Origin of the sequence: Rhizobium sp. Leaf306 (assembly GCF_001423425.1) — a bacterium.
Taxonomy (GTDB): Bacteria; Pseudomonadota; Alphaproteobacteria; order Rhizobiales; family Rhizobiaceae; genus Neorhizobium; species Neorhizobium soli.
Genome location: NZ_LMNX01000002.1, coordinates 742368 through 857229, shown reverse-complemented (window position 1 = coordinate 857229; position 114862 = coordinate 742368). Strand labels below are relative to the sequence as shown.

107 protein-coding genes, 1 tRNA gene and 1 pseudogene (2 of these 109 only partly in view) are annotated in these 114862 nt (G+C 60.6%); 55 read left to right on the top strand and 54 right to left on the bottom strand.

What is annotated here, in order from left to right:
* The 5 genes from tmk to ASG19_RS11815 all read left to right on the top strand — a co-directional run.
* Window positions 1–203: the end of a dTMP kinase gene (gene tmk / locus ASG19_RS11835; protein WP_092662587.1), read on the top strand. Its footprint begins 478 nt before the window's first position; only the last 203 of its 681 coding nucleotides appear in the window; its start codon lies off the left edge, out of view; its stop codon occupies window positions 201–203.
* On the top strand, window positions 200–1231 hold the full coding sequence (locus ASG19_RS11830; protein WP_062456889.1) for a DNA polymerase III subunit delta': 1032 nt from the start codon (window positions 200–202) through the stop codon (window positions 1229–1231). Before tmk ends, ASG19_RS11830 begins: the two co-directional genes overlap by 4 nt.
* Window positions 1232–1325: 94 nt before the next feature.
* Window positions 1326–2882 carry a methionine--tRNA ligase gene (gene metG, locus ASG19_RS11825; RefSeq protein ID WP_062456886.1) on the top strand — a complete coding sequence of 519 codons (1557 nt, stop codon included), beginning with the start codon at window positions 1326–1328 and terminating at the stop codon, window positions 2880–2882.
* Window positions 2883–2890: 8 nt separating this feature from the next.
* Window positions 2891–3673, top strand: a complete 783-nt coding sequence (locus tag ASG19_RS11820; protein ID WP_062456884.1) for a TatD family hydrolase — start codon at window positions 2891–2893, stop codon at window positions 3671–3673.
* A 4-nt stretch (window positions 3674–3677) separates the two neighbouring features.
* Complete coding sequence (locus tag ASG19_RS11815) at window positions 3678–4535, top strand: MBL fold metallo-hydrolase (protein ID WP_062456881.1); 858 nt, start codon at window positions 3678–3680, stop codon at window positions 4533–4535.
* Between the two features lie 301 nt (window positions 4536–4836).
* Here the strand turns inward: ASG19_RS11815 and ASG19_RS11810 are convergent, their stop codons facing one another.
* Window positions 4837–5217: a glyoxalase/bleomycin resistance/extradiol dioxygenase family protein gene (locus ASG19_RS11810; protein ID WP_062456878.1), complete on the bottom strand. Its 381-nt coding sequence runs from the start codon at window positions 5215–5217 to the stop codon at window positions 4837–4839.
* 69 nt (window positions 5218–5286) lie between these two features.
* A complete protein-coding gene (locus ASG19_RS11805; RefSeq protein ID WP_062456875.1) occupies window positions 5287–6060 on the bottom strand; it encodes a DeoR/GlpR family DNA-binding transcription regulator in 774 nt (257 codons plus the stop codon).
* Between the two features lie 127 nt (window positions 6061–6187).
* Here ASG19_RS11805 and ASG19_RS11800 point away from each other — a divergent pair, with 127 nt between their 5' ends.
* Window positions 6188–7351, top strand: a complete 1164-nt coding sequence (locus ASG19_RS11800; protein ID WP_062456872.1) for an MFS transporter — start codon at window positions 6188–6190, stop codon at window positions 7349–7351.
* 14 nt (window positions 7352–7365) lie between these two features.
* Here the strand turns inward: ASG19_RS11800 and ASG19_RS11795 are convergent, their stop codons facing one another.
* The 3 genes from ASG19_RS11795 to ASG19_RS11785 all read right to left on the bottom strand — a co-directional run bounded on the left by ASG19_RS11795 (window position 7366) and on the right by ASG19_RS11785 (window position 9806).
* Window positions 7366–7845, bottom strand: a complete 480-nt coding sequence (locus ASG19_RS11795; RefSeq protein ID WP_062456869.1) for a GNAT family N-acetyltransferase — start codon at window positions 7843–7845, stop codon at window positions 7366–7368.
* A 65-nt stretch (window positions 7846–7910) separates the two neighbouring features.
* The gene (locus tag ASG19_RS11790; protein ID WP_062456866.1) at window positions 7911–8495 is read right to left on the bottom strand and encodes a DnaJ domain-containing protein; all 585 of its coding nucleotides are present in this window, start codon (window positions 8493–8495) and stop codon (window positions 7911–7913) included.
* A 165-nt stretch (window positions 8496–8660) separates the two neighbouring features.
* Window positions 8661–9806, bottom strand: coding sequence for an MFS transporter (locus ASG19_RS11785; RefSeq protein ID WP_062456863.1), 1146 nt, complete (start codon window positions 9804–9806; stop codon window positions 8661–8663).
* 206 nt (window positions 9807–10012) lie between these two features.
* On the opposite strand from ASG19_RS11785, the gene ASG19_RS11780 reads away from it, so the two are divergent.
* Window positions 10013–10438, top strand: coding sequence for a DUF4864 domain-containing protein (locus ASG19_RS11780; protein ID WP_062456860.1), 426 nt, complete (start codon window positions 10013–10015; stop codon window positions 10436–10438).
* 48 nt (window positions 10439–10486) lie between these two features.
* On the opposite strand, the gene tgt is transcribed toward ASG19_RS11780, so the two are convergent.
* The 5 genes from tgt to coaD form a co-directional block, all read right to left on the bottom strand.
* Window positions 10487–11620 carry a tRNA guanosine(34) transglycosylase Tgt gene (gene tgt, locus ASG19_RS11775; protein ID WP_062456857.1) on the bottom strand — a complete coding sequence of 378 codons (1134 nt, stop codon included), beginning with the start codon at window positions 11618–11620 and terminating at the stop codon, window positions 10487–10489.
* Window positions 11617–12705, bottom strand: a complete 1089-nt coding sequence (gene queA, locus ASG19_RS11770) for a tRNA preQ1(34) S-adenosylmethionine ribosyltransferase-isomerase QueA (RefSeq protein WP_062456854.1) — start codon at window positions 12703–12705, stop codon at window positions 11617–11619. Before queA ends, tgt begins: the two co-directional genes overlap by 4 nt.
* Window positions 12706–12779: 74 nt before the next feature.
* Entirely contained in the window at window positions 12780–13289 is a 510-nt protein-coding gene (locus ASG19_RS11765; RefSeq protein ID WP_062456851.1) for a peptidylprolyl isomerase, read from the bottom strand.
* A gap of 77 nt (window positions 13290–13366) precedes the next feature.
* On the bottom strand, window positions 13367–13939 hold the full coding sequence (locus ASG19_RS11760) for a peptidylprolyl isomerase (RefSeq protein WP_062456848.1): 573 nt from the start codon (window positions 13937–13939) through the stop codon (window positions 13367–13369).
* 31 nt (window positions 13940–13970) lie between these two features.
* Window positions 13971–14465 (bottom strand): pantetheine-phosphate adenylyltransferase, encoded by a 495-nt coding sequence (coaD, locus tag ASG19_RS11755; RefSeq protein WP_062456845.1) that lies wholly within the window; start codon window positions 14463–14465, stop codon window positions 13971–13973.
* Between the two features lie 420 nt (window positions 14466–14885).
* Between coaD and ASG19_RS11750 the strand changes: the two genes are divergently transcribed.
* Window positions 14886–15068 carry a hypothetical protein gene (locus ASG19_RS11750; protein ID WP_062456843.1) on the top strand — a complete coding sequence of 61 codons (183 nt, stop codon included), beginning with the start codon at window positions 14886–14888 and terminating at the stop codon, window positions 15066–15068.
* 451 nt (window positions 15069–15519) lie between these two features.
* Here the strand turns inward: ASG19_RS11750 and gyrA are convergent, their stop codons facing one another.
* Window positions 15520–18381, bottom strand: a complete 2862-nt coding sequence (gene gyrA / locus ASG19_RS11745) for a DNA gyrase subunit A (protein WP_062456840.1) — start codon at window positions 18379–18381, stop codon at window positions 15520–15522.
* A 228-nt stretch (window positions 18382–18609) separates the two neighbouring features.
* Between gyrA and ASG19_RS11740 the strand changes: the two genes are divergently transcribed.
* Window positions 18610–19242, top strand: a complete 633-nt coding sequence (locus ASG19_RS11740; RefSeq protein WP_062456837.1) for a MarC family protein — start codon at window positions 18610–18612, stop codon at window positions 19240–19242.
* 34 nt (window positions 19243–19276) lie between these two features.
* Window positions 19277–20452: an HPP family protein gene (locus ASG19_RS11735; RefSeq protein ID WP_062456834.1), complete on the top strand. Its 1176-nt coding sequence runs from the start codon at window positions 19277–19279 to the stop codon at window positions 20450–20452.
* A gap of 17 nt (window positions 20453–20469) precedes the next feature.
* Here the strand turns inward: ASG19_RS11735 and ASG19_RS11730 are convergent, their stop codons facing one another.
* Window positions 20470–21054, bottom strand: a complete 585-nt coding sequence (locus tag ASG19_RS11730) for a single-stranded DNA-binding protein (RefSeq protein ID WP_062456831.1) — start codon at window positions 21052–21054, stop codon at window positions 20470–20472.
* A 245-nt stretch (window positions 21055–21299) separates the two neighbouring features.
* Between ASG19_RS11730 and uvrA the strand changes: the two genes are divergently transcribed.
* Together uvrA and ASG19_RS11720 are read left to right on the top strand one after the other, a co-directional pair.
* Window positions 21300–24221 carry an excinuclease ABC subunit UvrA gene (gene uvrA, locus ASG19_RS11725; RefSeq protein WP_062456828.1) on the top strand — a complete coding sequence of 974 codons (2922 nt, stop codon included), beginning with the start codon at window positions 21300–21302 and terminating at the stop codon, window positions 24219–24221.
* A gap of 36 nt (window positions 24222–24257) precedes the next feature.
* The gene (locus ASG19_RS11720) at window positions 24258–25070 is read left to right on the top strand and encodes a DUF72 domain-containing protein (protein ID WP_092662382.1); all 813 of its coding nucleotides are present in this window, start codon (window positions 24258–24260) and stop codon (window positions 25068–25070) included.
* On the opposite strand, the gene ASG19_RS11715 is transcribed toward ASG19_RS11720, so the two are convergent.
* The gene (locus ASG19_RS11715; RefSeq protein ID WP_062456822.1) at window positions 25067–26554 is read right to left on the bottom strand and encodes a bifunctional ADP-dependent NAD(P)H-hydrate dehydratase/NAD(P)H-hydrate epimerase; all 1488 of its coding nucleotides are present in this window, start codon (window positions 26552–26554) and stop codon (window positions 25067–25069) included. The genes ASG19_RS11720 and ASG19_RS11715 overlap by 4 nt on opposite strands.
* 331 nt (window positions 26555–26885) lie before the next feature.
* On the opposite strand from ASG19_RS11715, the gene ASG19_RS11710 reads away from it, so the two are divergent.
* The 4 genes from ASG19_RS11710 (at window position 26886) to hspQ (ending at window position 30180) form a co-directional block, all read left to right on the top strand.
* Window positions 26886–27224 carry a P-II family nitrogen regulator gene (locus ASG19_RS11710; protein ID WP_007753933.1) on the top strand — a complete coding sequence of 113 codons (339 nt, stop codon included), beginning with the start codon at window positions 26886–26888 and terminating at the stop codon, window positions 27222–27224.
* A 71-nt stretch (window positions 27225–27295) separates the two neighbouring features.
* Window positions 27296–28705, top strand: a complete 1410-nt coding sequence (gene glnA / locus ASG19_RS11705; RefSeq protein WP_062456819.1) for a type I glutamate--ammonia ligase — start codon at window positions 27296–27298, stop codon at window positions 28703–28705.
* A gap of 132 nt (window positions 28706–28837) precedes the next feature.
* Window positions 28838–29758: a DMT family transporter gene (locus ASG19_RS11700; protein WP_062456816.1), complete on the top strand. Its 921-nt coding sequence runs from the start codon at window positions 28838–28840 to the stop codon at window positions 29756–29758.
* Between the two features lie 92 nt (window positions 29759–29850).
* Window positions 29851–30180: a heat shock protein HspQ gene (gene hspQ, locus ASG19_RS11695; protein ID WP_062456814.1), complete on the top strand. Its 330-nt coding sequence runs from the start codon at window positions 29851–29853 to the stop codon at window positions 30178–30180.
* Between the two features lie 87 nt (window positions 30181–30267).
* Here the strand turns inward: hspQ and ASG19_RS11690 are convergent, their stop codons facing one another.
* Window positions 30268–30924, bottom strand: coding sequence for an invasion associated locus B family protein (locus ASG19_RS11690; RefSeq protein ID WP_062456811.1), 657 nt, complete (start codon window positions 30922–30924; stop codon window positions 30268–30270).
* A gap of 333 nt (window positions 30925–31257) precedes the next feature.
* Between ASG19_RS11690 and ASG19_RS11685 the strand changes: the two genes are divergently transcribed.
* Genes ASG19_RS11685 through ASG19_RS11675 form a run of 3 tightly spaced genes read left to right on the top strand, consistent with a single transcriptional unit; the run spans window position 31258 to window position 34713 of the window.
* The gene (locus ASG19_RS11685) at window positions 31258–33027 is read left to right on the top strand and encodes an extracellular solute-binding protein (RefSeq protein ID WP_062458041.1); all 1770 of its coding nucleotides are present in this window, start codon (window positions 31258–31260) and stop codon (window positions 33025–33027) included.
* A 53-nt stretch (window positions 33028–33080) separates the two neighbouring features.
* On the top strand, window positions 33081–33752 hold the full coding sequence (locus ASG19_RS11680) for a DsbA family oxidoreductase (RefSeq protein ID WP_062456808.1): 672 nt from the start codon (window positions 33081–33083) through the stop codon (window positions 33750–33752).
* A 19-nt stretch (window positions 33753–33771) separates the two neighbouring features.
* Window positions 33772–34713: a DMT family transporter gene (locus tag ASG19_RS11675; protein WP_062456805.1), complete on the top strand. Its 942-nt coding sequence runs from the start codon at window positions 33772–33774 to the stop codon at window positions 34711–34713.
* Between the two features lie 82 nt (window positions 34714–34795).
* Here the strand turns inward: ASG19_RS11675 and mfd are convergent, their stop codons facing one another.
* Window positions 34796–38326 carry a transcription-repair coupling factor gene (gene mfd / locus ASG19_RS11670; RefSeq protein ID WP_062456802.1) on the bottom strand — a complete coding sequence of 1177 codons (3531 nt, stop codon included), beginning with the start codon at window positions 38324–38326 and terminating at the stop codon, window positions 34796–34798.
* A complete protein-coding gene (locus ASG19_RS11665; RefSeq protein WP_062456798.1) occupies window positions 38323–38646 on the bottom strand; it encodes a succinate dehydrogenase assembly factor 2 in 324 nt (107 codons plus the stop codon). Before ASG19_RS11665 ends, mfd begins: the two co-directional genes overlap by 4 nt.
* 91 nt (window positions 38647–38737) lie before the next feature.
* Between ASG19_RS11665 and recG the strand changes: the two genes are divergently transcribed.
* Window positions 38738–40843, top strand: a complete 2106-nt coding sequence (gene recG / locus ASG19_RS11660) for an ATP-dependent DNA helicase RecG (protein WP_062456795.1) — start codon at window positions 38738–38740, stop codon at window positions 40841–40843.
* Here recG and ASG19_RS11655 read toward each other — a convergent pair.
* The 8 genes from ASG19_RS11655 to pcsA form a co-directional block, all read right to left on the bottom strand.
* Entirely contained in the window at window positions 40840–41559 is a 720-nt protein-coding gene (locus ASG19_RS11655) for a DUF502 domain-containing protein (protein ID WP_062456791.1), read from the bottom strand. The genes recG and ASG19_RS11655 overlap by 4 nt on opposite strands.
* A 96-nt stretch (window positions 41560–41655) precedes the next feature.
* Window positions 41656–43482 (bottom strand): glutamine--fructose-6-phosphate transaminase (isomerizing), encoded by a 1827-nt coding sequence (glmS, locus tag ASG19_RS11650; protein ID WP_062456788.1) that lies wholly within the window; start codon window positions 43480–43482, stop codon window positions 41656–41658.
* Window positions 43483–43685: 203 nt separating this feature from the next.
* The gene (glmU, locus tag ASG19_RS11645) at window positions 43686–45041 is read right to left on the bottom strand and encodes a bifunctional UDP-N-acetylglucosamine diphosphorylase/glucosamine-1-phosphate N-acetyltransferase GlmU (RefSeq protein WP_062456785.1); all 1356 of its coding nucleotides are present in this window, start codon (window positions 45039–45041) and stop codon (window positions 43686–43688) included.
* A 132-nt stretch (window positions 45042–45173) separates the two neighbouring features.
* On the bottom strand, window positions 45174–46247 hold the full coding sequence (locus ASG19_RS11640) for a BMP family ABC transporter substrate-binding protein (RefSeq protein WP_062456782.1): 1074 nt from the start codon (window positions 46245–46247) through the stop codon (window positions 45174–45176).
* A 45-nt stretch (window positions 46248–46292) separates the two neighbouring features.
* Window positions 46293–47207, bottom strand: coding sequence for an ABC transporter permease (locus ASG19_RS11635; RefSeq protein ID WP_062456779.1), 915 nt, complete (start codon window positions 47205–47207; stop codon window positions 46293–46295).
* Complete coding sequence (locus ASG19_RS11630) at window positions 47207–48292, bottom strand: ABC transporter permease (RefSeq protein WP_062456776.1); 1086 nt, start codon at window positions 48290–48292, stop codon at window positions 47207–47209. Before ASG19_RS11630 ends, ASG19_RS11635 begins: the two co-directional genes overlap by 1 nt.
* Window positions 48282–49877: an ABC transporter ATP-binding protein gene (locus tag ASG19_RS11625; protein ID WP_062456772.1), complete on the bottom strand. Its 1596-nt coding sequence runs from the start codon at window positions 49875–49877 to the stop codon at window positions 48282–48284. Before ASG19_RS11625 ends, ASG19_RS11630 begins: the two co-directional genes overlap by 11 nt.
* A 166-nt stretch (window positions 49878–50043) precedes the next feature.
* Entirely contained in the window at window positions 50044–50772 is a 729-nt protein-coding gene (gene pcsA / locus ASG19_RS11620; RefSeq protein WP_062456769.1) for a phosphatidylcholine synthase, read from the bottom strand.
* A gap of 215 nt (window positions 50773–50987) precedes the next feature.
* On the opposite strand from pcsA, the gene ASG19_RS11615 reads away from it, so the two are divergent.
* Window positions 50988–52190, top strand: coding sequence for a UbiH/UbiF family hydroxylase (locus ASG19_RS11615; protein ID WP_062456766.1), 1203 nt, complete (start codon window positions 50988–50990; stop codon window positions 52188–52190).
* Here the strand turns inward: ASG19_RS11615 and ASG19_RS11610 are convergent.
* Window positions 52167–53129 (bottom strand): AEC family transporter, encoded by a 963-nt coding sequence (locus tag ASG19_RS11610; RefSeq protein WP_062456763.1) that lies wholly within the window; start codon window positions 53127–53129, stop codon window positions 52167–52169. The two genes, ASG19_RS11615 and ASG19_RS11610, sit on opposite strands and share 24 nt — an antisense overlap.
* Before the next feature lie 43 nt (window positions 53130–53172).
* A complete protein-coding gene (locus ASG19_RS11605) occupies window positions 53173–53925 on the bottom strand; it encodes a cytochrome c biogenesis CcdA family protein (RefSeq protein WP_062456760.1) in 753 nt (250 codons plus the stop codon).
* Between the two features lie 218 nt (window positions 53926–54143).
* Between ASG19_RS11605 and ASG19_RS11600 the strand changes: the two genes are divergently transcribed.
* Both ASG19_RS11600 and ASG19_RS11595 read left to right on the top strand, forming a co-directional pair.
* Window positions 54144–54219 (top strand) — tRNA-Lys (locus ASG19_RS11600).
* 100 nt (window positions 54220–54319) lie between these two features.
* Window positions 54320–54565 (top strand): DUF982 domain-containing protein, encoded by a 246-nt coding sequence (locus ASG19_RS11595; protein WP_062458038.1) that lies wholly within the window; start codon window positions 54320–54322, stop codon window positions 54563–54565.
* Window positions 54566–54596: 31 nt separating this feature from the next.
* Here ASG19_RS11595 and ASG19_RS11590 read toward each other — a convergent pair whose 3' ends face one another.
* Together ASG19_RS11590 and ASG19_RS11585 are read right to left on the bottom strand one after the other, a co-directional pair.
* Window positions 54597–55892: an HlyD family type I secretion periplasmic adaptor subunit gene (locus ASG19_RS11590; RefSeq protein WP_062456757.1), complete on the bottom strand. Its 1296-nt coding sequence runs from the start codon at window positions 55890–55892 to the stop codon at window positions 54597–54599.
* An 8-nt stretch (window positions 55893–55900) separates the two neighbouring features.
* Window positions 55901–57676 carry a type I secretion system permease/ATPase gene (locus ASG19_RS11585; RefSeq protein WP_062456754.1) on the bottom strand — a complete coding sequence of 592 codons (1776 nt, stop codon included), beginning with the start codon at window positions 57674–57676 and terminating at the stop codon, window positions 55901–55903.
* Between the two features lie 237 nt (window positions 57677–57913).
* On the opposite strand from ASG19_RS11585, the gene ASG19_RS24625 reads away from it, so the two are divergent.
* Together ASG19_RS24625 and ASG19_RS23890 are read left to right on the top strand one after the other, a co-directional pair.
* Window positions 57914–58039 (top strand): hypothetical protein, encoded by a 126-nt coding sequence (locus ASG19_RS24625; protein WP_256413796.1) that lies wholly within the window; start codon window positions 57914–57916, stop codon window positions 58037–58039.
* 77 nt (window positions 58040–58116) lie between these two features.
* Window positions 58117–58296 carry a hypothetical protein gene (locus ASG19_RS23890; RefSeq protein WP_156461849.1) on the top strand — a complete coding sequence of 60 codons (180 nt, stop codon included), beginning with the start codon at window positions 58117–58119 and terminating at the stop codon, window positions 58294–58296.
* Window positions 58297–58364: 68 nt separating this feature from the next.
* Here the strand turns inward: ASG19_RS23890 and ASG19_RS11580 are convergent, their stop codons facing one another.
* On the bottom strand, window positions 58365–58625 hold the full coding sequence (locus ASG19_RS11580; protein ID WP_062456750.1) for a DUF2171 domain-containing protein: 261 nt from the start codon (window positions 58623–58625) through the stop codon (window positions 58365–58367).
* A gap of 203 nt (window positions 58626–58828) precedes the next feature.
* Here ASG19_RS11580 and ASG19_RS11575 point away from each other — a divergent pair, with 203 nt between their 5' ends.
* Genes ASG19_RS11575 through ASG19_RS11565 form a run of 3 tightly spaced genes read left to right on the top strand, consistent with a single transcriptional unit; the run spans window position 58829 to window position 62038 of the window.
* On the top strand, window positions 58829–60115 hold the full coding sequence (locus tag ASG19_RS11575; protein ID WP_062456747.1) for an efflux RND transporter periplasmic adaptor subunit: 1287 nt from the start codon (window positions 58829–58831) through the stop codon (window positions 60113–60115).
* The gene (locus ASG19_RS11570) at window positions 60115–60852 is read left to right on the top strand and encodes an ABC transporter ATP-binding protein (RefSeq protein WP_062456744.1); all 738 of its coding nucleotides are present in this window, start codon (window positions 60115–60117) and stop codon (window positions 60850–60852) included. Before ASG19_RS11575 ends, ASG19_RS11570 begins: the two co-directional genes overlap by 1 nt.
* Window positions 60833–62038: an ABC transporter permease gene (locus tag ASG19_RS11565; RefSeq protein ID WP_062456741.1), complete on the top strand. Its 1206-nt coding sequence runs from the start codon at window positions 60833–60835 to the stop codon at window positions 62036–62038. Before ASG19_RS11570 ends, ASG19_RS11565 begins: the two co-directional genes overlap by 20 nt.
* 58 nt (window positions 62039–62096) lie before the next feature.
* On the opposite strand, the gene sufA is transcribed toward ASG19_RS11565, so the two are convergent.
* The 7 genes from sufA to ASG19_RS11530 all read right to left on the bottom strand — a co-directional run bounded on the left by sufA (window position 62097) and on the right by ASG19_RS11530 (window position 69169).
* Window positions 62097–62489, bottom strand: a complete 393-nt coding sequence (sufA, locus tag ASG19_RS11560) for a Fe-S cluster assembly scaffold SufA (protein WP_062456738.1) — start codon at window positions 62487–62489, stop codon at window positions 62097–62099.
* A gap of 104 nt (window positions 62490–62593) precedes the next feature.
* A complete protein-coding gene (locus ASG19_RS11555) occupies window positions 62594–62968 on the bottom strand; it encodes an SUF system Fe-S cluster assembly protein (RefSeq protein ID WP_062456735.1) in 375 nt (124 codons plus the stop codon).
* Between the two features lie 16 nt (window positions 62969–62984).
* A complete protein-coding gene (locus ASG19_RS11550) occupies window positions 62985–64229 on the bottom strand; it encodes a cysteine desulfurase (protein ID WP_062456732.1) in 1245 nt (414 codons plus the stop codon).
* Window positions 64230–64262: 33 nt separating this feature from the next.
* On the bottom strand, window positions 64263–65546 hold the full coding sequence (gene sufD, locus ASG19_RS11545) for a Fe-S cluster assembly protein SufD (protein WP_062456729.1): 1284 nt from the start codon (window positions 65544–65546) through the stop codon (window positions 64263–64265).
* A gap of 20 nt (window positions 65547–65566) precedes the next feature.
* Window positions 65567–66322: a Fe-S cluster assembly ATPase SufC gene (gene sufC, locus ASG19_RS11540; RefSeq protein ID WP_062456726.1), complete on the bottom strand. Its 756-nt coding sequence runs from the start codon at window positions 66320–66322 to the stop codon at window positions 65567–65569.
* 63 nt (window positions 66323–66385) lie between these two features.
* The gene (sufB, locus tag ASG19_RS11535; protein ID WP_062456722.1) at window positions 66386–67855 is read right to left on the bottom strand and encodes a Fe-S cluster assembly protein SufB; all 1470 of its coding nucleotides are present in this window, start codon (window positions 67853–67855) and stop codon (window positions 66386–66388) included.
* Window positions 67856–68002: 147 nt separating this feature from the next.
* Window positions 68003–69169, bottom strand: coding sequence for a cysteine desulfurase family protein (locus ASG19_RS11530; RefSeq protein WP_062456720.1), 1167 nt, complete (start codon window positions 69167–69169; stop codon window positions 68003–68005).
* A gap of 255 nt (window positions 69170–69424) precedes the next feature.
* Between ASG19_RS11530 and ASG19_RS11525 the strand changes: the two genes are divergently transcribed.
* Window positions 69425–70102, top strand: coding sequence for an alpha/beta hydrolase (locus ASG19_RS11525; RefSeq protein WP_062456717.1), 678 nt, complete (start codon window positions 69425–69427; stop codon window positions 70100–70102).
* Between the two features lie 56 nt (window positions 70103–70158).
* On the opposite strand, the gene ASG19_RS11520 is transcribed toward ASG19_RS11525, so the two are convergent.
* Window positions 70159–71361 carry a GGDEF domain-containing protein gene (locus ASG19_RS11520; RefSeq protein ID WP_062456714.1) on the bottom strand — a complete coding sequence of 401 codons (1203 nt, stop codon included), beginning with the start codon at window positions 71359–71361 and terminating at the stop codon, window positions 70159–70161.
* A gap of 207 nt (window positions 71362–71568) precedes the next feature.
* On the opposite strand from ASG19_RS11520, the gene tyrS reads away from it, so the two are divergent.
* Window positions 71569–72822, top strand: a complete 1254-nt coding sequence (gene tyrS, locus ASG19_RS11515; protein ID WP_062456711.1) for a tyrosine--tRNA ligase — start codon at window positions 71569–71571, stop codon at window positions 72820–72822.
* Between the two features lie 51 nt (window positions 72823–72873).
* On the opposite strand, the gene ASG19_RS11510 is transcribed toward tyrS, so the two are convergent.
* Window positions 72874–76281: a DUF3971 domain-containing protein gene (locus ASG19_RS11510; protein WP_062456708.1), complete on the bottom strand. Its 3408-nt coding sequence runs from the start codon at window positions 76279–76281 to the stop codon at window positions 72874–72876.
* 114 nt (window positions 76282–76395) lie between these two features.
* On the opposite strand from ASG19_RS11510, the gene bcp reads away from it, so the two are divergent.
* From bcp to ASG19_RS11490, 4 genes are all read left to right on the top strand, one after another.
* Window positions 76396–76863 carry a thioredoxin-dependent thiol peroxidase gene (gene bcp, locus ASG19_RS11505; protein WP_062456705.1) on the top strand — a complete coding sequence of 156 codons (468 nt, stop codon included), beginning with the start codon at window positions 76396–76398 and terminating at the stop codon, window positions 76861–76863.
* 158 nt (window positions 76864–77021) lie between these two features.
* The gene (locus tag ASG19_RS11500; protein ID WP_062456703.1) at window positions 77022–78329 is read left to right on the top strand and encodes a M23 family metallopeptidase; all 1308 of its coding nucleotides are present in this window, start codon (window positions 77022–77024) and stop codon (window positions 78327–78329) included.
* Window positions 78330–78557: 228 nt separating this feature from the next.
* Window positions 78558–80111, top strand: a complete 1554-nt coding sequence (locus ASG19_RS11495) for a DEAD/DEAH box helicase (RefSeq protein ID WP_062456700.1) — start codon at window positions 78558–78560, stop codon at window positions 80109–80111.
* Window positions 80112–80119: 8 nt separating this feature from the next.
* Window positions 80120–80533 carry an NUDIX domain-containing protein gene (locus ASG19_RS11490; protein ID WP_244476146.1) on the top strand — a complete coding sequence of 138 codons (414 nt, stop codon included), beginning with the start codon at window positions 80120–80122 and terminating at the stop codon, window positions 80531–80533.
* A gap of 224 nt (window positions 80534–80757) precedes the next feature.
* Here the strand turns inward: ASG19_RS11490 and ASG19_RS11485 are convergent, their stop codons facing one another.
* The 4 genes from ASG19_RS11485 to ASG19_RS11470 are packed head-to-tail and all read right to left on the bottom strand — an operon-like array spanning window position 80758 to window position 83755.
* Entirely contained in the window at window positions 80758–81084 is a 327-nt protein-coding gene (locus ASG19_RS11485) for a TfoX/Sxy family protein (protein WP_062456693.1), read from the bottom strand.
* Between the two features lie 2 nt (window positions 81085–81086).
* On the bottom strand, window positions 81087–82730 hold the full coding sequence (locus ASG19_RS11480) for a molybdopterin-binding/glycosyltransferase family 2 protein (protein WP_062456690.1): 1644 nt from the start codon (window positions 82728–82730) through the stop codon (window positions 81087–81089).
* A 3-nt stretch (window positions 82731–82733) separates the two neighbouring features.
* Window positions 82734–83429, bottom strand: a complete 696-nt coding sequence (locus tag ASG19_RS11475; protein ID WP_062456687.1) for an XdhC family protein — start codon at window positions 83427–83429, stop codon at window positions 82734–82736.
* Complete coding sequence (locus tag ASG19_RS11470) at window positions 83426–83755, bottom strand: XdhC family protein (RefSeq protein ID WP_062456684.1); 330 nt, start codon at window positions 83753–83755, stop codon at window positions 83426–83428. The genes ASG19_RS11475 and ASG19_RS11470 overlap by 4 nt, the downstream gene beginning before the upstream one ends.
* Window positions 83756–83937: 182 nt before the next feature.
* Here ASG19_RS11470 and ASG19_RS11465 point away from each other — a divergent pair, with 182 nt between their 5' ends.
* From ASG19_RS11465 to ASG19_RS11390, 16 genes are all read left to right on the top strand, one after another.
* Window positions 83938–85014 (top strand): branched-chain amino acid ABC transporter substrate-binding protein, encoded by a 1077-nt coding sequence (locus ASG19_RS11465; protein WP_156466483.1) that lies wholly within the window; start codon window positions 83938–83940, stop codon window positions 85012–85014.
* 70 nt (window positions 85015–85084) lie between these two features.
* Window positions 85085–85759, top strand: coding sequence for a ribulose-phosphate 3-epimerase (rpe, locus tag ASG19_RS11460; RefSeq protein ID WP_062456681.1), 675 nt, complete (start codon window positions 85085–85087; stop codon window positions 85757–85759).
* 102 nt (window positions 85760–85861) lie between these two features.
* Window positions 85862–87169, top strand: coding sequence for an adenylosuccinate lyase (gene purB, locus ASG19_RS11455; protein ID WP_062456678.1), 1308 nt, complete (start codon window positions 85862–85864; stop codon window positions 87167–87169).
* 45 nt (window positions 87170–87214) lie between these two features.
* Complete coding sequence (locus tag ASG19_RS11450; RefSeq protein WP_062456675.1) at window positions 87215–87769, top strand: alpha/beta hydrolase; 555 nt, start codon at window positions 87215–87217, stop codon at window positions 87767–87769.
* A 236-nt stretch (window positions 87770–88005) separates the two neighbouring features.
* Window positions 88006–88770 carry a phosphoribosylaminoimidazolesuccinocarboxamide synthase gene (gene purC, locus ASG19_RS11445; protein ID WP_062456672.1) on the top strand — a complete coding sequence of 255 codons (765 nt, stop codon included), beginning with the start codon at window positions 88006–88008 and terminating at the stop codon, window positions 88768–88770.
* Window positions 88771–88785: 15 nt separating this feature from the next.
* A complete protein-coding gene (gene purS / locus ASG19_RS11440) occupies window positions 88786–89028 on the top strand; it encodes a phosphoribosylformylglycinamidine synthase subunit PurS (RefSeq protein WP_062456669.1) in 243 nt (80 codons plus the stop codon).
* Between the two features lie 17 nt (window positions 89029–89045).
* On the top strand, window positions 89046–89303 hold the full coding sequence (locus ASG19_RS11435; protein ID WP_062456667.1) for a hypothetical protein: 258 nt from the start codon (window positions 89046–89048) through the stop codon (window positions 89301–89303).
* Entirely contained in the window at window positions 89300–89974 is a 675-nt protein-coding gene (gene purQ / locus ASG19_RS11430; RefSeq protein ID WP_062456665.1) for a phosphoribosylformylglycinamidine synthase subunit PurQ, read from the top strand. The genes ASG19_RS11435 and purQ overlap by 4 nt, the downstream gene beginning before the upstream one ends.
* Window positions 89975–90024: 50 nt before the next feature.
* A complete protein-coding gene (locus tag ASG19_RS11425; protein WP_174196610.1) occupies window positions 90025–90423 on the top strand; it encodes a hypothetical protein in 399 nt (132 codons plus the stop codon).
* Between the two features lie 104 nt (window positions 90424–90527).
* On the top strand, window positions 90528–91091 hold the full coding sequence (locus ASG19_RS11420) for an acyloxyacyl hydrolase (RefSeq protein ID WP_244476145.1): 564 nt from the start codon (window positions 90528–90530) through the stop codon (window positions 91089–91091).
* Window positions 91092–91193: 102 nt separating this feature from the next.
* The gene (gene purL, locus ASG19_RS11415) at window positions 91194–93401 is read left to right on the top strand and encodes a phosphoribosylformylglycinamidine synthase subunit PurL (protein WP_062456661.1); all 2208 of its coding nucleotides are present in this window, start codon (window positions 91194–91196) and stop codon (window positions 93399–93401) included.
* A gap of 150 nt (window positions 93402–93551) precedes the next feature.
* A complete protein-coding gene (locus ASG19_RS11410; RefSeq protein WP_062458029.1) occupies window positions 93552–93788 on the top strand; it encodes a BolA family transcriptional regulator in 237 nt (78 codons plus the stop codon).
* A 16-nt stretch (window positions 93789–93804) separates the two neighbouring features.
* Entirely contained in the window at window positions 93805–94068 is a 264-nt protein-coding gene (locus ASG19_RS11405) for a hypothetical protein (RefSeq protein ID WP_062456658.1), read from the top strand.
* A 151-nt stretch (window positions 94069–94219) separates the two neighbouring features.
* Window positions 94220–94552 carry a Grx4 family monothiol glutaredoxin gene (gene grxD / locus ASG19_RS11400; RefSeq protein WP_062456655.1) on the top strand — a complete coding sequence of 111 codons (333 nt, stop codon included), beginning with the start codon at window positions 94220–94222 and terminating at the stop codon, window positions 94550–94552.
* A gap of 118 nt (window positions 94553–94670) precedes the next feature.
* Window positions 94671–95876 carry a multidrug effflux MFS transporter gene (locus tag ASG19_RS11395; RefSeq protein WP_062456653.1) on the top strand — a complete coding sequence of 402 codons (1206 nt, stop codon included), beginning with the start codon at window positions 94671–94673 and terminating at the stop codon, window positions 95874–95876.
* Between the two features lie 278 nt (window positions 95877–96154).
* A complete protein-coding gene (locus ASG19_RS11390; RefSeq protein ID WP_062456651.1) occupies window positions 96155–97099 on the top strand; it encodes an aromatic alcohol reductase in 945 nt (314 codons plus the stop codon).
* A gap of 147 nt (window positions 97100–97246) precedes the next feature.
* Here the strand turns inward: ASG19_RS11390 and ASG19_RS11385 are convergent, their stop codons facing one another.
* From ASG19_RS11385 to ASG19_RS11355, 8 genes and pseudogenes are all read right to left on the bottom strand, one after another.
* On the bottom strand, window positions 97247–97672 hold the full coding sequence (locus tag ASG19_RS11385; protein ID WP_062456648.1) for a helix-turn-helix domain-containing protein: 426 nt from the start codon (window positions 97670–97672) through the stop codon (window positions 97247–97249).
* Between the two features lie 298 nt (window positions 97673–97970).
* Window positions 97971–98456: an SRPBCC domain-containing protein gene (locus ASG19_RS11380; RefSeq protein ID WP_062456645.1), complete on the bottom strand. Its 486-nt coding sequence runs from the start codon at window positions 98454–98456 to the stop codon at window positions 97971–97973.
* Window positions 98440–98654, bottom strand: a pseudogene (locus ASG19_RS24675) (ArsR family transcriptional regulator); the annotation flags it as partial. The gene ASG19_RS11380 and the pseudogene ASG19_RS24675, both read right to left, overlap by 17 nt.
* 96 nt (window positions 98655–98750) lie before the next feature.
* Window positions 98751–99575, bottom strand: a complete 825-nt coding sequence (locus ASG19_RS11375) for an inositol monophosphatase (protein ID WP_062456642.1) — start codon at window positions 99573–99575, stop codon at window positions 98751–98753.
* 40 nt (window positions 99576–99615) lie between these two features.
* The gene (ttcA, locus tag ASG19_RS11370; protein WP_062456640.1) at window positions 99616–100482 is read right to left on the bottom strand and encodes a tRNA 2-thiocytidine(32) synthetase TtcA; all 867 of its coding nucleotides are present in this window, start codon (window positions 100480–100482) and stop codon (window positions 99616–99618) included.
* Window positions 100483–100535: 53 nt separating this feature from the next.
* A complete protein-coding gene (gene alaS, locus ASG19_RS11365; protein WP_062456637.1) occupies window positions 100536–103193 on the bottom strand; it encodes an alanine--tRNA ligase in 2658 nt (885 codons plus the stop codon).
* A 230-nt stretch (window positions 103194–103423) separates the two neighbouring features.
* On the bottom strand, window positions 103424–104512 hold the full coding sequence (gene recA / locus ASG19_RS11360; protein WP_062456635.1) for a recombinase RecA: 1089 nt from the start codon (window positions 104510–104512) through the stop codon (window positions 103424–103426).
* 245 nt (window positions 104513–104757) lie between these two features.
* A complete protein-coding gene (locus ASG19_RS11355) occupies window positions 104758–107379 on the bottom strand; it encodes a PAS domain-containing sensor histidine kinase (RefSeq protein WP_062456632.1) in 2622 nt (873 codons plus the stop codon).
* A 275-nt stretch (window positions 107380–107654) separates the two neighbouring features.
* On the opposite strand from ASG19_RS11355, the gene ASG19_RS11350 reads away from it, so the two are divergent.
* Window positions 107655–108743, top strand: coding sequence for a flagellar biosynthetic protein FliO (locus ASG19_RS11350; RefSeq protein WP_062456629.1), 1089 nt, complete (start codon window positions 107655–107657; stop codon window positions 108741–108743).
* A gap of 106 nt (window positions 108744–108849) precedes the next feature.
* On the opposite strand, the gene dksA is transcribed toward ASG19_RS11350, so the two are convergent.
* Complete coding sequence (dksA, locus tag ASG19_RS11345; RefSeq protein ID WP_062456626.1) at window positions 108850–109269, bottom strand: RNA polymerase-binding protein DksA; 420 nt, start codon at window positions 109267–109269, stop codon at window positions 108850–108852.
* A gap of 265 nt (window positions 109270–109534) precedes the next feature.
* On the opposite strand from dksA, the gene ASG19_RS11340 reads away from it, so the two are divergent.
* The 4 genes from ASG19_RS11340 to ASG19_RS11325 all read left to right on the top strand — a co-directional run bounded on the left by ASG19_RS11340 (window position 109535) and on the right by ASG19_RS11325 (window position 113320).
* Window positions 109535–110044 (top strand): histidine phosphatase family protein, encoded by a 510-nt coding sequence (locus ASG19_RS11340; RefSeq protein WP_062458026.1) that lies wholly within the window; start codon window positions 109535–109537, stop codon window positions 110042–110044.
* A gap of 81 nt (window positions 110045–110125) precedes the next feature.
* On the top strand, window positions 110126–111592 hold the full coding sequence (locus ASG19_RS11335; RefSeq protein ID WP_062456623.1) for a YcjX family protein: 1467 nt from the start codon (window positions 110126–110128) through the stop codon (window positions 111590–111592).
* Window positions 111589–112662 (top strand): TIGR01620 family protein, encoded by a 1074-nt coding sequence (locus tag ASG19_RS11330; protein WP_062456620.1) that lies wholly within the window; start codon window positions 111589–111591, stop codon window positions 112660–112662. Before ASG19_RS11335 ends, ASG19_RS11330 begins: the two co-directional genes overlap by 4 nt.
* 103 nt (window positions 112663–112765) lie before the next feature.
* The gene (locus ASG19_RS11325) at window positions 112766–113320 is read left to right on the top strand and encodes a hypothetical protein (RefSeq protein ID WP_062456618.1); all 555 of its coding nucleotides are present in this window, start codon (window positions 112766–112768) and stop codon (window positions 113318–113320) included.
* Here the strand turns inward: ASG19_RS11325 and folK are convergent.
* The 3 genes in view from folK to folP are tightly spaced (at most 7 nt apart) and all read right to left on the bottom strand, a layout consistent with a single transcriptional unit that may run on beyond the window.
* The gene (folK, locus tag ASG19_RS11320) at window positions 113310–113813 is read right to left on the bottom strand and encodes a 2-amino-4-hydroxy-6-hydroxymethyldihydropteridine diphosphokinase (protein WP_082476318.1); all 504 of its coding nucleotides are present in this window, start codon (window positions 113811–113813) and stop codon (window positions 113310–113312) included. The genes ASG19_RS11325 and folK overlap by 11 nt on opposite strands.
* Window positions 113814–113820: 7 nt before the next feature.
* On the bottom strand, window positions 113821–114186 hold the full coding sequence (folB, locus tag ASG19_RS11315; protein WP_062456612.1) for a dihydroneopterin aldolase: 366 nt from the start codon (window positions 114184–114186) through the stop codon (window positions 113821–113823).
* Window positions 114186–114862: the 3' portion of a dihydropteroate synthase gene (gene folP, locus ASG19_RS11310; protein ID WP_082471952.1), read on the bottom strand. It continues 115 nt past the right edge of the window; only the last 677 of its 792 coding nucleotides appear in the window; its start codon lies off the right edge, out of view — the gene reads right to left on this strand; its stop codon occupies window positions 114186–114188. Before folP ends, folB begins: the two co-directional genes overlap by 1 nt.

The following is a 114862-nucleotide window of genomic DNA, read 5'->3' as shown; positions in this document are numbered from 1 at the left end:
GTTTCGAGCGGGAAGAGATCGAGACCCACGAAACGCGCCGCCAAGCTTATCTAGCAATTGCTGCCGCCGATTCCGGCCGCTGTCACGTTATCGATGCCGACCGCGATGAGGAGATCATCGCCAAGGAGATCGCAGCGCTGATCGAGCCCATGGCTTTGAGCCTCGGCGCTGATCAGGCCGGCGTCACGGGTTCATCGGAATGAGCGACCAGGATCCGCATATTCTGGACGGCGCCATTTCGCCCGCCAGAAATCCGCACCTGTTCGGCCATCGTGCGGCGGAGGATTTTCTGAGTGCCAGCTACAAAACGGGCAAGGGCCATCACGCCATCCTGATCGAGGGGCCGGAAGGGATCGGCAAGGCGACGCTGGCCTTCCGTTTCGCCAATCATGTCCTCTCCCATCCGGAACCGGAAAGCGCGCCCGATCACATCGCCGATCCCGATCCAGACAGCGCCGTCAGCCGCCAGATCGCCTCAGGCGCCTCGCATAATCTCCTGCATCTGTCTCGACCGGTGGACGAGAAGACCGGAAAGATGAAGACGGCCATCACCGTCGACGAAGTGCGCAGGGCCGGGCACTTCTTTTCCCAGACATCCGGAACCGGAAACTGGCGCATCGTCATTATCGATGCGGCCGACGACCTCAACCGCAATGCAGCCAACGCGATCCTCAAGATCCTCGAAGAACCGCCGCGGCGTGCGCTTTTCCTGGTTCTCTCGCATGCCCCCGGACGGCTCTTGCCGACCATCCGGTCCAGATGCCAGCCTCTCAGGCTGTCACCGCTCAGTGATGCCGATCTTGCAAGCGCGCTCGCAGCCCTCGGCAGCCCACTCGATGGCGGCAAGACCGAGGAAATGGTGCTGTCGCAATCCAAGGGAAGCGTCGCTCAGGCCCTGAAACTTTTGAATTACGGCGGCGCCGATATCATCTTGGCATTCGACGATGCCGTCTCGGCGGATGGACCGGCCGCACGCAAAGCCATGCACCGGCTCGCCGACGTTCTCTCCGGCAAGGACAGCGACGTCATCTTCGGTTTCTTTCTCGAGCATCTGTCGGACCATCTCGTCAAGCGGGCGAGGGAGGCCGCATTGTCAGGCGATCTCGCCACCGCGGACCGCAGGGCGAAGCTTGTTTCCGACATGACCGAAAAGTTGAAGATCGCCCAGGCCTATAACCTCGATCGCAAACAGACGCTGATGTCCATTCTCGAGACCGCCAGGCTCGCCTGATCGTCGATCGGGAACATGGCAGGAAGTTTGGGTTTCGCTTGTCTGCAACATGCGCTAAGAGCGGCGTGACTTAACATCTGTCCGAGTACAGCCCATGCCGAACAAGACACCTTTCTACATCACCACAGCGATCTCCTATCCGAACGGCAAGCCGCATATCGGCCATGCCTACGAACTGATCGCGACGGATGCGATGGCGCGCTTCCAGCGCCTCGACGGCAAGGACGTCTTCTTCCTGACGGGCACCGACGAGCACGGCCAGAAGATGCAGCAGACGGCCCGCAACGAAGGCATTTCGCCGGGAGAGCTGGCCGAGCGCAATACCGAGCAGTTCCGGGAAATGGGCAAGCTGCTCAACGCCTCGAACGACGATTTCATCCGCACGACGGAACAGCGCCACCATCAGGCAAGCAAGGACATCTGGAACCGGATGTCGGCCGCCGGCGATATCTACAAGGATACCTATGCGGGCTGGTATTCGGTCCGCGACGAGGCCTACTACGCCGAGGACGAAACGCAGCTGCGTGACGGCACCCGTTATGGCCCGCAGGGCACGCCGGTCGAGTGGGTCGAAGAGTCCAGCTACTTCTTCAAGCTGTCCGAATACGGCGACAAGCTGCTGAAGCACTACGAGGATCATCCGGATTTCATCGGTCCGGCCGAGCGCCGCAACGAAGTGATCTCCTTCGTCAAATCCGGTCTGCGCGATCTCTCCGTATCCCGCACCACATTCGACTGGGGCATCAAGGTTCCCGACGATCCGGCGCACGTCATGTATGTCTGGGTCGACGCGCTCACGAACTACCTGACCGCAACCGGCTATCTCGACGACCCGAACGGTCCACGGGCGAAATACTGGCCGGCTGATGCGCATATCATCGGCAAGGACATCATCCGCTTCCACGCCGTCTATTGGCCAGCCTTCCTGATGTCGGCAGGTCTGCCGCTGCCCAAGCGCGTCTATGCCCACGGCTTCGTTCTGGCCAAGGGCGGCGAGAAAATGTCGAAGTCGCTCGGCAACGTGCTCGATCCGTTCGAACTGATCGGCCATTTCGGCCTTGATGCGATCCGCTATTACCTGCTGCGGGAGATCTCCTTCGGCCAGGACGGCACCTGCAGCGAAGACGCGATCGGCACGCGCATCAACGCCGATCTCGCAAACGGTATTGGCAATCTTGCCAGCCGCTCGCTGTCGATGATCGTCAAGAATTGCGACGCGAAGATCCCGGCACCCGGCGAATTGACCGACGCAGACCGGCAGATGCTGGCCTCCGTCGATGCGCTCCTGCCGATCTGCCGCGACGACATGGAAAAGCAACTCGTTCACCGCGCGCTGGCGGCAATCATAGCCGTCGTGTCCGAAACCGACCGCTATTTCGCAGCCCAGGCGCCGTGGGTTCTGAAGAAAACTGATCCCGCCCGGATGGAGACGGTCCTTTACGTGGCCGCCGAAGTGGTTCGCCAGATCGCCATCCTGCTGCAGCCGTTCATGCCGGACTCGTCGTCAAAGCTTCTCGATCTGGTGGCTGCACCTGCCGGATCGCGTGATTTCGCAGCACTCGGCGAAGTTGGCCGCCTGACACCCGGCACGGTGCTGGAAGCTCCAAGCCCGGTCTTCCCGCGCTACGTTGCGCCGCAGCCCGCGGCATAGGGCAAGTCATGCTGATCGATACCCATTGCCATCTGGATTTTGCGGATTTCGACTCCGAACGCGACGAACTGATCGAGCGCGCCCACGAAGCCGGTGTCCGGCAGATGGTGACGATCTCGACACGCGTCAGGAAGCTGGACAGCCTGCTGGCGATCACGGACAAATACCCATCGGTATTCTGCTCCGTCGGCACGCATCCCAACAATGCCAGCGAAGAGCTGGATATCCAGGCGGAAAACCTCATTCGTCTCGCCAATTCGCATGACAAGATCGTCGCGATCGGCGAAGCGGGTCTCGATTATTTCTACGACACGCAAACGCCGGCCGACCAGAAGACCGGTCTTGTCAGACATATCGAAGCTGCGCGCGAGACAGGCTTGCCGCTGGTGATCCACAGCCGCAGTGCCGACGAAGACATGATCGAGATCCTGACAGCTGAAAGCGGGAAGGGGGCTTTCCCCTTCATTCTGCATTGCTTTTCGGCCGGACCCGACCTCGCCCGTGCCGGTATCGAGCTTGGTGGCTACGTATCCTTCTCGGGCATCCTGACATTCCCGAAATCCGAGGAGATCCGGGCCATCGCCAAAACGCTGCCGACGGACCGGCTGCTGGTCGAGACCGATGCACCTTATCTGGCGCCAAAACGCTGGCGAGGAAAACGCAACGAACCATCCTACGTGGTCAACACCGCAGAGGTTCTGGCCGATGTTCACGGCCTGACCTACGCGGACATGGCTGCGATTACGACGGAAAACGCGTTCCGCTGCTTTTCCAAGATGCCGAGGCTTTGAGGTGATGGCGGCCCGGGTCGGAACGAGCACCGGATATCGGCGGCGCTTTACCGTTCTCGGCTGCGCGTCTTCGCCCGGCGTACCGCGGCTCAACGGCGACTGGGGCGATTGTGACCCGGAAAACCCCAAGAACCGGCGCACGCGCGCCTCGTTCATGGTGGAGCAGATCGCGCCGGATGGCGGCAAAACTGTTGTCGTGATCGATACCGGCCCGGACTTTCGCGAGCAGATGATCGCCGCAAGCGTCCAGCGCATCGATGCCGTCCTGTACACCCATCCACACGCCGATCATCTGCACGGCATCGACGATCTACGCGGCTATTTCATCCTCCAGAAGCACCGCATTCCGATCCATGCCGATCCGTCGACGATGGACCGCATCCGCCAGGGCTTCGGCTACTGCCTGGAAACGCCGGCCGGTGGCAACTATCCGCCGATCGTCAAGCCGGTGCTGATCGAGACGATGGACGCACCGATCGTCATAGACGGTCCGGGCGGCGCCATCCGGTTCCAGCCGCACAGGCAGATCCACGGTGATATCCATTCGCTGGGCTTCAGGATCGGCAAAGTTGCGTACTGCAGCGATGTCAGCGACTTTCCGCCGGAAACCGTGCCGAAGCTCACAGGACTGGATACGCTCATCGTCGACGCGCTCCAGTACCGTACGCATCCGAGCCATCTGTCACTTGAGCAGGCACTCGACTGGATCAGCCATCTGGCGCCAAAGCGTGCGCTGCTGACCCACATGCATATCCCACTGGACTACGATCGCGTCATGGCTGAAACGCCGGACAACGTCGAACCGGCCTATGACGGCTTGACGTTCGAAGTCGATGTGACGGCGGATGATCTGCAGCTCTAAGGGAGAAGGCCAAGGTATTGCGCTTCCAGCCACATCCTCTAGTTCCATAATCTATCTTATCTGATCTTTGGATGTTGCTGCAAAGCTGGACTGTCACACTCCCCGCATGTGAATGGCGTGCGCGATCTGCGGCGGATCGAAGTTTCGTCCAAGGCCGTATCGTGCGTGATGACAGTAGTGTCACTGGCGCATGGTCTTGACCTGAGCGAGCGCCGGATCCGCCGGATCACATCCCATACGCTTCAGTACCCAGAACATTGATCACCGAACGCAACAACTTTGCGCGCCGTCGGCATCGCGTTCAAACGGTGATCTCGACGGCGCTACCATCCGGCATCACGATGACGGCCTCGTAGAACCCGTCACCGGTCCATCTGGGTCCTGATCGCAGGCAGCCGGCAAGCCGGCAGCGTTCCGCCAAAGCATCGACTGCACTCTCGCTCCCCAGGGCAATGGCGATATGGTCCCAGCCAACGCTTTCTTCTGTGGCGTCCGTCACCCATGGCCCGGACATGAGCTCGATCTGGTCCTCTGCACCGGGCAGGTTGGCGAACCTCGATGTGAACCCTACCCTGTTCTTGCTGTGGTAAGGTTCTCCCACCGTTGCGCCGAAATAGGTCTCGAAAAACCCGGCAGCGGCGTCGAGGTCGCGGGTCCAAAGTGCTGTGTGGGCGATGCGCATGGGTCGTTGAATTCCTCGTTTGACGAACGTGCGAAGCTACGAAAGATGCGGACGTTGCCGCCACATGCTTCACGTCGACGGAGAACCGCCATCTAGTGCGACATGCACCTGGACATCGCACCGCGCGAAGTCTCCGCGGTCGAATTCGCCATCCTCCACGATGAGATGATCGATCATCGACGTGTCCGCGACCTTGAACGGCGCGACTGTGCCGAGCTTCTCGGCCGTCGCGGCGACGACGAGAATGCTGCTCTGGTTCACCATGGTCCGCTTGAGTTCGGCCTCGCCCGGATCGAGCGCAGTGACGCCGGCGATGCTGTCCACGCCGCATACGCCGATGATGAACATGTCCGCATAGACCTGCATGGCTTCACGTATCGCCTGCGGCCCGAGGCACGCGCCCTTCGCCTGATCGTACAGACCGCCGAGTACAATGACCGTAAAGTTCGGTCGGTCTGACAGCGCCGTCGCAATCACCGGCGCGTTCGTGATGATCGTCAGCGTCTGGCTCGGATCGAGCGCGTTCGCGACCGCAAGATTGGTGGATCCGGCGTCGATGAACACGGTCTGGCCGTCCTCGACAAGCCTCGCAGCCGCCCGTGCAAGGCTCGACTTTCTATCCTTGTCCAATGCCGTTCTGGCGGCCAGCGTGCCGAAATCCGGCGTCGGCAGCAGCGCGCCACCATAGACACGACGGCAGAAACCTAGCTTGGCGAGTTCGCGCAGGTCTCTGCGAACCGTGTCTTCGGAAACGTCGAACTGCGTCGCCAGTTCGCTCGCCACGACCTTGCCGCGGATCGTCAACTGCTCGCGGATGCGGTCGAGCCTCTCTTCTGTCAGCACGTGCCGGGTCCCTCATGAAAGTTTCTGCACGATCTTGCACATTCTTACGCATTCTGTAAACAGGGCACCATCAAGGACGGCGACGATCTCTTCCGAGGTCCAACGCTGTAATCCAGGAGCTACCGAGATGCCGAACGCCCAGATCCTCAAAGGACGCCCCCGCACCGGAGGCCGACACCAATGGGCCACGCGCTCCAGCTTTCTCATTGCCGGCTCGGCCATGGCGGCCTGGGCGCCGCTGGTTCCTGTCGCCAAGGCTCGAATCGGCGTGGATGACGGCACGCTTGGCCTGCTGCTCCTGTGCCTTGGCCTGGGCTCCATCATTGCCATGCCGATGGTCGGCATTCTCGCGAGCCGATTCGGATGCCGGGCCGTCATCGTGGCAAGCACCCTGGCGCTGGCCCTCGTACTCCCGATGTTGGCGGTCGCCGATACGCTTCCCGGCATGGCGATTTCGCTGGCGCTGTTCGGGGCAAGCGTTGGCTCGGTGGACGTCGCGATCAATATTCAGGCGGTCATGGTCGAGAAGGACAGCGACCGCAACATGATGTCCGGCTTCCATGGGCTGTTCAGCGTTGGCGGCATTGTCGGCGCGGGCGGTATGAGCCTTCTGCTCGGTGCCGGCGTTTCACCCCTGACCGCGACCTTGATGTTCAGTGCGCTTCTGCTTGGCCTGCTGGCGCAATCCTTTCGGGGCCTCCTGCCCTACGGAAACCAGGAGACCGGAGATGCGCCGTTGTTCACCATCCCGCGCGGCATCGTGGCCTTCATCGGACTGCTGTGCTTTCTGGTTTTCCTTGGCGAGGGCGCGGTGCTCGACTGGAGCGCTCTGTTCCTCATCGGCGCACACCTTGTCGATCCGGCTCAGGCAGGCTTTGGCTACACGATGTTCGCCATCGCGATGACTGTGGGTCGGCTGACAGGCGACTGGATCGTCAAGACGCTTGGCGGCATGAAAGTCGTGGTCGGTGGCGGCACGCTCGCAGCACTGGGTTTCCTGCTGACAGTCCTGGCTCCCAACCAGCTCCTGGCGTTTGCGGGCTTCCTTCTGGTAGGGCTCGGGGCTTCCAATATCGTGCCGGTGCTGTTCACAGCCGCAGGCAAGCAAACCCAAATGCCGCCCAGCCATGCGATCGCTGCAATCACGACGATCGGCTACGCCGGAATTCTCATGGGTCCGGCCGCCATCGGTTTCGTCGCCCATCACTATAGTCTGGGTGTGGCCTTCGTTCTGGTTGCTGGCGGCATGGCGTTCGTCGCGCTCACCTGGCCTTTGACCGCGCGACGGTAACGGGCTGACCCGGCCTAGCCGTCAGCAAAGTCCCTGAGCTTGCCACCCGCCATCCGGTAGCGGATCCACTCCTTCTGCGGTTCGGCACCGATCGCATCGTAGACACCGATCGCCGGTTCGTTCCAGTCGAGCACGCTCCACTCGAACCGTCCGCAACCGTTCTCGACAGCGATCTTCGCGAGATGCCGCAACAGCGCCTTCCCGGCCCCGAGCCCGCGAGCGTTCGGCGTCACGTAGAGATCTTCGAGGTAGAGCCCGTTCTGTGCCTGCCATGTCGAATAATTGAAGAACCAGATGGCCATGCCGACCGGTTTGCCATCGCGTTCGCAGATCAGACCACGCGTGACTGAGGCCGGGCCGAACATCGATGTCTCGATCGTCTCGACGGTCGCCGCAACCTCATGCTCGGCCTTTTCGAAGATCGCGAGTTCGCGGATGAAAGACAGGAGCGTTCCGGCATCGGCACGGGTGGCGTCTCGGATGGCAAGTGTCATGAAATGGTCCGTGTAGTTTGGTCTTGGCGAAACGATCGTCCGATGGCCGCGTGCGGGTCCGCGGCCTATTCGGCTGCGTCCTTCACCTCGACGATTTCGATCTCGTAACTGTATCCGTCCAGCATGCCATAGGCCTGCTCGATGGTCTGGATCTCGGAATCCGCTTTGCTGATCGCATCGGCAATCGTCTCGCAGCGTGATTTCAGCATGCGACCGAGAACATCGGTTTCGGGCTTGCGGCCGATCCGGTTGATGTGATTGCGGATGCGGGCGCGGTGGCGCTCCATCTCGAGAATGTGGAAGCGCGCATTGACGATCCGGTCGGTGAGCTTGCGCCGCATCGAGGAAACCGGATCAAAACTGCCAGGCTCACGCTCGTCGAGGATCATCTCGTTGACGAGCATTTCCAGGATGACCAGACCCTGCAGATCCTTCTTGTCGGCAAGCTCGGGATCGTAGCCGGTGTCGTCATAGACTTTTCTGCGGATCGGGTCGTTCAGGAGCTCGAAGGATGCCTTCAGCTGCCCGAACGTTTCCGCATCGCCGCCGGTATCGGGATGAGCGGATTTCACCCGTTTGCGGTAGGCAAGCTTGATCGCTGTCACATCCGCCTCGCGCGAAACACCAAGAATTTCATAGGGATCGATCACAGTGCCACCTGTTTTCGGAAAGTCATATCAGAAAATGCCAATCCAGTCGTAGCGACGAAGTCCAGTCGGCTCAAGCCATTATCCATTCATGTGGCCAATTAGGGGCCAACGCCCGGCAAGTCTTGCCCCTGCCCCAAAACCGACCGGTTTTCCACATGCAAGCAGTCAACGCCTGAGACGAAACGGCCGGCGTCCGTCAGCCACCGGCGCCATCAGGAAGCTGATGAGAACGGTCGGCAGAAGAACGACGAACGTGGCAACCAGGCTCACATGCTCTGCAATGAATCCCAGAAGCGGCGGCACGCCGATGGTCGAGAGCATCAACGTCAGAGCGAGGGCGGCGAGATTGTCGGAGGGCTGTCCCTTGCCGCGGGCGATCGTGGTCGAGACCGCCAGGGGAAAAGCCAGCGCTATCCCGCAGCCGACTAGAAACAGCGCCACGCCGGCAACGACGAGGTTTGCGGCTGTGACCAGCAGCACGATACCGAACGCGACGGCGATAGCGGAGGCCCGGATCAACGAGATCGGCCCTGCGACTTCCCGCAGCTTGTCGCCCGACAGCCGCGTCAGTCCCATGCCAACGGTGAAGACGGCATAGAGGACGCCAGCCATCGCGGGATCGGCCCCCATTTCCTCGCGCAGAAAGAAGATCGCCCAGTCGTAGACCGCGCCTTCCACGATGCAGAGCCCGAACACCATGATGCAGATGAGAATAATGGTCTTGTCTGGCATGACGTATGCGGATTTTCTTTTCGTTGTCCGTGCCGCCGGCGCCGGGTCGGCGGCCGTCACCCGGAAGACGGCAAAGCAGGCTACGAGGACAAGGAGAGACGCCACGCTCTGCTGCACAAAGGGCGATACGCCCTGCGCTGCGAGGAACCCGGACGCAAGCGACCCGAACAACAGCCCGACCGACCAGAAACCGTGGCTTCTCGCCAGAACCTTCGTGCCGGTCCGCTGCTCGATACCGGCGGAGATCATGTTGGCGGACACGTCGAAGATCGTGCGAAAGAAGCCGAACAGGAAAAAACCGAAGACGAAGAGAGGCAACGGCGCGGCCGCCACGATCGGGCTCAGAAGTGCTACAATCGGCAAGGTGATGACTGCGGTCATCCGAGGTGTGAGCCTGTCGGTGATCCTCCCCGCCAGAGGCAGCGCAAGAAACGTGCCGACCGGTGCGCTGAGCAGCGCCATCCCGAGCACTGACTTGTCGATTCCCATTGATTCCTGAATGGCTGGAAGCCGCGTGAACAGGGAAACGAACAGAAGAGCATTGCTGAAATAGAGCAGAGCCGGCGCTAGTAGGGTCATTACGGAATTCCGAAGCAATCACATCAGACACACTGGTGCACCGCGACTTTGACGACGACAAGACATGAACGTGGGACCCTGCCCTGCGTTATGGTTTGCCGTCCGACTGGGCAGATCGCGGTGATGCTGAAAATATCCGCAACGCCACCTTTCCCTTTGGAGAGTATGCGCTAAACTTTATGGAAGCCGATGCTGGAGAATGTCAGATGCGCTTTCGAATAGCCTCTCTTGCCGCATTCCTCTTCCTGTCACCTGCAGGCCTCGTCCACGCAGAAGATCCCGTGGCGGATGCCCGCGCTGTCATCTCCGCTCAGATCTCCGCCCTGATCAACGACGACGCGGACAAGGCCTACTCTCTGGCCTCTCCGGGGATCCGCAGCCTCTATCCCGACAAGACAGTCTTCTTCGCCATGGTCCGCGACAACTATGAGGCTGTCTATCAGGCCGGAACCTATGCCTTCGGTCGCTCGAAACTGGTGGGCGGCGGTGAAGTCGTGCTGCAGGAAGTGATGATCACTGCGAAGGAAGGCAAGGATTGGACCGCAATCTACGACATGCGGCTGATGGACGACGGATCCTACAAGGTCAACGGCGTCCGCATGATCCGCAACACGGCCAGCCAGGGCATCTAGCCAAAATATGGTCGGGAGGGGCACCCACCCCTGCCCGCCGGAACATCCTTAGACCGGGTCGATATCGCCCTTGGCCCATTCCGCCTGGGTTTCTGCACAGAAATCCTCGAAACGACCGTTGGCGATCGCCTCGCGAATGCCCTTCATCAGATCCTGATAGTAATTGAGGTTGTTCCACGACAGCAGCATCCCGCCCAGCGATTCGTCTGCGCGGATCAGATGGTGCAGATAGGCGCGGGAATAGTCGCGCGTGGCCGGGCAGCCGGACTCCTCGTCGAGCGGTCGCATATCCTCGGCATGGCGTGCGTTGCGAAGGTTCACCTTGCCACGACGGGTGAAGGCGAGACCGTGACGGCCGGCCCGCGTCGGCATCACGCAGTCGAACATGTCGATACCGCGCGCCACAGATTTCAGGATATCGTCAGGCGTGCCGACGCCCATCAGATAGCGCGGCTTTTCCGATGGCAGAACCGGAAGCGTCTCCTCCAGCATGCGCAGCATCACGTCCTGCGGCTCGCCGACAGCAAGCCCGCCCACCGCATAACCCTTGAGGTCGAGCTGTTTCAGCCCTTCGGCAGACCGCACGCGGAGCACCGGAATGTCACCACCCTGGACGATGCCGAACATGGCCTTGCCCGGCTGCTCCCCGAAGGCCACCCGGCAGCGCTCTGCCCAGCGAAGCGACAATTCCATCGCGCGCTCGATTTCCTTGGCCTTGGCCGGAAGCGCCACGCATTCGTCGAGCTGCATCTGGATATCCGAGCCAAGCAGGCCCTGGATTTCGATCGAACGCTCCGGCGACATATGGTGCTTGGATCCGTCGATATGGCTCTTGAAGGTCACGCCCTTCTCGTCGAGCTTTCGGAGCGCCGAAAGCGACATGACCTGAAAGCCACCCGAATCGGTGAGGATCGGATGATCCCAGCGGATCAGCTTGTGCAGCCCGCCGAGCCGCGCGACCCGCTCAGCGCCCGGCCGCAGCATCAGGTGATAGGTATTGCCAAGAATGATATCGGCGCCCGTTTCGCGCACCTGATCGAGATACATCGCCTTGACGGTCCCGACGGTGCCGACCGGCATGAAGGCCGGCGTGCGGATCGTTCCGCGCGGCATGGAGACTTCGCCGAGACGGGCGCCGCCGTCCGTAGCCTTCAGGGTAAACTGGAAATTTTCGGTGGTCATCGGTCGTTCCTGAAAAGCAGGCTTGAGTCGCCGTAGGAGTAAAAGCGGTAGCCGGAAGAGATCGCATGGTCGTAGGCTGCGCGCATGGTCTCCAGGCCGCAAAAAGCCGAGACCAGCATGAACAGCGTCGATTTCGGCAGGTGGAAATTGGTCATCAGCATGTCGACTGCCTTGAACCGATAGCCGGGCGTGATGAAGATGCCGGTCGCACCGCTCCATGGCAGTATCGTGCCGTCGTCGGCCGCCGCACTTTCGATCAGTCGCAGCGAGGTCGTACCGACGCAGACGATGCGCCCGCCCCTCGCCCTGACGGCGTTGAGATGCTGTGCGGTCTCGGCACTCACGTAACCGATTTCCTGATGCATCTTGTGGTCTTCGGTATCGTCCACCTTCATCGGCAGAAACGTTCCGGCCCCCACATGCAGCGTCACGAAATGCCGCTCGACGCCCGCCGCGTCCAGCCTGGCAAACAGGTCGGGCGTGAAATGCAGCCCTGCAGTTGGCGCTGCGACCGCTCCCTGCTCGCGGGCGTAGATCGTCTGGTAATCCTTGGCGTCCTGCGCATCCTCAGGCCGCTTGGCGGCGATATAGGGCGGCAGCGGAATATGGCCGACCGACAGGATCGCTTCGTCGAGTGCCGGACCGGAAAGATCAAAGCGCAGCGTCACCTCGCCGCCCTCACCCTTCTCCTCGACCGTCGCGACAAGCGACCCGGACAGGCAGGTATTGTCACCGGAATGCCCAAACTCGATCCGATCGCCGATCTTGATCCGCTTGCCGGGCCTGGCAAAGGCCTTCCAGACATCCGGCTCGGTGCGCATGTGCAGCGTCGCGGAAACCTGCTGACCGCCGGCGCCCTCACGATGGCGGACGCCTTCGAGCTGCGCGGGAATGACTTTCGTGTCGTTGAAGACCAGCGCGTCGCCCGGTTTCAGGAATTCCACCAGATCGCTGACCCGCTGGTCGGAAAGGACAGGATCGGCGCTTGCGTCGACGACAAGCAGCCGGGCGCTGTCGCGCGGGTTTGCCGGCCGCAGCGCAATGTTTTCCTCGGGCAGATCGAAATCGAAAAGATCGACACGCATGATGTTAGAGCTTCCAGAATAGGCAAGGCCCGCCCCGTCGAGAAGACGGAGCGGGCCAGAGATTGCGGTTTAGATCAGACGTCTGCGGCGACGCGGACGGAAACGATCGAGTCCGGATCCTTGACCGGCTCGCCCTTCTTGATCAGGTCGATGATGTCCATGCCTTCGATGACCTGGCCCCAGACCGTGTACTGCTTGTTCAGCCAAGGAGCGTCGGTAAAGCAGATGAAGAACTGCGAGTTGGCGGAGTTCGGGCTCTGCGAACGGGCCATCGAGCATGTGCCGCGGATATGCGATACGGCCGAGAATTCAGCCTTCAGGTCCGGCTTATCGGAGCCGCCCATGCCGGCGCGCGAAGGGTTGAAGTCCGCTCCGCCCTGCTTGCCGAACTTGACGTCGCCGGTCTGCGCCATGAAATCGGGAATGACGCGGTGGAAAACAACGCCGTCATAGGCCGTCTCGCGGGCAAGTTCCTTGATGCGCGCAACATGCTCAGGTGCCAGATCCGGCAGGAGCGAGATGACGACCTTGCCCTTGGTGGTTTCCATGATGAGGGTGTTTTCGGGATCCTTGATCTCGGCCATGGTATTTCTCCTTGATTATCTCTGTCTCAGGACATCAGCCCGATGGGCCGTTGCCGTTTCAATCGACTGTGAGTCGATCATTTCTTGCCGACGGTCACCTTGACCATCTTGTCGGGATTGGTGACTTCGCCATTGCTGCCGTCGCCACGCTTGATCTTGTCCACGGCTTCCATGCCGGACACGACCTTGCCGATTACGGTGTACTGACCGTTCAGGAACGGACCTTCGTCGAACATGATGAAGAACTGCGAGTTGGCAGAATTCGGGCTCTGCGAACGGGCCATGCCGACAGTGCCGCGCTCGAACGGCGTCTTGGAAAACTCTGCGGGAAGATCGGCAAGATCCGAACCGCCGGTGCCGGCGCGCGAAGCGTTGAAGCTCGGGCCGCCCTGCTTGCCGAACTTGACGTCGCCGGTCTGGGCCATGAAGCCGTCGATGACGCGGTGGAATATGACGTTGTCATAGGCACCCTTGGCAGCCAGCGCCTTCACCTGCGCAACGTGCTTCGGTGCCGACTCAGGCATCAGCTGGATCACGACCGGGCCATCCTTCAACTGGATGGTCAGAAAATCGTCTGCCGCCGCAACGGCTGTTCCGACCGTGGCAGCGAGCGCGAGGGCGCCGGCTATGGCGAGGCGAAGCAGTTTCATCAGAAGACTCCTGTTATCTTTTGTCGCAGAATCAGCGTTTGTGCTTTTCGTTCAGGGCGCGCAGTACCACAGCCGGCACGAATTCACCGACATTGCCGCCCATGGCAGCGATCTGGCGGACCAATGTGGCCGTTATGGGCCGGGAGGCCGCCGCAGAGGGCAGGAATACCGTCTGAAGGTCTGGCGCCATTGTCCGGTTCATGCTGGCCATCTGAACCTCATAGTCGAAATCGGTCCCGTCGCGCAGGCCCCGCACCAGGATTGTCGCCCCCTGCTCCCGGGCCGCGTCGATCACCAATCCTTGGAAGGAAACCACCGAAAGACTGTCGCGGCGAGCAGGCAGAGCCTCCGAAAGTGCCGCTGCGATCAATGCCGCGCGCTCCTCGAAGCTGAATACCGGCACCTTGCCCGGATGAACGCCGATTGCCACGACGACCCGTTCAGCGATGTTCAGCGCCTGCACGAGAATATCGAGATGGCCGTTTGTCATCGGGTCGAATGAGCCGGGATAAAGAGCGATCGTCATACTGAAGTCGGAGCCTGTTCCAGCTGAATTTCAACGGCCTTTTGTCACGGAAGGCCGCCCGCTGCAAGGCTTTCCCAAAAACTGAACGAAAGATGAATGCGTCGTTCAAGGCCGTTTCAGCCGGCTCATGTTTAACTGACAAACATGACGGGGCGAGATCATCGTCCCGCTGAGTTGAGAGATACGGAAATGCTGGCTTTGATGATTTTCGCTGCAATCGCTGCAGCGCTTTTATTGGACGCCGCGATTTACGTATTCGGATCGCCAGACCTCTGAGAAGTGGAAACGCGATCCGGAACCTGAACGCCAGATGAACGCGCCATTCAAGCATGCTTCAGAGCCGTTCAGATAGGTCACTCTCATAATGTGGTGTCGCTGCGCGCAGTTCACGCGCTCAGGCAATTAAAAGGATAATCGGATATGATGATCGCAAACAAAAAGATGGCTATGCCCGACAAGATCACCATGATTAACCTCGTATGGAGCGCCATGATTGCTGTCATGTTGACGGCGACGGTCACTCTCTACCAGGACCGCTCGGATGTCGACGGCTCCAACTACCCGCAGGTTACCGGTCGTTACAGCGACATCTCCTACTATTGATCGCCTGCCGCGAGGAGCTGGACTGGGACTTCATCCCATTGGCCGTTCCTCTGAAACATCCGCGATCACCGACACAGCAATCGTTCCCCCTGAACTTTGGGCGCGTTGTCGGGAAGATTTAGAGCGACAAGCCACAGCATTATTTTCGTGAACGTTAGCGAACAGGGCGCGATGCCCTTTCCGCGCCAAGCGGCTCAAACAAAGCCGGAGGATGGTTTCCCATCCTCCGGTTTTCTCGTTGTTGATGTCCTCTGCCCTCCGGAAGGACGCGACCTATTCAATCGCATCCCAATCCAATGATCGAACACCGCGCCACTAGTTTGATCGCCGGTGCCAAATACTGGTGAGATGCCCAACCCCTTGAAGCTACTCAAACAGAAGCCGGAGGATGGTTTCCCATTCTCCGGCTTTTTTCGTGGTTCTAGTCTTTTGCCGTCCGGGTGGAGGCGACCTACTCGGTCGCATCTCCATCCGTATCGGCTTCAGGCGCATCTGCTTCAGGTGCGTCGGTATCGGGAGCAATCCCGAGGTCACCGGTTTCGGCCGAGATCTCACCCGGCAACTCGCCGTTCTCGTCTTCGTTCTCCGGCTCACTGATGCGCTCGACGGAGACCACCTTCTCATCCTTGTGGGTCGAGAAGATCGTGACGCCCTTCGTCGCACGGCTGGCAATGCGAATGCCGCCAACCGGAACACGGATCAGAACACCGCCATTCGAAACGAGCATGATCTGGTCACCCTCGTCGATCGGGAAGGCGGCAACAAGTTCGCCGATCTCAGCAGTCTTCGAGGTATCGGTGGCGCGGATACCCTTGCCCCCACGGCCCGAGGTGCGGAAGTCGTAGGAAGACGAGCGCTTGCCGTAGCCTTTCTCCGAAACCGTGAGAACGAACTGCTCGTGCTGCTTGAGGTATTCGTAGCGCTCATCGGAGAGCTGTCCCTCTTCGGTGACTTCCTCACCAACGAGAGCGATATCCTCTTCGTCCACCCCGGCCGCACGGCGCTCAGTCGCCGAGCGCTTGAGGTAAGCGGCACGTTCCCATGGCTCGGCATCCACATGCCCGACGATCGTCATCGAGATGATGCGGTCGCCTTCGGCCAGATTGATGCCGCGGACACCGATGGAATTACGGCCAGCAAACACGCGGACCTCTTCGACCGGGAAGCGGATCGCCTGGCCAAGCGCGGTTGTCAGCAACACGTCGTCGCCGGGCTCGTTGAGGTCGAGGTTCGGACCGCTGCAGGTCTCGACGGAGAGGATTTCGTCACCCTCTTCCTCGAGCTTCATGGCGATCTTGCCGTTGCGGTTGACCTGCACGAAGTCCGACAGCTTGTTGCGGCGAACCGTGCCGCGTGTCGTCGAGAACATCACGTCCAGGTTATCCCAGGACGTTTCGTCCTCGGGCAACGGCATGATCGTGGTGATGCGCTCGCCGGCTTCCAGCGGCAGCATGTTGATCAGGGCCTTGCCGCGCGATTGCGGCGTACCGATCGGCAGGCGCCAGACCTTTTCCTTGTAGACAATGCCACGCGAGGAGAAGAACAGCACCGGCGTATGAGTATTGACGACGAATAGCCGGGTAACGAAGTCCTCGTCGCGCGTCGCCATACCGGAGCGACCCTTGCCGCCACGACGCTGCGCGCGATAGGTCGCCAGCGGAACACGCTTGATATAGCCGAGATGCGAAACGGTAACGACCATGTCCTCGCGGGCAATCAGGTCCTCGTCGTCCATTTCGAGACCGCCTTCGAGGATCTCGGTGCGGCGCGGTGTGCCGAATTCGTCGCGAACGGCGATGAGTTCGTCCTTGACGATCTGCTGGATGCGAACCCGTGACGACAGGATGTCGAGATAGTCGGAGATCTCGGCGCCGATCTTGTTCAGCTCGTCGCCGATTTCATCGCGGCCGAGCGCCGTGAGGCGGGCAAGACGCAGTTCGAGAATCGCGCGGGCCTGTTCCTCGGAGAGGTTGTAGGTCAGGTCCTCGTTGATCTTGTGACGCGGATCGTCGATGAGCCGGATAAGAGCCTCGACGTCATGGGCCGGCCAGCGGCGGGTCATCAACTGCTCGCGGGCCGTCGCAGGATCCGGTGCACGGCGGATGAGCGCAATGACTTCATCGATATTGGCAACGGCGATCGCCAGACCCACCAACACGTGAGCGCGCTCGCGCGCCTTGCGCAGCAGGTATTTCGTGCGGCGGCTGACGACTTCCTCGCGGAAGGACACAAAGGCCTTCAGCATGTCGATCAGCGCCAGCTGCTCCGGCTTGCCGCCATTGAGCGCCACCATGTTGCAGCCGAACGACGTCTGCAGTGGCGTGTAGCGGTAGAGCTGGTTCAAAATGACGTCGGCATTCGCATCGCGCTTCAGCTCGACGACGACTCGGTAACCCTGTCTGTCGGACTCGTCACGCAGATCGGAAATCCCTTCGATCCGCTTTTCGCGGACGAGTTCGCCAATCTTTTCGACCATCGAGGCCTTGTTCACCTGATAGGGAACTTCGGTGATGATGATCTGCTCACGGTCGCCGCGCAGAGGTTCGATCGTCGCACGACCGCGCATCATGACGGAGCCACGACCCGTCTCGTAAGCCAACCGAATGCCGGCGCGGCCGAGGATCATCGCACCTGTCGGAAAGTCCGGGCCGGGAATGATCTGCATCAGCTCGGGCAGTTCGATCGCCGGATTGTCCATCATCGCGATGCAGCCGTCGATCACTTCCGACAGATTGTGCGGCGGGATGTTGGTCGCCATGCCGACGGCGATGCCGCCTGCGCCATTGACGAGCAGGTTCGGGAATTTCGCAGGCAGAACCACCGGTTCCGACAGCGTGCCGTCATAGTTGTCGCGGAAATCGACGGTTTCCTTGTCGAGATCGTCGAGCAGCGCATGGGCGGACTTTTCAAGCCTGCACTCGGTATAGCGCTCCGCCGCCGGCGGATCCCCGTCGATCGATCCGAAATTGCCCTGTCCGTCGATGAGGGGCAAGCGGAGCGACCAGTCCTGCGCCATACGTGCCAGCGCATCATAGATCGCGGAGTTGCCGTGCGGATGGAATTTACCCATCACGTCACCGGTTACGCGGGCGCATTTGACGTATTTCTTGTTCCAGTCGATCCCGAGCTCGGACATGCCGAACATGATGCGCCGGTGAACCGGCTTCAGTCCGTCACGAACATCGGGAAGTGCGCGGCTGACGATCACGCTCATCGCATAATCGAGATAGGACCGCTGCATCTCTTCCATAATGGAAATGGGTTCGATGCCTGGAGGCAGCTTTCCGCCGCCGGGTGTGCTTTGCTCAGTCAAATCGGATCACGATCTCTGTTCGGAATCATTTGAATTTTTATAGCGGAAAGCGGCTCCGGGCGCCAATTTCCACTGAATTTGCTTTGTAGTTGTGAACAGGTTTTGCGGCATTTGGAAGGTGTTCGCCACGATCGTTGGATACATTCGTTGCAAGACTTCCCTAAAGCGCCCGGCTGTCCTAACAATCTTATCATTGAACGGCAAGCCGAGCGTCCTCTAGGAGTATCCATGGCCTCACCCGATGCTCTCATCAACGCGTTGACCACTTTGCTGGTCACGCTCGACCCGCCGGGTCTGGCGCCGGTCTTTCTGGGCCTGACGGTCGGCATGACGACGGCACAACGGCGCTTTGTCGCCTTCCGTGGTGCGCTGATCGCCTTCGGGATCCTCGCGGTGTTCGCGCTGTTCGGATCGAGCGTTCTCGGCCTGCTCGGTATCTCGATCGGCGCCTTCCGCATCGCGGGCGGCCTGCTGCTGTTCTGGATCTCATTCGAAATGGTTTTCGAGAAGCGTCAGGAGCGAAAGGAAAAGACGTCTCAAAAGGCGATCACGATCGACCATATCCACGATATCGCCGTGTTTCCGCTCGCCCTGCCGCTGATCGCCGGCCCCGGAGCGATTTCCGCGACCGTCCTTTTGTCGGGAACATTCACCAGCGCTCTCGACCGCGCCCTTCTTATCGGGGTCCTCGCGCTGATCATGGTGGTGCTCTACGCAACGCTTCTGATCGCGGAAAAGCTCGACCGTTTCCTGGGTGTGACAGGGCGCGCGATCCTCACCCGGCTTCTCGGGGTCATCCTCGCTGCCTTGTCCGTTCAGTTCGTGGTCGATGGCATCCGGTCGGCATTCGCGATACCCTGATCCTTCCTGAGACGGACGGCCGAAAGCTCAATCCATGCACATTCTAAACCGTCTGATCGGACAGGCACCGAACCCGATCAGCATGAGGGAACGGCTCCGCTCTGCGGGCGGCGCCTTGCTCGGCATTTCCCTGACGGGACTGGGCGGCAGTCTCGTCGCCGGCTTCGAACCGTCATTGCCGGCACTGATCGCCCCGATGGGTGCCTCGGCCGTGCTGCTTTTTGCCGTCCCGTCGAGCCCGCTCGCACAACCCTGGTCCATCTTGGGCGGCAATATTCTCTCGGCCACTGTCGGCGTCACAGTCGCTGCGCTCGTGCCAGACCCTGCCCTCGCCTCGGGCCTCGCCATTGGCATAGCGATCGCGGCGATGATGGCGCTGCGCTGCCTGCACCCGCCAAGCGGTGCGATTGCCCTGACCGCAGTGCTTGGCGGCCCGTCCATCCACGCGATGGGATACGGATTCGTCCTCTGGCCGGTTCTGGGCAACTCGCTGACTTTGCTGCTGCTTGCGATCATTCTCAACAATCTGGCAGGCCGGCGCTATCCGCATGCGCCCGCTACGCCTTCCCCTTCGCACGGCACCAAGGATCCGCCGCCGAGCGGCCGTATCGGGTTCCGCCGGGAGGATCTCGACGCCGTCCTCAGAGACTATGATCAGGTCCTCGATATCGATCGCAGCGACCTCGAAACAATTATTCGCCTGACCGAACTGCGCTCCTACCGCCAGCGCGCCAGCCACCTCACCTGCGCCGACGTCATGTCCCGCGACGTGATCGCGGTGTCACCGGATGATCCCCTGGGGAAGGCGCATCAGTCCATGCGCAACCACCGTCTGAAGGCCCTGCCCGTCACCAACGAAAAGGCTGAGGTGGTTGGCATCGTTACGCAGACGGATTTTCTGGACAAGCCAATCTGGACCGGCGGTCGCCCGACGATCGGCCCGCGCCAGCGTTTGCGGCTGATGATGCAAGGCGCAACAGCGCCAAACCATATCGTAAGGGATATCATGACCGCGCCGGTCCGGACGATCGAGCCGTCGGCACCGCTCAACGACGCGGTCGTCATGTTTGCCGAGGAAGGCCTGCACTACCTGCCGATCGTCGGCGAGAACGGCAAACTCGTCGGAATACTCTCGCAGTCCGACGTGCTTGTAGCGATGCTTTCGGACCGCGCCACTCATGCTCCAACCGAACATGAAAAAGGCGCCTGAGCGGCGCCTTTTTTTGATCAGAATGGGATGTCGTCGTCGAGGTCGCGGGAGAAGTTCCCGCCGCCACCACCGGAGGACTGGCCACCCTGGCTGCCCTGAGCACCGCGCCCTGCCGGTGCTCCACCCCCGGAACGCGGACGATCATAGTCATCGCCGCCGCCACCGTAGTTGCCGCCGAAATCACCGCCGCCACCGCCGCCGAAGTCGCTTGCACCACCACGTGCGCCGCCGCGCTCACCGCCGCCTTCGCCACGACCGTCGAGCATTGTCAGGGTCGAGTTGAAGCCCTGCAGCACGATTTCGGTTGAATAACGATCGTTGCCGGTCTGGTCCTGCCATTTGCGGGTCTGCAGTGCGCCTTCGATATAAAGCTTGGCGCCCTTTTTGACATACTGCTCGACGACCTTGCAGAGGCCTTCGTTGAACACGACGACCGTATGCCATTCTGTCTTTTCGCGACGCTCGCCCGACGTACGATCGCGCCAGCTTTCCGACGTGGCGATGCGCAGGTTTGCGATCGGGCGGCCATCCTGCGTCCGGCGGATTTCCGGGTCGGCGCCGACATTGCCCACCAGAATGACTTTGTTCACGCTGCCCGCCATTGTATTCACCTCGTTTGCCGCCAAGCGCGGCTTTGAAAACCAATTACCCCACCTTAAACCATCGACCGCCCGGATTGGGCAATGCCGAGGTTTAATCCACAGTGAATTTTGTTCTTTCTTTGTTCTATTTTCTCCGTATAGTTCTGTCAAGCATTCGGAACCGGGTTGCGTTGCAACAGTTTCGTCTCGACAGGCGGCTTTCGATAACTACATAAGGACCTTCGATCCTCCCCGAAGGCATAACGATGAGCGAACTCAAAACCATTTCCATCCGTGGTGCGCGCGAGCACAATCTGAAGGGTATCGATCTCGATCTGCCCCGTAACTCGCTGATCGTGATGACCGGCCTGTCCGGCTCCGGCAAGTCGTCGCTTGCGTTCGACACGATCTACGCCGAGGGCCAGCGGCGCTATGTCGAGAGCCTGTCGGCCTATGCACGCCAGTTTCTGGAGATGATGCAGAAGCCTGACGTCGACCAGATTGAAGGCTTGTCTCCGGCGATCTCGATCGAGCAGAAGACGACCTCGCGAAATCCCCGCTCGACGGTCGGCACAGTCACGGAAATCTATGACTACATGCGCCTGTTGTTTGCGCGCGTCGGCGTTCCATATTCGCCAGCGACCGGGCTTCCGATCGAAAGCCAGACCGTCAGCCAAATGGTCGACAGGGTCCTTGCTTTCGAAGAAGGCACCCGTCTTTATATTCTCGCACCAATGATCCGCGGGCGCAAAGGCGAGTACAAGAAGGAACTCGCCGAGCTGATGAAAAAGGGTTTTCAGCGCGTCAAGGTAGATGGCCAGTTCTATGAGATCGCCGACGTTCCAGCGCTCGACAAGAAATACAAACACGACATCGACGTCGTTGTGGACCGCCTTGTGGTGCGATCCGACATTGCCGCGCGTCTGGCCGACAGCCTTGAGACATCGCTGAAACTGGCGGATGGCCTGGCCGTTGCGGAGTTCGCCGACAAGCCTCTGCCGGAGAAGGAAACCTCCGCAGGCGGATCTGCCAACAAGTCGCTCAACGAAACCCATGAACGGGTTCTGTTTTCGGAAAAATTCGCCTGCCCTGTGTCCGGATTCACCATTCCGGAGATCGAGCCGCGGCTGTTCTCCTTCAACAATCCCTTCGGTGCCTGCCCCACCTGCGATGGTCTCGGATCACAGCAGAAGGTGGACCGGAACATGATCGTGCCGGAACCCGGCCGGACCCTGAAGGATGGCGCGATCGCGCCCTGGGCGAAGTCCACCTCGCCCTATTACAACCAGACGCTCGAGGGTCTCGGCAAGGTCTTTGGTTTCAAGCTGACGGACCGCTGGGACAAGCTGTCGGATAGCGCCCGCTCGGCGATCCTTGAGGGCACCGAGGAAAAGATCGAGTTCAATTATGCCGACGGCGCACGGTCCTACAAGACGACCAAGACGTTCGAAGGCATCGTCCCCAATCTCGAACGGCGCTGGAAGGAAACCGACAGTGCCTGGGCGCGCGAGGAGATCGAGCGTTACATGTCGGCCGCTCCATGCCCGTCCTGTGCCGGCTATCGCCTGAAGCCGGAAGCGCTGGCGGTCAAGATCAATAAGATGCATATCGGCCAGACGACAGAAATGTCGATCCGGCTGGCACGCGACTGGTTTGCGGCGCTCCCCGAGCACCTGAACGCGAAGCAGAACGAAATCGCGGTGCGGATCCTCAAGGAGATCCGCGAGCGCCTTCAGTTCCTGAACGACGTCGGGCTCGACTATCTCAGCCTGTCGCGAAATTCCGGCACGCTGTCCGGTGGCGAGAGCCAGCGCATCCGTTTGGCATCGCAGATCGGTTCCGGCCTCACGGGCGTGCTCTACGTGCTGGACGAGCCATCTATCGGCCTCCACCAGCGCGACAATGCCCGCCTGCTCGAAACGCTGAAGCATCTGCGTGACATCGGCAATACTGTCATCGTCGTGGAACATGACGAAGACGCCATTATGACCGCCGATTACGTCGTCGATATCGGCCCTGCCGCCGGCATCCACGGCGGCACGGTCGTCGCCGAAGGCACGCCGCAGCAGGTCATGGCAAACCCCAAGTCACTGACCGGTAAATACCTGTCGGGCGAACTCGGGGTCGCAGTTCCCACTGAGCGGCGCAAGGTCAAAAAAGGCAAGGAACTCAAGGTTTTCGGAGCCCGCGGCAACAACCTCAAGAACGTTACCGCGGCGGTACCGCTCGGCGTTTTTACCGCCGTGACCGGCGTGTCGGGTGGCGGCAAGTCGACCTTCCTGATCGAAACGCTCTACAAGTCGGCCGCACGCCGCGTCATGGGCGCGAGAGAAATCCCGGCCGAGCACGATCGGATCGACGGGTTCGAGCATATCGACAAGGTGATCGATATCGACCAGTCGCCGATCGGTCGCACACCGCGCTCCAACCCGGCCACGTATACTGGCGCCTTCACGCCGATCCGCGACTGGTTCGCCGGCCTGCCGGAAGCCAAGGCCCGCGGTTACGCACCCGGCCGCTTCTCCTTCAACGTCAAGGGCGGCCGTTGCGAGGCTTGCCAGGGCGACGGCGTCATCAAGATCGAGATGCACTTCCTTCCGGATGTCTATGTCACCTGTGATGTCTGCCACGGCAAACGCTACAACCGCGAAACGCTCGACGTGCATTTCAAGGGCAAGTCGATCGCCGATGTCCTGGACATGACGGTCGAGGAAGGTGTCGAGTTCTTTGCCGCGGTTCCGGCCGTGCGCGACAAGCTGCAATCGCTGTTCGATGTCGGTCTCGGCTATATCAAGGTCGGTCAACAGGCAAACACGCTCTCAGGCGGCGAAGCGCAGCGCGTCAAGCTCGCCAAGGAGCTGTCGAAGCGTGCCACCGGCCGCACCCTCTATATTCTCGATGAGCCAACCACGGGCCTGCATTTCCACGACGTCGCGAAACTTCTGGAAATGCTGCACGAGCTGGTCAACCAGGGCAATTCGGTCGTGGTCATCGAGCACAATCTCGAAGTCATCAAGACCGCCGATTGGGTTATCGACATTGGCCCCGAAGGCGGCACGGGTGGTGGGGAGATTGTTGCCTGCGGCACGCCGGAACAGGTCGTCAAGGAGAAGCGCTCCTATACCGGCCAGTTCCTTAAGGAGCTTCTGGAACGGCGTCCGGTCAAGAAAGTCCAAGCGGCAGAATAGTTTTTACCGCCGCCAATACCTGTTCCGGGGAGATGAGTGATGACACCAGGCATAATTCGAACAGGTATCGGCGGCTGGACCTTCGCGCCTTGGGAGGGCACGTTCTATCCGGACAAGCTGGCGAAGAAACGCCAGCTTGAATATGCGGCGTCCAAGCTCAAGGTCATCGAGGTCAACGGCACCTATTACGGGTCGCAAAAGCCCGAGACTTTTGCGAAATGGGCGTCCGAAGTGCCTGACGGATTCATCTTCTCGCTCAAAGCCAGCCGCTACACTACCAACCGCAAGGTCCTGGCCGAGGCGGGCGAATCGATCGAACGCTTCCTGCAGCAGGGGCTCGTCGAACTCGGCGACCATCTTGGGCCGTTGCTGTGGCAGTTCGCGCCGACCAAGAAATTCGAGCCTGACGATTTCGAAGCGTTTCTGAAGCTGCTGCCGGACGCGCTGGAAGGGCTGCCTTTGCGCCACGTCGTCGAGGTCCGCCACGACAGCTTCAAGGTTCCGGAATTCGTCGAACTTATCGCGAAATACAATGTCGCGCCCGTCTGCGCCGATCATTTCGACTATCCGATGATCGCCGACGTTACCGCTGATTTCGTCTATGCTCGGCTGCAAAAAGGGTCGGACGAGATCGAAACCTGTTACACGAAGCCGGATATGAAAGATTGGGCGAAAAGGTTGAAAACCTGGTCTGCCGGTAGCGTCCCCGACGATCTACCTTTGATCGACGAATCGCGAAATCCCGCCAAAAAGCCGCGCGACGTCTACGCCTTCTTCATCCACGAGGGCAAGGTCAACGCCCCCGGCGGCGCAATGGCCATGCAGGAGATGCTCGACGCCAGGAACTAGGGCTCTTTATTCGGCAGGATCCCTGCTCTCTTGGCCAGATCTTCCGCGGTCATGTCTGGGGTCAGGCTATTGGCCGCTTCGCCGTGTAGGTAGACGCCTGCCGCCGCGGCCTCGAAGGCGGGCATGCCCTGAGCGAGCAGCGCTCCGATCATTCCGGCGAGCACATCTCCGGAGCCTGCGGTGGCAAGCCAGGGCGGCGCACTCGTGTTGATCAGGGCGCGGCCATCGGGTGAAGCGATCACCGTGTCTGCACCCTTGTAGACGATGACGGCGTTGGCCCGCGCCGAGGCTTTCAGCGCCTTCTCCGGCTTGCTGAGTTCTTTGCCCTCAGCCAAATCCGGAAACAGCCGGGCAAACTCCCCCTCATGTGGGGTCAGTACCAGGCGCGTCTCGCCCTCCGAGAAGGCTGAAAACAGCGTATCAGGATCGTCCTTGAACGAGGAAATGCCGTCCGCGTCCAGCACCAGCCGCTTGTCCTTCAGTGCCAGCACGAACTCGCGGGCTTTCTCCCCGACGCCGAACCCCGGGCCGAGCACGAAGGCGGAGAGTTTTGCCGAACCCAGCCACTCGGCGAGGTCTGCGACATCGTCGATTGCATGAAGCATGATTGCTGTCAGCGAGGCGGCATTGACGGGAAGTGCGTCCGTCGGGCTTGCAACGGTAACGAGCCCTGCCCCGCGCTTCAGACCCGCCGTCGCCGAAAGCCGGGCTGCGCCCGTCTTGTCCGCGGGACCGCTGAACACGACCAGATGGCCGCGCGTATACTTGTGGCTGTCACCCAACGGTGACGGCACAGCTGAGCTCCAGATCGACGGCGCGTTCTCGGCAAGACTGCCGGCCTTGCTCAAAACGATTCGTCGGGGGATGCCGATATCGAAAACCTCAAGTTCGCCGCAGAGCTCGCGTCCCGGCATGAGGACGTGGCCCGGCTTGCGCGCAACGAATGTCACCGTCCGATCTGCACGCAACGCCGCGCCAAGCGCCACGCCGCGCCGGCCGCATAGTCCAGACGGCAGATCGACGGCAAGCACGGGTGTATCGGTGGCTGCCAGACGATCAGCGAGTGCCGCCACGCTATCGGAGACGTTTCTGGAGAGCCCTGCCCCGAAGAGCGCATCGATGACGACATCACCTGGCGATGGCACATAACTGTCCAACGGCTGGGTATCGAGGGGGCAGCTTGAACGGGCCTCAAGGGCATCGCCGCGCAATTGTGCGGGATCCCCCAGACTGTAGACCACGCAGCGTGTGCCGGCTTCGTTCAAGGCCGCCGCTGCGACATAGCCGTCACCGCCATTGTTGCCGGGTCCACACAGGACGACAAAGCGCAACGCGCCGGGAAAATGTCGAAGAGCCGACGCCGCGACAGCCCGGCCCGCGCGGTCCATCAGCCCTATCGAGGACATGCCTGATGCTGCCGCGGCCGTGTCGACGGCTGCCATATCGTTAGGCGTCAGGAGCAAATGAGCGAATGAATTGGTCATTTGTCTATTCAAAGGCAAAACAGGGGAAATACAAGCGCGATCTTAGTGATCAAAAAATCATCAAATGCACAGAAAACATGCTTATTTAGTAGGTGGACAGGCATGCGCTCGGTGCGGCGGGCGGAAGCGATTTCGGCAAGGATACGGCGTCAGGCGCACAAACCCGGACGTGGCCGACCGCGTTCAGCAGGCAATCCACCGAAAAATGGAAAGTTTTGACGCAAACCCGTGTTATTTTCTGAAAAACGTGAAAGAGTTTGGCACGAATAGTGCATCGGCCTGTTTGGCGGGCATGGGCCTGCGACTGGGAGAAGCGGAGAGTTGGTTTCTCATGAAGAAGATCGAAGCGATCATTAAACCGTTCAAGCTGGATGAAGTGAAGGAAGCCCTTCAGGAAGTCGGCTTGCAAGGGATTACGGTGACCGAGGCCAAGGGCTTTGGACGCCAAAAAGGACATACCGAGCTTTATCGTGGCGCGGAATACGTCGTCGACTTTCTCCCGAAGGTGAAGGTTGAAGTTGTGCTGGCCGACGAGAATGCAGACGCGGTCATTGAGGCCATCCGCAACGCGGCACAGACTGGACGAATTGGAGACGGCAAGATATTCGTTTCCAACGTGGAGGAAGTCATTCGTATTCGCACCGGCGAAACGGGTGTGGACGCTATCTGACCGCACTTTGAAGGCTGATAAGAAGCCGCGCGGACAGTTCATAACAATCATACAGGCGAGGAAAAGGTCATATGACGAGCGCAAGCGAAATCATGAAACAGATCAAGGAAAACGACGTCAAGTTCGTGGACCTGCGCTTTACGGACCCGCGCGGCAAGCTGCAGCACGTGACGATGGATGTCTCGGCCGTCGATGAGGATATGTTCGCCGATGGCGTCATGTTCGATGGCTCCTCGATCGGCGGATGGAAGGCCATCAACGAGTCGGACATGGTGCTGATGCCCGATCCGCAGACCGTGCACATGGACCCGTTTTTCGCGCAATCCACCATGGTCATCGTTTGCGATATTCTCGATCCGATTTCCGGTGAAGCCTACAACCGCGATCCGCGCGGCACGGCCAAGAAGGCCGAGGCCTATCTCAAGGCATCGGGCATCGGCGATACGATTTTCGTCGGCCCCGAGCCTGAATTCTTCGTCTTCGACGACGTCAAGTACAAGGCCGATCCCTACAATACGGGCTTCAAGCTGGACAGTTCGGAACTGCCGTCCAACGACGACACCGATTACGAGACCGGCAACCTTGGCCACCGTCCGCGCGTCAAGGGCGGCTACTTCCCGGTTCCTCCGGTCGATAGCCTTCAGGACATGCGCTCGGAAATGCTCACCGTCCTCACCGAGATGGGCGTGGTCGTCGAAAAGCATCACCATGAAGTGGCCGCTGCCCAGCACGAACTCGGTGTGAAGTTCGATACGCTGGTGCGCAACGCCGACAAGATGCAGATCTACAAATACGTCGTGCATCAGGTCGCCAATGCCTATGGCAAGACGGCCACCTTCATGCCGAAGCCGATCTTCGGCGACAACGGCTCGGGCATGCACGTTCACCAGTCGATCTGGAAGGACGGCAAGCCGACCTTTGCTGGTGACGAGTATGCAGGCCTGTCGGAAAGCTGCCTTTACTACATCGGCGGCATAATCAAGCACGCCAAGGCGATCAACGCCTTCACGAACCCGACGACGAATTCCTACAAGCGTCTCGTCCCGGGTTACGAAGCACCGGTTCTGCTTGCCTACTCGGCCCGCAACCGTTCCGCCTCCTGCCGCATTCCGTTCGGGTCGAACCCGAAGGCAAAGCGCGTCGAAGTCCGCTTCCCCGATCCGGCCCAGAACCCCTATCTCGGTTTTGCCGCCATGCTGATGGCCGGCCTCGACGGCATCAAGAACAAGATTCATCCCGGCAAGGCCATGGACAAGGATCTCTACGACCTGCCGCCGAAGGAACTGCGCAAGATCCCGACGGTCTGCGGTAGCTTGCGCGAAGCGCTCGACAGCCTCGACAAGGATCGCAAGTTCCTCACCGCCGGCGGCGTTTTCGACGACGATCAGATCGACGCCTATATCGAACTGAAGATGGTGGAAGTCATGCGCTTCGAGATGACGCCGCATCCAGTCGAATTCGACATGTACTATTCCGCCTGATCCGCGGACCAACCTGAAAACCAGAAACGGCGGGGCTTACCCGCCGTTTTTCATTCGTGCTTCATCGGAGCAGCAGGCTCCTAACCTGCGGTCACAGGCCCGTGCCTGCTTCACCGCCCCCTGGATTGCTTCATGCGCGATACCGGCAGCACGCCCCGTCCCCTCGACTGGCTGATCTTCCTTCTTGTCCCGGTCTTCTTCTCCAGCAACCTCGTTTTCGGCCGCGGCATTGTCGGCGAGATCGGTCCCTATATGACCGCGTTTATCCGCTGGGCAGGCTCGACGCTTATTATGCTGCCGCTGCTCTATATGGATCGTCGTGCTGCTGCGGCCTTTGTGCGGGCCCATACGTGGTTGTGGCTCTGGCTCGGCTTCCTCGGCATGGGCATTTGCGGCGGCTTCGTCTACTGGGCACTCACCATGACGACGGCCTCCAATGCCACGCTGATCTACAGCACGTCGTCGCTCTTCATCATTCTGCTGGAATGGCTGTTCGCCAGCCGACGCATCAGCATCAAGGAAATCTGCGGCATGGCGCTCGCCTTCGCGGGCGTCGCGGTCATCGTGTTGCGCGGCGACCTTGCTGCCGTTCTTCACATGCGCTTCAATCTCGGCGATCTCGGCATTCTGATCGCCGCGATCGCGTTTGCCTTTTATTCAATTCTGTTACGGCGCCCGGCAGCTCAAGCCGTTCGTCCGCTCACACTGTTCGGACTGATTGCCTTCTCCGGCTCGCTCATCCTGATCGTGCCGGCGATCTGGGAACTGTTTCACGGCGGTCTTCTTCCCACCAGCCAGTCCGCCTGGATGAAGCTTGCCGGCATCATTCTCTTCGCCTCGCTCGCCGCCTTCTTCTGCTTCCAGCAGGTGGTGCGGATCTTCGGTTCGGTCACGGCCGGGACCACGCTCTACCTCATGCCCCCGGTTTCGATCGTCATGGCCGTGGCGTTTCTCGGCGAAACCTTCGAGGCCTACCATGGTGTCGGCATCGTGTGCGTCCTCGGAGGCGTCATTCTTGCAACGTTGAAGGGAAGGCGAGCAGGAACGGGATGAGAACAAAGTGGAACTATCCTTACCACACCGCATTTGCCACTTGAGCAGCAACGGATTTACACCCACATTATGTTGCGAAAGGATGTCGCACCATGAAACAGCGAAATGCCAAGTTTACGATCGGGGAAGTCGTTCGCCACAAGGTGTTCCCGTTCCGCGGCGTCGTGTTCGATGTGGACCCCGAATATGACAATACCGAGGAATGGTGGAACGCGATTCCGGCCGAGATCCGCCCAAGCAAGGATCAGCCCTTCTACCACCTTCTGGCCGAGAACGACGAAACCGAATACGTCGCTTACGTCTCGGAACAGAACCTGGTCCATGACGAGAGCGACCAACCCCTGCGCAACCCGCAGGTCTACCAGATCTTCGACGCCGGCCCCTCCGGCAACCTAAAGCCGAAGGTCATCCTCGCCCACTGATCGGGGCCAGCCTGGTCGAGATAAATCGTCAAAACGAAAAAAGCCCAGTCTTTCGACCGGGCTTTTTTGTTGCTTTGAGATTTGAACTTACTGGCCCTGCTTGGCAGCGTTCTGAGCTTCTTCAAGCTTCTTGCGCGCTTCCTCAGCCTTCTTCTGCATGCCTTCTTCTAGGCTACGCTGGCTTTCGGCAAGCTGCGACTGGGTGATTGCGGCACCGTCATAGGCGCCGGTAAAGCCGGTCAGCGAAACCTTGATCGGGTTCGGCGCGCGACGGAAGTTCATCGACGTGAAGACGACGTCGGTGCCCTTCTTGAGGCTGGCGATCATCGCATCCGTCAGGGGCACTTCAGCTGTGCACTTGTCGGGAAGGCAGACGGCGTAGTCGAGCTTCTGACCCTTGGCACCGTCGATCTGCATGATGATGCCAGGCTGCACCATACGTGCGGTCGGAACCGAAACCTGAAGGATCTTGCGGTTCACTTTGCCTTCGACACTGATGAGGCCGATTGCCGTGATTAGCTGGCCGTTCTGGGCCAGAATGATGTTCTGCACAACGCAGAGATCAGCATCGTCCTGTTTGGTGCAGGTCTTGAACCAGCCAAGCGGCGGACCGCCGGCACCGGCGCCGCCCTGTGCGGGAGCTGCCTGCTGGGCGAAGGCTGCAACCGGCAGCGCAGCTACGCCGACCGAAACAGCAAGAGCAGACATGGCCGTCCGCATAACTTTGGTTGCCTTGAGCATCATAACGAAATCCGTCTCCTGAAATCCGCGGGCGCAGCATGCGCCGTCCACCCCGTCGAGATGTCCTACTGCCTGTCACCTGTCGCTCAAATGAGGCAATTGAATGACTCGGCGGGTGTTGCCAATCTGTTACATCGACGCGACGGCGATATCCAGCCTTTCTTTTGCTATTTTGACAAACCTCACCGTTGCAACGCAAGTTTGAAGAGCCTGTGCTTGGTGCATTGTCACCTATCCGCTATTTTCCGCCCGAATCAGCAGTATTGAGAGAAACGGAATGCTTTCATGAAGCGCAGTATATCCTTCTTGATCGCAGCGACGCTGTTTGTGCCTGTCATGGCATCCGGGGCGCGGGCGCAGCCTGTGCACGCGATCTCCATGCATGGCGAACCTGCCCTGCCCGCCGATTACCAGCATCTGAGCTACGTCAATCCGCAAGTGAAGAAGGGGGGCAGCGTCCGCTACGGCGTCGTCGGCACGTTCGACAGCCTCAACCCGTTCAACCTCAAGAGCATCCGCACCACCGCCCGCGGCGTCTGGGATCCGGCCTTCGGCAACCTGATCTATGAAACGCTGATGACCCGCTCCGCCGATGAGCCCTTCACGCTCTATGGTCTTCTGGCCGAAAGCGTCGAGTGGAATGATGAGCGCACGTTCATCCAGTTCAACATCAATCCCAAGGCAAAATGGTCCGACGGCCAGCCGGTGACACCTGAGGACGTGATCTTTTCCTTCGAGGTGCTGCGCGACAAGGGTCGGGTGCCGTTCTCCAGGCGTCTCGCCCCTGTGGAGAAGATGGAAAAGGTCGGCGAGCGCAGTGTCCGCTTTACCTTCAACGACACGGTCGACCGGGAATTCCCGCTGATCATCGCCGCCTCCACCCCGATCCTGCCGAAACACGCGATCGACCCGGAGACATTCGATCAGTCGACCCTGAAGGTGCCGCTGGGCTCGGGACCCTATCTTATCAAATCCGTCTCGCCCGGCCAGCGAATCGTCTACGAGCGCGATGAGAAGTACTGGGGCAAGGATATTCCGGCCAAAGTCGGTTTCGACAATTACGACCGAATCAGCGTCGAATACTTTTTGGAAGACAACACCCTGTTCGAAGCCTTCAAGAAGGGCGAGATCGACATCTATCCCGATGGCAGCCCGACCCACTGGGCGCGCGCGTATAATTTCCCGGCCATCCGGACTGGAGACGCGGTCAAGGAAGCCTTCACGCCGCAACTGCCGACGGGCATGCTGGGCTTCGTGTTCAACACGCGCCGGTCGATCTTTGCAGACGTCAATGTGCGCGCCGGCCTTTCGCTGGCCTTCGATTTCGAGTGGGCCAACCGGAACCTGTTCGAGAACGCCTATACCCGCACAGAAAGCTTCTGGCAGGGCTCGCCGCTGACTTCTCTCGGCAAACCGGCGGACCAGCGCGAGCTAGAAATCCTCGGTGACACCAAGAACCGAATCGAGCCCGACGTACTCGATGGTACCTACCGTATCGAAAAGACCAACGCGTCCGGTGCCGACCGCAGAGTGTTGCGAAAGGCCGTCGACCTTCTGAACAAGGGCGGCTACACGATCAAGAACGGCCGCATGACAAATGCCAGCGGGCGCCAGTTGTCGTTCGAGGTCATGACCCAGACCGTCGATCAGGAAAAGCTCGCCATCGCCTACCAGCGAGCCCTTCGGATGATCGGCGTCGACATGGCGATCCGCACAGTCGACGATTCGCAGTACCAGGCGCGGTCGGGCAGCTTCGACTACGACATGATCGTCAAATCCTACCCGTCGTCGCTGTCTCCCGGGATCGAACAGATGGGACGCTGGGGCTCCACCTCCCGCGACACGCCCGGCAGCTTCAATTTTGCAGGAACAGCGGATCCCGATATCGACCGGTTGATCGGGACCATGACAGCCGTCCGTAGCAAGGAAGATTTCGAAGCAACGGTTCGCGCCTATGACCGCCTGCTGATTTCAGGCCATTACATGGTGCCGCTCTACCATATTGCCGACCAGTGGGTGGCGCGGCGCAAGCAGATACGCTATCCGGAAACCTTGCCGCTATACGGCTATCAGCTCAACACTTGGTGGGATGAGCGGGCGCAGTAGACAGCTCGCCACCTCCCGATCGCAAGCCAAACCTGATTGGAAAGAGAACGCCGATGGAGCGCATCACCGTAGATATTGTCTCCGACGTCGTGTGCCCCTGGTGCTATCTGGGCAAGGCGCGGCTCGAGCTGGCAATCGCCGAAGTTCAGGACGAGATCGGTGTCGACCTGAACTGGCGTCCCTATCGCCTCAACCCGGACATTCCGCCTGAAGGTGTGGACCACAAAGCGTTTCTGGAAGCAAAGCTCGGCGGCAGCGAAACGGTCGCCCGCGCGCACGGGGCGCTCACTCAGCTGGGCCAGGAAGTCGGCATCGCATTCAATTTCGACGCGATCACGGTCGGCTCGAACACGCTCGATGCCCACCGTCTACTTCAGTGGGCGATGGTGGAAGGCCGCGAGGTTCAGGATCGCGTTGTGACCGCGCTGTTCAAGGCGAATTTCGAGCAGGGGCGCGTTGTCGGGGACCACGCGGTTCTCGCAGACATCGCCGTCGAAGCCGGTATGGATCGCACGGTCGTCGAGAACCTTCTGGCAGGTGACGCCGATAAGGACACGGTCCTTGCCGAGATCGACGCTGCGCAGAAGATGGGCGTCAACGGCGTGCCGTTCTTCATCATCGATGGACAGTATGCGGTGAGCGGTGCCCAGATGCCGGATGTTCTCGCCAACGCTTTCCGCGAAATCGCCCAGCTCAAAGCCGAAGCTCGCAAGGGCATGATCTAGCTCTCTGAAAGTCATCTTTGTGCAGAAAGACCAGACCCTCAAGGGTGTCCTCATCGCCTTTGCGGCCTTCGCCGCCTATGCATGGAGCGACGCCAGCGTCAAATTGATCGAGGGCCAGCTGAGCCCCTATCAATCCTCGTTCCTCGGCGCGGTCTTCTGCCTCGTCGGTCTTCCCTTCCTCATGAAGAAGGGCGACCGCTGGACGGATATCTTCAACACCACCAACAGATCGCTCTGGATCCTGCGATTTGTGGCGCAGGCCGGCGGCACGATCGGCAGCGTCACTGCCTTCACCCATCTGTCGATGGCCGAAGCGTTCGCGCTGATCTTTCTTCTTCCGTCCTTCGTCACCATCATGTCGGTCATCTTCCTCAAGGAACAGGTCGGATACAGGCGCTGGGCCGCGGTCGTCATCGGCTTTGTCGGCGTCATGATCGTGCTCCGCCCCGGATTTCGCGAACTCTCGATCGGCCATCTCGGCGCCGTCTTCGGCGGCTTGAGCGGAGCCATCTCGATCGTCGTGTTCAGGGCCATGGGACCATCAGAGAAGAACATATCGCTCTACGGGGCCGGCGTGCTCGGAACGCTCGTCGTGTGCGGCGCGCTTGCCCTGCCCGGCTTCCAGGCACCGACGGCAATCCAGTGGCTCTGGCTGGCCGGCTACGGGCTTCTGGCAGCACTCGGCGCGATCCTGGTCATGTATGCAGCCGCCTATGCACCCGCGACCCTGATCGGTCCGACGCAATATAGCCAAATGATCTGGGCGGTGCTGTTCGGCTACTTGGTCTTCGGCGACCATATCGACCTGCCGATGGTGATCGGCATCATCCTGATCATCGGCTCGGGCATGCTGACCCTCATTCGCGAACGCGTTCGCGGCACGCCGCTTCCGCCGGCCCTTGGCTCGGATACGCAGGCCGCCGCGGTGATGGCGCCGGAAGCGCCAGACACGAAGCCCTGAAAGCCACAGTATCGATTGAACGAAAAAGGCCGGCGAGCTCTGCTCACCGGCCTTTTGTTTGTTGTCGAAGCGACGAGACGCTTCAGGTCTTCGCCAGTTCCGCAAACTGCGTCATCACCTGGGCTGCAGCCGTCAGCCGCTTTGTCGGCGTCGGCAGGTCGCGGTTGAGGAAGATGCTCTGGTCCGGCCTGATCTTCGCAAGCGAACCCTGCTTGGCGATATAGCCGACCAGCGCCGCCGGGTTGGGGAACTGCTTGTCACGGAAGACGATGACCACGCCCTTCGGACCGGCATCGACCTTCTCGACATTCGCCTTGCGGCAGAGCGTCTTGATATAGACGACCTTGAGCAGGTTCTGCACCTCGGGCGGCATCGGCCCGAAGCGATCGATCATTTCCGCACCGAAGCCATCGATCTCCGACAGTTCCTGCACTTCGCCAAGGCGGCGATAGAGACCCATGCGCAGATGCAGATCCGGCACGTAGTTCTCCGGGATCATCGTGGTGATGCCGACGGAGATCTGTGGCGACCAGCCCGTATCGACGACGTCGTCCTCACCCTTCACCTCCGCAACCGCCTCTTCCAGCATCTGCTGGTAAAGCTCGAAACCGACTTCCTTGATGTGACCAGACTGCTCCTCGCCGAGAAGATTGCCGGCGCCGCGGATGTCGAGGTCGTGGCTTGCCAGCTGGAAACCGGCGCCCAACGTATCGAGCGACTGCAGCACCTTGAGGCGACGGTCCGCCATCTGGGTGAGCGTCTTGTTGACTGGCAGCGTGAACAGCGCAAATGCCCGAACCTTCGAGCGCCCGACGCGGCCACGCAGCTGATAGAGCTGCGCCAGTCCGAACATGTCGGCCCGGTGCACGATCAGTGTATTCGCAGTCGGCACGTCGAGACCGGATTCGACGATCGTGGTCGAGAGAAGCACATCATACTTGCCGTCGTAGAAGGCATTCATGATGTCTTCCAGCTCGCCGGCAGCCATCTGGCCATGCGCAACCGCGACCTTGAGTTCCGGCACGTCCGACTGCAGGAATGCCTGGATATCGGCAAGATCCGCCAGCCGCGGGCAGACGTAGAAACTCTGGCCGCCGCGGTAATGCTCTCGCATCAGCGTCTCGCGGATGACGAGCGGATCAAACGGCGAGATAAATGTCCGCACCGCCATGCGGTCGACCGGCGGCGTGGTGATCAGCGACAGTTCGCGAACGCCCGTCATGGCCAACTGCAGCGTCCGCGGGATCGGCGTCGCAGACAGCGTCAGCACATGCACGTCGGTCTTCATGTCCTTCAGCCGTTCCTTGTGCTTCACCCCGAAATGCTGCTCCTCGTCGATGATCAGAAGGCTCAAGTTCGCGAACTGGATGCTGTTGCCCAGTAGCGCATGGGTGCCGACGACGATATCGACCTTGCCCTCGGACAATTCCTTCTTCGTCAGCGCCAGTTCCTTTGCCGGCACAAGACGCGAGGCCTGTGCAATCCGGATCGGCAGCCCGCGGAAGCGGTTGGTGAAGGTCTTGAAATGCTGGCGTGCCAGCAGGGTCGTCGGAACGACGACCGCAACCTGGGCACCGTTCATCGCGGCAAAGAAGGCTGCGCGCAGCGCCACTTCGGTCTTGCCGAAACCGACGTCGCCGCAAACGAGGCGATCCATCGGACGGCCCGCGGCCAGATCGTCCCGCACGGCCTCGATCGCAGTTGCCTGGTCTTCCGTCTCGTCATAGGGGAAACGTGCCGCGAACTCGTCGTAGAGCCCTTCCGGCGTTGCGAGAACCGGCGCACGACGCACCATGCGCGTCGCAGCGATCCGGATCAGATCGCCGGCCATATCCAGCAGGCGCTTCTTGAGCTTGGCCTTGCGGGCCTGCCAGGCGCCGCCACCAAGCTTGTCGAGATTGGCTTCCGCTGCATCCGACCCGTAGCGGGAAAGAAGGTCGATGTTTTCGACGGGCAGGAAGAGCTTGGCCTGATCCGCATAATGCAGTTCCAGGCAGGCGCGCGGCGCGCCGGCGGCCTCGATCGTGATCAGGCCGACAAACTTGCCGATACCGTGTTCGGCGTGGACGACAAGCGACCCTTCGTCGAGACCCGCAACTTCGGTGAGGAAATCGGCTCCACGCTTGCGGCGCTTGCCGCGACGAACCATGCGGTCGCCAAGAATATCCTGCTCGCCGATCACGGCGATATCGCCGGTCTCGAACCCCGCCTCCAGGCTCATCACGGCGGACGCCGCCTCGCCTTTTTCAAGCTTCTGCAGGTCCGACAGCTTGTCGATCGGCTTGATACGCTTCAGGCCGCGTTCATCCAGCACCTGCAGCAGGCGGTCGAGCGAGCCGACAGACCAGCCGGTGATCAGAACCTTCGTGCCTTCAGCGCGCTTGTCGGCGATATGCTTGACGACGAGATCGAAAATATTGACACGAACGTCGCTATCGGAATCGTGCTCCTGGGTCTCGGACCCGGTCTCCGCCTGACTTTTCGCCCAACGCGGCCCCGTATGGGCATCCAGCGTCAAGACCGGACGACCGGCCGAATCCATCTCGTTGAAGGGCGTCAGCCTGATGGCGGCCACCTGATCGAGCGTTTCCGCAAACGAGTTGCCGTCGAGATAGAGCTGGCCCGGCGATACCGGCTTGTAGGGCGTTGCCTGTGCGGCGGCACCCTTGCCCAGGCTCGCCTGATCGCGGCGTGCCTCGAAGTAGTCGGTGACCAGCTTTGAGCGCTCAGTCGCCGCTTCGCGTGCATTGTGATCCGTGACGATCCGGAAACCGTGCAGATAGTCGAACGCGGTCTCGAGCTTCTCGTAAAACAGTGGCAGCCAGTGTTCCATGCCCGCATAACGACGACCCTCGGACACGGCCTGATAGAGCGCGTCGTCACGGTTGGCAGCGCCGAACAGCGAAAGGTAATTCGTGCGGAAGCGGCTGATCGTGTCGGGCGTCAGCGTCACTTCGCTCATCGGGTTGAGATCGAGCGAGCGGGCCTGACCTGTCGTGCGCTGGCTTGCCGGATCGAACGACCGGATCGTTTCCAGCGTATCGCCGAAGAAATCGAGCCGCACCGGCTCTTCCGTTCCGGGCACAAACACGTCGAGAATACCGCCGCGCACAGCGAATTCGCCGACTTCACGAACCGTCGAGACGCGGTCGAAGCCGTTGCGCTCAAGCCGCGCGGCAATATCGTCCATCCGGATCACGTTGCCGGGCTTGGCTGAAAACGCCAGGCTTTCGATCACCGAGGCTGGCGCGATCTTCTGCAACATCGCATTGACGGTGACGAGCACAATGGCCGGATGCGGCTTCTTGGCATGCGCGATCAGCCCCGACAGGGCGGCAAGTCTCCTTGCGGAGACATCGGCACTCGGCGACACACGGTCATAGGGCAGACAGTCCCAGGCCGGCAGCGACAGAACCGGAATTTCCGGCGCAACGAAGGACAGCATCTGCTCCAGATCCGGCATCCGCTGGCCGTCCGAGAGAACGTAGGCAACCGACTGTCCGGCCCGCGCCAGTTCCGCAAGAACAAGCGCTTCGGTGCCGGCCGGCACACTGCCGATGGTCAGCGGTGTTGAGGCCGCCGCGATCTTCTTCGCGTTAAATCCGGAAATCATTGGCCGAGTTTCTCTTGCAACGACTCTCTGGTCACGGGATCGAAGTCCGGCTTGTAGGCGGCGATACGCGCAAACAGAGGCGTATTGCGTTCCTCGGGCAGCGCCATAGCGCCGGTGATCCAGGCGTGCAGGTCGTGGTCCTGCTCATCCATGATCACTTCAAACTCGTCCAGTTCCGTATCGGAGAGGTTGGAAATCTCCGCCTCGGCGAAGCTGCCGAACACGAGATCCATCTCGCGAATACCGCGATGCCAGCAGCGATAGAGAATACGTCGGCGACGGGGGTCGAGATCCGCGCTGGTGCGTGCCAATCCAGTCATAAGCCAAGTCCCTGTTTTGCGGTTCATATAGGATTGTTTTCGGCTCGCGTCACCTTGCCAAATGGGCAAAACTTGCGCCATTTAGCCAACCATGCGCCCTGCCATACTCGATCCGCTGTTTGCCTCCGTCTCATCGCTGCCCGGCGTCGGCCCGAAGATCGCCGACCTGATCGCGCGTGTCACCGGACGCGAGGATGCGGAAGACTGCCGGGTCGTCGATCTCTTGTTCCATGCGCCTTATTCGCTGATTGATCGCCGCAATCGTCCGGGCATCGCGCTCGCGCCGCAGGGAGCGATTGTCACCATCGAGGGACGCGTCGACCGGCATCAGCCGCCACCGGCCCGGACCAACCAGCCCTACCGGGTCTTTCTGCACGATGAGACGGGCGAACTCGCCCTCACCTTCTTCCGGGCAAAGGGAGACTGGCTGCACAAGACGCTTCCGGTCGACGAACAGGTCATGGTCAGCGGCAAGGTCGACTGGTTCAACGGCCGCGCCTCGATGATCCATCCGGATTTCATGGTGAAGGTATCGGAAGCCGAAAACCTGCCGCTTGTCGAGCCCGTCTATCCCATGACTGCGGGCCTCTCTTCGAAGACATTCCGCCGGACGATTGAAGCTGCAATCGCGCGCCTGCCCCAGTTCCCGGAATGGGCGGATCTGAGCCTCACGCAGCGCGAGGGCTTTCCTACCGTAACGGAAGCCTTTCAGGAACTGCACGATCCGCGGGACGAAACGGATATCGATCCCCAGTCCAAGGCACGCCGCCGCTTGGCCTATGACGAATTTCTCGCAGGCCAGGTGTCGCTGGCACTGGTGCGCCAGAAGATCCGCAAAGTGCCGGGACAGCCGATCCGGGTAAAGGGCGAGCTTGCCGCCCGTCTCGTTGCCGCGCTGCCCTTTTCGCTGACGCCGAGCCAGAAATCCTCTGTCGAGGATATCACCAAGGATATGGCAGGCGAAGACCGCATGCTGCGGCTGCTGCAGGGCGATGTCGGCGCCGGCAAGACGCTGGTGGCCCTTCTGGCGATGGCAGCCGCCGTCGAAGCCGGCGGCCAGGCCGTTCTGATGGCACCGACTGAAATCCTCGCCCGCCAGCATTTCTCGACCATCTCGAAACTGGCCGGTGCCGCAGGTGTCACGGTCGAACTGCTGACCGGCCGCACCAAGGGTCGCGAACGCGAAGCCATCGTCGAGCGGATTGCATCCGGCGAGGCCCAGATCGTCATCGGCACCCACGCGCTGTTCCAGGATACCGTGAGCTATCACAGCCTGATGCTGGCCGTCGTCGATGAGCAGCATCGGTTCGGCGTGCATCAGCGTCTGCGTCTGACCGCCAAGGGCATATCCCCGCATATGCTGGTCATGACCGCGACGCCCATCCCGCGCACGCTGGTGCTGGCAGCCTTCGGCGACATGGACGTGTCCAAGCTGACCGAAAAGCCGGCCGGCAGAAAGCCGATCCAGACCGTGACGATCCCGACCGAACGGATCGGCGACGTCGTCGGCCGCCTGCGCAGCGCCGTCGCAGAGGGAAAGAAGGCCTACTGGATCTGCCCGCTGGTCGAAGAATCGGATGTATCAGAACTCATGTCGGCCGAGGAGCGCTACGCGGTACTGGCCCGCGAACTCGGTGCCGACAATGTCGGCCTCGTGCATGGCCGAATGGCCGGACCGGAAAAAGACGCCGTCATGAGCGCCTTCAAGAACGGCGAGATCCGCCTGCTTGTCGCAACCACCGTCGTCGAGGTCGGCGTCGACGTGCCCGATGCGACGATCATGGTGATTGAACATGCGGAGCGGTTCGGTCTGGCGCAGCTCCACCAGTTGCGTGGGCGTGTGGGGCGTGGAGACGAAGCCTCCACCTGCATTCTTCTCTACAAGGGACCACTCAGCGAGACCGGCCACGCGCGCCTGTCGATTCTCCGCGACAGCGAGGACGGATTTCTGATCGCCGAGGAAGACCTGAAACTGCGTGGCGAGGGAGAGCTCCTCGGCACCCGCCAGTCAGGCACGCCAGGGTTCAAGATCGCAAGCCTCGAAGCACACGCGGATCTTCTCGAGATCGCCCGCAAGGACGCGACCTACCTCCTCGATCGAGATCCGGACCTCACAAGCGAACGCGGCGAGGCCGTACGCGCCCTGCTCTATCTACATCGACGCGACGAAGCGATCCGCTTCCTGCGCGCAGGCTAAAGGGCGGTCGGCGGAGTGGTAACAGTGGGCATGTCCTGCGGTGCCGGCAGGATCGGGACCTCGCCCGGCTTCGGCGTATAGGCCGGCGATATAAGCCCACCCGAGATCAACAGTTTGGCGCCCTCTTCCGGCGTCATGTCGAGCATGATGATCTGGCTTTTGCGCACGAACATCAGAAAACCTGCCGTCGGAACAGGCGTCGGAGGCATGAACACCGCCACCATCTCCTCGCCGTCCGCGTTAAGCTTCTCGGCAATCTCGCCCTGTGCATCGCCGGCAATGAACACCAGCACCCAGGTGCCGGGTGTCGGAAACTCCACCATGCCGCACTTCTTGAAGGACGTGGACTGTTCCTTCAGAACCGTCTCCAGGATCTGTTTGACGCTCTTGTAGATGGTCCGGATAAGCGGCATCTGGTTGAGGATCGACTCGCCGAAACTGACGATCGAGCGACCGATCAGGTTCCTGCCGAGAAAGCCGATGATGGTGATCATCACCATCGCCAGCAGCAGACCGGTGCCGGGAATCGTTACATCGAAGTAATATTGGGGGTCGTAACGCTGCGGGATGTAGGGCGTTACCCAGCTATCGGCCCAGTCGATGAAGGTAAAGGTAAGCCATATGGTGATCGCCAAAGGCGCGCATATGATCAGGCCTGTCAGGAAGTTGTTTCTGAGCCGACCGGCCAGCGATAAGCGCTCTGGGCTGTCGCTCATGAAAATTCCTTACCTGTGACTTGCATTGTCGCATTCATCGAATGCGACAATGCAAGATGCAATGCTGCGATGCAAGGGAAAGCAACCCTTTCCCGATCACTCCACAGTTACGGATTTGGCGAGGTTGCGAGGCTGATCGACATCGGTGCCCATAAACACGGCCGTATGGTAGGCGAGCAGCTGGATCGGCAGCGAAAAGATCATCGGTGAAATGATCTCGTCCACATTCGGCAGCACGATTGTCGCCATCGTCGGAAGTTTCGAGGCAGCGGCCCCCTTCTCGTCGGTGATGAAGATGATCTTGCCGCCGCGCGCCGCCACTTCCTGCATGTTCGAGACCGTCTTTTCGAAGAACCGGTCATGTGGTGCAATCACGATGACCGGCATGTGCTCGTCGATGAGGGCGATCGGTCCGTGCTTCAGTTCGCCGGCTGCGTAGCCTTCCGCGTGAATGTAGGAGATTTCCTTGAGTTTCAGAGCACCTTCCAGTGCAAGCGGATAGCTCGTGCCGCGACCAAGATAGAGCACATCCTTGAAGCGCGAAAGCTCTCGCGAAAGCGCCTCGATCTGCGGCTGGATGTCGTTCAATACCCGGCTCATGATTCGCGGCATCTCGGCTAAGTGCTTTACCATCGCCTTCTCGTCGCTCTCCGTCACTGTCCCACGAACGCGACCGGCGCCGATCGCAAGAGCCGCCAGAACCGCGAGCTGGCAGGTGAACGCCTTGGTCGAGGCGACACCTATCTCCGGTCCTGCGAGAATTGGAAAGACGGCATCCGATTCGCGCGCGATCGTCGATTCGCGGACATTGACGATGGCCCCGATCTTGAGCCCCTGATCCTTGCAGTAGCGCAGGGATGCGAGTGTATCGGCTGTCTCGCCGGACTGCGAGATGAACAGCGCCGCCTGGCTGGGCGACAGCGGCAGTTCGCGGTAGCGGAATTCCGAGGCGACGTCGATCTCGACGGGAAGGCGAGCGTACCGCTCGAACCAGTATTTGCCGATAAGACCGGACAGATAGGCCGTACCGCAGGCGGAGATCGCGAGACCGGACACCGTCGAGAAATCAATCGCCGTATCCGTCGGCTTCACCGTGTTGGTGGCAAAGTCGATGTAATGGGCAAGCGCATGGGAGATGATCTCCGGCTGCTCGTAGATCTCCTTCTCCATGAAGTGGCGATGGTTGCCCTTGTCGACCATGAAGGTCGCGGCCTGCGAAATCTGGCTCTTGCGGGTAACAGGCCTGCCTTCGTAGTCGATGACCTCGAGACGATCATGGGTGATGATGGCGCAGTCGCCATCGACCAGATAGGTGATCTCGTTGGTAAAGGGCGAAAGCGCAATTGCGTCCGATCCTAAGAACATCTCACCACGGCCATGACCGACGGCAAGCGGCGGTCCGAATCGGGCCGAAAAGATCGTGCCAGGCTCGTCCTCGAACATCACGACCAGTGCATAGGCACCAGAAACGCGGTTGAGCATGGCAAGCATCGCTTCGCGGTGCCCCAAGCCTTCGCGCGTGTAATGCGCCAGTAGATGCGCGACGACTTCCGTATCCGTCTGGCTGGTGAAGACAGCCCCTTCGGCGATCAGGGCGTCCTTGAGTTCGGAGAAATTCTCGATGATGCCGTTATGAACAACCGCGACTCCGTCGACGAAATGCGGATGCGCGTTCGTCTCGTTCGGAACGCCATGCGTCGCCCAGCGGGTATGGGCAATGCCTATCATGCCCGGCAGCGGCTCGCCATCGAGCTTCTTTTCGAGGTTGAACAGCTTGCCCTCGGCGCGGCGGCGATCGAGCTTGCCGTCGTGGATGGTGGCGACGCCAGCGGAATCATAGCCGCGGTATTCCAGCCGCCGCAACGCCTCGACCAGACGCGTCGCTACCGGCTCATGGCCTACGATCCCGACAATCCCGCACATATAGGCCTCTCCAATTCTTCTCGTTCGATCGCGAAGTCCTAGCCGATTGCCCTCGCCGTGCAATCACCGGCGCGGTCACTTTCGATGTCGAACAGTAACGCGAAATCCTTAATGGGTCGGACCTGCCGCTGCGGCCTGTTCGAAGCAGTTCTTGCCCCTCCCGCAGCGACGGATCCTTCCGTCTTCAATGTAGCCCCGGACGGCTACTTCGCCTTGGATGCCTTGATCGCCAGCGCGCGCTCGCGGATCACCTTTGCGCGGTCCGGCTTCACTTCCTGCCGGGCGCGACCAAGGGCCAGCGCATCGTCAGGCACATCCTCGGTAATCACACTGCCTGACGCGACATAGGCCCCGTCGCCGATCGACACCGGCGCAACCAATGACGAGTTGGATCCGATAAAGCTGTTCGCGCCGATCCGGGTCTCATGCTTGTTGACGCCGTCATAGTTGCAGGTGATCGTGCCGGCGCCGATATTGGCATGCGCGCCGATGACGGCATCGCCGATATAGGTGAGGTGGTTCACCTTGGCGCCCTCGCCCACCTTGCCGTTTTTCACCTCGCAGAAATTCCCGACCTTCGAGCCCTCGGCGAGATCAGCACCTGGCCGTAGCCGCGCGAATGGCCCGACTGTCGCACCCGAACTGACATGCGCACCTTCGATATGGGAAAACGCGTGGATGACCGCACCGCTATCGATCGTCACGCCCGGCCCGAACACCACATTCGGCTCGATCAGCGCGTCCTGTCCGATCTGCGTATCATAGGCCAGGAAAACTGTTTCCGGCGCAATCATGGTGACACCGGACACCATCAGTTCATGTCGGCGACGCTCCTGCCACAGGCGCTCGATGTAAGCCAGTTCCGCCCGGTTGTTGCAGCCGGTCAGTTCCGTTTCGGGCGCATCCACGGCAACGACCTTGCCGCCGTTCGCCCGGGCGATCTCCACGAGATCCGTCAGGTAATACTCGCCCTTGGCATTGGCATTGCCGATCTGTTCGAGCAGGGCCAGAGCCTTGGCACCGTTGATTGCCATCAGGCCGCTATTGCACCAGGTGACCTTGCGTTCCTCCTCAGTCGCATCCTTCTCCTCCCGGATGGCGACAAGTTCGCCATTCTCCACCAGAAGACGACCGTAGCCGGTCGGCTTGTCCGTGTGGAAGCCGATGACCACGACATCGGCGCCATTCTGCAACTCAGCCCGAGCGGCCATGAACGGGGCAGCGGTGATCAACGGAACGTCGGCATAGGCCACCAGAACGTCGTCGAAACCTTCCGCGATCGCGTCACGCGCCGCGAGAACTGCGTGTCCGGTGCCAAGCCGCTCCGTCTGCAGGAAAGCTTTGACCGATATCCCGCCGATTGCACCTGCCTTGGCAACCTTGTCTGCGTCGCGGCCGACCACAAGTGCTGCGTCCGTCATGCCGGCCGAAGCGACCGCTGCCATCACATGCGCGATCATCGGCCGCCCGGCGACCGGATGCAGCACTTTCGACATGGACGATTTCATTCTCGTACTGTCGCCAGCGGCAAGAATGACGGCAAGGCAGGAACGGCTCATTTCAGAATCTCCTTCGGCGATCGCCGCCTGTGTAGCAGCAAGTGTCTTGAAGGGCGATAAACGGCATATGTCCATCAGAAACAAAAAGGGCGCCGATGAAGGCGCCCTTTGAAATTCAGCTTATAGACGAGCTCACTTCGGAAGCTTGTCGTCCACGCCCTGGATGTAGAAGTTCATGCCGAGCAGAACGCCGTCCTCGGCCTTTTCGCCGGCCTTCAGCCACTCGGAACCGTCCTGCTTGTTGATCGGGCCGGTGAACGGATGCAGTTCGCCGGACTTGATCTTGGCTTCGGTCTCTTCGGCCATCGCCTTCACGTCGTCAGGCATATTGGTGTAGGGCGCCATCGTCAGGATACCGTCCTTCAGGCCGTCCCAGATCTGCTCGGACTTCCAGGAGCCGTCGAGAAGTGCCTTGGTGCGCTTGATGTAATAGGCGCCCCAGGTATCGACGATCGCAGTCAGCTGCGTCTTCGGACCGGCGGCGATCATGTCGGAGGCCTGACCGAATGCGAAAATGCCGCGTTCGGCTGCAACCTGCATCGGTGCCGTCGTGTCGGTGTGCTGGGTCAGGATATCGACGCCCTGGTCGACCAGTGCCTTGGCGGCATCGGCTTCCTTGCCCGGGTCGAACCAGGTGTTGGCCCATACGACCTTGAGCTTGAAATCAGGATTGACCGACTTCGCACCGAGTTCGAAAGCGTTGATGCCCATCACCACTTCCGGGATCGGGAAGGATGCGATGTAGCCGGCAACGCCCTTCTTCGACATCTTCGCAGCGATCTGGCCCTGGATGTAGCGGCCTTCGTAGAAGCGCGAATTGTAGGTCGCGAGGTTCGGACCAGCCTTGAAGCCGGTTGCATGTTCGAACTTCACGTCCGGGAATTTCGCGGCAACCTTCACGGTCGCATCCATGAAGCCGAACGAGGTCGTGTAGACGATCGCGCAACCGGAGCGGGCCATGCGCTCGATCGCACGTTCGGCATCCGGACCTTCCGGCACGCTTTCGAGGAACGGCGTCTCGATCTTGTCGCCAAGTGCCTTTTCCAGCTCGATACGGCCGCGATCATGCGCCTGGGTCCAGCCGCCGTCGGTCTTGGAACCGACATAGATGAAGCAGACCTTCTTCTTTTCCTGGGCCTGCGCGCCGGTCGAGAAACCACCCAGAAGGGCGGCCGACGCGGCTAGGGCGATAATCAGTTTCTTCATTTCCTAAACCTCTATTGGCTTGAAGACGGGGTGTGCTTACCGCGGTCACCGATCGGGGACGAATGCCTTTCCGAGCGAAGCCGGCGTATTGATGAGCGTCGTGCGACGATTATGCGAGATGATGATGAGGACGACAATAGTCGCCACGTAAGGAAGTGCGGACAGAACCTGGGACGGAATGCCGATACCGAACGCCTGCGCATGCAGCTGCCCGATCGTCACGGCCCCGAAAAGATAGCCGCCGGCGAGAACCCGCCATGGCCGCCACGAAGCAAAGACGACGAGCGCAAGCGCAATCCAGCCGCGTCCAGCCGACATGTTTTCCACCCATTGCGGCGTATACACAAGCGACAGCTGCGCACCGGCAAGACCCGCACAGGCGCCACCGAACAGCACTGCCAAATAGCGCGTGCGGATGACGTTGATGCCGAGCGCATGCGCCGATCCGTGGTTGTCGCCGATCGCGCGAAGCTTCAGGCCGCGACGGCTCTTGAACAGGAACCAGTTGATGCCGATGACAAGCGCGATAGACAGATAGAAGGTGAGATCCTGCGCGAAGAGAACGCGGCCGAAAAAGGGAATATCCGACAGGAGCGGAATGACGATCGGCTGCAGCTTGATGCCCGGCTGGCCGACGAAACTCTCGCCGAGCTGGCCGGAAATGCCGAGACCCAGGATCGTCAGCGCCAGTCCCGTCGCCACCTGGTTTGCCACCAGCGTCAGCGTCAGGAACCCGAACAGCAGCGAGAACAGCCCACCGCCGACAATGCCGGCGACGATGCCGATATAGGGCGAACCGGTCATCTGCGTCGCCGCAAAGGCGCAGACGGCGCCCATGATCATCATGCCTTCGACGCCGAGGTTGAGCACACCTGCACGTTCGGTGACGAGCTCGCCGAGCGCTGCGATGACGAGCGGCGTTGCGGCAGTGATGACGGTGAGAAGGATCGCCTCGAACATCAGCCCTTTGCCTCCGCCTGGCTTCCGGCAAAGATCAGCCGGATGCGGTAATGGATCAGCGTATCGCAGGACAGAACGAAGAACAGCAGCAGGCCTTGGAAGACGCGGCTGACCTTGTCGGAAATCCCGATCGAAAGCTGGGCTGCCTCACCGCCGAGATAGGTGAGCGCCAGAACGAGGCCCGACGCGATGATCCCGAGCGGATTGAGACGCCCCAGAAACGCGACGATGATCGCGGTGAAACCGTATCCGGGCGAGATAGACGGCTGTACGTGGCCGATCGAACCGGACACTTCCGAGATCCCCGCAAGCCCGGCAAGCCCGCCGGAGACCAGCATCGAGAACCACACCATCCGACGCGCCGAAAAGCCGGCGAAACGCCCTGCCCGTTCCGACTGGCCGAGCACCTGAACCTCGAAACCCTTCAACATGAAGCGCATCATGAACCAGAGCGCGACAGCGGCAATGATCGCGAACGCAAAGCCCCAATGGGCCCGGCCGGAGGCCAGCATTTCCGGCAGCACCGCTTCTATCTGGAAGCTCTTCGTCTGTGGAAAATTATAGCCCTGCGGGTCACGCCAAGGGCCGCGGACCAGCCAGTCGAGAAACAGCTGCGCGATATAGACCAGCATCAGGCTGGTCAGGATTTCGTTGGTGTTGAAACGCGTCTTCAAAAGTGCGGGAATGCCCGCGTAGAGCGCGCCGCCGGCAATGCCCATCAGAAGCATCAGCGGCAGGATCATCGGCGAATGCCACTCGGGATAAAGAACCGGCAGGATCGAACCCGTGATCGCCCCGATCGTGAACTGGCCCTCGGCGCCGATATTCCAGTTGTTCGAGCGGTAGCAGATCGAAAGCCCGACCGCGATCAGGATCAGCGGCGCGGCCTTGACGGCCAGTTCATGCAGCGACCAGACTTCGAGAAGCGGCTCGATGAAGAAGCTGTAGAGCGCCGAGCCCGGGTTCTTGCCGAGCGCCCAGAACAGGATCGCCCCGCCGATCAGTGTCAGCACCAGCGCCAGAAGCGGCGACAGAACTGAAAACAGCGTCGAGACACGGGCACGCTTTTGCAGTTCAATGCGCATGCGTTGCCTCCGGCGAGGACGGCATGGCGTCAGGGATGGAATGGCTCTCGTGGATGCCACCCATCATCAGCCCGATCCGCTCCAGCGACAGGCTGCCGACCGGATGCGGCTCCGACAACTTGCCCTCCGAGATCACAGCGATATTGGTTGCCACCTCAAAAATCTCATCAAGGTCCTGGCTGATCACGACGACGGCAGAGCCGGATTTCGCGAGATCGATCAGCGCCTGCCGGATGCGGCTCGCGGCCCCGGCATCGACGCCCCATGTCGGCTGGTTGACGATCATGATCGAAGGCTGCCGATCGAGTTCGCGCCCCACCACGAATTTCTGCAGATTGCCTCCCGAAAGCGAGCCGGCCAGCGGATTCTCTCCACTCTTGCGCACGTCCATCTGCTGGCAGATGCGTTTGGTAGCCAAGCGGATCGCACCGGAACGCACGATCGACGCCAGACCGCCCGACAGGAATGCCTTCCGGTCCGGCTGGCTGCGCGCCAGAAGCAGATTGTCGGTCAGCGACATGCCGGGCACGGCAGCATGACCATGCCGCTCCTCCGGCACGAAACTGGCACCGAGCAACCGCCGGCCATTGATGCCCGTGCGACCCACGGACTTGCCGCGGACCTTGATCCGGTCATCATCGGCAACCGGATATTCGCCCGACAGCGCGTCGAACAGTTCGCTCTGGCCATTGCCCGCAATGCCCGCAATCGCGAGGATCTCGCCCGCGCGCACGCGCATAGAAATATTCTTCAGGCTGACTGCGAACGGCGAGCGCGCCTTCACGGTCAAATCGGTCACATCGAGCTGCACGTCGCCGAGTGCCACCGTCTCGTCCCGATGCACCGCGGCAACTTCCGTCCCCACCATCATCCGGGCAAGTGACGCTGGCGTCTCCTGCCTCGGATCGCAGGCGCCGGTCACCTTGCCGTGGCGAAGAACGGTGGCGCGGTCGCAGATGCGACGCACTTCCTCCAGCCGGTGGCTGATATAAAGCACCGAGCGGCCCTCGGACTTCAGCTTGAAAAGCGTCTCGAACAACCGGTCCGCTTCCTGCGGCGTGAGCACGGAGGTCGGCTCGTCGAGAATGATCAGCTTCGGGTTCTGGAGGAGAGCCCGCACGATCTCGATCCGCTGGCGTTCACCGACCGAAAGGTCGGCCACATGCGCATAAGGATCAAGCGGCAGTCCGTACGCCTTGGAAAGCGAGGCAGCCTCTTCGGCGATCTTGGCAAGTGGTGTCTTCGGATCGAGCGAGAGCGCGATGTTTTCGGCAACCGTCAGCGCTTCGAACAGCGAGAAGTGCTGAAACACCATGCCGATGCCGAGCTGCCGGGCTTCCCCAGGCGAACCAATCGTCAACGGGTTCCCCTGCCAGACAATCTGCCCGCCCGATGGCTGAAGCACGCCGAACAGCATCTTGACGAGAGTGGATTTGCCGGCACCGTTTTCGCCGAGCAGCGCATGGATTTCACCCGGCGCGATATCGAGATCGATACCACTGCACGCAGCAAAATCGCCGAACAGCTTCGTCAGTCCACGGACCGACAAAAGCGAAGCAGCCTGCTCGCTCTCGGAAAAAGTCACGACGTCCCCTCGTTCACCCGCGCGCCCGGTCTTGAGTGCCGGTATTTCCGCGTCGCAGTTATTTCAAATGCTGAACCCGTCCGGTCTGACCGGATACTGGGTTGATATTGATACCGTTTTTGTTGCCTTGCACAACAGCAAAGAGACGCGTTGCGAAAAAACGCAGCTATTTTCCAAGACCTGGAAAAAGCTGCATGATGCCGCCGATGCAATAGAGATAAAGACTGCTGATCACGACGCCCCAGACGAGCCAGTCCGGTGACTGGAAATGCAGGAGCAGCGAGTAGCCGGCGAGCGCGCACCAGAGCAGGCAGATCCCGAGATTGAGCGGCCGCAGGCGCTTGACGCGCACCGGATGCAGGAAATTGATCGGCAGGAAAGTGGCAACGACCGACACCGAGACGACGATCATTGCCGTCGTGGCACTGGCATCGATGACGAACAGCGTCAGCACCACCATGTTCCAGACGACCGGGAAACCGGAGAAGAAGTACTCGTCGGTCTTCATGCCCATGTCGGCATAGTAGATCGCGCTCGAAACGACGATGGCGCCGGCCGCAACGAATGACCAGGGTTCGCCGATCATTCCACTTTGATAAAGCGCAAAGGCCGGCAGGAGAACGTAAGTCACGTAATCGATGATATTGTCGAGCGTATCGCCCGACCAGTTCGGCAGGACTTCCTTCACATGCACCTTGCGCGCAATCGGTCCGTCGATCCCGTCAACCAGAAGTGCCAGCCCCAGCCACCAGAACATGTCGACAAATCGATGTTCTGCCGCAGCCACGACACCGAGGAATGCCAGGAACGAGCCTGACGCCGTCAGGAGATGCACGGAGAAAGCCCGGATTTCCGCGTAAGGGACGTTCCGATAATTGAATAGTCGCCTGAACACGCGTCCCCCGCCTTTCCGTGAAGCCTGCGAGATATGCGGCCAATTGTCCCCGTTTGCAACTGCGCATGCCGGCGCACACCTGATTATGACCGGGAAAACCAGGATTTCTCTCGATCCCTCGTGGGCAGCGCGTGGCGAATCTGGCGCTGCTACGGCTGGAATTACGGCCAGCACTCTATAAATACGGTGAGAGCGAATGGCTCCGGAGGTGACAGATGCACGAGTTCGAAATTGCCGTCGTTGGCGGCGGCCTGACAGGATCGGTAGCGGCGCTGGCTTTTGGTCGAGCCGGCCGCAAAGTCGCGCTGATTTCGCCGGCATCCGAGCGAGACGATGGGCGCACGACCGCGCTGATGGATCAATCCATCCGCCTGCTGGATCGACTGGGCCTATGGGATATCATCGCACCCTCGGCAGCACCGCTGTCGATCATGCAGATCATCGACGGCACGACGCGGCTGCTGCGCGCGCCCACCACCCAGTTTCGCGCACAGGATGTCGGCCTTTACGCATTCGGCTACAACATTCCCAACAACGCTCTGTCTCCGGCGCTGGAAAAGGCGATCGACCTTGAGCCGAACGTGACCCGGTTCACCCATCAGGTCGACGCGTTTGATTTCTACGGTGATCGCGCCAGCCTCACCTTGTCGGACGGCTCGTCGATGTCCGTTGATCTGGTCATCGGCTCGGATGGGCGAAAGTCGAGCACGCGCGAGGCCGCCGGAATAGACGTCCGCCGCTGGTCCTACCCGCAGTCCGCCCTGGTGATGAACTTTGCCCATACGGTGCCGCATCACAACGTTTCGACGGAGTTCCATACCGAAACCGGTCCGTTCACGCAGGTTCCCCTACCCGGTTCCCGCTCCAGCCTCGTCTGGGTTGTGAGGCCCGAAGAAGCCGAGCGGTTGATGGCGACCGATCTCGACCAGCTGTCGCAGCTCGTCGAAGACCGCATGCAGTCGATGCTTGGAAAGGTGACCGTCGAAGCCGCCCCGCAGGCCTGGCCGCTTTCGAGCCTGATGGCAGACCGGTTCGGCAAGGGTCGTGTCGCACTTGTCGGCGAAGCCGCGCATGCCTTCCCCCCGATCGGCGCCCAAGGCCTCAACCTCTCGCTGCGTGACATCATCACGCTGAGCGATCTGGTGACGGACGAACCGGACAGACCGATTGGCGCGGATATCGGCGATCGTTTCAACCGGAGCCGCCGCCCCGATATCATGACCCGCACCTTCGGTGTCGATCTGCTCAACCGCTCACTCCTGTCGGACTTCCTGCCCGTCCAGATGCTCCGCGCCGGCGGCCTCCAGGTCTTGAAGAACGCTCCGCCTCTTCGCAATCTGATGATGCGGGAGGGCATCGAACCGGGCCGCGGACTGCGCGAGATCTTTTCGGGCCTAAGGAAGCAAGCCCGCAGATAGAAAACCGGAATGGATGAGATAGAGGATCGCTGGCAGGGTGAAGACCGAGGCCAGCGTGATAATCAGGATGCTCGCCGACGCGCGCTCCTGCCAGACGCCATATTGCTGGCTGATGACGAAGACATTGGTGGCCGTCGGCAGGGCTGACAGCAACGTCGCAGAGTAGATCCAGACCGGTTCGAACCCGCCGATCAGCGACAGAACCGAAAACGTCGTCAGTGGCAGTACGATCAGCTTGAAGACGGCAATATAGCCGATCTCGGCCGGAACACGCCGCACCGGCCGCAGCGCCAGTGTCACACCCATTGCAAAGAGCGCGCAGGGCGCCGCCGCTTGCGCCAGATAATCGACAAGCCGCTGCACCGGCTCGGCCGGCTGCCACGCCATCGCGGCGAATGCAAAGCCGACAGCTGTCGAGATGATGAACGGGTGCAGCAGAACCTTGCGGGCGATATCGCCCGCCACCGCCAGCGGTGATCGACCGTCGCCGCCGGCTGCCGCCATCATGGCGGGTGCCACGATGAAATGGGCGGCGTTCTCGAAGCAGACGATCAGCGCCACCGGAACGGCAGCCGCTTCGCCGAAAGCGAGCAGTGCAAGCCCCGGCCCCATATATCCGATGTTGCCGTAAGCGCCGGCAAACGCCTGGATCGTGCAGTCCTCGAATGACGTCTTGCGGATCAGGAACCCGATCAGGAACACCACCGTGAAGATCAAATAGGTCGCGAAGATCTCGCCAAGAATGAAGTCGACCCGCGCCAGTTGCTCCATCGGCGTGCGCGAGACGAGCTTGAAGAACAGCGCCGGAAGTGCCGCATAGATGATGAACGTGTTCATCCATCCAAGCGCCTCGGCCGGTTGTTTGGTGACCTTTGCGGCCACGTAGCCGATCAGGATCAATCCGAAAAACGGGAGCAGCAAGCCGATGATGTCGCCCATGCCGCCTTTAATCCTTACCGCGGTTGACCTTATGGCCGTTCCGTTAGCCGATTTGCATCAGGATTGGAAAGGTCTGCTGGAACCAGATCGCGGCTGACGTCACGAAACCGAAGATGAATGCAAGGCCGGTCAGGATCAGCAACACGCCCATCGCCTTCTCGACGTGACCGAGATGCCGTCGAAAGCGGGTGAGGAACCGCATGAAGGCACCGGAGAACCCGGCAGCGATCCAGAACGGCACGGCGAGACCGAGCGAATAGATTGCGAGCAGCATGGCGCCCTCGCCCACCGTATCGCGCGACGCGGCGACACCGAGGATCGCGCCGAGAACGGGACCGATGCACGGCGTCCAGCCGAACGCGAAAGCCAGCCCCATCACGTAGGCGCCAGACAGCGTCGCCGGCTGTCCACCGCCATGAAACCGCGCCTCGCGCGCAAGCAGGCCAATGCGGAACACGCCGAGGAAATTCAGGCCCATGATGATGATGATCACGCCGCCGATCTTGGAGAGCAGGTCGAGATGCTGCCGGAGAAGAACACCGATCGTCGACGCACCGGCGCCAAGCGCAACGAACACGGTCGCGAAACCGAGCGTGAAGAAGAACGCGGCCAAAAGAACCGCGCGGCGCGTATCCTTTGACCGCGACACGGCCGCATGCCCGTCGCGGAACTGGTCGACGGAAATGCCGGCCATGTAGCACAGGTAGGGCGGCACCAGCGGCAGGACGCACGGGGAAAGAAACGATAGAGCGCCGGCAATCAAGGCACTCAGAAGAGAGATATCAGCAATCGACACGTTTTGGTCCGCAGGTTTTGATCGGAAGTTTCCCACCGTGGAATCGATTGCACCTAAGCATGCCGCGCCCGGAAAGCCAGTCACCTTTTTGCGCGCAGGCGAAGCGACCGGGGAAAAGCGTTGAGGAACGCAATTTTGCACAGCTAGCGGGGTTGACCGCAAAGAGTGACCTGCATATGTTCCGCGCACTTTCAAAGGATGCCTCGGCAGTCTTTAGGGAGAGCGTAGCTCAGCTGGTAGAGCAACTGACTTTTAATCAGTAGGTCCAGGGTTCGAACCCCTGCGCTCTCACCATTTATCCAGATAATGTGGTGAAACTCGACGCTGGCGAAGATGGACTTCAGATGTTCCGTAGTCTTCGACCTGCATCAAATCATGTGAAATTCCCCCGATGATGAACAACCCTTGGTCAAAACCTGTCGTCGTCCTGATTGGCGAGCCGCCTGTCGAAACGACAGTCGAAACGACCCAGGCGGCGGCCTGGGCGATGATCGAGGACTGGCCTGTCGAAGACGGTCCGCTGATCGACCGTGCGCTGATCGTGTGCGCCGAAGTGGATGGTGGAAAACGCAAGCCGGAAGACGCCCGTGCGGCCTTCGTCGCTGCTGCCGAGGAAGCCGGCGTTCTCGTCAGCGCCTGAGACCAATAGCTGCCTATTGATCGCTTTCCGCTCACTCGTCACGGAACGTGTGGTTGATCTGATCCATCATCGGCTTGGTCAGATAGGAGATGACCGACCGGTCGGCGACCTTGATAAACACCTCCGCAGGCATTCCTGGATAGAGCGACAGGCCCTGTAACCGCGCGATATCGCCTGCATCAGGCGCAATCCGCACGATATAGGAGGCAGCGCCGCTACGCTGATCGACAACCGAATCGGGCGAGATCGACGAAATCTTGCCCTGGACTTCAGGCGTGGTCTTCTGGTCGAAAGCGCTGAAGCGTATGTCGACGCTTTGTCCCACGCTCAATTGGTCGATGCTGCGCAAAGCGACCTTCGCCTCGACCGTCAGGCTGCGCGTCTCCGGCGACAGAAGCATCAGCGCCTCGCCCGGATTGGCAACGCCGCCCACCGTGTGCAGCGCCAGCTGATAAATGTAACCGTCAAGCGGTGCGCGAACGTCGAGACGGTCGAGCTGGTCCTGTATGGCGATACGGCGTTCTTCTGATTCGGCGATCTTTGCCTCGACATCGGTCAGGTCACGCGCGTTTTCCGTCTGCCTGTCTTCGTCGAGCTGCAGGATCTGCAGGTTGATCTCGTTGATGCGGCCATGCGCCTGCGCCCGCGTCGCGATCATCCGTCCGCGATTGCCGTCAAGCTCGGCGCGCTGGCGCTTCAGCGTGTTGACACGCTGCATCGTCACGAGCTGCTTTTCGTAGAGCGAGCTGATAGCCGTGTGTTCCTCATCGATCAGCACAATCGAATCGTCGATCGACTTGATCTGCAGCGTGGCGCCCTCAATTTCTTCGGCCAGCTGGCTCTTCCGCTCGGCGAGCTGCTTCTTCATGCCCTCGAGCGAGGCGCGACGGCTAAGGAAGAACTGCTGTTCGCCTTCGATCAGGATGCGGTTCGTCTGGGAATTGATACCCGCGGCCTCGGCTTCCTTGACCGTGAAGTTCTCCTCACCGCGGCGTTCCGCCTGCAACCGCGCGCGCCGCGCGTAAAGCTGTGCCAGCGTGCTGTTGGTAATGCCGAGATTGGATTTGAGCGACGTACCATCCAGCCGCAGCAGGATGTCCCCCGCTTTGACATGCGCGCCTTCCTTGACGAGCAGCTCGGAGACAATACCGCCGGTCAGGTGCTGCACCTTCTTGGCATTGTCCTCGATCACGACACTGCCTTCGGCGACCACCGCATTCGACAATGTCGTGCTGAGCGCCCAGCCGCCGATGCCGCCGACAAGCAACACGCTCAACGTCGATACGAGCAGGATATGGCGCTTCAGCGATCGCTCGGCTGTTGTCATCTTGAGACCTATTGCCTTCCCTGTTCCGGGCTTTCCCCGACGACCTTGAGCGGCGAACTTCTCTCGTTCGGCTGGTTCTCGCGCCGAAGCACCTTCGAGAGCACCTCGTCCTTGGGACCAAAGGCCGCAAGACCACCGTCCTTCATCATCAGCACGAAATCCACGGCCGCGAGCGCACTCGGGCGGTGCGCGACCACGATCACGATGCCCCCGCGTTTGCGGATGCCGATGATCGCGTCCGTCAGCGCGACCTCGCCTTCCGAATCGAGATTGGAATTGGGCTCGTCCAGAACAACCAGAAACGGCTTGCCGAACAACGCACGCGCAAGCCCGATGCGTTGGCGTTGGCCGGCCGAAAGCATGGAACCACTCAAGCCAATATCGGTATCATAGCCGTTCGGCAGGCGCAGGATGAGGTCGTGGACCCCCGCAGCCTTTGCCGCCTCAATGACATCGGCCGCATCAGGGTTTTCACGAAACCGCGCAATGTTGTCCGAAACGCTGCCCGCAAAAAGTTCGATCTCCTGCGGAAGATATCCGAGATGGCGGCCACGGTCCTCGTCGCTCCACTGGTCGAGCGCTGCGCCATCCAGCCTGACACTGCCGCGATAGATCGGCCAGACGGCCGTCAGAGCCCGCACGAGCGATGATTTGCCGGATGCACTCGGTCCGATCACGCCGAGAGCGCTGCCGGCCTGAAGCGTAAACGATACATTGGAAATCACCAGTTTCTGCAGCCCAGCCGGGCCGCTCGATAGGCTCTCCACCGCCAGACTTTGCTTCGGTGCGGGCAGCGACAGAGGCATATCGGCCTCCGGCAGAGCATTGAGCATATGCCGCAACCGTTTCCAGGCCTGCTGGGCCGAAACGAAGCCGCGCCAGTTTGCAATCGCCTGCTCGACCGGGGCGAGCGCGCGGGAGGTAAGGATGGACGACGCGATGATGATGCCGCCGGATGCCTGGTTTTCGATGACGAGCACCGCGCCGACGGCCAGGACCGCCGACTGCAGCGCGATTCGAAAAATCTTGGTAACGGACAGGTATCCGTTCGAGGTATCGGAATTGGTCTGATAGCTGCTGCGATAGTTGGCGTTTGTCGCAGTCCATTGCCGTGAGAAGTCGTTTGCCATGCCCATGGCCTCAATGACTTCGGCATTGCGTTGTGCCGCCGAAAGAAAGGCGCTGCGCTGGCCGGTCAGTTCGTGCACTTTCTTGGCGGAAACCTGCGTGCTGCGATTGGTGAGGTAGGTGAGCACCATAAGGATGAGCGCCCCGCCGACTGCCATATAGCCGATGACCGGATGAAACAGAAAACAGATGGCGACATAGAACGGCAGCCACGGCAGGTCGAAAAAGGCCGGCGGCCCAGCGCTCGAGACAAACGAACGGACCTGGTCGAAATCCTTCATGATCGAAAGACCGTCGATCGACGCCTTCGTCTTGACCGGCGCCTTGAGCATCATCTTGAAAACCCGCGACCCCATCGTATCATCGATGATGCCGGCAATCCTTGTCAGCATGCGGCTGCGGGTAAGCTCGAACGCGCCTTGAAATAGATACAGCATCAATGCCAGCAAGCTGAGCGCGATCAGCGACGGGATGCTGCGGCTTGGGATGACGCGATCATAGACTTGCAGCATGAAGAATGAGCTGGTGAGGTAGAGCACGTTGACCAGTCCGCTCGCGACCGCGACCGCAACGAGACCGGTTCTGCTCCGCGCAATGGCTTCGCTCATCGGATCTTTGGAGGCTTGCCGTGGGGATCCCGAAGCGGTTTCGGCCATAATGCGCAATCCTGATGCAGGGATCACACCTATTACCCGTAACGGGTTTAAAGTTCAATAAAGCCGCGCGGCAGACAGATCGCCCCTGCACAAGTGCCCCGCTCTCGTCCAAGGACGTGCCGGGGCAAACCATTTGTCAATCAACAATCCGCAAAGTTCTAAAATCGGCCGCTATCACGAATTGGTTTACGGAACCTTACTTCAGGACCGCCGTTCTGACGGCAAAGGAGTCTCAGCATGAGAATAGTCTTCGTCGCTCTTATCGGTTCGGTCCTCAGTATTCTGGTGTTCAAGTATTCTGATCACTCGCTTGGCGATACGGAAATACTCGCGTCTCCGACACAGCTGTCGGCTGCCAACTAGGATCATCCCAAGGAGGACAAGGACCGGCTTACTTCATCGCGATCTCAAGCGATCGCATCACGAGAGGAAGTGCAAGCATGACCATTCGTAATATTCTGCTGGTGTGTTGTTCAGCTGCTGTTGGTGCCGTCTTTGTAATTCTTGTTGGCATTCCAAGCACGCCTGTTGCGCACGAGAAATCCGCTCGCTTGAGTGGCGCCGCGACTGAAACGGCGTTTCTTCCCGAGCGCTTCGGGGTCCCCCATCCAACCCGTTAATTTTTTTTGATGCGTAAACAAAAAAGGCCGGCGTCAGAAACGCCGGCCTTTTTGCATGCTGAATTGCTTTAGTGGATCGGCTTGCCGCCGTCTTCTTCTTCGAACGTCACTGCGACGTCACCATCTGCAGAGAGACGAACCTTGTCGCCTTCGACATCGGCAACGAGTTCAAGCGAAATGAAATGGTGATGGCCTTTATGGCTCCCCTCACCGCTATCCTTCTTGGTCAGCTTGATACGGTTTCCTTCAACGCGGTCAACCGTTCCGATGTGGACGCCGTCCGCACCGATCACTTCCGCATGTTCCTTGATAAGGGCGACATCGATCATCTGAGTTCTCCTTTGTGTGTTCAGCCATAACGCACAACCGCGAAGTTCGATGCAGTGCCTCCGATACATTACCGACATTTAAGTTGGCCACCGGCTGCTTTCATGCGAATGCCTCGTTCCAGAGTTGCAAAGCCGCGGTTTCGACGCGATCCCTCGCTAGACCGGAACGGCTCGCGCTATTTCCACCGCATCGAGGATAGCCATTGAACGTCCAGTCCACTCCCCCAGCCAGCCGTAAACAGGATGCGCCTGATCTCGCCGCGATCCTTGCGTCTTCGGGCAAGCGGAAAAAGCGTGGACGTTGGTTTGTCTGGCCTCTCCTCATCCTCATCGCCGCCGCAGCCCTGATGGCTTACTCTTATTTCGGCAGCAGCGGCCCACGATACGATTACACGACGCAGGCCGCAAAGCGCGGAGACCTTGCGGTAGTTGTCACTGCAACCGGTTCCGTCCAGCCGACCGATCAGGTGGACATATCGAGCGAGCTTTCCGGCACGGTCAGGAAAGTCAACGTGACCTATAACAGCGCGGTCAAGGCCGGCGATGTGCTGCTCGAACTGGATACCAGCAAGCAGGAAGCGGATGTGCAGAGCGCGCGCGCTCAACTTGCGTCCGCGAAGGCCAATGTCCTGAAGGCCGAGGCAGAAGCGGCTTCCGCGAAGATTTCATTCGACCGCCTGACGGCACTCGTCGCCAATCGCATTTCCAGCCAGCAGGATCTGGACGCGGCGCGCTATGCCTACGAGTCGGCCGTTGCGACGAAGGACATCAATCAGGCCGCGATCCTGTCCGCCGAAGCAAGCCTGAGGCTTGCCGAGGTTAACCTCGGCAAACTGACGATCGTATCTCCGATCGACGGGATCGTGCTGACCCGCGAAGTCGATCCCGGTGCAACGGTCGCCTCGTCGCTCAATGCACCGGTCCTCTTCACAATCGCCGGCGACCTCAAGCGCATGGAACTCCAGGTCTCCGTCGACGAGGCGGATGTCGGCCAGGTCAAGGACGGGCAGCCTGCGCGCTTCTCGGTCGACGCCTATCCGGAGCGGAGCTTTCCGGCCACAATCGAAACCGTCCGGTTCGCCTCCGAAACCGTGTCCAACGTCGTGACCTATAAGGCGATCCTGACCGTCGACAATGCCGATCTGCTGCTGCGGCCGGGCATGACCGCCACGTCAGACATCACGGTCCAGTCGGTCAAGGATGCGCTGCTTGTCCCGAACGCTGCGCTTCGTTACTCGCCGGCCGCCACCGCACGGCAGCGCGGCAATGTCCTCTCCCGGCTGTTCTCGCCACCACGCCCGCCCCGCAACCGCAATCGTGGCGAACAGGCAGCGAATAACACCCGCGCCGTCTGGGTGCTGCGCAACGGCGAAGCCCAGCGGGTGCCGGTCGAAACCGGGCCGACCGATGGCCAGTTCACGGTTCTGAAATCAGGCGAAATCCGCGACGGCGATGAACTGGTGACGGATGCCGTCGCAAGGGCGCAGTGATGGACCTCGCCGTCACGCCTGCCCCCCTCATCGCATTCGACAAGGTCTCGAAGTTCTACGGGCGCGGCGAAGCGACGATCCGGGCGCTGGACCAGATCGACCTTGCCATATCGGCTGGGGAATTCGTGTCGATCATGGGACCCTCCGGTTCGGGCAAGTCGACAGCGATGAACATTATCGGCGGGCTCGATATCCCCTCATCCGGCGAGTTTCTATTTCAAGGCGTTCCGACATCAGATTTCAGCCGCGAGCAGCGGACACTTCTGAGACGCCACATGCTGGGCTTCGTGTTCCAGGGGTTCAATCTTTTGGCTCGCACATCGGCCGTCGAAAACGTCGAGCTCCCGCTCGTCTATCGCGGCATGGCGCACAAGGAGCGGCGTGAGCGCGCAACTGCGGCGCTGGCGCAGGTCGGCCTCGCCGGACGCGAAGGCCATACCACCCAGGAACTGTCAGGTGGTCAGCAGCAGCGCGTCGCGATCGCCAGAGCCATTGTCACCGATCCGGCCGTCCTTCTCGCCGACGAGCCGACCGGCAATCTCGACACCAAGACCAGCATGGAGATCATGGATCTGATCACCCGGCTCAACCGCGACAACGGCATTACCGTCATCATGGTCACCCATGAGGAAGACATCGCAGCCTACGGGTCGCGTCTCTTGCGCTTTACCGATGGTCACCTCGTCTCCGACGAACCCAATCTCGAAAGGGCAAGCCATGCTGCTGGAAGCCGCTAAGCTCGCCTGGCGGGCAATCAGCCGCAATCTGCTGCGCTCCTTCCTCACGGTCCTCGGCGTCGTGATCGGTGTCGCCGCCGTCATCGCGATGGTGACGATCGGCAACGGTACGACTGCGAAGGTCCGCGACGAACTCTCGCGTCTCGGCACCAACACCCTGTTCATCCGCCCCGGTCAGTGGGGACCGGGACGCGCGAGCACGGAAGCCAAGCGCTTCAACGACAAGGATGTGCTGGCGATCAAGGAGCAGGTCTCCGGCCTTCGTGGCGTCGCACCGATCAATCGCGGGACTGCCACGGTCATCGCCGGCGGCGCCAACCATTCGTCGAGCGCGGTCGGCACCACCAACGACTATTTCATCGTGCAGGATTGGGATATGGCGCTCGGCCGCAATTTCAATCCGAACGAGGATCGCGGCAGCCATGCGGCCTGCATCATCGGCGAGACCGTCCGCAAACAGCTGTTCGGTGCTGCCAACCCGGTGGGACAGCTGATCCGGGTCAGCAACATCGCCTGCCCGGTCGTCGGCGTTCTCGCCGTCAAGGGTCAGTCCGGCATGGGCGACGACCAGGACGATACCGTCATCATGCCGCTGAAACTGCACCAGCGCCGGATCGGTGGAACGACGACGATTTCCAGCATCGTTATCTCTGCCCAGGACGGCGTCTCGACCGCCAAGGTCCAGTCGGACGTCGAAGGCCTCTTGCGCGAGCGGCGGCGCATCGCGATCGGACGCGATGACGACTTCTCCGTCAACGACATGTCGCAGATCGCGGCGGCGATGACGGGCACGACGGTCCTGCTGACGGGCCTTCTCGGCGCCGTTGCTGCCGTCAGCCTCTTGGTCGGCGGTATCGGCATCATGAATATCATGCTGGTGTCGGTCACCGAGCGCACCCGTGAGATCGGCATCCGGCTGGCGATCGGCGCGCTCGAAAGCCAGGTTCTCCGGCAGTTCCTCGTGGAGGCCGTGATGCTGTCGATCTTCGGCGGCGTGACGGGCATCATAACAGGCCTTGCACTCGCCTACGGCGTCGTCAGCTTTCTTCAGGTGCCGTTCGTTGCCAGCCCGACGATCATCCTTATGGCCTTCGCCTTTTCCGCAGCGATCGGCATGATCTTCGGTTACTTCCCGGCCCGACGGGCAGCCCAGCTCAACCCCATTGAGGCTTTGCGCCACGAATAGACAGCGCAATAAAAAAGGGCCTCGCGGCCCTTTCTCTTTAACATCTCAAATTATCGACTCAGGCAGCCGGAGATTGCGTGGTGCGCTGCTGCGCAAGCGCCGCAAGATCGGCAGGCTTCAGTTCGACCGATTCGCCGCAACCGCAGGCCGATGTCTGGTTCGGGTTCACGAAGGTAAATCCGGACCGCATCTTGGTCGTCTCGAAATCCATCTGGGTGCCGAGCAGGTAAAGAACGGCCGAAGGCTCGATCCACACCTTGGCGCCTTCCCGCTCGATCAGGTCGTCCTTTGCATTGGGCACAGTCACGAGATCGATCGTGTACTCCATGCCGGCGCAACCGCCCTTCTTGATACCGACGCGCAAGCCGAGCGCATCAGGACCGGAGTTCGAGGTGATCTGGTTGACGCGCTGTGCAGCAGCGTCGGTGATCGTCATGACAGCAAAGCCCATGGCATTCTTTCCTTCCACGACCGGGTTCAAGGCCCGGTGTTTCTAGACCTGGTGTTTCGAGAGTAAGTCTCGTGAGTCCAACTTAGTACCGGTGCCTTAACCGATCAATACCACCCGACAGCAACCTGCGCCTCTTCGGACATCCGCTCCGGCGTCCACGGCGGATCGAAGGTCATCTCGACCTCGACGCCGGACACGCCTTCGACGGCGCCGACGGCATTTTCCACCCAGCCTGGCATTTCGCCGGCAACCGGGCAACCGGGCGCTGTCAGCGTCATCATGATCTTCACCATCCGGTCGTCTTCAATATCGACCTTGTAGATCAATCCGAGTTCGAAGATATCGGCCGGAATTTCCGGATCATAGACGGTTTTCAAAGCCGCGACGATGTCGTCGGAAAGCCGCGCCACCTCGTCTTCGGGAATGGCGGACTGGATGATCCCCTCGCGGGCATCCCATTTCGGTATCTGGTCGTCCATAGCCTTCAAAAGTCCTTCAGGAAAAGAAATCGCGGGCGTAGTCGAGTGCATCTGCCAACGCATCCACTTCGGCCCGGGTATTGTACATGCCGAAGGATGCACGGCATGTGGAGGTAACGCCGAAGCGTTTCAAGAGTGGCATGGCGCAATGGGTGCCGGCTCTCACCGCCACACCGCGCCGGTCGATCACCATCGAGATGTCGTGCGCATGAATGCCGGCAAGCTCGAACGAGAAGATGGCGCCCTTGCCCGGCGCATTGCCGATGATCCGCAGCGAATTGATCGCACTCAGCCGCTGGGTCGCATAGGCAGTCAGATCCGCCTCGTGCCTTGCAATCGCATCACGGCCGACCTTGTCCATATAGTCCAGCGCATGACCGAGACCGATCGCCTGCACGATCGGCGGCGTGCCCGCCTCGAACCGGTGCGGCGGATCGTTGTAGGTGACAAAATCTTCGGCCACGTCGATGATCATCTCGCCACCGCCCATGAACGGCCGCATCTCTTTCAGACGGTCCGCCTTGCCATAGAGAACGCCGATACCCGAGGGACCGTAGAGCTTGTGGCCGGTCATCACGAACCAGTCGCAGTCGATATCGCGCACATCGATCGGCATGTGGACGGCGCTCTGGCTGCCGTCGACGAGAACGGGAATGCCGCGCTCGTGGGCGATGCGGCAGACTTCCTTGACCGGAACCACCGTTCCGAGCGCATTCGACATATGCGTGATGGCGACCAGCTTGGTCTTGTCCGTCAGCGCCTTTTCGAAGTCATCGAGATGAAACGCGCCGTCGTCATCGACGGGGATCCAGACGATCTTCGCGCCCTGGCGTTCGCGAATGAAGTGCCATGGCACGATGTTGGAATGGTGCTCCATGATGGTGATGACGATCTCGTCGCCTTCACCGATATGCGGCATTCCGTAACCATAGGCGACGGTGTTGATCGCCGCCGTCGAGTTGCTGGTGAAGATGATCTCGTCGACGGAACCTGCGTTCAGAAAGCGGCGCACCTTTTCGCGCGCGCCCTCATAGGCATCCGTTGCCGTGTTGGAGAGGTAGTGAAGGCCGCGATGCACATTGGCATACTCGTTCGAGTAGGAATGTGCGATCGCGTCGATCACGGCCTGCGGCTTCTGGGCAGAAGCCCCGTTGTCCAGATAGACCAGCGGCTTGTTGCCATGCACCATGGTCGAAAGGATCGGGAAATCCTTCCGGATCGCTTCGACGTCGTAAGCTGTCGCAGGGGTGATCTGGTCCATGTCATGCCTCATTTTATGAGACACACCTGAAAATCAGGCGTGCTTTTCGAGCCAGTCGGAGATGACGCCTTCCAGCGCTTCGACGAGCTTTTCTTCTTCCAGTTCCTCGACGATCTCCGCCACGAAGGCGTTGACCAGCATGGCACGGGCCCTGTTTTCCGGAACGCCGCGCGCCATCAGGTAGAAGAGATGGTTGCGGTCGATATCGGAAACCGTGGCGCCATGGCCGCAGATCACGTCGTCGGCAAAGATTTCCAGCTCCGGCTTCACCGAGAAATCGGCGTCGTCGGACATCAGAAGCGTATTGCACGCCATCTTCGCGTCGGTCTTCTGCGCGTCCGGGGCAACCTTGATCATGCCCTGGAACACACCGCTCGCCTTGTCGAACAGGACGTTGCGGATGATTTCCGTCGAGCTCGTGTGCGGAACGTTATGGCCGAGAACCATGGTCACGTCCGTATGGGTATCGCCCCCGAGCAGGTTGACGGCACGCAGCGTGAACTCCGATCCCTCGCCCTGAACCTCGACGCGAAGCTCCTGGCGCACCAGCTTGCCGCCGGCGTTGACGATGAACAATCGCAGCTTGCTATCGGTACCGAGCGATATGCGGATCTGACCGAGATGGGTGTCGTCAGCCCCTTGAGTCTGGAGGATGATCCAGGTGATCTCAGCGCCGTCCTGCAGCGTCAGGTCGCTGATCGACGATACGAGTGCCGCATCCTCAGTCACCGCGCAGTGACGCTCGATGATCGTTGCCTTGGACCGCGCTCCGAACACCGCCGGAAACCGCGTGTGGACCTGACCGGCACCGTGAACCGCCTGCAGTTCGATGGGCTGCTCGACCGCAACGTCCGCAGGTACGGAGAGCGCAAAGCCGTCCCGCACGAAGCTGCCGTTGATGCGAGCGATCGCGTCGTCCTTGTCGAACGCTGCCAGCCCAGCCACTGCCGAACCATCGGCAAGCTGGTCCCTGAAGACCGAAAGCTCGACGCCATCGATCGTCGCGCGGTTATCCGCCACGCCCTGAACGATCGACAGGACCTTAGCCCCTTCGACCAGCGGCGCGATCGGATCGACCGAAACGCCGCCGACGACACGCTCAGGAACCGAGCGCAGCAGGTTCTTCAGATCCGTATAGTGCCAGGACTCGATACGTCGCGTCGGCAGGCCCGACCGCTTCAGATCGTCGAGAAGACGATCTCGGGTTCCCGTAACGGCACCGTTGCCCGGCAGTTCGCCAACCTGGGCCGCAAAAGCCTCAACGAGCGCCGTTTCGGCGGCCGTCAGCCGGACGGGCTGATTGATTTGCATGTTCATGCCAAATTCCTTCCCGCGTCTCAGGCTGCTCTGCCGATGATGTCCGCGTAGCCATTGGCCTCGAGTTCGAGCGCCAGCGCCTTGTCACCGGTGCGGATGATCTGGCCCTTGTAGAGAACGTGAACCGTATCCGGCACGATATAGTCGAGCAGGCGCTGGTAGTGGGTGATGACGATCGTCGCACGATCCGGCGACTTCAGCGCATTGACGCCATCTGCCACGATCTTGAGGGCATCGATGTCGAGGCCGGAATCGGTCTCATCCAACACGCAGAGCAAAGGCTCGAGCAGCGCCATCTGGAGAATTTCCGCACGCTTCTTCTCGCCGCCGGAAAAACCGACATTGAGCGGACGCTTCAGCATGTCCATGTCGATCTTCAGCTCGCTGGCTGCTTCCTTGACGCGTCGGATAAAGTCCGGCGTCGTCAGTTCGGCTTCGCCGCGCGCCTTGCGCTGCTCGTTCATGGCCACCTTGAGGAACTGCATGGTGGCGACGCCCGGGATTTCGACCGGATACTGGAAGGCGAGGAAAATGCCCTTGGAGGCACGCTCCGCCGGATCGAGCTCAAGAATGCTCTCACCGTTCAGAAGGACTTCGCCCTCGGTGACTTCATAGTCCGGACGGCCGGACAGGATGTAGGACAGCGTCGACTTGCCCGAGCCGTTCGGCCCCATGATGGCGGCAACTTCGCCAGCCTTCACGGTAAGGTTCAGGCCACGGATGATTTCGGTGCCGTCTTCGGCAATGCGGGCATGCAGGTTTTTGATCTCAAGCATAGGTCTATCTTTCCGGATACTCTTTAGTGACGCGCCAGGCGCGCTATTCAAATGACAGGCCGATCAGCCGACGGAGCCTTCGAGCGAAATCCCGATCAGCTTCTGCGCTTCGACCGCAAATTCCATCGGCAGCTGCTGGATGACATCCTTGACGAAGCCGTTGACGATCAGGGCGATCGCTTCTTCTTCGGGAATGCCGCGCTGCATGACGTAGAACTTCTGGTCGTCGGAAATTTTCGAGGTCGTCGCTTCGTGCTCGATCTGGCCCGACGAGTTCTTCACGTCGATGTAAGGCACGGTATGCGCACCGCACTTGTCGCCGATCAGAAGCGAATCGCAGTTGGTGAAGTTACGGGCGTTTTCAGCCTTGCGGTGGATGGAGACCTGACCGCGATAGGTGTTCTGCGAGACGCCTGCCGAAATCCCCTTCGAGATGATACGGCTCGACGTGTTCTTGCCGAGGTGGATCATCTTGGTGCCCGAGTCGATCTGCTGGTGACCGTTCGACACGGCGATCGAGTAGAACTCGCCGCGGCTATCGTCACCACGTAGGATGCAGGACGGGTATTTCCAGGTGATCGCCGAACCGGTCTCGACCTGGGTCCAGGAAATCTTGGATCGGTGGCCGCGGCAATCGCCACGCTTGGTGACGAAGTTGTAGATACCGCCCTTGCCCTGGGCATCGCCCGGGTACCAGTTCTGAACGGTCGAATACTTGATCTCGGCATCGTCGAGAGCAACAAGTTCGACCACTGCGGCATGCAGCTGGTTCTCGTCACGCTGCGGCGCCGTGCAGCCTTCGAGATAGGACACGTAAGCGCCTTCCTCGGCAATGATCAGCGTGCGTTCGAACTGGCCGGTGTTCTTCTCGTTGATACGGAAGTAGGTGGACAGTTCCATCGGGCAGCGAACGCCCTTCGGCACGAACACGAACGAGCCGTCCGTAAACACCGCAGCATTCAGCGTGGCGTAATAGTTGTCGGTGGCCGAAACGACGGTGCCGAGATACTGCTTGATCAGGTCCGGATGCTCGCGAATGGCTTCCGAGATCGACATGAAGATCACGCCGGCCTTCTGAAGTTCCTTCTTGAAGGTCGTGACAACAGACACGGAATCGAACACCGCATCGACGGCAACACGCGGTCTGTCGACGCCGGCAAGGATTTCCTGCTCGCGCAGCGGAATGCCAAGCTTTTCATAAACGCGCAGCAGCTCGGGATCGACTTCCTCGAGCGACTTGGGACCGGACGTGGTCTTCGGCGCGGCATAGTAATAGAGATCGTTGAAGTCGATCTTCGGATAATCGACGCGCGCCCAGGTGGGCTCTTCCATCGTCAGCCAGCGCTTGTAGGCGTCGAGACGCCATTCCAGCATCCATTCGGGCTCCTGCTTCTTGGCGGAAATGAAGCGGATTATGTCTTCCGAAAGGCCCTTGGGCGCCTTGTCCACTTCGATGATGGTTTCGAAGCCGTATTTGTACTGATCGATATCGATCCCACGGACCTGATCGATTGTTTCCTGGACAGCTGGCATTTTCATTCTCCAAATCTTGCCGGCTCAAATTCCGGCAATTCTGTCATGTCTCCGGGAGGCTTTGTTCCCCCCGTATGTAGGCGCCAAAAGGCGGTTTTCACACCTTTAGGCAAGTAGAAAGTTCCGCTCTCTCAAATTAGAGCGCTGTTACGCCGCAACGCCTTGGGCCTTGCGACGGGATGCGATTTTGGCAAATGCCGCAACCGCACGCGTAATGTCTTCGTCTGTCGTGTCGGGGCCGAGCGAGATGCGCAGGGCACCCAGCTGTGGATCCCGGCCCATCGCCGTCAGCACATGACTCTCGCCGACCTTGCCCGAAGAGCAGGCCGAACCGGCCGAAAGCGCGATGCCCTCGATATCGAAGGCGATCTGACCCGTTTCCGCCTTCAGCCCAGGCAGGGTGAAGAAGCAGGTATTGCCGACGCGGGAAACATCCGCCCCGTGGATCATCACATCGGCAGCAGCCTTGCGCATCTCGCCTTCGAGCCGATCCCGCAACGCGCCGATACCGGTATTGCGCGCATCGAGGTCTTCGCTCATCGCCGCAGCCGCCGCGCCGAAGCCGACGATCGCGTGAAAATTCTCGGTCCCCGAACGGTGACCCTTCTCCTGCCCGCCGCCGCGTATCAGCGGCTTCGGCATCAACACTTCGCCGCGCGAAATCAGGGCGCCGACACCTTTCGGTCCGCCGATCTTGTGCGACGAGATCACGATGAAGTCGGCATCAAGCCTGACGATGTCGACCGGGATGCGACCGACGGCTTGCACCGCATCCACAACCAGAAGCCCGCGATGCCTGTGGACGATCTCTGCAGCCTCCGCCACCGGCTGGATCACGCCCGTCTCGTTATTGACCAGCATCAGCCCGACCATCGGAAGACCGAGTGAATGGTCATGCGCCGCCAACAGAGTTTCCAGCGCCAAAAGATCCGCGATGCCTGTGGGCGTCACCGGTATCTCGATCACCTGCGCAGGATCGAATCTTCCGCCTTCCCGGATCGCGGGATGCTCGATCGCCGAAACGTAAAGAGCGCCGATCGCGACCGGCGAACGGCCCATCCGGTAGTCAGGCGTCAGAACGTGGTTCGAGGCCTCCGTCGCACCGCTGGTAAAGGTAACATGCGCCGGATCTGCGCCGACCAAGGCCGCAACATGGCGCCGCGCCTTGTCGACGGCCGCGCGCGCCAACCGGCCCTCACCATGCACCGACGACGCGTTGCCGGGAAGCTGAAGTGCCTCCAGCATCGCAGCACGCGCCGGCGCACTCAAAGGTGCCGTCGCGTTCCAGTCAAGATAGGTGCGGTTCAACGCCATTGCCTGATCAGATTCCGTCCCTAATTACCGTTGGGTCTCATCTAGGGTTGCCGCAGGCCGCATTTTTCTTGAAATTCCGGCCACGCTTGCCTTAAGAGACATCGCATCGGGCGCTGCCAAGGCGGCCCCAATTTCGAATGGTTCTAAACTGGGTTTTAGAAAAGCTGAGCGGCTTCGTCAAGTCAAACTCGACGGAAGAACCGTGGATAGCAACCCAGTCTGGCATCAGATCACGTTTGACCGACCGGAGTACCGATGCCCGAAGTGATTTTCAACGGCCCTGCAGGCCGCCTGGAGGGCCGTTATCAGCCTTCCAAGGAAAAGAGCGCGCCGATCGCCATCATCCTGCATCCGCATCCGCAGTTCGGCGGCACGATGAACAACCAGATCGTATACCAGCTCTTCTACATGTTCCAGAAGCGCGGTTTCACGACGCTCCGCTTCAACTTCCGTTCGATCGGACGCAGCCAGGGCGAATTCGACCACGGCGCCGGCGAACTGTCCGACGCAGCCTCGGCACTAGACTGGGTGCAGAGCCTGCATCCGGATTCGAAAAGCTGCTGGGTCGGCGGTTATTCCTTCGGCGCCTGGATCGGCATGCAGCTTCTGATGCGCCGCCCGGAAATCGAAGGCTTCATCTCCGTTGCGCCGCAGCCGAACATCTACGACTTCTCGTTCCTGGCGCCCTGCCCCTCCTCCGGCCTGATCATCAACGGCGATGCCGATAGAGTTGCGCCTGAAAAGGACGTCAACGGCCTGGTCGAGAAGCTGAAGACCCAGAAGGGCATCCTCATCACGCACAAGATCATCGAGGGCGCGAACCACTTCTTCAACGGCCAGACCGAGACGCTGATGGGCGAATGCGAGGATTACCTCGATCGCCGCCTCAATGGCGAACTCGTCCCCGAGCCGGCTGCCAAGCGCATCCGATAAGACGACTGTGCATCGAAGAAACAAAAATGGCCGCGTTTGCGGCCATTTTCGTATCTTCAGTTGACCGGTCGCACATGTGCCGCACGCGGACGCCCATCGTCTGACGTCGCTTCATGAACCCGGTTACGGCCGGCCCGCTTCGCGGCATAGAGCGCCACATCCGCCTGCCGGAACATTTCGTCGAGCGCGTCGGGGCTGGTGAGATTGGCGACGCCGAAACTCGCCGTGATCCTTGAGGTGGGTGGCAGACCCGCCACCGACATCGCCATCGTGCCGCCCCTCAGAGCCTGAGCCACCATCAGCGCCACGTCCATCGGCGTGTTGGGAAGGAACACGGAGAACTCTTCGCCGCCCATCCGGCCGACGATTGCTTCTTTTGGCGCGCAGGAGGAAAGCAAGGTCCCAAAACTCTGGATCACCATATCTCCGGCATGATGCCCATAGGTGTCATTGATGGTCTTGAACCTGTCGAGATCGCATAAAACCACCGCATGCGGTCCGTTTGGAAACGTCGCGATTGCGGATCTCACCCGGCGCTCGAAGCCGCGCCGGTTTGCAAGGCCCGACAGAGCGTCGCTTTCCGACACGCTGCGTTCATCCGCCATGATTTCGAGCACCAGCACCGACAGCAGTGTCAGGCCGACCGCGACCATCAGAACAGCCGTCAGGCTCTGGGAGATCAGCGCATAGTCGGTGCGGATATAGTCTGTCGCGACGGACCCGGCACCAACGGCGATCGCAAGTACGGCCTTCGCGATGAAGTGTACCCCTGTGACCGCAAGGAGCGCGCACACGACCTTGTCGATCAGCAGTTGCCGGTTCGAGCGCAACAAAGCCTGCAGAACCACGCCGGCGCTTGCGAGGATAACCAGGGCAAACGGAGTCTGGTAGGAAAATGCGTGAAGCGGCGTGCCGGGCCGCAGATCATAGACGAAGACGTTTCCGAAGGAGCTGACGGCGAACATCAATCCGGCAAGTCGACGGTTGATGCGAACGTCATAGAGACTGCCAATGCCGAAAAGCAGGAAAATCATGCCACCGAGAACGGTTGCAAAAGCTCCGATCGCCCAGGGACGCGGAAAGGGCAGATAGGCGACGGCAATCTCGCAAACAGCGGCCAGTGAAGCGACGCCGAAACCGGCCCCGAACCAAAGCGCGGCAACGCGCGACCGACTGCGGGTGGAAACAACCGCAAACACGATACAGAAACATATCGCGACGACGAAATTCACCCCCAGGAAAAAAACTGCCCCGTTCATCAACCCAACAATGCATTTAGAAAATAAGGAATGCCGCAGTCCTGCCTTCACCTTAGTGGCTTGGCAGAAAACAAAAGATTAATGAACCATGACGGCGAGTCACAGATAAGTGCAAGCGCATTTCGCTGCATTTTTGGAGTGATAAACCACCAAAACAGTGCTAGACGCCGGCTCTCAAGACAAAAAACGCATCCACAGAGAAGTAAGATGTCCAGGTTCAAGTCCGATTTCCTCCACACGCTCGATGAGCGTGGCTTCATTCACCAGATTTCCGACGAATCGGGTCTCGACGAACTGTTCGCCAAGGAAACCGTGACGGCCTATATTGGCTTTGACCCGACGGCACCAAGCCTCCATGCGGGCGGTCTCATCCAGATCATGATGCTGCACTGGATGCAGCAGACCGGCCACCGGCCGATCTCGCTGATGGGCGGCGGCACCGGCATGGTCGGCGATCCATCGTTCAAGGATGACGCGCGCCAGTTGATGACGATCGACACGATCGAAAGCAATATCGCTTCCATCAAGCGCGTCTTTTCCAACTACCTGAGCTACGGCGAAGGTCAGAAGGATGCGCTGATGATCAACAACGGCGACTGGCTGCGCGATCTCAACTACCTCGAATTCCTGCGCGATGTCGGCCGTCATTTCTCGGTCAACCGCATGCTGTCCTTCGACAGCGTCAAGACGCGCCTGGACCGCGAGCAGTCGCTGTCCTTCCTCGAATTCAACTACATGATCCTTCAGGCCTATGATTTCGTGGAGCTCAACCAGCGTTACGGCTGCCGCCTGCAGATGGGCGGCTCCGACCAGTGGGGCAATATCGTCAACGGGATCGACCTTGGTCACCGCATGGGGACACCGCAGCTCTACGCCCTCACTTCACCGCTTCTGACGACATCGTCGGGTGCGAAGATGGGCAAGTCCATGAACGGCGCGGTCTGGCTCAATCCGGACATGCTGTCGGCCTATGACTTCTGGCAGTACTGGCGCAACACCGAGGACGCGGACGTCTCGCGCTTCCTGAAGCTCTACACCACGCTGCCCATGGACGAGATTGCCCGCCTCTCAGCACTTGCCGGTTCGGAAATCAACGAGGTCAAGAAGATCCTCGCGACGGAAGTCACCGCCATGCTGCACGGCCGCGACAATGCCGAACAAGCGGCTGAAACCGCCCGCAAGACGTTCGAGGAAGGTGCGCTCGCCGACAACCTGCCGTCGATCGACGTCGCATCGTCGGAACTGGAGGCTGGTCTTGGCCTCCTGGCACTGATCGTCAAGGCAGGCCTTGCAGCCTCCAACGGCGAAGCTCGCCGGCATATCCAGGGTGGCGCCGTGCGCATCAACGATACGGCGGTCTCGGACGAACGCGCCGTCATCGGCACCGGCGACGTCACGGCCGACGGCGTGATCAAGCTGTCGCTCGGCAAGAAGAAGCATATCCTCGTCCGCCCGGCCTGAGTGCCAGCGGTCTGCAGAACAGTGAGAAGGCCTCGTTCGCGGGGCCTTTTTTTATTGGAACTCGAAGATCTGCCGGAACACGCCGGGCGCGATGATCGACAGCGGATTGATCGTCAGCTTCGGCTTGTCGAACACACCTTCGAGCTTGAAGGTGATGCCGATCAGTCCGCGGTCTCGTCCGTTGCCGAGAATGGCACCGATCAGCGGAAGCTCGCCGAAAAGCCGGTTGATGCCATAGGCCGGCATGAAGGTGCCGGTCATGTCCATGCTGCCGCGGGCGTCGCGCAGCATGCCCTGGAATGTCGCGCCGATCTGCTCGCCACGAACGATGCCGTTGGCAACAGAGAGCGCACCGTTTCTGTAGACGAGCGAGGCAAAACCGCGCTGGAAGCGCGCGGCGTTGAGGTCGATCTCCTTCTTGACCGCCTTGCTGAGGCTTTCCCCATCCCGGCCCACAGGGGTCGATACCAGCGATTGCAGGCGCTGCTCGTCTATCAAAGCAAAGCTTCGGATGTCGACATTGCCGGCCCAGTCAGACCCTTGCGATCGCAGCCGCAAATTGAGGAGACCGCCCCGCATGTTGTTGTAGATATTGGCAAACCGCACGACGGCGCCGGCGTCGCCGCTGGTCATCGAGATCGTGTTGCCCTTCGTTATGTCGCTGACAACGGCCTGCCCGCTTTCCGTTACGGCGGAAAGATCGGCCGAGGCGATGTCGCCATCGCGTATCGCAAACAACAGAGTGACGTTTGACAGGGCCTCGTCGTTGAAGCCGACCATGCGATCGAGCTTGGCACGGATCGTCGCGCCACCGCTGCTTTTGGCAGAGGAACCCGACCCACTTGCACTAGGCGTAGCCGAGCGAAGTTTGGTGATGATAGGCCTTATATCGGCAGAGGATCCGCCGATCGACACATCGAAGACACCCTTCGACTGCTTCACCGCAACGCTGAAATTATCGGACGGCGACAGGCGGGCGCTCGAAAACTCCGCCGACGCGAGGCTACCATTGGTGAGGACGATATTGCCCTGCGCGCCAAACCCGTCGCCCACCAGTTCGAAGTTCTTGAGCTCTGTCCGCTGGAGGCCCTCCCCGGCAATCTCGAACTGCGCCTTGGCACCGACGCCGTTGCCCTTCGTCCAGCCGATGCCCGGGATGGAGAGCGCAGAGCGCGTCAGATCGAGGCTGACGCCTTGCCTGGTATCATCGAGCCTGGTCAGTTCCACGCTGATCGTGCCCTGGACGATCTCCGAGAGACCGGGCACCAGTTTGTCCCGCTGGCTGTCGCTGAGGACTGCCTTGATGACCTGTTCACGCTTGACAGTCGACGCGCTGTCGATCGGCTGCACGAGGGTGACGTCTGCAGGCACCTCGTCGATCGCAGCCTTCGCGCTCAGTCTGGCGGCCTGCGGATCGATATCGAGCGTGCCGTCGATATTGGAAATCTTGCGCCCGGACACCGGCGTCGCCAGCGCAACGTCGCGCAGGTCCGCATGCGCATTCCAGACCGGCTTCGGCGGATTCTGGTCATTGACCAGACCAAACTGCGCCTTCACATCCACCTTGGCAGTGCCGGAAAAATCCGATGGCTTGAACTCTGTGTTTTTGAGGCCGTTGATGGGCTTGAAACTCGTGAGTTCCGCGATGGCATCCGCCGGCCCGCTCAGCTTCAGCGCGATATCGGCCATCAGCGGCTTCGCGTAGGTCGATGGGATCGAGAAACGCCCTCCCTCAACCTTGACCGCGCGCCCCGACGGAAAAAACGAACCCGCCTGCGTGATGTCGACCTGCATCGCTTCGCCCTTCAGGTCGAAACGGCCGTAGATGTCGCGAAGCGGCGGGATGTCGGCGGGCAGGTTGACGCGCCCGTCGGCAAGGTCGAAACTGATCTGCAGTTCGTTGCGGTTGAGATCGAGCGGAACGCCCGGTCCCTTCATGCGTCCTGCCGGAATGAAGACGGCGATGGAGCCGTTGCTCAGCGTTCCCCCGAACATGTTTCCCATCACCCAGTCGCGTGCCTTGCGGGCCATCCAGAAGGGCCAGAGCTGCTTGATTGCAGTCACCTGCATCTGTGGCAACTGACCGCCGAAGCTGATTTCCGGAGACTGCGTGCCGAAGCGCACTTTCAGCGCAGCGGCCATCCGCCCAAGCGGACTGGACATCGCCATCTCGTCGAACTGCAACTCGCGATCGGCCGAGAGATAGCGTCCGACGGCTTTCAGATCGAACTGTGCCGGTTCTTCGGCGTTCGACGCGCCGGCTGCTGTTCCGCCGCTGACGAGGAGATCGAGACCGAACCCCGGCCGGTGGTCTGCCGGATCGACCCTGTTGAGATCGACGACCGCGCCGGTGAACGGAAGGACAGTCGGGCCAAAACGCGCTTCCGATCTCTGGATTTCGATCGCGTCCTTGGTGAAATCATAGGCGACATCGATATCCGCGCCGCTGAAGGGCTGCTCGATACTGTCGAAATAGAACCGTCCGGGCGACTGCTTGAGCTTTGCGGTGATGACCGGAACAGTGGTCTCGCGCGAACGGGTGGCAGCAAGTTCAAGATCGACGGCACTGTCCAGCCCTTCGCGCGGCATCCCGGCTGCATCCCGATGCAACAGGAAGGACGTCACGTCCAGCCCCATGAGCTTTGCGGAAAGTCCGGTCGTCACGCCTTCGATAGTCTGGGATCCTGCCACCAGCGTTGCCTGGCGGTCGTTAAGGCTGACGATCCCCCTGATATCGATCTCGCCCTCGATGTTGCGCTGCATATTGAGCTCGTTGACGACGAACATCAGCGGCTTCTGGCCAGGGGCAGACGGCAGCACGATTTCGATGCCGGCAATCCTAACGAAAGCGGTGCCGGTACGCTCGATCAGGCCGCGCACTTCATCAAGGCGCTGGAACGCCTGCTCGAGCAGCTTCGGCATCGCATCGACGCGAACCTGCGACAGCGCCATAGGGTCGCCTGCCGGCAACTGCGCCGTCTCCAGCCGAATGCCTTGCGCGGAAATGTTGTTGATGGAAACGCGGCCGCCGAGAAGCTTCATCGGATCGATCGCCATCCGCAGCGCTTCGGCACGGCTCAGCCGCTGACCGCTCGCTTGCTCGACGATATCCACGTCGCGCGCCTCGATCGCGATCCGCATCACCGAATCAAACCGGATCGCCGTCGAACCGACCGAAGCGACATAACGGGGTCCGATCGCGTTGTTGAGGGCCGACTGGGCCCGCGCCGTCAGCGCGCCGTCGACGACGCCGCTCTCGATGGCGACAATCGCAGTTCCGGCAGCAGCCAGAATCAGCATCGTAAACAGCAAAAAGGTCTTGCCCACGCGGCGCATGCGCGATCGGCGCGGTGGGCAGTGTACGATAATGGGATCTTCCGCCTGTGCAGAGGGAAGTTCGTGCAGCGGAACCATATCCTTGCGGTTGAAGCTGACCTTTTCGCCGCGAATTTCCGCCATCAGGCTGACATTACCTTCTCAAGACCCGCTGCAGCCTGACTAGACGCAACGGGCACCAATAGACTACCGATGGGCCGACAATTGCTCAAGATCCCGGCGAAAGAAAGGAAATTCATGTCTGAATTGGCCATTGGCGACATCGCCCCACAGTTCGATATTCCCCGCGACGGCGGTGGTACCGTCTCGCTGCAGACGTTCGCCGGCAAGCCGGTGGTTCTCTACTTCTATCCAAAGGACGATACCAGCGGCTGCACCACCGAAGCGCTGGCGTTCACGGCCCTCCTCCCCGAGTTCGAAAAAACCGGCGCCGCCGTCATCGGCGTGTCCCCGGACACGGTGAAGAAGCACGACAAGTTCGTCGAGAAACATGCGCTCGCAGTGATCCTCGGATCGGACGAGGATACCGCCGTCGCAAATCTCTACGGCGTCTGGAAGGAAAAGAGCATGTACGGGCGCAAGTACATGGGAATCGACCGCACGACGTTCCTGATCGATGCCCATGGCCGGATCGCAAATGTCTGGCCGAAGGTAAAGGTTGCCGGTCACGCCGAAGAGGTGCTGAAAGCCGTACAGACCCTGTAAGACAGCCACCTCCCTGTCGCATGTTGATGCGAAATTGCGGTGTCACGCCTCCTGCCCTGCGGCACGAAAAACAACGGTTTGTTAACTATAAAGCGGTCTAGTGCGGAGGAAGGATCACCGCGCACGACTCGTCTCATGCGCATCTTCAGGAGCAGAAGGTGGCAAACGGAACTCAAAGCCGCGTTTTTGGAAATCGTGCTCCCGAGCACGTTCTCATTCTCGCAAGCGGCGAAAAGATCCGCCACATGACGATCCGCCCCTGGATGGCGGCAGTCTCCGTCTGCGTCGTCGGCGCGTTGGCGATCGGATATCTCGGCGCCACCAGCTATCTCGTGATCCGCGACGATCTGATCGGCGCAACGATGGCGCGCCAGGCGCGCATGCAGCATGATTACGAAGACCGGATCTCTGCCCTGCGCGCCCAGCTCGACCGCATCACATCCCGTCAGTTGCTCGATCAGCAGGTCGTGGAGCAAAAGGTCGAGAAACTGCTTGAACAGCAAAACGCCCTCTTTTCGCGGCACGGCAAACTTGGTTCGCTTCTAGACCGCGCGGAAGAATCGGGCATCGTCCCGTCCGCCGGCACCTCGTCGTCACCAGCTTCAGCCTATCAGGCAGAAGGCAAGGACAAGCAGACATCCGTCAGTCATGGACTGGACGCGATCGAAGGCCTGTTGTCGAACCATTCCGCTCCGGCGGATCTCGGCGTCGCCAATCCATTGGCCTACACCCCGCTTCGCGAAAATCTCGCGGATCGAGCCGACCGCATCTTTTCCAAGGTGACTCTGTCCTTGAAGGACATCGAGAAGCGCCAGATCGTCAAGATCGCCGATCTCACCACTGGCGCATCGCAGACGGCAGACGCCATCACGTCCATCCTCCGGCGTACGGGCGTGCAGGTCGCGGCCGCTCCTCCGACCGAACCGGACCCGGGTATCGGTGGCCCCTACGTCCAGCCTCAGCTGTTCTCGGACACGTTCGACACATCGCTCGATGATCTCGATTCCGCGCTTAACCGTCTCGAAAGCGTCCGCGACGTGGCGCGCGAGCTGCCATTCGGAAACCCGGCTCCAGGCCGTTCCGTCACCAGCCGGTTTGGTAACCGGATGGACCCGTTTGTCGGACGCCTCGCGCTGCATGCAGGCATCGATTTTCAAGCCGAGACCGGTGACGACGTGAAAAGTACGGGCGCCGGCAAAGTCGTTGTCGCCGGTCCCTCAGCAGGCTATGGCAATCTGGTCGAGATCGATCATGGCCAAGGCATAACCACGCGCTATGGCCACATGTCGCGCATCCTTGTCAGAGCCGGAGAAACCGTGGCTCCCGGCGAGGTGATCGGACGTGCAGGCTCCACCGGACGGTCCACGGGACCGCATGTTCATTACGAAGTGCGACGCGACGGTTCGCCGGTCGACCCCGTGCATTTCCTGAACGCCGGTATGAAGCTCGATAATTATCTCAATTAGGCCGCAAAGATGCGCGAGAGGTCCGGAATGGGTCATGCGTTGCGAAACTGAGCGCGTTCGACAACACATTGGAAGCCTTCCCGCCTCTATTCACCACATCCGGCAGCAATATTCCGGGATTTCTTGACTTTCCGGCATTTTGGTCCTATGTCGCGGGCCAGTTGTCGTACGCCAGTTACCGTCGGCACCGGATCACTTCCCCGAATTGCAACGGAAACAGATTTCCCTTTGACCACATTCGCTGATCTTGGCCTGAGCCAGAAAGTCCTCTCTGCAGTCACCGACTCGGGCTACACCATCCCGACACCGATCCAGGCTGGTGCCATCCCCTTTGCCCTGCAGCGCCGCGATATCTGCGGCATCGCTCAGACGGGAACAGGCAAGACGGCATCCTTCGTGCTGCCGATGCTGACACTTCTGGAAAAAGGCCGTGCCCGCGCCCGCATGCCGCGGACGCTGATCCTCGAGCCGACCCGCGAACTCGCGGCACAGGTCGCCGAGAACTTCGAAAAATACGGCAAGAATCACAAGCTGAACGTCGCTCTCCTGATCGGCGGCGTGTCGTTCGACGAGCAGGATCGCAAGCTTGAGCGCGGCGCCGATGTGCTGATCTGCACGCCAGGCCGCCTGCTCGACCATTGCGAGCGCGGCAAGTTGCTGATGACCGGCGTAGAGATCCTGGTGATCGACGAAGCCGACCGCATGCTGGACATGGGCTTCATCCCGGATATCGAAAAGATCGCCAAGATGATCCCGTTCACGCGTCAGACGCTGTTTTTCTCGGCAACCATGCCGCCGGAAATCCAGAAGCTGGCCGACCGCTTCCTGCAGAACCCGGAACGCATCGAGGTGGCAAAGCCTTCTTCGACAGCAACGACGGTGACGCAGCGCCTGGTCGCCGCTCACAACAAGGATTACGAGAAGCGGGCAACCCTTCGCGACCTGATCCGCGCGCAGGACGACCTGAAGAACGCGATCATCTTCTGCAACCGCAAGAAGGATGTCGCCGACCTGTTCCGCTCGCTCGAGCGCCACGGCTTCTCGGTCGGCGCGCTCCATGGCGACATGGATCAGCGCTCGCGTACCAACATGCTGGCAGGCTTCAAGGACAACCAGATCACGCTACTGGTCGCCTCCGACGTCGCAGCGCGCGGTCTCGATATTCCCGACGTCAGCCACGTCTTCAACTTCGACGTTCCAATCCATGCGGAAGACTATGTCCACCGCATCGGCCGTACCGGCCGTGCAGGACGGTCCGGTCGTGCGTTCACGCTTGTGACAAAATCCGATGCTAAGTATCTCGATGCCATCGAAAAGCTGATCACTCAAAAGATCGAATGGCTGAACGGTGACATCGCTGCCCTGCCGGCACCGATGGAAAGCAGCGACAAGGGTCAGGAACGCGGCCAGGGTCGCGATCGTGGCGGCAAGCGTGGCGAGCGCGACAAGGATCGCGGTCGCGGCAAGCGCGCCGAGCAGACCAGGAGCGTAGAAGCTCCGGTCAAGATTGCAGAACCGACGAGCCAGGATGATCGGAGCCAGACGGAAAATATGATTGAAGCCAGGGTAGAAGACGTAAAGCGCGAACGTAGCGCCGACAGGAAGCCGCAGAACAATGGCGCACAACGCGCTCCTCGCCCGGCCCCTGCTCCGAATCCTGCCAATGACGACAACCGCGAGCGTCGCCGTCACTACCGCGACCACGATGACGGCCCGACACCAGTCGGTTTCGGCGACGACATTCCGGCATTCATGCTGATCGTCGCCAACGCCAAGGTCTGAATTTGTCCTTGAGACCCGGCATAGACTTTCCCGGCGTCGGCGCCGGGTTGGTCATTTTACGCGACGATGGGAGGGTTCTCCTCTGCCGTCGCCTGAAGGCGCCGGAAGCCGGTTGCTGGAACATCGTCGGCGGCAAGGTCGATAAGATGGAGCCGTCCGCGGATGCGGCACGTCGTGAGGCCGAGGAAGAAACCGGCCTGTCGATCGGCAAAGTTGAGTTTCTCTGCACGACTGAACAGATCCTCCCGGAAGACGCACAACACTGGATCTCCATGATCTACGTCACACGCGATTTCTCCGGCGAGCCACGCTTGACCGAACCGGACAAGCTTTCGGATCTGGGATGGTTTGACCCTACCGATCCGCCAATGCCACTCTCGGTCTTCTCGATCCGCGCATTTGAACATCTTTCCAAAATCTGAACACACAACTTCCAGCCCGCGGCGGACGTTGATAAAACAGCAACGCAAAAAGCCGTCCCGGTTTCCCGGAACGGCTGCCCGTGATGAAAACAGCGTTGTATTTTACGTCAGATGGAAACGCACCGACTGCTCGGTAAGCCTGCATCTCCCATTACGATGCCTATTTTAGCGCGAAACCTATTGCCTATTCAATACGCGAAATCTTGCCGTGCCAAAAATATAGGTTACTTGTCGATTTCACTCCGGATTGCGGCCTCGTAGGCCAGTCTTGTCCACTTTGACATGAGGTCGGGGTCCTCGAACGCATCTCCCGGTACCGTCCAGTAAGGCATCATCACGGACTTGCCCTTCTTGCCTTCGTAGCTCCACTGCCTCGCGCCTGCAGAAGCGAACTCAGGCGCGCTCACGGCATCGGCTTTCAGCATCAGTTCGTCGCGCAGCTCGATCGCGACGATGAGGCCCTGATGGTAGATGCCCTTGCCGCCGAACATCCGACGGATGCTGACGGGCCCGAGACCTTCGAACATCTCTTCGATCGCAATATTATCCATCGTTACGTCCTCAGAACGCCACCTGCAGCAATGACGGCTTCGGGCGTATCCACATCAAGATGGGCTGCCGGACCGATATCGACATCGATCACCGGAAGACCGGAGGTTTCGATAATCGCCCTTGCGCCGACATCGCCCTGCAGGTTCCGTACAGCATCATAGGTGGCGCGCGGCAGAATAACCGGATTGCCGCGCTTGCCGTTGGAGACTGCGCGCACGATCGCCTCGCCACCGGCGTCCCCAAAGGCACCGAGCAAGGCATCGATATGGCTGACGGTCACGCCCGGCATATCTGCCAGCATGACGAGGACCCCATCTGCTGCCGCGACATCGGGCCTCGTGAAGCCGGCAATCAGAGAACTCGCCATCCCCGCTTCATGGGAGGGGTTGTCTTGGAGACGGACCGCGAGCGATGAAAGCTCGGCCGCAATATCCTGCTGTCGGTGACCGGTGACAACGACCACGGGTGTGGCCTTCGAGGCCAACAGCATCTCGGCGGAGCGGCGCACGAGCGGCACACCGTCAAACTCAGCAAGCAGCTTGTGAAGGCCACTTTCTCCCATGCGCCTGGCCTGACCGGCGGCCAACAGGACAGCCGCAACCGAAAGCGAGACATCGTCCTTGCTCTCGCTGCGGTCCCGCGGCGCAGGCCTTGTCGGGATCTCCATCAAAAGTCCTCCCACACCCAGTGCGGCAATATCGTCCGATGTCGGTCTTTCACCGGCAAGCAGCCGGTGGAGCATCCAGTCAAAACCGTTTTCCTTCGGAGACCGTGCACAACCGGGGGCTCCCAGTACCGTGACACCACCAATATGGCCGTAAACAAGAAGATTGCCGGGATCGACCGGCATGCCGACGCGGATCACCTCACCGCCACCGGCTCGGATCGCAGCCGGAATGACGTCCTCTTCATCGGCAACGGCGGACGCACCAAACACGATCACCAGCGAAGGCTCGCGACAGTTCCCGAGATCAAGCGCCTGCAGTGCGCCGGTCAGGGCGTCATGCGTATGCGGAATACGGATTTCGCGCACCAGTGTGCTGCCCGAAAGTGCAAGCCGCTGCTCGATGAGCTTCGCCGTTCGGTCCATCACCGACGTCTTCAGCGTCGGAAGCTCCGTTGCAATCAACGTGACAGCATGAGCCTCGAACGGTTTGACCTCAAACGGTGTAGAAGCCCCAAGCAGCGCCACAGCCTTCCCGAGACAATCGCCATCGACAGCGAGCGGAATGATCTTGAACGTTGCGACCATGTCGCCTGCCTTGACCGATACGCGATCCTTGAGACAGGCAAGCGTGATCGACGGGTCCACGCCGTTGAGCGCGTTGACGACGTGCGTGTTGGCGACGAACAGACCGGCCGTTGCCGCATAAACGTTGACACGTCCCGTTGCTGGCTCCGAAAACGTGAGGTGATCAGGTGCGATTGCCGCAGCCAGCATTCCCGCCGCATTGTCTTCAAGAACGTCTCCCGCATCTAGCCGCACGCCTATGACGGAAGCGATACCCTCTTCGCGAAGACGCTCGATGTCATCAGGCGCTAGCCGGTGACCCTTGTGCAGTCGTCCGCGCTGACCTTCAAACCGGATTGAATGGGCGAGCACGATGTTTTCGGCCTCACGCAACGGGAAGCTGGCGTATTTCATCCCCTAACCCTGCGTAAGGAGGTCGCGCCGGCGCAACGACCTGACGATGTCGGCAAGTGTGGCAAGCGCAATCTCGGCCGGGTTCGCAGCACCGATGTCGAGACCGATCGGCGCTGAAATCCGGGCAATCTCCGCCTCGGAATGTCCCATATCCTTCAGTCGATCAGCGCGCTTCGCATGAGTCTTGCGGCTACCGAGCGCGCCGACATAAAAACAGCCCGCCTTCAGCGCCTGTGACAAGGGAAAATCATCGATCTTCGGATCATGCGTCAGGGCCGCGACAGCCGTATAGCTATCGAACGGTCGCTCTCTCAGCACGTCTTCGGGCCACTCCGCGATGACATCGACATCACCAAACCGTTCTTCGGTGGCAAAGGCTGTCCGAGGATCGATGATCGTGAGGTCGTAGCCCGCCACCGGCGCCAGACGGGCGAGCGCCTGGCTGATATGAACAGCGCCAATCACAACGATCCTTGGCGGCGGCAGATAGACATTGATAAACAGAATGCGGTTGTCGATTTCGACGCTCGTGGCCTTGCCGCTGCGCATCGCGTCCGCGATGCCGGCACCAAGCGGACCCTCCGGAACCGTTTCCTCGGAAACAAGAGAAATTTCGCCCGACGCAAGGTCGGTTATTGTCGCCGAGGCGCGTCTTTCCTGACGGGCGCCGTTGAGACGAGCCAGATCATCGAACTTCATCGGCCGAGCCTTTCCACATAGACGCGGATCTTGCCGCCGCAGGAAAGCCCGACCTGCCACGCCGTCTCATCGGCAACGCCGAATTCCAGCATCTTCGGCGTGCCTGACGAAATCACCTCGATCGCCTCGGTAATCACCGCACCCTCGACGCAGCCACCCGAAACGGAGCCGACGAAATTTCCCTCGCCATCGATCGCAAGATGGCTTCCGATCGGACGTGGTGCAGATCCCCAGGTCTCGACGACGGTTGCGATCGCCACATCGCGGCCGCTTTCGGCCCAATTCTGGGCGGTGACGAGTGGATCAAGACTGGATGTGACGGTCATCGGTGCCTTTCAGACGGCAATTTTCGAAACACGCATCGGCGCGTTGTGACGATATGGAAGCCTTACCCGCGCTTTTCCACGTCTGCGCGCAGTTTTTATCGTCGTGACGCGATTCTCTTTGACCGGTCGGATGGGAAAGCTAAATGTGCTGGAACGCAAGCCGCAATGAGTTAAGGGAAGGCATGGACATTCGCACTTTGATATCAGCCGGCCTGTTTGCCTCATTCCTCGCTGCTCCGTCTGCATCGGCTGCGATCATCGGCGTGGTCGCACCGAAATCGGGTCCATACGCCCTCCTCGGAGCCCAGATCTACCAAGGCGCCCGTGCGGCCGCTGAGGCCAATGGCGATACGCTGGTGGAGCTGGACGAGAGCTGTGACGAGAATGGCGGGCTCGCGGTATCGAAGTCTCTGACGGATGCAAAGGCCAGCGCGGCCATCGGCTTCCTCTGCGTGGAAACGCTGACGACAGCGCTGCCCGCTCTGAAGGCCGCCACTATTCCAGCCGTTTCGGTCTCGGTGCGGTCGAAGATCCTGATGGAGGATGCACTTCGCAACGACTGGCCGTTTTTCCGTCTGGCACCAACCGAAACCGCCGAAGCGGATGCTGTTGCATCTGCCATCCTATCCCGCTGGAAGGCCGAGCCGATCGCATTCATCGACGACGGCACGATCTATGGCCGCGAGCTCTCAAGCGCCGTTCGCCAGAAGCTGGAACCGTCAGGCATCCGCCCCGCGTTCACCGACGTGTTCAGGCCAGGCCAGGAGCAACAGATCGCTCTCGTCCGCCGCCTGTCAAAGGCCGGCGCGACCCATGTCTTTATCGGTGGCGACCGCAACGATACCGCCATCATCGTTCGCGACGCTGCAGCCGAACGTGTTCCCCTGACAGTCATGGGCGGAGATGCGCTGCGTGCCGCAAACCGTCCTGTTGGCCTTGCCAACGGCGTGCTCGCGGCAGCCCTTCCGGATTACGCGGTGGCGCCTGAAGCTTCCACCGCCGTCACGCAACTTCGCGCAGGCAATGTCGAGCCGGAAGGCTACGTTCTGCCCGCTTATGCGGCAACGGAACTTGTTCACCGGGCGGTGACCGAGACGTCCAATGGTCGTTCCCTGACCGACACTCTTGCGGCAGGCTCCTTCACGACCGCGATCGGTCCTGTCGCCTTCGGCCCGGACCACGAATTAAAGCAGAACCCGTTCCGTCTGGTGGAGTGGCAAGGTACGGACTTTGTGGAGATAGGGCCCGCCACCGACTGATGGTCTGGCCAGGCGATTGTTCCTGTCGCCACGGGATGATAAAGCCTCCCTCAAACCGGAGACCCATCCCATGACCCTGCCGATCCGCATCGCCCCGTCCATCCTTGCCGCCGATTTTGCCAAGCTTGGCCAGGAAGTCATCGACGTTGTGCAGGCCGGCGCCGACTGGGTGCATCTTGACGTCATGGATGGTCATTTCGTCCCGAACATTTCGTTCGGACCAGATGTCATCAAGTCGCTGCGACCGCATACGGATGCGTTCTTCGACTGCCATCTGATGATTGCACCGGCCGACCCCTTTCTTGAGGCCTTCGCCAAGGCTGGCTGCGACAGCATTACCGTCCACGCTGAATCGGGCCCTCACCTGCATCGCTCCCTGCAGACAATCCGCAGCCTCGGCAAGAAGGTAGGCGTGACACTCAACCCGGCAACGTCGCTGTCGGCGCTCGAAAACGTGCTCGATGACGTCGATCTGATCCTCATCATGAGCGTCAATCCAGGCTTTGGCGGCCAGAAATTCGTCCCCGCCATGCTCGACAAGATCCGTGCGACGAAGTCCCTGATCGGTGACCGCCCGATCGAGATCGAAGTCGACGGCGGCATCACCGCAGACACGATCGGCGCTGCGAGCGCTGCCGGCGCCAACGTCTTCGTTGCCGGCTCCGCCATCTACAAGGGTGACGGCATCGACGCCTATCGCCGCAATATCGAAGCACTGAGAACAGCGGCAAGCAGCGCGCGCTAACCATCCGGCGCCCTCTTCCCTGCAAACAAACCCGAAGTTATTGAGCTTTGGCCCGCTTGTTGCTACAGGCTGGGCAACACTTGACAGGAAAGCCGCACGCTCATGATCCCTCGCTATTCCCGGCCCGAGATGGTCGCCATCTGGTCGCCAGAGACGAAGTTCCGCATCTGGTTCGAAATCGAGGCGCATGCCTGCGACGCGCTTGCCGCCATCGGCGTGATCCCGAAGTCGGCGGCCGAGACGATCTGGGAAAAAGGCGGCAGCGCAACATTCGATGTCGCGCGCATCGACGAGATCGAAGCCGTCACCAAGCATGACGTCATCGCCTTCCTCACCCACCTTGCCGAATTCGTCGGCCCCGACAGCCGGTTCATCCACCAGGGCATGACATCCTCGGACGTCCTCGACACCTGTTTCAACATCCAGCTCGTGCGAGCGACCGACATCCTTATCGCCGGCATCGATCGCGTTCTTGAAGCCCTCAAGACCCGCGCCTTCGAGCACAAGGATACGGTCCGCATCGGCCGCAGCCACGGCATCCATGCCGAACCGACGACGATGGGCCTAACCTTTGCGCGCTTCTATGCGGAAATGTATCGCAACAAGACCCGTCTGCTCGAAGCCCGCGAAGAAGTTGCCACCTGCGCGATCTCAGGCGCCGTCGGTACGTTCGCCAACATCGATCCCCGCGTCGAGGAGCATGTCGCAGCAGCGCTCGGCCTGAAGGCAGAACCGGTTTCCACGCAGGTCATCCCGCGCGACCGTCATGCGATGTATTTCGCGGTCCTCGGCGTTATCGCTTCGTCGATCGAAAACGTCGCGATCGAAATTCGCCACATGCAGCGCACGGAAGTTCTGGAAGCGGAAGAATTCTTCTCGCCCGGCCAGAAGGGCTCGTCGGCCATGCCGCACAAGCGCAATCCGGTTCTCACCGAAAACCTGACCGGTCTTGCTCGCCTCGTGCGCATGTCGGTGGTTCCGGCGATGGAAAACGTTGCTCTATGGCACGAGCGTGACATCAGTCACTCGAGCGTCGAACGCGCCATCGGCCCGGATACGACCGTCACCCTCGACTTCGCCCTCAACCGTCTCGCCGGCGTCATCGAAAAGCTGGTGATCTACCCAGAGAACATGTTGAAGAACATGAACAAGTTCAAGGGTCTGGTCATGAGCCAGCGCGTCCTTCTGGCGCTTACGCAGGCAGGCACGTCGCGCGAGGATGCGTATCGCCTCGTTCAGCGCAACGCCATGAAGGTCTGGGAGGAAGGCAAGGACTTCCTCGAAGAGCTGCTGGCCGATCAGGAAGTCCGGGCCGCCCTTTCCGAGGAAGAGATCCGTGAGAAGTTCGACCTCGGCTACCACACCAAGCATGTCGACACGATCTTTACCCGGGTCTTTGGCGAAGCCTGATACCAGCAACTTGATATTGAAATCACACAAACACAGATAAGCGGCATGAAAGCATCCGAAGCCGATATCCTCATCATCCCGGGTTACACCAATTCCGGCCCAGGCCACTGGCAAACGCGGTGGGAGTCTAAACTCGCCACCGCCCGCCGGGTCGAGCAATCGGAATGGGCAAAGCCGGTCAAAGACGACTGGGTCCAGCGGCTCGCGGACGAAGTGAATGCTTCGACGCGACCCGTTGTGCTCGTCGCGCACTCGCTTGGCGTGGCAACAGCCATCCACGCGATTCCTCTTTTCAAGAAGAAGGTCGCCGGCGCGTTTCTGGTTGCACCGCCCGAGGTGGCCAATCCGAAGATCAGACCCAAGCACCTGATGACGTTCGGACCCTACCCGCGCGATCCACTGCCGTTTCCGACCTTGACCGTCGCCAGCCGCAACGATCCTTTCGGCTCCTACGATCACGGCGACGATATCGCCGCGTCCTGGGGATCGGTACTGGTCGATGCGGGCGAGTCCGGGCATATCAACGAAGAATCAGGGCATGGTCCATGGCCGGAGGGTACGATGGTGTTTGCCCAGTTCCTCGGCAAACTGAAGCCCTGACCTTGGCGGTCACGCCGGAATCATGACGCATTTTTCCTGCTAGGCTGGAGCGCTGTCGCGGTACACGACTGAGTCGTCTGCGGCCTATGCGGTAGAGGGAGCCGGCATAGCTTTTTTCATCGGGATGAAAACCGGACGGAAGGCCCCCGCATTGTGAAATGCGATCTTTTCCGATATGGACCCCACAAACACGATCCATTGCGCCTGCCCCGGGTGCCAACAACGAGAAAACAATCATGAACCGTCGCCGCCGTATTTACGAAGGCAAGGCAAAGATCCTTTACGAAGGCCCGGAGCCAGGCACGCTGATCCAGTTCTTCAAGGACGATGCCACAGCCTTCAACAAGAAGAAGCACGGTGTGATCGACGGCAAGGGCGTTCTGAACAACCGCATTTCGGAATATCTCTTCACACACCTGAACAAGATCGGCATTCCCACGCATTTCATTCGTCGGCTGAACATGCGCGAGCAGCTGATCAAGGAAGTGGAGATGATCCCGCTCGAGATCGTCGTGCGCAACGTCGCCGCCGGCTCGCTGTCGGAACGTCTGGGCATCGAGGAAGGCACCGTTCTTCCCCGCTCGATCATCGAATTCTACTACAAGTCCGATCAGCTTGCCGATCCGATGGTGTCCGAAGAGCACATCACCGCCTTCGGTTGGGCAAACCCGGCCGAGCTCGATGATGTCATGGCGCTCGCCATCCGCGTCAACGACTTCCTGTCCGGCCTTTTCCTCGGTGTCGGCATCCAGCTCGTCGATTTCAAGATCGAATGCGGCCGCCTTTTCGAAGGCGACATGATGCGCATCATCCTGGCTGACGAGATCTCGCCCGACAGCTGCCGTCTCTGGGATATTGAGACGAAGGAAAAGATGGACAAGGATCGGTTCCGCCGCGATCTCGGCGGTCTGGTCGAAGCCTATTCCGAGGTGGCGCGCCGTCTCGGCATCATCAACGAAAACGAGCCGCTCCGCGGGACCGGCCCGGTTCTTGTCAAGTAATTCGGGGGATATTCAGTGATCAAGGCACGCGTGACCGTTACGCTCAAGAACGGCGTTCTAGACCCGCAGGGCAAGGCCATCGAAGGCGCGCTCGGAAGCTTGGGCTTCGAAGGCGTCGGCCATGTTCGTCAGGGCAAGGTGTTCGACCTTTCCCTTGAGGGCACCGATAAGGTAAAAGCCGAAGCAGACCTGAAGTCGATGTGCGAAAAGCTTCTGGCTAACACGGTAATCGAGAACTATACTATCGCAATCGACTAACGGTTGCGGGGTGTGTCATGGCCGACGTCACGAATGAACTCATGTACGAACTGATGAAGCGCGTGCAAGCAGACATATCTGACATCAAAATCGGCCAACGGGATCTGAAGGCAGAAGTGAATGCCATGCGTGGTGCGATGATATCGCTCCATCAGGACATGCATAATATCCACACGGCACTGGCGCGCCACGACCTGCGTCTCGACCGTATCGAAACCCGCCTCGAGCTGCGCGAGCTGTCTGAGGCACAGGCAAGGTTTGAACCGCACCCATGAAGTCCGCCGTCGTCCAGCTTCCCGGCCTCAATCGCGACCGCGACATGATCGCCGCCCTCACCAAGATCTCCGGCCAGGCGCCCGTCACCATCTGGCAGACGGAAACCGAGATCCCTGATGATATCGACCTGATCGTCATTCCGGGCGGGTTCTCCTACGGCGACTATCTGCGCTGTGGCGCAATTGCTGCCCGCATGCCGGTCATGCAGGCCATCAAGCAGAAGGCCGAACAGGGCGTGAAGGTCATGGGCGTCTGCAATGGCTTCCAGATCCTGGTCGAAGCGGGCATGCTGCCGGGTGCACTGATGCGCAATACGTCGCTGAAGTTCGTGTGCAAGGACGTGAAGCTCGAAGTGGTGAATGCCGAAACGGACTTTACCCGCGCCTATGGCAAGGGCCAGATCATCCGCTGCCCGGTCGCCCACCATGACGGCAACTACTTTGTCGACGCAGACACGCTCGCTTCCATGGAAGACAAGGGCCAGGTCGTGTTCCGCTATGCGGAAGGCACCAACCCCAACGGTTCGTTAAGCGATATCGCTGGCGTCATCAACGCGCGCGGCAACGTTCTCGGCATGATGCCGCACCCGGAAAACCTGATCGAAGCCGCGCATGGCGGCAGTGACGGTCGCGGCCTTTTTGCCTCGGCGCTCGACGTGATCGCTGCCTGACCTGTCTCAGGTCTCCGTAGCAGACAATACCATAACCCTCCGGGAACGACATGCAGATCTCTTACCGTACTATGACTGCCATTTCTCTTGTCGCTCTCGGGACCGCGCTCGCGTCCTGCCAGTCGAAACCACCCGTCAAAGCGGTCAGCAACGCATCGGCGCTCGACGTGATGGAAAAGGTTGCCGTTGGCGCCAATCGCTGCTGGTTCCGGTCGGGCGACCCGGCCTTCAAGTCCTACGCGTTCGCGCCGGAACTGACGTCCTTCTCCGGTCGTCCACGCTTTCTTCTGACACGCAAGGGCTCGTCCGATATCCGTCCGCTTCTCGTGGTGCAGGCGGAGGGCAGACCTGCCAAGCTTTCCACCTTCGGCCCGCTGATGAGCGAGCCTGTGTCGGGCCGCGTCAACGCCGATGTGCAACGCTGGGCCGCTGGCAACACCAACTGCTGATCTCGACCGTCAGAAGCCTTCTGTCGATAGCGTAAGCTCCGTACGAGTTTCGCAGACCACTCTCTCCTCAAACGGCAACATAATGCCGATTCGAGGAGAGTAGTTTGCCGCCGATTTCCCTGACACTGCCGGCGCGGATCGCCCTCGCTGCACCCTTGGCATTCCTGTCCATGGTCGCGACACCGATCGTTGCTGCCGAACAACTGTTCGACGACGCGCGTTTTGGAGTCCTCACCTCCCTGGACAGCGGTCGCAAGGAAAACGGCGTCTTCCTGACGGGAATGCTCCTCACCGATCCGTTCGGTCGTGAACAGGCGACGGGCGTTGAGAAGGCCCTGCGGCCACGCCTTCACGTCGGCGGCGAACTCAGCACCACGGGCGAAACGAGCCAGGTCTATGCAGGCTTCTCGTGGACAGTGCCGGTCACGCGCAATGTCTTCGTGGAAGCAGGCTTCGGCGGCGCGCTGCATGACGGCAGCCTGGACAGCGGCGACGACCCCCAGCTTGGCTGCCGCGCACTCTTCCACGAATATGTCGCCGCAGGCGTCAAACTTCTCGGAAACTGGCAGCTCTTGGCGCAGGCGGGCCATTCGTCTCACGCCAATCTCTGCGACGGACCAAACGATGGTCTGACCCGCGCGGGTCTGACGGTAGGTTACCGGTTCTGATCTCGGCTTTTGCCTGTGGCGCGCCGGCATTTTCTTGTCGCGCCTCGTCAAGACATAGGCTAAAGAGCGGCGCATATCTCGCTCCGCAACATAGAGAAGATCATGACCATTCCGAACAGCTTCCCGATCACGCCAGAACTCGTCGCATCCCACGGCCTTAAGCCCGACGAATATCAGCGGATCCTGGATCTGATCGGCCGCGAGCCGACCTATACCGAACTCGGTATCTTCTCGGCCATGTGGAACGAGCACTGCTCCTACAAGTCATCCAAGCGCTGGCTGCGCACGCTGCCCACCAAGGGCCCGCGCGTCATCCAGGGCCCTGGCGAGAACGCCGGCGTGGTCGACATCGATGATGGCGATGTCGTTGTCTTCAAGATGGAGAGCCACAATCATCCGTCCTATATCGAGCCCTACCAGGGTGCGGCGACGGGCGTCGGCGGCATCCTGCGCGACGTCTTCACCATGGGTGCACGGCCGATTGCGGCCATAAACGCCCTGCGTTTCGGCGCTCCTGACCACGCGAAGACAAAACACCTCGTCTCCGGCGTCGTTGCCGGCGTCGGCGGTTACGGCAACTCGTTCGGCGTGCCCACGGTCGGAGGCGAAGTCGAGTTTGACGAACGCTACAATGGCAACATTCTGGTCAACGCCTTCGCAGCCGGTCTTGCTAAGTCCGACGGCATCTTCCTGTCGGAAGCCAAGGGCGTCGGTCTGCCTGTCGTCTATCTCGGCGCGAAGACCGGCCGCGACGGTGTCGGTGGCGCCACGATGGCATCGGCCGAATTCGACGCCGATATCGAGGAAAAGCGCCCGACCGTTCAGGTCGGCGACCCCTTTACCGAAAAGTGCCTGCTGGAAGCCTGCCTCGAACTGATGAAGACCGGCGCCGTCATCGCCATTCAGGATATGGGTGCCGCCGGCCTCACCTGCTCGGCCGTCGAAATGGGCGCCAAGGGCGGCCTCGGCATCGAGCTGCAGCTCGATCAGGTCCCGGTCCGCGAAGAGCGCATGACGGCTTATGAAATGATGCTCTCGGAAAGCCAGGAGCGGATGCTCATGGTGCTGGAGCCTTCGAAGGAAGAAGTCGCCAAGGCGATCTTCGTCAAATGGGGCCTTGATTTCGCAATCGTCGGCAAGACCACGGACGACCTGCGTTTCCGCGTCATCCATCAGGGCGAGGAAGTCGCCAACCTGCCGATCAAGGAACTGGGTGACGAAGCGCCGGAATACGACCGTCCCTGGATCCAGCACAACCCGCGCCCTGACCTGGCAGCGGCAGACGTTGCAGCACCGACGGATTACAACGATGCCATTTTGAAGCTGGTCGGCTCTGCCAACCAGTCCAGCCGTCGCTGGGTCTGGGAACAGTATGACACCCTGATCCAGGGCAATTCGCTGCAGCGCCCCGGCGGCGATGCCGGCGTCGTGCGCATCGAGACCCATCCCACCAAGGCGCTGGCCTTCTCGTCCGATGTCACGCCGCGTTATGTCGAGGCAGACCCGTATGAAGGCGGCAAGCAGGCGGTTGCCGAATGCTGGCGCAACATCGTCGCAACCGGCGCCGAGCCGCTCGCCGCGACCGACAACCTCAATTTCGGCAACCCGGAAAAGCCTGAGATCATGGGTCAGCTCGTCGGCACCATCAAGGGAATCGGCGAAGCCTGCCTGGCACTCGATTTCCCGATCGTCTCCGGCAACGTATCGCTCTACAACGAGACCAACGGCGTCGCCATCCTGCCGACCCCGACGATCGCAGGCGTTGGCCTTCTCCCCGACTGGCAGAAGATGGCAAGGATCGGCTCGGCTGGCGACGGCGACGTGCTGATCATGATCGGTACCGATGGCAGCCATCTCGGCTCCTCGATCTACCTGCGCGACATCCTCGGCTCGACAGAAGGCCCAGCACCCACCGTCGATCTTTCCGCCGAACGCCGCAACGGTGACTTCGTCCGCTCGGCAATCCGCAACGGCCACGTCAGCGCCTGCCATGACATCTCCTCCGGTGGCCTGGGTCTGGCTCTCGTCGAAATGGCGATGGCGTCCGAAAAGGGCATGACCGTCAGCCTGTCGGAACAGCGCGGACCGGCGCACGGGCTTCTGTTCGGGGAAGATCAGGCACGTTACGTGATCGCCGTTCCCGCCGACATCGCCAATTTCCTGCAGGCCAATGCCGAAGGTGCCGCCGTTCCCTTCCGCCGCCTCGGCAAGGTCGCCGGCGAACGCGTCGTCATCGATGACATCGTCGACATCACTGTCGAGGATCTCACCATCGCTCACGAAAGCTGGTTCCCCTCGTTCATGGCATGAGGCACGGGTCGGGCGACGTCGATCGATCCAAATCCTCTAGCAATCTGGATTTGAGGTTGTTACCTCTTTGACCGGAGGACGGCTTTCAGGCAGTCTTTCGGTCAAAGCATGCCGCGATATGAGTCTGCGGCCGAAGAAGAGGAAGACACCATGCCCATGCGCCCCGGCGATATCGAAGACATGATCAAGGCCGGAATTCCCGGCGCCAAGGTCACGATCCGCGATCTGGCGGGTGACGGTGACCACTACGCTGCCGAGGTCGTCGCGGACGCGTTCCGCGGCAAGAGCCGCGTCCAGCAGCACCAGATGGTCTACGAAGCGCTGAAGGGCAATATGGGCGGCGTTCTGCACGCCCTGGCGCTTCAGACCTCCGCTCCATCAGAGTAACGGAGCTTCGGGTGCGATGTCCGACCTGATCAAGCAGATCGTTACCAGCGTTGTCGACGATGTCGTAAAGCAGCTTCTGGGCAAGTCGCACGGCCGCACGCCTTCCAAGCGCAAAAAGCGTCAGACCCGCACCGCTGCATCGGCAGGCACAAGGTCCGCGACCACCGGCAGGTTTACCGCGAAGAAGCCGGGCACGCGATCGAAAGTCGTAAAGCCCGCCAAAAGGCAGACGAGCCGCCGGCGGAGCGCGACCAGTCGCAGCAAGCAACGCAGCCGGTAACCCTCTGCGCGAGGACATCGGGTCCGTTGCCCCAGGGCAAAAACAGTTTGACAGTTCAAGCGGAATTGCGCTGGAATTAGTAAGGTCACCTTGCTATTTAAGGGGCAAGACACCGCAGCGGTCCTTGAAACCGCGTGTGAAAGGAAAGATCATGAGCGGCATTCACGACTTCATCGCAAACGAAATCAAGACGAACGATGTCGTTCTCTTTCTCAAGGGCACGCCCCAGTTCCCGCAATGCGGCTTCTCCGGCCAGGTCGTCCAGATCCTCGATTACCTCGGGCTCGACTACAAGGGCGTGAATGTTCTTGCCGACGCGGAAATCCGCCAGGGCATCAAGGACTACTCCAACTGGCCGACGATTCCTCAGCTCTACATCAAGGGCGAATTTGTTGGCGGATGCGATATCGTCCGCGAAATGTTCCAGTCCGGCGAGCTCAAAACCCATATCGAGGAACAGGGCATTACCGTCCGCGCAGCCTGATCCGGCTTGATATACTCTCTAAAATTTTGAAGGCGCCGCTCCCACGGCGCCTTTCCCATTCTTTAGGAAATCCCCCGTGACAAATCCTTCACATCCCGTTGTCCCAAAGCTGCAAGGCATGGGAAGGGCACAATTCATTGCCATGATGGCCGCTCTGATGGCACTCAACGCCCTCGCCATCGATATCATGCTTCCCGGACTACAGCAGATCGGCGCAGCACTCGGCGTCGAGAACGAGAACCATCGACAGTATGTCGTCTCGGCCTATCTGTTCGGCTTCGGCATCGCCCAGCTCTTCTATGGCCCGATCTCCGACCGTTTCGGTCGACGCACGCCGCTTCTGATCGGTCTCGGCATCTACATCGTCTCCGCGATCGCCGTCGTTTTCGTCCCCTCGTTTGCGGGCCTGCTCATCCTGCGCTTTATCCAGGGCATCGGCTCGGCTGCGACCCGCGTCATCTCCGTCTCGATCGTCCGCGACGTCTTCGGCGGTCGCGCCATGGCGGAAGTCATGTCTCTCATCATGATGGTGTTCATGATCGTACCGATCATCGCGCCCGGAACGGGACAGCTCGTGCTGCTCTTTGGTGACTGGCACCTGATCTTCGTCTTCATCGCCGTCGTCGCAATCATTGTCACGATCTGGGTTGCCCGCAAGCTGCCCGAAACGCTGGATCAGGCCGATGTCCGCCCGTTCACGGTAAAGTCCATCGTCGCCGGCTTCCTGATCGTTCTCACCAACCGCATGGCGCTCTGCTACACGCTTGCGAGCACGTTCATCTTCGGCGCCCTGTTCGGCTTCATCAACTCGGCCCAGCAGGTCTATGTCGGCATCTACCAGCTCGGCGTCTGGTTTCCGGTGGCGTTTGCTGCGGTCGCTCTGTTCATGTCGATCTCGGCCTTCCTCAACTCCCGCTGGGTCGGCCGGCTCGGCATGCGCAAGCTGTCGCACGCCGCCATCATCGGCTTCGTCGTGGTCACCTTCCTGTGGCTAAGCGTACAGCTGCTGTCATCCGAACCGATGCCCTTCCTGCTGTTCCTGGCCTTCTTCGCCATGGCCATGTTCCTGTTCGGCCTGATCGCCTCGAATTTCAATTCGCTGGCAATGGAGCCCCTCGGCCACGTGGCGGGCACCGCGTCCTCGGTCCTCGGCTTCATGGGCACGGTCGGCGGCGCAATCATCGGCGCATCCATCGGCCAGGCCTTCGACGGCACGGCAACCCCGATGGTGGCGGGCTTCTTTACCGTCTCGGTCATCGGCCTGATCTTCGTGCTGATCGGCGAAAAGGGAAAGCTCTTCCGGCCCCATAACCACAAGGCCTGACGGTCCATCACGTCAGCGCGAAAAAAGGCCGGAGCGATCCGGCCTTTTTCGTATCCGCTTTGTCTCGAAGGGGTCGGTTCCGGTAGAGAGCGAAATGACACTCTAACGGAGAGAGTCAGCTTTCGGCCCGAAGCGGACAGACGGTATGTGCGGAAGGGTAATACAACGGGATTATCGTCCTTCTATTTTTTGCTGCAGTATCATCCGTGTACCTTCTTTCCTTCGTCGTTCCGCCTTGCCAAGTAGCGGTGACGTAGCGTTTTGAAGGATTGAAATCGATGAACCAGACAGTTTCCAATGTGAAGTCACGAAACATTCTCGTGCTCGGGGCCGGGGAACTCGGCATGCCCGTCCTTCGCAATCTGGCCCGTCGCGCCAAGGGCATTGAAGACGCAAAGATAAGCGTTCTGCTTCGCGCCAGTGCCATCAAATCAGACTCGATCGCCAAACAGCGCGACGTCGCCGAGATCCGCGAATTGGATATCGAGATCGTCACAGGTGATCTGGTCAATAGCTCGATCGATGAACTCGCATCTCTGTTTTCACAGTACGATACCGTGATTGGCTGCGCTGGCTACGCGGCTGGGATTAATACACCGATGAAGTTGGCCGAGGCGGCGTTGCAGTCCGGTATTCCGCGCTATTTCCCCTGGCAGTTTGGTGTCGATTTCGAGGCAATTGGTCGAGGCGGTCCGCAGGACATCTTCGACGCTCAACTCGATGTGCGCGAACTCCTTCGCTCCCAGAGCAAGACGGACTGGGTCATCATCTCCACCGGCATGTTCATGAGTTATCTTTTCGAACCGGAATTCGGCGTCGTTGATCTGGAAAAGAACGCAGTCAACGCTCTTGGCAGCTCCGATACCGCTGTCACGCTGACGACGCCCGACGACATCGGCGTGCTCACCGCTGAAATCGTCTTCTACGAGCCGACCATCAGCAACGAGATCGTCTTCCTGGCGGGCGACACCGTCACCTATGGCGAGCTTGCCGACAAGCTGGAGGCGGGTTTGAACCGGCGCTTCAACCGGTCCGTATGGACTGTGCCCGTCCTGATGGAAGAACTGGCAAATGACCCCCAAAACATGATGCGCAAGTACCGGGCAGCCTTTGGTATCGGGCGAGGAATGGCATGGGACAAGGCAGGCACATTCAACGGGCGCGAAGGCATCAAGGTGACGGATGTGTCCAATTGGATCAACGCGAACCTGAGCGGCAAGTGACATAGCCTCTGAGACGCAGATCGACGGACGATAACAAACGGGAAGCGCGGTATAGCCGCGCTCACAATGAGAGTTGATCCGCAGCAATCATTACGCGGTCGAACACCGTGCCGCCGGCATCAGCGGAGCGGCGGCATGTCTCGATTGTTAAAACGTCTGCCAGGAGGGCTTTTCTGGCGGACGGGCATCAAAATCCTCGCGTGACGTTCGAAACTGCTCGGAATTCTCCACGACCCACGTCCACAACGGGATCATGCGAATGAGAAGACCCATTCCCAGTTCTGTCAGTTCGTATTCCACCCGAGGCGGCACCTCAACGAGATCGTGACGCGTAACGAGACCATCTCTTTCGAGTTGGCGTAGCGTGCGCGTGAGCATCCGCTGCGTTACACCGTGCATTCGTTTTCCGATGTCTGCGTGCCGAAGCCTGCCATAGACGCCGAGCGTGTGTATGACGCCGAGCGACCACCGGCTTCCCGCATGGGTGAGAACCTCGCGTCTCACCCCATCGTCGTCCTCACGAAGACCATCGCAAACCGCTTGGGAATAGCTAAGAATTTCTTCTCTGGTCATTGCTCTTGCCTCCGGTATTGCTGCCTGTCGTATTACCAGCCTTCCAAGGGCATTTCACCTGTCTCCCCGACGTGTAGGAACGTTCATAAAAGTCGGCAGGGAGATCCGCGTCGTTGGTGTCACCGATGGCCGAGGACATCAGCTGTTGGCGCAAAGCTGTCGAAGACGCCTTTCGGTCCGTTGCGGACATAAAACGGCGCCGCGGGAATGGTCTGCTTTGCCTTCACCACCCGCGAAAAAGCTCGGGGGTGTAGCGCGCTTAAGGCATACGGTGCCCCGATGCGTTTCCGCAACAGCGCTACTCAGCTTTGCTGGTCAGCAATTCGTCGAGCTGGTCCAACTGCTCGGGCAATGCGACCGCCGAGCCCTGCAGGGCCTCCTCAAGCACCTCCTTGGACGGATAGACCTCGTGGAAACGCAACAGCGTCATGGCGCCCTGGTCCTCGAGGCTCACGGTCGTGACCGCGCCCTCTTCGCCCTCGTCGTTGGTCCAGACAATGCGCTCGTTCGGTACGACCTCGAGATACTTGCCATAAAAGGCCATGGTATCGGAATCGCCGCCAGCACCGAATTCCAGCCGATACTTGCCGCCGGTACGCACGTCCATGTCGCACGATACAAGCGATAGGCCGGGGACCGATTTTGGCACCCACCAAGCCTGGAACATCTCGGGCTCACTCCACGCCCTGAAAACGGCGCTCGCCGGCGCATTGAATGTGCGCGTGAAGGCCAATTCGCGATCGCCCCTGCGCTCCAATGATGTCACGTCAACTTGCTGATTCATCGGTTACCTCCCGTTGCATGGTACTGATGAGTTCATTCAATGCTTCGAAGCGTGCCTCGAGAAGCTTTCGGTGCGCCTCTATGCACTCGGCCTCCGCCTCAAGTCCGTGCTTCTCAAGCCTGCAGATTCTCACCCGTCCGATCTACTCGGTGACAACGAGCCCGCTCGTTCGAGAACCTGGATATGCTTCCGCATGCCGCCTTCCGGCACCAGAATACACGAGGGTTCAACGAGGACAACGGAGTTGGCTTACGGTGTCGTTTCGCCCTCTACTGGGACCGACCCCTTGAAGGCTCAGTCGCCGATGAGTTCCCGGCGCAGCATCTGCCAGCTGTCCTTGCAGGTCGCGACCAGCAGCCCGCCATCCACGTGGTTCGGCAGGTACTCGGATCCGTCGAAGCGCGCCGCATAACCGCCGGCCTCAGTGGCAATCAGGGTGCCCGCCAGATGATCCCAAGGCATGAGCTTGTTGTAGAGAAGGTATTGCACGTGCCCGCCGGCAAAGGTGCGATACTCGTGCGCGGCACATCGATAGTTGGCAAAGAAACGCACCTTCGCCAGGTTGGCCAGCAGCCGCTCTCTTTCCTCGCCGAAGAAATACCCGGGTGACGCCATTCCGACCATGTCGCCGATCGGTGTCGCTTCCGCGACCGCAAGGCGCACCGCGTCGCCGTCAGGACGGCGCAGGAAGGCGCCTGCGCACTTTTCCGCCATCACCCAGTCGTCACCCATCGGATCGTAGATGATGCCGGCCACCGTTTCGCCTTTCCAGACGACAGAGGCCATGACACCGAAGGCAGGAATGCCGGAGGCGAAGTTGAACGTGCCATCGACAGGATCGACGACGATCGCGAAATCCGAACCTGCGAGCTTGCCAAGCAGCGACGGATCGGCGGCCACCGATTCTTCGCCAACAAACAGAGCATCAGGCGCCAGCGCTTCAAGCTCGCGGCGGATCAGACGCTCGGCAGCCTCGTCCGCTTCGGTCACAAGATCCGACGGCTCGCTTTTGGAACGCACGTCGCCGCTTCCAAGCCGCCGGAACCGCGGCAGGATCTCTTCCTTCGCCGCAAGGCGCAGGATGTCGGCAAGCTTGGCTATATCGAGCGGCATGGTCATTGTATGAGATCCTGCAGTGGTGGGAGCAGCTTGTTGGGGATCAGGCGTCGGGGTTGGCGCTGAGGCCGGAGAAGTCGAACAGTTTCGGATCAAGCAGGTGCGACGGGTTCACATGCGCCAGCGCCCGCAGCATCGTGTCCTTGCGGCCCGGCATGCGTGTCTCGATATCGGCAAGCATGGCCTTCATCGCATTGCGCTGCAGCCCGTCCTGCGAGCCACAGAGGTCGCACGGGATGATCGGGAATTCCATGGCAGCAGAAAACTTCGCCAGATCGTCCTCGGCGCAATAGGCGAGCGGCCGCAGCACCATCACGTCGCCTTCGTCGTTCAGAAGCTTCGCCGGCATCCCGGCAAGCCGTCCACCGTGAAAGAAGTTCATGAAGAAGGTTTCGAGAATATCCTCCCGGTGGTGCCCGAGAACCAGCGCATCGCAGCCCTCTTCGCGGGCAACCCGATAAAGATTGCCGCGCCGAAGCCGTGAACAGAGCGCGCAGTACGTTCCGCCAGCCGGCACCTTTTCCTTCACGATCGAATAGGTATCGCGATACTCGATCCGGTGCTTGACGCCGATGGAGGTGAGATAATCCGGCAGGATGTGCTTGGGAAAATTCGGCTGTCCCTGATCGAGATTGCAGGCGAGCAGCTCGACCGGAAGCAGGCCTCGCCATTGCAGATCGAGGAGGATGGCCAGCAGCGAATAGCTGTCCTTGCCGCCGGACAAGCCGACCAGCCAGCGTTTCTGATCCTTCAGCATGCCGAAATCGTCGAACGCCTGGCGAACCTGCCGCAACAGCCGCTTGCGCAACTTGTTGAACGAGACCGAACTCGGTGCATCCCGAAACAGGGACGGCACGAGGCCATCCACGACCTCGTCGATCTCGTCTGGTACGCTCACGTTCAATCCCATGTCCAAACCTCATGTGAAACGGGCGGCCAGTGGCCGCCCGATCATTCAAACTCTTAGGCGCCGAGCGCTGCGGCCACGGCTTCCAGCGCTTCATTGGCCTTGGCACCGTCAGGGCCACCGGCCTGCGCCATATCCGGCCGCCCGCCGCCGCCCTTGCCGCCGAGCGCCGCAGAGGCGATCCGCACCAGATCGACGGCGCTGAAGCGGCCGATGAGATCAGGCGTGACCGCGACAACCGCGCTCGCCTTGCCATCTTCGGACACACCGATCAGCGTCACGACGCCCGAACCGAGCGTGGCCTTGCCTTCGTCCGCGAGCCCCTTCAGGTCCTTCGCGTCGATGCCGGCCAGTGCCTTGCCCATGAACTTGATGCCCGCGATGTCACGGATGTCGTCGGCAGAACCACCCTGCTGACCGCCACCCATGGCGAGCCGGCGCTTGGCGTCTACCAGTTCCTTCTCGAGCTTGCGACGCTCGTCGATCAGCGCCTCGACACGGGAGACAAGCTCACCGGGCTGAACCTTTAGCGCACCGGACAAGGTCTTCACGCGCTCATCCTGCTCGGCGAGATAGACACGCGCCGCATCCCCCGTCACCGCTTCGACACGGCGAACACCAGCGCCAACGGCGCTTTCGGAGAGAATGCGCACGAGGCCGATATCGCCCGTCGCGTTCACATGCGTGCCACCGCAGAGTTCGATCGAATAAGGCTTGCCGGCCTTCGGGCCATCGACGGCCTTGCCCATGGAGACAACGCGAACTTCATCGCCGTATTTCTCGCCGAACAATGCCATCGCACCTTCGGCGATCGCATCGTCGACGCTCATCAGGCGCGTCGTGACCTGCGCGTTCTGCAGGATGATGGCGTTGGCCATATCCTCGACGACCTGAAGTTCTTCTGACGACATCGGCTTCGGATGCGACACGTCGAAACGCAGACGCTCAGGAGCGACAAGCGAACCCTTCTGCGCCACATGGGTGCCAAGCACTTCGCGCAGGGCTTCATGCAGCAGATGCGTGGCGGAATGGTTCGAGCGCAGGCGCGAACGGCGGGCGTGATCGACGGCGAGGATGACCGCGTCGCCAGCCTTCAACGTGCCCTCGGTCACGGTTGCGATATGGACAAACAGCCCCTCGCCCCGCTTCTGGACGTCGGTCACTTCAAGCTTGGCGTGGTCGGTCGAGATCAAACCGGCATCGCCCATCTGGCCGCCGGATTCACCGTAGAACGGCGTCTGGCTGACGACGATTTGTACGGCATCGCCGCTCGAGGCACTGTCGATGGCCTTGCCATCCTTGACGATCGCCTGGACGACGCCTTCGGCCGTCTCGGTGTCATAGCCGAGGAATTCGGTGGCGCCGAACTTTTCCTTGATTTCGAACCAGACGGTTTCGGTCGCCTTGTCGCCGGAGCCTGCCCAATGCGAGCGGGCTTCGGCCTTCTGGCGTTCCATCGCATCGGTAAAGCCCGAAAGATCGACGCCGATTTCGCGGGCGCGGAGCGCGTCCTGCGTCAGATCGAGCGGGAAGCCGTAGGTGTCGTAAAGCTTGAACGCCGTCTCGCCGTCGAGCATGTCGCCCTTGTCGAGCGTGCTGGTCGCGTCCGAAAGCAGCGACAAACCACGTTCGAGCGTCTTGAGGAAGCGGGTTTCCTCGAGCTTCAGCGTTTCCCCGGTCAGCGCCTCGGCGCGCACCAGTTCCGGATAGGCGCGGCCCATTTCCTGCACCAGCGTCGGCAGCAGCTTGTACATCACAGGTTCTTTGGCACCGAGCAGCTGCGCATGGCGCATGGCGCGGCGCATGATGCGGCGAAGCACGTAACCACGGCCTTCGTTGGATGGCAGCACGCCGTCGGCAATCAGGAACGCGGACGAACGCAGATGGTCGGCGATGACGCGGTGGCTGGCACTGCCCTCGGCCTTCACGCTCAGGACATCCTCGATCGTTCCGATCAGCGTCTGGAACAGATCGGTGTCGAACACACTCTGCTTGCCCTGCAGGACACAGGCCATGCGCTCGAGACCCATGCCGGTATCGATCGACGGGCGCGGCAGCAGCGTACGCTCGCCGGGTGCCGTCTGCTCGTACTGCATAAAGACGAGGTTCCAGAATTCCAGGAAGCGGTCGCCGTCTTCTTCAGGCGAGCCCGGAGGTCCACCCCAGACATTCTCGCCCTGGTCGATGAAGATTTCCGAGCACGGACCGCAGGGGCCGGTATCGCCCATCTGCCAGAAGTTGTCGGAGGTCGGAATGCGGATGATCTTGTCGTCGGAAATGCCGGCGATCTTCTTCCACAGCGTCGCAGCTTCCTCGTCTTCCGAATAGACCGTGACCAGCAAGCGGTGCTTGGGCAGATCGAAGCCTTCGGTGACCAGCTTCCAGGCAAGCTCGATCGCGTTTTCCTTGAAATAGTCACCGAACGAGAAGTTGCCGAGCATCTCGAAGAAGGTGAGATGGCGGGCGGTGTAACCGACATTGTCGAGATCGTTGTGCTTGCCGCCGGCGCGCACGCATTTCTGGGAGGTGGTGGCCGTGGTGTAGGGGCGCTTTTCAAGACCGGTAAAGACGTTCTTGAACTGCACCATACCGGCATTGGTAAACATCAGCGTCGGGTCGTTGCGCGGCACAAGCGGGGACGAGGACACAACCTCGTGGCCGTTCATTTGGAAATAGTCGAGAAACGTCGACCGGATTTCATTCACGCCGCTCATGCTAAGCCCTTTTTATCGCCGGGTGCGATGCTGTTATTCGAAGACGAAAGGCTTGTATCGTCCGCGTTCCCGACTGTCCAGCCACAGCACCCCTAATCATCCCAAACCCGCCCGGAACGCAGACCGGCCGCGCATCTCGTAGATGGCGACCTGTAAGATTTGAAAACCGGAAAACACCGGCGAAGATCAGCGTGAGGATGCCTTAGATCGGCATCCCAACCCAAGCCCGATCAAGGGTCGGGGGCCTGGTCGCCGTCATTGGCATCGGGTCCGCCATTCTGCAGGAACTTGTCGGCGATCAGGCCGGCATTCTGGCGCAGCGACGTTTCGATTTCGCGGGCCACTTCCGGGTTGTCTCGCAGGAACGACTTCGCGTTCTCGCGGCCCTGACCAAGGCGCTGACTGTTGTAGGAGAACCATGCGCCCGACTTCTCGACGATCCCAGCCTTAACGCCGAGATCGACGAGCTCGCCGGTCTTGGACACGCCCTCGCCATACATGATGTCGAATTCGACCTGCTTGAAGGGAGGCGCCATCTTGTTCTTGACGACCTTGACGCGTGTCTGGTTTCCGACGACTTCTTCGCGTTCCTTGACCTGGCCGATGCGGCGAATGTCGAGACGGACGGACGCGTAGAATTTCAGCGCGTTACCGCCTGTCGTCGTTTCCGGCGAACCGAACATCACGCCGATCTTCATGCGGATCTGGTTGATGAAGATCACCATCGTCTTCGACTTGGAGATCGACGCTGTCAGCTTGCGAAGTGCCTGGCTCATCAGACGGGCCTGAAGACCCGGCAGGCTGTCGCCCATTTCGCCTTCGATTTCGGCGCGTGGGGTCAATGCCGCAACCGAGTCGATGACGAGAACGTCGACAGCACCGGAACGCACCAGCGTATCAGTGATCTCAAGCGCCTGCTCACCGGTGTCAGGCTGCGAGATCAGGAGGTTATGCAGATCGACGCCGAGCTTGCGGGCGTAGACCGGATCGAGCGCGTGTTCCGCGTCGACGAAGGCGCAAACACCGCCACCCTTCTGAGCCTCGGCAATGGTCTGCAGGGCAAGCGTTGTCTTGCCCGAGCTTTCCGGACCATAGATTTCGACGATACGGCCCTTCGGCAGGCCGCCGATGCCGAGCGCAATATCAAGGCTCAGGGAACCGGTGGAAACTGTCTCGATCTCGACGATGCTATCGTTCGAGCCAAGCTTCATGATCGATCCCTTACCGAAGGATCGTTCGATCTGTGAGAGTGCTGCTTCGAGCGCCTTGCTCTTGTCCACGCCTTTATCCTCTACGAGCCGCAATGAATTCTGTGCCATGAGGTCCCACCTTTAGGTTATTGCCGCCACGCAAGCAATGAAGCAGCCGATGGACTTCGTGTACTCTTTTTGTTCTCATCAATCAAGAGGCTTTTATCAGCTTGATTGAACTGCGTTATCGCGATTTCGTTCCCGGAACGTTCACGCACGCATAACCTGTGGAAAATCAGGCGTTAAAGCAAGGAGCCTCGCATTCGACGGACGAATCGCGAGGCTCCATAAAGTTTCGCAGGCGGATCAGAAAATCAGTCCGAGTCGAGCATCTCGCGAACCGCAACGGCAAGCTGCTTCAGCGAAAATGGCTTGGGCAGAAAACCGAACTTCGCATCGGCCGGCAGGTTGCGCGCAAACGCGTCCTCCGCGTATCCGGAGACGAAGATGAACTTCAGATCCGGATAGGATTTCCGCAGTTCCGTCAGAAGCGTCGGCCCGTCCATCTCAGGCATTACAACGTCGGAAACGACGATATCAACCTTGCCTTCGAGCTCGTCCATGATGTCGAGTGCTTCGACGCCGGATCCGGCTTCGTGCACGGTATAACCGCGCGTTTCCAGCATGCGCTTGCCACCCCGGCGAACCGCTTCTTCATCTTCCACAAGCAGCACGACCGCAGACTTGCCCGTGAGATCCATATCCTCTGCCGGCGCTTTCAAAGCCACAGGCTGTGCGGCTGCCAGAGCTGCAGCCTCTGCGGCCTCTGGCGTGATGACCGGTATTTCGGGAATGTGACGCGGCAGGAACAGCCGGAAACTCGTTCCGCGACCGACTTCGGATTCCGGATAGATATAGCCGCCGGACTGTTTGATGATGCCATAGACCATCGAAAGGCCGAGACCTGTCCCTTTGCCCACTTCCTTGGTGGTGAAGAACGGCTCGAAGATCTTGTCCATGATCTCGGGCGGAATGCCCGTGCCGCTGTCGGCGACCTCGACCATCACGAGATCTTCCGCCGGCAGATCGGCCTGATGGAAGGCGGCGGTTTCCTCGGCCGTCACATTGCGGGTCTTGATCAGGATCGTGCCGCCCTGCGGCATCGCATCGCGCGCGTTGACGCAGAGGTTGATCAGAACCTGCTCGAACTGCGACAGGTCGGTGCGCACCGGCCACAAGTCGCGCCCGTAGTCGACATCGAGCTTGACATTGGTGCCGGAAATCAGCCGGTCGACCAGCATCCGCAGGTCGCCCACCACATCGGTGAGGTTCAGCACCGCCGGACGCATCGTCTGCTTGCGCGAGAAGGCCAGAAGCTGGCGCACCAGAACGGCGGCCCGGTTGGCGTTGCGCTTGATTTCCATCAGGTCGGCAAAGCTCGCATCGGACGGACGCGCCTGCAAAAGCAGGTGATCGGATGACAGAAGGATTGCCGTCAGCACATTGTTGAAATCGTGCGCGATACCGCCGGCAAGCGTTCCCACCGCATTCAGCTTCTGGGTCTGCGCCATCTGCGTCTCGAGCGCCTTTTGCTCGGTCGTCTCGACGGAATAGATGATGGCCGCCTCTTCGGGTGCCTCGTCGCTCTCGTCGATCACCGCATTGACGTAGAAACGCAGATAGCGGGTCTCGTCGCCCGGATGCCGCGAATCGATCGGAGTAATGTCGCCCTGACGGTCGCGTGCGGCAGCAAGCGCCGCCATCAGCTGATCGCGGGTCGTCTCGTGCGCGATACGCTCCAGCGACGCACCACTTTCCACGTCGTCGCGGGTCAGAACCCCGGCGAACAGTCGCAGGAACGGCGCATTGATGCGCAGGATCCGGCCCTCGCCATCGACGGACGCAATGGCCATCGGCGTGTTGTTGAAAAAGCGCGTAAAACGCATCGCAGACGCGGATTGATCGGTGTCCTCACCATGCGGCCGGTTGATCACGACACTGCGGCTTTCGCCGGGCGCACCGTCGCGCATGGAGCTGACGCTGTGAACAAGTCGCACCGGCAGGCTCTGGCCGTTGGCACGGCGCAGGTCGAGATCGAGCGTCTCCGTGCGCTTCAGGCCTGGCGCCGGTTGAACCGACTGGATCAGCGCCATGCCCTCGCCCGCCACGAGATCGTCGATCGTCATCGATCCCGGAGAAAACTTGGTCAGATCGAGACCCAGCCATTCAGCCAGCGTGGCGTTGAGATAAAAGATCTCGCCCTTCTTGCCCGCGGAAAAGAACCCGACCGGCGCATGGTCGAGGTAGTCGATGGCGTTTTGCAGTTCGCGAAAGAAGCGCTCCTGGTCCGACCGTTCCGAGGTCGTGTCGGTAATCTGCCAGATGTCGAGCTGCGCCTTGTTGTTTCCGGAACCCGCCAGAAGGCCGGCCTTCAGCCTGTACCAGAAGGCGCCCGCACCATTCTCTCCAACGACGGCAGTGCCCGTGCTGCGGCCAAGCGGCTGCAGCAGGCGGAATTCTTCATGACCCTCGCGGCCTTCCCGCAGCGCGGATGTCAGCCTGTAGAGCGCCTCGTTGGATTCGCGCGACTTGGACAGAAGCGTTTCAAGGGACTGGATATCGCTCTTTTTCGTCGCACCGGTCATCCGACCATAGGCAGCGTTCGCGTAGACGATGCGACCCTTGATGTCCGTGATCAGGATACCGTCCGGATGGCCGGCCAGGAAAGCGCGGGCGAGATCGTCGGACCTCGATTGCGGCATGACTTCCACGAGGCCAATCATCGAAGAGACGAGGAAAAATATGCCGACCATGGCAAGGATGCCCAGCAGGCCGAGCACAATCTCATTGTCGAGTGCCTGCTGAAAAACCACAAAAGCGACTGCAACGCCCAGCAGCACCAGCGCAAGAAGCACGATCCGAAGAATGGTTCCACCCCGCGTCTTACGCTCGACCAGTGGGGTCTCGTAGTTGCCGCCCTGCTGCAACTTCGTCATCAATCCCTCGCATTTCGCAACGGCCGACTGCCGAAGCCATCCTACTGCGGCCGTCATGCTCCACGGAGCCGAAAACCCTATGATTCCTTCTTAGCAAGTTGTCGGCGACGCAAAAAGCTCCGTTGTGCCAGAAAACCCGGGACAGTGAAGACTTGTGCCCTATCTTTCCTCCTCGAAGTGATGTTTTCCATCAAGACAGCATCGCAGCACCCCTTGATCGAAGCGAAAATTGTCGTCTTTTCAAATGTGACGATTGGCATGAGGAGTATCAGCATATGGCCGAAGAACTGATGGGCGCCTATGGCAGCCGGATGGTTATCGCGGTCCTCGGTGTCGGCATCGGGCTTCTCTTCCTGTTCGGCATCTTGTGGATGCTGCGCGGTCGCAATGGACCGTCGCCGTTCGTCCGCGGGGGACGCAACCGCAATCCGCGGCTGCAGGTGCTGGATGCGGCAGCCGTCGATGCACGTCGCCGCCTCGTGCTGATCCGCCGCGACGGCGTGGAGCACCTCGTCATGATCGGCGGGCCGACCGATATCGTGATCGAAACCGGCATAGCGACGAACTCGCCCTCACAGCCCTCCGCCATTGAAAGCGCGCCTTCTGAACCGCGTCCCGCACTTGCCCAGAGGCAGCGTCCGGACCCTCGCCCGGCAGCTCTGCCGGAGGCCGAACGACCTGAGGCCATGCGGGAGATTTCAGTGCGCGACGACGCCCCGCGTGCGAAGCCACCACTCGCGACCCAGCCATCTCCCATTCCCGCTCGCCCTGTGAGCCCGGTATCCCGGTCGGAGCCGACGCCGACTGCGTCCGTATCGCCACCCGCCCCGCAGCGACTGGATCCGCCGGCAAGACAATCCGCCCCCGAGCCACAGCGTCCGGCACCGACCGTCGTCATCCCGGCAACGGTTTCGACAGCCGCTGGCGTTGCCGCAGCGCCGATCGCCGCGGCAGCGATCACGGCGATCCCGCAGCCTGCACCATCCAGGGTCGACGATGCGGCAAACGCGCTTGAAGCCGCGCGCAGTCGGGTTCTTGCTCACTCCGAGCCCGACCAGCCGACAGAACCGTCGCGCGTTGTCCCGATCAATCCTGAGGACCTCTCGACCGGCGGACAGCCGGCCCTCGAAAAGCCGAAGATGCTCGGGAGCGATTTCGAGAAAATTTTGGAAGAGGAAATGGCACAAAACCTTGCGGCGCGGGAAAACGCCGGCCGCGAGACGATCGCGGTACCAGCACCAAACCGCCAGTTGCCGCAGCGCGATCCTGCTGTCGCACCGATTACCGGCGCGACTGCCGAGCCATCACTTCAGGACGAAGTCGCCCGTATATTTGGGGAAATGTCCGCCACGCGCGATAAATGACATGCAGGGCCGCGGGCTTTGCACGTATCCATGACATCAAACGACAAAAGGCACGGTTTCCCGTGCCTTTTGTCGTTTCTGCCGTAGACCATGCGTCAAGCAGAAATCATTCGTCGCGATAGACCTTTTCGCGACGCTCGTGCCGCTCCTGGGCCTCGATCGACAGGGTTGCGATCGGCCGGGCGTCAAGACGCTTCAGTCCGATTGGCTCGCCGGTTTCTTCGCAATAGCCATAGGTCCCGTCGTCGATGCGCTGCATCGCCGCGTCGATCTTGGAGATCAACTTGCGCTGCCGGTCACGGGCACGAAGCTCGATGGCTCTATCGGTTTCCGAAGATGCGCGATCGGCCAGATCGGGATGGTTGGCACTTTCCTCTGCCAGATGATCCAGAGTCTCCCGCGCCTCCCGCAGGATATCGTTTCTCCAGGCCGTCAGTTTTGCCCGGAAATACGCCTTCTGGTTTGCATTCATGAACTCGTCGGTTTCCGAGAGTACATAATTGCTAAGATCGATCTTCTCACTCAACGCGATTCTCCTGAAGAACATCTCGTGGCCGCTCTATATCGCTTTGGTTGTTCCGGTTCAAGCCTTCCGCTCGTTATTGAGGCAATTTTAAAATTGTCACAAAAATCAGCTAAATGACTATTTTCTATGCTTTAATCGACTTCGGTTGAAACCGGATCCTGGGCAGCGCAACTGGCAATCATGGCGCAGGCGTGGTTGAAGTTCCGAAGTCACGGAATTACCGTCCAGGCGGTCAAAGGAGAATGAAATGGCGTCTTTCACCGATATGCCGACACTCGCGCCGCCGCCGTCACGCATCTACCTCCTCCGGCACGGCCGGGCGGCCAACCCGGAACAGGGTCAGAGAGATTTCGATCGAACACTGACGACGGATGGTTTCGCCGAAGCGGAAATCGTTGCCGACAAGGCGGCGGACCGTCGCTACCGCCCCGACGCTGTCATCAGTTCGACGGCTATGCGTTGCCGCCAGACTGCGGAGGCGGTGCGCCGCGCAATCAGCGAAACCATCGAGCCCGAATTCATCGACGAGGTCTACAACGGATCGGTCGGCACCTATCTCGCGCTGATTTTCACCAGCGACCGCAGCGGATCGGTGATGCTCGTCGGGCATAACCCGACGATCGAGGACGTGTTCGGGGAACTGATCGGAAAAGAGCATGCAGCCCGCGCCCTGCCCTCAGGGTATCCGACGGCAGGCCTTGCTGTCATCGATCACGCAGGCCGAAGCGACGGCTCGCGACCCGCATGGAACCTGACGGATTTCATCACGCCGTGACCACAGATTCCAAGGCATCCCATCCCTTTGCGCATTGCCTGACGGTCCCTATATAGCGACAAACAGTTTTGGGACGAAACCTTGCCGCCAGCGCTCACCAGTATCACCGACGACGCGAAGATTGCTCTCGATAATCTCGCCGATCGCGCCTCGAACTTGGTCAACCCGTCGATGCGGCTTGGCGTTACCGGCTTGTCGCGTGCCGGCAAGACAGTGTTCATCTCGTCGCTTGTCCACAATCTCCTGAACGGCGGCCGACTGCCGCTGTTCGAGGCAATGCGCTCCGGCCGGGTCTCGCAGGCGCGGCTCGAGCAGCAGCCGGACGACGCGATACCGCGCTTCCAGTATGAGGATCACATCGACGCACTGGTGCGCGAACGGATCTGGCCGGATTCGACGCGCGCGATCTCGGAACTCCGCGTCACGCTGGAATATCAAAGCGCCAGTGGATGGAACCGGATGTTTTCCCGCGGAAGGCTTTCGATCGACATCGTCGACTATCCCGGCGAATGGCTGCTCGATCTGCCGCTGCTGGCACAGGATTACGAGACCTTCAGCCGCAACACCGTAGACCTTGCCCGGACCGGCATTCGCGCCGAGTTGTCGAAGGACTGGCTTTCGTTCGCCTCCGGCATAGACATGGACGCACCGGCGGACGAAGGAACCGCGCGTCGGCTGGCCGAGAGTTTTGCGGCCTACCTGAAAGCCTGCAAATCTGATGAGCGCTCGCTCTCCACCCTGCCGCCCGGGCGATTTCTGATGCCCGGCGACCTGGAAGGTTCGCCCGCCCTCACCTTTGCGCCCCTCGCCGATCTTCCGGATACGCCGGCCCCGAAGGGGTCGTTCCGGGCAATGATGGAGCGCCGCTACGACGCCTACAAGACAATCGTCGTCAAACCCTTCTTCCGCGAGCATTTCGCGCGTCTCGACCGGCAGATCGTGCTGATCGACGCGCTCCAGGCGATCAACCGTGGCCCCGAGGCCGTGCAGGATCTGGAACGCGCACTGACCGACGTACTCGCCTGCTTCCGTCCCGGCCACAACAGCTTCTTCTCGTCGCTCGTCGGCCGGCGCATCGACAAGGTGCTGGTCGCGGCCACCAAAGCCGACCATCTGCATCATGAAAGCCACGACCGGCTGGAACGCCTGACCGGCCGGCTCGTCGACCGCGCCATCGAGCGGATCGGCATGGCCGGCGCCGGCATCGACGTGATGGCAATCGCCTCCGTGCGCGCCACGCGCGAGGCCTCGGTCAAGGACGGCAGCCATCAGCTGCCGGTCATCGTCGGCACCCCGATGGCGGGCGAAACCATCAATGGCGAAGTCTTTGACGGCACGCGCCAGACGGCGATCTTCCCGGGAGACCTACCGGCCGACCCGGAGGCCTTGTTTCGCCAGCTCGGTCAGCCGGGTTCCGAGCTTCCTGATGTCAACGTGGTTCGTTTCCGACCCCCAGCCCTCGACGAAAAGGGCGGCATTACCCTATCGGTCCCGCATATCAGGCTAGACCGCGCCATGCAGTTCCTGCTGGGAGATCGCCTCGCATGACCGACCGCAAGATCACCGATGACCGCCGCCGCCCAACTTCCTTCGTCGTAGACGACGACATTCCGACGAAAGAAGAGCCACAGACCCACCCGAACCGCGCACCCCGCCGGTTTGACGATGGCATCGCCATCACGCCGGACGAGCTCGATCCGTTCATCAGCCCGCAGGAACTTTCACCAGACGCGCTGGCCGTCGCCGTGCCGGTGAAGCGGAAGCGTTTCTCCTTCGCCAACCTCGCGGCCGCGGCCTTCGGCACGTTCCTGTCGCTTGCGTTCGGCCTCTGGGCGGATCGGATCATCCGGGATCTCTTTGCACGGTCCGACTGGCTCGGTTACGCCGCAGCGGCAGCGCTGGGCGTCGGCATCGTCGCGCTTCTGGTCATGGTCGGTCGCGAAATCATCGGGATGATGCGGCTTGCTGCGGTCCAGACGCTGAAGACGCAAGCGGAAGACGCCCTGAAATCACCAAGGCCGACGGCAGCCAGAACCGTCGTCGCCGCGCTCACGAAACTGACAGGTCACCGGGCGGAGACCGCCCGCGGACGTGCCGCGCTCGATGCGACGAAAGACGACATCATCGACGGGCCACAACTCATCGATCTCGCCGAGCGAGAACTCCTGTCGCCGCTCGACCGGCAGGCACGCGTCCTCATTCTTGGCGCCTCGAAACGGGTCTCGGTCGTCACCGCTGTCAGCCCCCGCGCGGTCGTTGATCTCGTCTATGTCCTGTTCGAGGTGACACGACTGATCCGCGCGATGGCGGACCTCTACGGCGGGCGCCCAGGCACGCTCGGACTGTTGAAGCTCATGCGGGACGTGATGGCGCATCTGGCGGTGACAGGTTCGATCGCAGTTGGAGACGGAATCGCTCAGCAGGTTCTGGGCCATGGTTTGGCATCGAGGCTTTCAAGCAAACTCGGCGAAGGCGTCATCAACGGCCTGCTGACGGCGCGTATCGGCATTGCCGCGATGGATCTTTGCCGCCCTCTTCCCTTCCACGCTGTGAAGCGCCCGGGGATCGGCGATTTCATGTCCGACATCTCTCCCGTCGGCCCGCGCAAGACCGATTGATCGCGCCTCTGTGACCCTTAATGACCCGAAAAGATACCAGTCATTAACCATTCCAAGCTAATTTGCGAGGCACTTGAAGTTTCTGGTTTCCAAGGGAAAGCACATGTATTCGCGCTTCTTTTCGCTTTTCGGTGGCATCGTTGCACTGACCATCGCAACTGCTCCCGCCCTGGCACCGGAGGCCTCCGCGGCTTCGCGTGACAAATCCTTTTTCCAGCAGGTCGGTGGCGTCTGGAAGGGTCCGGGCGAAATCGTCGCGGGCAAGTACAAGGGTACGAAGTTCAGCTGCAACCTGATTGGCGCTGCACAGCCGGATGGCACTGTCGGCATCAAGCTCGATGGCACCTGCCGCGTCGGCGTTTTCCAGCAGCCGATGTCCGCGGTCATCAGCCAGAGCAGCACCGGCTATTCCGGCAAGTTCCTGGACGGCGCCCAGGGCAAGGGCCTCGACATCGTCTCCGGCTCCGTCAATGGCGACAAGGTCGTGATGGGCATCAACCGTGCCCAGCTGAACGGCGCCATGGTCGCCAGCCTGCGCGGCGAGAACAAGATGAACATCACCATTTCGGTGAAGGTCGAAGACCAGATGGTGCCCGTGATCGGCCTGTCGCTGGATCGCGATCTGGATTCGATCGCCGTCGGTTCGATCAAGCCCTAATCCACCAATCCCTGTCTGCGTCAGCGATCCTAATGCCTTCGATGTCCGCCTCTGCCAGCCAGTCGCGGACATTTTTCTGTCCGAGGACCATTTCGGGCGCGACATCGGCAAGCGGCATCATCACAAAGCCCCTCGCCGTCATGCGCGGATGGGGAAGCTCCAGCGTCTCGGAGTGATACGCGCTGTCGCCGTAGGTCAGGATGTCGATATCGATGGTTCTCGGGCCCCAGCGCTCGACGCGCTCACGCTTGCGCCGCCTTTCCATATCAAGACAGACATCGAGAAGCGACTCGGGATGAAGCGAGGTCTCGATCAGGGCGCAGCAGTTCAGGAACTCGGCCTGATCCGTCTTTCCCCATGGCGGCGTGGCATAAAGCCGGGATACGGCGAGCACCCGACAGTCCGATCGGGCATCGAGTTCCCTCAACGCATCTGCCATCGCAGCCCGCGGATCACCGACGTTACCGCCGAGCCCAAGGGCTACCAATTTCATCGAGCCGTCACGCGACATGCTCGATCCTCACTTCGGCATGATCAAGAATTCCCGGGATCGGCACGCTCGGCTTACGCACCGTCACCTCGACCCTTCGGATCTGCGACGACCAGGCGCAAAGCGCCCTAGCAATGTCCTTGGCCAGCGTCTCGATCAGGTTGCGGCGCGTGCCGGTCACGATCCTCTCGACGATTTCATAGGCTTTGCCATAGTGCACGGTGCTCTCGACGTTGTCGTCCTCCAGCGCTTCTTCGGCATCCACATGCATGACGAGATCGACATAGAATCGCTGACCGAGCCTCTCTTCTTCCGCAAAGGCTCCATGACGAGCGAAGAAGGCGCAGTTTTTCAAGGCGATGCTGTAGGTCCCCATCAGCTCTCCTCCCGTTGCGCCGCACGGGACGCCAGAACCGCATCTGCCATCAGCAGGGCATCGCGGTTGGCCGCGACATTATGAACCCGGAAGATCGCCGCACCAGCGAGTCGGAGGATCGCAGTCGTTGCAGCCGTGCCGATATCCCGCTGATCGGCCGGATCCCGCATCGTGACTGAACCGACAAACCGCTTCCGCGACGTCCCGGCGAGCAAGGGAAATCCGAGTGACTGCAACTCGCGAAAGCGGGCGATCAGTTCCATGTCGTCGTCCCGGTTCTTGGCAAATCCGAACCCGGGATCGAGCACGATCGCCGCATCCTTGATCCCGGCAGCATGCGCGATCTTGAGAGACCGCGTGAGGAAATACTGCTGGTCTTCGATCATGTCCGCACGTCGATCCGTCCGGTCGCGTCCCGTATGCATGATGCAGATACCGGCACCTGTCTCGGCCGCGACGTCAGCCATATCGGGTTCGCGCTGAAGTCCATGTACGTCATTGATGACGTGGGCGCCGGCAGCCATCGCCAGCCGCGCCGTTACCGCACGATAGGTATCGACCGAGATGATAGCGTCGGTTTCGCCGACAAGCTTCTCGATCACCGGCAGGATGCGATCCTGTTCTTCGGCAGGCGTCACCGCCGCCGCGCCGGGCCGTGTCGATTCGCCACCGATAT

What these genes read in the sequence shown, in the direction of transcription:
- ASG19_RS11830 (WP_062456889.1), top strand. Translation starts at nt 200, where the DNA reads ATGAGCGACCAGGATCCGCATATTCTGGACGGCGCCATTTCGCCCGCC.
- metG (WP_062456886.1), top strand. Translation starts at nt 1,326, where the DNA reads ATGCCGAACAAGACACCTTTCTACATCACCACAGCGATCTCCTATCCG.
- ASG19_RS11820 (WP_062456884.1), top strand. Translation starts at nt 2,891, where the DNA reads ATGCTGATCGATACCCATTGCCATCTGGATTTTGCGGATTTCGACTCC.
- ASG19_RS11815 (WP_062456881.1), top strand. Translation starts at nt 3,678, where the DNA reads ATGGCGGCCCGGGTCGGAACGAGCACCGGATATCGGCGGCGCTTTACC.
- ASG19_RS11810 (WP_062456878.1), bottom strand. Translation starts at nt 5,217, where the DNA reads ATGCGCATCGCCCACACAGCACTTTGGACCCGCGACCTCGACGCCGCT.
- ASG19_RS11800 (WP_062456872.1), top strand. Translation starts at nt 6,188, where the DNA reads ATGCCGAACGCCCAGATCCTCAAAGGACGCCCCCGCACCGGAGGCCGA.
- ASG19_RS11795 (WP_062456869.1), bottom strand. Translation starts at nt 7,845, where the DNA reads ATGACACTTGCCATCCGAGACGCCACCCGTGCCGATGCCGGAACGCTC.
- ASG19_RS11785 (WP_062456863.1), bottom strand. Translation starts at nt 9,806, where the DNA reads ATGACCCTACTAGCGCCGGCTCTGCTCTATTTCAGCAATGCTCTTCTG.
- ASG19_RS11780 (WP_062456860.1), top strand. Translation starts at nt 10,013, where the DNA reads ATGCGCTTTCGAATAGCCTCTCTTGCCGCATTCCTCTTCCTGTCACCT.
- tgt (WP_062456857.1), bottom strand. Translation starts at nt 11,620, where the DNA reads ATGACCACCGAAAATTTCCAGTTTACCCTGAAGGCTACGGACGGCGGC.
- queA (WP_062456854.1), bottom strand. Translation starts at nt 12,705, where the DNA reads ATGCGTGTCGATCTTTTCGATTTCGATCTGCCCGAGGAAAACATTGCG.
- ASG19_RS11765 (WP_062456851.1), bottom strand. Translation starts at nt 13,289, where the DNA reads ATGGCCGAGATCAAGGATCCCGAAAACACCCTCATCATGGAAACCACC.
- ASG19_RS11760 (WP_062456848.1), bottom strand. Translation starts at nt 13,939, where the DNA reads ATGAAACTGCTTCGCCTCGCCATAGCCGGCGCCCTCGCGCTCGCTGCC.
- coaD (WP_062456845.1), bottom strand. Translation starts at nt 14,465, where the DNA reads ATGACGATCGCTCTTTATCCCGGCTCATTCGACCCGATGACAAACGGC.
- ASG19_RS11750 (WP_062456843.1), top strand. Translation starts at nt 14,886, where the DNA reads ATGATGATCGCAAACAAAAAGATGGCTATGCCCGACAAGATCACCATG.
- ASG19_RS11740 (WP_062456837.1), top strand. Translation starts at nt 18,610, where the DNA reads ATGGCCTCACCCGATGCTCTCATCAACGCGTTGACCACTTTGCTGGTC.
- ASG19_RS11735 (WP_062456834.1), top strand. Translation starts at nt 19,277, where the DNA reads ATGCACATTCTAAACCGTCTGATCGGACAGGCACCGAACCCGATCAGC.
- ASG19_RS11730 (WP_062456831.1), bottom strand. Translation starts at nt 21,054, where the DNA reads ATGGCGGGCAGCGTGAACAAAGTCATTCTGGTGGGCAATGTCGGCGCC.
- uvrA (WP_062456828.1), top strand. Translation starts at nt 21,300, where the DNA reads ATGAGCGAACTCAAAACCATTTCCATCCGTGGTGCGCGCGAGCACAAT.
- ASG19_RS11715 (WP_062456822.1), bottom strand. Translation starts at nt 26,554, where the DNA reads ATGACCAATTCATTCGCTCATTTGCTCCTGACGCCTAACGATATGGCA.
- ASG19_RS11710 (WP_007753933.1), top strand. Translation starts at nt 26,886, where the DNA reads ATGAAGAAGATCGAAGCGATCATTAAACCGTTCAAGCTGGATGAAGTG.
- glnA (WP_062456819.1), top strand. Translation starts at nt 27,296, where the DNA reads ATGACGAGCGCAAGCGAAATCATGAAACAGATCAAGGAAAACGACGTC.
- ASG19_RS11700 (WP_062456816.1), top strand. Translation starts at nt 28,838, where the DNA reads ATGCGCGATACCGGCAGCACGCCCCGTCCCCTCGACTGGCTGATCTTC.
- hspQ (WP_062456814.1), top strand. Translation starts at nt 29,851, where the DNA reads ATGAAACAGCGAAATGCCAAGTTTACGATCGGGGAAGTCGTTCGCCAC.
- ASG19_RS11690 (WP_062456811.1), bottom strand. Translation starts at nt 30,924, where the DNA reads ATGATGCTCAAGGCAACCAAAGTTATGCGGACGGCCATGTCTGCTCTT.
- ASG19_RS11685 (WP_062458041.1), top strand. Translation starts at nt 31,258, where the DNA reads ATGGCATCCGGGGCGCGGGCGCAGCCTGTGCACGCGATCTCCATGCAT.
- ASG19_RS11680 (WP_062456808.1), top strand. Translation starts at nt 33,081, where the DNA reads ATGGAGCGCATCACCGTAGATATTGTCTCCGACGTCGTGTGCCCCTGG.
- mfd (WP_062456802.1), bottom strand. Translation starts at nt 38,326, where the DNA reads ATGATTTCCGGATTTAACGCGAAGAAGATCGCGGCGGCCTCAACACCG.
- ASG19_RS11665 (WP_062456798.1), bottom strand. Translation starts at nt 38,646, where the DNA reads ATGACTGGATTGGCACGCACCAGCGCGGATCTCGACCCCCGTCGCCGA.
- recG (WP_062456795.1), top strand. Translation starts at nt 38,738, where the DNA reads ATGCGCCCTGCCATACTCGATCCGCTGTTTGCCTCCGTCTCATCGCTG.
- ASG19_RS11655 (WP_062456791.1), bottom strand. Translation starts at nt 41,559, where the DNA reads ATGAGCGACAGCCCAGAGCGCTTATCGCTGGCCGGTCGGCTCAGAAAC.
- glmS (WP_062456788.1), bottom strand. Translation starts at nt 43,482, where the DNA reads ATGTGCGGGATTGTCGGGATCGTAGGCCATGAGCCGGTAGCGACGCGT.
- glmU (WP_062456785.1), bottom strand. Translation starts at nt 45,041, where the DNA reads ATGAGCCGTTCCTGCCTTGCCGTCATTCTTGCCGCTGGCGACAGTACG.
- ASG19_RS11640 (WP_062456782.1), bottom strand. Translation starts at nt 46,247, where the DNA reads ATGAAGAAACTGATTATCGCCCTAGCCGCGTCGGCCGCCCTTCTGGGT.
- ASG19_RS11635 (WP_062456779.1), bottom strand. Translation starts at nt 47,207, where the DNA reads ATGTTCGAGGCGATCCTTCTCACCGTCATCACTGCCGCAACGCCGCTC.
- ASG19_RS11630 (WP_062456776.1), bottom strand. Translation starts at nt 48,292, where the DNA reads ATGCGCATTGAACTGCAAAAGCGTGCCCGTGTCTCGACGCTGTTTTCA.
- ASG19_RS11615 (WP_062456766.1), top strand. Translation starts at nt 50,988, where the DNA reads ATGCACGAGTTCGAAATTGCCGTCGTTGGCGGCGGCCTGACAGGATCG.
- ASG19_RS11610 (WP_062456763.1), bottom strand. Translation starts at nt 53,129, where the DNA reads ATGGGCGACATCATCGGCTTGCTGCTCCCGTTTTTCGGATTGATCCTG.
- ASG19_RS11595 (WP_062458038.1), top strand. Translation starts at nt 54,320, where the DNA reads ATGAACAACCCTTGGTCAAAACCTGTCGTCGTCCTGATTGGCGAGCCG.
- ASG19_RS11590 (WP_062456757.1), bottom strand. Translation starts at nt 55,892, where the DNA reads ATGACAACAGCCGAGCGATCGCTGAAGCGCCATATCCTGCTCGTATCG.
- ASG19_RS11585 (WP_062456754.1), bottom strand. Translation starts at nt 57,676, where the DNA reads ATGGCCGAAACCGCTTCGGGATCCCCACGGCAAGCCTCCAAAGATCCG.
- ASG19_RS24625 (WP_256413796.1), top strand. Translation starts at nt 57,914, where the DNA reads ATGAGAATAGTCTTCGTCGCTCTTATCGGTTCGGTCCTCAGTATTCTG.
- ASG19_RS23890 (WP_156461849.1), top strand. Translation starts at nt 58,117, where the DNA reads ATGACCATTCGTAATATTCTGCTGGTGTGTTGTTCAGCTGCTGTTGGT.
- ASG19_RS11580 (WP_062456750.1), bottom strand. Translation starts at nt 58,625, where the DNA reads ATGATCGATGTCGCCCTTATCAAGGAACATGCGGAAGTGATCGGTGCG.
- ASG19_RS11570 (WP_062456744.1), top strand. Translation starts at nt 60,115, where the DNA reads ATGGACCTCGCCGTCACGCCTGCCCCCCTCATCGCATTCGACAAGGTC.
- ASG19_RS11565 (WP_062456741.1), top strand. Translation starts at nt 60,833, where the DNA reads ATGCTGCTGGAAGCCGCTAAGCTCGCCTGGCGGGCAATCAGCCGCAAT.
- sufA (WP_062456738.1), bottom strand. Translation starts at nt 62,489, where the DNA reads ATGGGCTTTGCTGTCATGACGATCACCGACGCTGCTGCACAGCGCGTC.
- ASG19_RS11555 (WP_062456735.1), bottom strand. Translation starts at nt 62,968, where the DNA reads ATGGACGACCAGATACCGAAATGGGATGCCCGCGAGGGGATCATCCAG.
- ASG19_RS11550 (WP_062456732.1), bottom strand. Translation starts at nt 64,229, where the DNA reads ATGGACCAGATCACCCCTGCGACAGCTTACGACGTCGAAGCGATCCGG.
- sufD (WP_062456729.1), bottom strand. Translation starts at nt 65,546, where the DNA reads ATGAACATGCAAATCAATCAGCCCGTCCGGCTGACGGCCGCCGAAACG.
- sufC (WP_062456726.1), bottom strand. Translation starts at nt 66,322, where the DNA reads ATGCTTGAGATCAAAAACCTGCATGCCCGCATTGCCGAAGACGGCACC.
- sufB (WP_062456722.1), bottom strand. Translation starts at nt 67,855, where the DNA reads ATGCCAGCTGTCCAGGAAACAATCGATCAGGTCCGTGGGATCGATATC.
- ASG19_RS11530 (WP_062456720.1), bottom strand. Translation starts at nt 69,169, where the DNA reads ATGGCGTTGAACCGCACCTATCTTGACTGGAACGCGACGGCACCTTTG.
- ASG19_RS11525 (WP_062456717.1), top strand. Translation starts at nt 69,425, where the DNA reads ATGCCCGAAGTGATTTTCAACGGCCCTGCAGGCCGCCTGGAGGGCCGT.
- ASG19_RS11520 (WP_062456714.1), bottom strand. Translation starts at nt 71,361, where the DNA reads ATGAACGGGGCAGTTTTTTTCCTGGGGGTGAATTTCGTCGTCGCGATA.
- tyrS (WP_062456711.1), top strand. Translation starts at nt 71,569, where the DNA reads ATGTCCAGGTTCAAGTCCGATTTCCTCCACACGCTCGATGAGCGTGGC.
- ASG19_RS11510 (WP_062456708.1), bottom strand. Translation starts at nt 76,281, where the DNA reads ATGGCGGAAATTCGCGGCGAAAAGGTCAGCTTCAACCGCAAGGATATG.
- bcp (WP_062456705.1), top strand. Translation starts at nt 76,396, where the DNA reads ATGTCTGAATTGGCCATTGGCGACATCGCCCCACAGTTCGATATTCCC.
- ASG19_RS11485 (WP_062456693.1), bottom strand. Translation starts at nt 81,084, where the DNA reads ATGGATAATATTGCGATCGAAGAGATGTTCGAAGGTCTCGGGCCCGTC.
- ASG19_RS11480 (WP_062456690.1), bottom strand. Translation starts at nt 82,730, where the DNA reads ATGAAATACGCCAGCTTCCCGTTGCGTGAGGCCGAAAACATCGTGCTC.
- ASG19_RS11475 (WP_062456687.1), bottom strand. Translation starts at nt 83,429, where the DNA reads ATGAAGTTCGATGATCTGGCTCGTCTCAACGGCGCCCGTCAGGAAAGA.
- ASG19_RS11470 (WP_062456684.1), bottom strand. Translation starts at nt 83,755, where the DNA reads ATGACCGTCACATCCAGTCTTGATCCACTCGTCACCGCCCAGAATTGG.
- ASG19_RS11465 (WP_156466483.1), top strand. Translation starts at nt 83,938, where the DNA reads ATGGACATTCGCACTTTGATATCAGCCGGCCTGTTTGCCTCATTCCTC.
- rpe (WP_062456681.1), top strand. Translation starts at nt 85,085, where the DNA reads ATGACCCTGCCGATCCGCATCGCCCCGTCCATCCTTGCCGCCGATTTT.
- purB (WP_062456678.1), top strand. Translation starts at nt 85,862, where the DNA reads ATGATCCCTCGCTATTCCCGGCCCGAGATGGTCGCCATCTGGTCGCCA.
- ASG19_RS11450 (WP_062456675.1), top strand. Translation starts at nt 87,215, where the DNA reads ATGAAAGCATCCGAAGCCGATATCCTCATCATCCCGGGTTACACCAAT.
- purC (WP_062456672.1), top strand. Translation starts at nt 88,006, where the DNA reads ATGAACCGTCGCCGCCGTATTTACGAAGGCAAGGCAAAGATCCTTTAC.
- ASG19_RS11435 (WP_062456667.1), top strand. Translation starts at nt 89,046, where the DNA reads ATGGCCGACGTCACGAATGAACTCATGTACGAACTGATGAAGCGCGTG.
- purQ (WP_062456665.1), top strand. Translation starts at nt 89,300, where the DNA reads ATGAAGTCCGCCGTCGTCCAGCTTCCCGGCCTCAATCGCGACCGCGAC.
- ASG19_RS11425 (WP_174196610.1), top strand. Translation starts at nt 90,025, where the DNA reads ATGCAGATCTCTTACCGTACTATGACTGCCATTTCTCTTGTCGCTCTC.
- purL (WP_062456661.1), top strand. Translation starts at nt 91,194, where the DNA reads ATGACCATTCCGAACAGCTTCCCGATCACGCCAGAACTCGTCGCATCC.
- ASG19_RS11410 (WP_062458029.1), top strand. Translation starts at nt 93,552, where the DNA reads ATGCCCATGCGCCCCGGCGATATCGAAGACATGATCAAGGCCGGAATT.
- ASG19_RS11405 (WP_062456658.1), top strand. Translation starts at nt 93,805, where the DNA reads ATGTCCGACCTGATCAAGCAGATCGTTACCAGCGTTGTCGACGATGTC.
- grxD (WP_062456655.1), top strand. Translation starts at nt 94,220, where the DNA reads ATGAGCGGCATTCACGACTTCATCGCAAACGAAATCAAGACGAACGAT.
- ASG19_RS11395 (WP_062456653.1), top strand. Translation starts at nt 94,671, where the DNA reads ATGGGAAGGGCACAATTCATTGCCATGATGGCCGCTCTGATGGCACTC.
- ASG19_RS11390 (WP_062456651.1), top strand. Translation starts at nt 96,155, where the DNA reads ATGAACCAGACAGTTTCCAATGTGAAGTCACGAAACATTCTCGTGCTC.
- ASG19_RS11385 (WP_062456648.1), bottom strand. Translation starts at nt 97,672, where the DNA reads ATGACCAGAGAAGAAATTCTTAGCTATTCCCAAGCGGTTTGCGATGGT.
- ASG19_RS11380 (WP_062456645.1), bottom strand. Translation starts at nt 98,456, where the DNA reads ATGAATCAGCAAGTTGACGTGACATCATTGGAGCGCAGGGGCGATCGC.
- ASG19_RS11375 (WP_062456642.1), bottom strand. Translation starts at nt 99,575, where the DNA reads ATGACCATGCCGCTCGATATAGCCAAGCTTGCCGACATCCTGCGCCTT.
- ttcA (WP_062456640.1), bottom strand. Translation starts at nt 100,482, where the DNA reads ATGGGATTGAACGTGAGCGTACCAGACGAGATCGACGAGGTCGTGGAT.
- alaS (WP_062456637.1), bottom strand. Translation starts at nt 103,193, where the DNA reads ATGAGCGGCGTGAATGAAATCCGGTCGACGTTTCTCGACTATTTCCAA.
- recA (WP_062456635.1), bottom strand. Translation starts at nt 104,512, where the DNA reads ATGGCACAGAATTCATTGCGGCTCGTAGAGGATAAAGGCGTGGACAAG.
- ASG19_RS11355 (WP_062456632.1), bottom strand. Translation starts at nt 107,379, where the DNA reads ATGACGAAGTTGCAGCAGGGCGGCAACTACGAGACCCCACTGGTCGAG.
- ASG19_RS11350 (WP_062456629.1), top strand. Translation starts at nt 107,655, where the DNA reads ATGGCCGAAGAACTGATGGGCGCCTATGGCAGCCGGATGGTTATCGCG.
- ASG19_RS11340 (WP_062458026.1), top strand. Translation starts at nt 109,535, where the DNA reads ATGCCGACACTCGCGCCGCCGCCGTCACGCATCTACCTCCTCCGGCAC.
- ASG19_RS11330 (WP_062456620.1), top strand. Translation starts at nt 111,589, where the DNA reads ATGACCGACCGCAAGATCACCGATGACCGCCGCCGCCCAACTTCCTTC.
- ASG19_RS11325 (WP_062456618.1), top strand. Translation starts at nt 112,766, where the DNA reads ATGTATTCGCGCTTCTTTTCGCTTTTCGGTGGCATCGTTGCACTGACC.
- folK (WP_082476318.1), bottom strand. Translation starts at nt 113,813, where the DNA reads ATGAAATTGGTAGCCCTTGGGCTCGGCGGTAACGTCGGTGATCCGCGG.
- folB (WP_062456612.1), bottom strand. Translation starts at nt 114,186, where the DNA reads ATGGGGACCTACAGCATCGCCTTGAAAAACTGCGCCTTCTTCGCTCGT.